The 111,733-nt window shown below is 63.3% G+C and carries 118 protein-coding genes (1 of these 118 cut by a window edge); 69 read left to right on the forward strand and 49 right to left on the reverse strand.

The genetic code is table 11. The features are described 5' to 3' along the window. Positions 1-47 precede the first annotated feature (47 nt). The 3 genes from NKI64_RS14125 to NKI64_RS14135 form a co-directional block, all read right to left on the reverse strand. Positions 48-1,535, reverse strand: coding sequence for an N-acetylmuramidase domain-containing protein (locus NKI64_RS14125; protein WP_023727562.1), 1,488 nt, complete (start codon positions 1,533-1,535; stop codon positions 48-50). 194 nt (positions 1,536-1,729) lie between these two features. Next, on the reverse strand, positions 1,730-2,395 hold the full coding sequence (locus NKI64_RS14130; protein ID WP_023727563.1) for a uracil-DNA glycosylase: 666 nt from the start codon (positions 2,393-2,395) through the stop codon (positions 1,730-1,732). Further along, positions 2,392-2,973 (reverse strand): LabA-like NYN domain-containing protein, encoded by a 582-nt coding sequence (locus NKI64_RS14135; RefSeq protein WP_023670234.1) that lies wholly within the window; start codon positions 2,971-2,973, stop codon positions 2,392-2,394. Before NKI64_RS14135 ends, NKI64_RS14130 begins: the two co-directional genes overlap by 4 nt. 330 nt (positions 2,974-3,303) lie before the next feature. Here NKI64_RS14135 and rpoZ point away from each other — a divergent pair, with 330 nt between their 5' ends. From rpoZ to recO, 11 genes are all read left to right on the forward strand, one after another. Further along, positions 3,304-3,705, forward strand: coding sequence for a DNA-directed RNA polymerase subunit omega (gene rpoZ / locus NKI64_RS14140; protein WP_023670235.1), 402 nt, complete (start codon positions 3,304-3,306; stop codon positions 3,703-3,705). 127 nt (positions 3,706-3,832) lie between these two features. Further along, complete coding sequence (locus NKI64_RS14145) at positions 3,833-6,064, forward strand: RelA/SpoT family protein (protein WP_023670236.1); 2,232 nt, start codon at positions 3,833-3,835, stop codon at positions 6,062-6,064. A gap of 109 nt (positions 6,065-6,173) precedes the next feature. Beyond that, complete coding sequence (gene pyrE, locus NKI64_RS14150; RefSeq protein ID WP_023670237.1) at positions 6,174-6,752, forward strand: orotate phosphoribosyltransferase; 579 nt, start codon at positions 6,174-6,176, stop codon at positions 6,750-6,752. A gap of 11 nt (positions 6,753-6,763) precedes the next feature. After that, positions 6,764-7,144 carry a VOC family protein gene (locus tag NKI64_RS14155; RefSeq protein ID WP_023702681.1) on the forward strand — a complete coding sequence of 127 codons (381 nt, stop codon included), beginning with the start codon at positions 6,764-6,766 and terminating at the stop codon, positions 7,142-7,144. Between the two features lie 289 nt (positions 7,145-7,433). Next, entirely contained in the window at positions 7,434-8,018 is a 585-nt protein-coding gene (locus NKI64_RS14160; protein WP_023709783.1) for a DUF2062 domain-containing protein, read from the forward strand. Further along, entirely contained in the window at positions 8,015-8,428 is a 414-nt protein-coding gene (gene acpS, locus NKI64_RS14165) for a holo-ACP synthase (RefSeq protein ID WP_023670240.1), read from the forward strand. Before NKI64_RS14160 ends, acpS begins: the two co-directional genes overlap by 4 nt. A 90-nt stretch (positions 8,429-8,518) precedes the next feature. Beyond that, positions 8,519-9,268, forward strand: a complete 750-nt coding sequence (gene lepB / locus NKI64_RS14170) for a signal peptidase I (RefSeq protein ID WP_023670241.1) — start codon at positions 8,519-8,521, stop codon at positions 9,266-9,268. Beyond that, on the forward strand, positions 9,268-9,984 hold the full coding sequence (gene rnc, locus NKI64_RS14175) for a ribonuclease III (protein ID WP_023692856.1): 717 nt from the start codon (positions 9,268-9,270) through the stop codon (positions 9,982-9,984). Before lepB ends, rnc begins: the two co-directional genes overlap by 1 nt. Continuing rightward, on the forward strand, positions 9,981-10,907 hold the full coding sequence (gene era, locus NKI64_RS14180) for a GTPase Era (protein WP_023670243.1): 927 nt from the start codon (positions 9,981-9,983) through the stop codon (positions 10,905-10,907). The genes rnc and era overlap by 4 nt, the downstream gene beginning before the upstream one ends. Positions 10,908-10,952: 45 nt before the next feature. Then, positions 10,953-11,846, forward strand: a complete 894-nt coding sequence (locus NKI64_RS14185) for an aminoglycoside phosphotransferase family protein (RefSeq protein ID WP_352668443.1) — start codon at positions 10,953-10,955, stop codon at positions 11,844-11,846. Positions 11,847-11,948: 102 nt separating this feature from the next. Further along, on the forward strand, positions 11,949-12,740 hold the full coding sequence (gene recO / locus NKI64_RS14190) for a DNA repair protein RecO (protein WP_023692858.1): 792 nt from the start codon (positions 11,949-11,951) through the stop codon (positions 12,738-12,740). Between the two features lie 100 nt (positions 12,741-12,840). On the opposite strand, the gene NKI64_RS14195 is transcribed toward recO, so the two are convergent. Next, positions 12,841-13,305, reverse strand: coding sequence for an NUDIX hydrolase (locus NKI64_RS14195; RefSeq protein ID WP_023687287.1), 465 nt, complete (start codon positions 13,303-13,305; stop codon positions 12,841-12,843). 246 nt (positions 13,306-13,551) lie between these two features. Between NKI64_RS14195 and NKI64_RS14200 the strand changes: the two genes are divergently transcribed. The 8 genes from NKI64_RS14200 (at position 13,552) to NKI64_RS14235 (ending at position 21,562) form a co-directional block, all read left to right on the forward strand. Next, positions 13,552-16,350 carry a DUF2339 domain-containing protein gene (locus NKI64_RS14200; protein ID WP_352597675.1) on the forward strand — a complete coding sequence of 933 codons (2,799 nt, stop codon included), beginning with the start codon at positions 13,552-13,554 and terminating at the stop codon, positions 16,348-16,350. Between the two features lie 47 nt (positions 16,351-16,397). Beyond that, positions 16,398-16,640 carry a type II toxin-antitoxin system VapB family antitoxin gene (locus NKI64_RS14205; protein ID WP_023670248.1) on the forward strand — a complete coding sequence of 81 codons (243 nt, stop codon included), beginning with the start codon at positions 16,398-16,400 and terminating at the stop codon, positions 16,638-16,640. Beyond that, positions 16,640-17,056: a type II toxin-antitoxin system VapC family toxin gene (locus NKI64_RS14210; RefSeq protein WP_023670249.1), complete on the forward strand. Its 417-nt coding sequence runs from the start codon at positions 16,640-16,642 to the stop codon at positions 17,054-17,056. The genes NKI64_RS14205 and NKI64_RS14210 overlap by 1 nt, the downstream gene beginning before the upstream one ends. A gap of 162 nt (positions 17,057-17,218) precedes the next feature. Continuing rightward, entirely contained in the window at positions 17,219-17,737 is a 519-nt protein-coding gene (locus NKI64_RS14215) for an RNA polymerase sigma factor (protein ID WP_023670250.1), read from the forward strand. Further along, positions 17,734-18,525: an anti-sigma factor family protein gene (locus NKI64_RS14220; RefSeq protein ID WP_023670251.1), complete on the forward strand. Its 792-nt coding sequence runs from the start codon at positions 17,734-17,736 to the stop codon at positions 18,523-18,525. The genes NKI64_RS14215 and NKI64_RS14220 overlap by 4 nt, the downstream gene beginning before the upstream one ends. A gap of 159 nt (positions 18,526-18,684) precedes the next feature. Further along, complete coding sequence (locus NKI64_RS14225) at positions 18,685-19,782, forward strand: peptidase C39 family protein (protein ID WP_352668446.1); 1,098 nt, start codon at positions 18,685-18,687, stop codon at positions 19,780-19,782. Positions 19,783-19,787: 5 nt separating this feature from the next. Further along, positions 19,788-21,251 (forward strand): RimK family ATP-grasp domain-containing protein, encoded by a 1,464-nt coding sequence (locus tag NKI64_RS14230; RefSeq protein ID WP_023684488.1) that lies wholly within the window; start codon positions 19,788-19,790, stop codon positions 21,249-21,251. A gap of 38 nt (positions 21,252-21,289) precedes the next feature. Then, a complete protein-coding gene (locus NKI64_RS14235) occupies positions 21,290-21,562 on the forward strand; it encodes a DUF3303 domain-containing protein (RefSeq protein WP_023670254.1) in 273 nt (90 codons plus the stop codon). Between the two features lie 13 nt (positions 21,563-21,575). On the opposite strand, the gene NKI64_RS14240 is transcribed toward NKI64_RS14235, so the two are convergent. Beyond that, a complete protein-coding gene (locus tag NKI64_RS14240; RefSeq protein WP_023749698.1) occupies positions 21,576-22,475 on the reverse strand; it encodes a LysR substrate-binding domain-containing protein in 900 nt (299 codons plus the stop codon). Between the two features lie 87 nt (positions 22,476-22,562). On the opposite strand from NKI64_RS14240, the gene NKI64_RS14245 reads away from it, so the two are divergent. Continuing rightward, positions 22,563-23,480 (forward strand): fatty acid desaturase family protein, encoded by a 918-nt coding sequence (locus NKI64_RS14245; RefSeq protein ID WP_023754770.1) that lies wholly within the window; start codon positions 22,563-22,565, stop codon positions 23,478-23,480. Between the two features lie 12 nt (positions 23,481-23,492). Here the strand turns inward: NKI64_RS14245 and NKI64_RS14250 are convergent, their stop codons facing one another. Continuing rightward, positions 23,493-24,659 (reverse strand): amidohydrolase, encoded by a 1,167-nt coding sequence (locus tag NKI64_RS14250; protein WP_023735508.1) that lies wholly within the window; start codon positions 24,657-24,659, stop codon positions 23,493-23,495. A 91-nt stretch (positions 24,660-24,750) separates the two neighbouring features. Here NKI64_RS14250 and NKI64_RS14255 point away from each other — a divergent pair, with 91 nt between their 5' ends. After that, entirely contained in the window at positions 24,751-25,599 is an 849-nt protein-coding gene (locus NKI64_RS14255; protein ID WP_352668450.1) for an AraC family transcriptional regulator, read from the forward strand. Here NKI64_RS14255 and NKI64_RS14260 read toward each other — a convergent pair. The 3 genes from NKI64_RS14260 to ygfZ form a co-directional block, all read right to left on the reverse strand. Continuing rightward, positions 25,568-27,700 carry a putative bifunctional diguanylate cyclase/phosphodiesterase gene (locus NKI64_RS14260; protein WP_023702695.1) on the reverse strand — a complete coding sequence of 711 codons (2,133 nt, stop codon included), beginning with the start codon at positions 27,698-27,700 and terminating at the stop codon, positions 25,568-25,570. The genes NKI64_RS14255 and NKI64_RS14260 overlap by 32 nt on opposite strands. 67 nt (positions 27,701-27,767) lie before the next feature. Continuing rightward, positions 27,768-28,406, reverse strand: a complete 639-nt coding sequence (locus tag NKI64_RS14265; protein ID WP_023754769.1) for an HD domain-containing protein — start codon at positions 28,404-28,406, stop codon at positions 27,768-27,770. After that, entirely contained in the window at positions 28,406-29,266 is an 861-nt protein-coding gene (ygfZ, locus tag NKI64_RS14270; protein ID WP_023754768.1) for a CAF17-like 4Fe-4S cluster assembly/insertion protein YgfZ, read from the reverse strand. The genes NKI64_RS14265 and ygfZ overlap by 1 nt, the downstream gene beginning before the upstream one ends. 82 nt (positions 29,267-29,348) lie before the next feature. On the opposite strand from ygfZ, the gene NKI64_RS14275 reads away from it, so the two are divergent. The 3 genes from NKI64_RS14275 (at position 29,349) to NKI64_RS14285 (ending at position 31,753) form a co-directional block, all read left to right on the forward strand. Then, a complete protein-coding gene (locus NKI64_RS14275; RefSeq protein ID WP_023698668.1) occupies positions 29,349-30,680 on the forward strand; it encodes a dihydroorotase in 1,332 nt (443 codons plus the stop codon). A gap of 54 nt (positions 30,681-30,734) precedes the next feature. Then, positions 30,735-30,962 (forward strand): hypothetical protein, encoded by a 228-nt coding sequence (locus tag NKI64_RS14280; protein ID WP_027049982.1) that lies wholly within the window; start codon positions 30,735-30,737, stop codon positions 30,960-30,962. Positions 30,963-31,024: 62 nt separating this feature from the next. Continuing rightward, positions 31,025-31,753, forward strand: a complete 729-nt coding sequence (locus NKI64_RS14285) for a nucleotidyl transferase AbiEii/AbiGii toxin family protein (protein WP_023684480.1) — start codon at positions 31,025-31,027, stop codon at positions 31,751-31,753. A gap of 21 nt (positions 31,754-31,774) precedes the next feature. Here the strand turns inward: NKI64_RS14285 and NKI64_RS14290 are convergent, their stop codons facing one another. From NKI64_RS14290 to NKI64_RS14305, 4 genes are all read right to left on the reverse strand, one after another. Next, the gene (locus NKI64_RS14290; RefSeq protein WP_023705384.1) at positions 31,775-32,578 is read right to left on the reverse strand and encodes a hypothetical protein; all 804 of its coding nucleotides are present in this window, start codon (positions 32,576-32,578) and stop codon (positions 31,775-31,777) included. Between the two features lie 106 nt (positions 32,579-32,684). Next, on the reverse strand, positions 32,685-32,942 hold the full coding sequence (locus tag NKI64_RS14295; protein WP_023673564.1) for a hypothetical protein: 258 nt from the start codon (positions 32,940-32,942) through the stop codon (positions 32,685-32,687). 328 nt (positions 32,943-33,270) lie between these two features. After that, a complete protein-coding gene (locus NKI64_RS14300; RefSeq protein WP_023692875.1) occupies positions 33,271-33,648 on the reverse strand; it encodes a TIGR02301 family protein in 378 nt (125 codons plus the stop codon). 67 nt (positions 33,649-33,715) lie between these two features. After that, positions 33,716-34,123 carry an NUDIX hydrolase gene (locus NKI64_RS14305; protein ID WP_031239471.1) on the reverse strand — a complete coding sequence of 136 codons (408 nt, stop codon included), beginning with the start codon at positions 34,121-34,123 and terminating at the stop codon, positions 33,716-33,718. A gap of 123 nt (positions 34,124-34,246) precedes the next feature. Here NKI64_RS14305 and NKI64_RS14310 point away from each other — a divergent pair, with 123 nt between their 5' ends. Next, on the forward strand, positions 34,247-35,005 hold the full coding sequence (locus NKI64_RS14310) for an SOS response-associated peptidase (protein ID WP_352639354.1): 759 nt from the start codon (positions 34,247-34,249) through the stop codon (positions 35,003-35,005). A 136-nt stretch (positions 35,006-35,141) separates the two neighbouring features. Here the strand turns inward: NKI64_RS14310 and NKI64_RS14315 are convergent, their stop codons facing one another. Further along, the gene (locus tag NKI64_RS14315) at positions 35,142-35,297 is read right to left on the reverse strand and encodes a hypothetical protein (RefSeq protein WP_023673568.1); all 156 of its coding nucleotides are present in this window, start codon (positions 35,295-35,297) and stop codon (positions 35,142-35,144) included. A gap of 391 nt (positions 35,298-35,688) precedes the next feature. Here NKI64_RS14315 and cysS point away from each other — a divergent pair, with 391 nt between their 5' ends. The 9 genes from cysS (at position 35,689) to NKI64_RS14360 (ending at position 43,716) form a co-directional block, all read left to right on the forward strand. Then, positions 35,689-37,122, forward strand: coding sequence for a cysteine--tRNA ligase (gene cysS / locus NKI64_RS14320; RefSeq protein WP_352668455.1), 1,434 nt, complete (start codon positions 35,689-35,691; stop codon positions 37,120-37,122). A 283-nt stretch (positions 37,123-37,405) separates the two neighbouring features. Next, entirely contained in the window at positions 37,406-37,810 is a 405-nt protein-coding gene (locus NKI64_RS14325; protein ID WP_023738584.1) for an endonuclease domain-containing protein, read from the forward strand. Next, the gene (locus NKI64_RS14330) at positions 37,807-38,193 is read left to right on the forward strand and encodes a VOC family protein (protein WP_352459642.1); all 387 of its coding nucleotides are present in this window, start codon (positions 37,807-37,809) and stop codon (positions 38,191-38,193) included. Before NKI64_RS14325 ends, NKI64_RS14330 begins: the two co-directional genes overlap by 4 nt. 22 nt (positions 38,194-38,215) lie before the next feature. Further along, entirely contained in the window at positions 38,216-38,707 is a 492-nt protein-coding gene (locus tag NKI64_RS14335) for a GFA family protein (RefSeq protein WP_023673573.1), read from the forward strand. After that, entirely contained in the window at positions 38,704-39,180 is a 477-nt protein-coding gene (locus tag NKI64_RS14340; RefSeq protein ID WP_023687309.1) for a GFA family protein, read from the forward strand. The genes NKI64_RS14335 and NKI64_RS14340 overlap by 4 nt, the downstream gene beginning before the upstream one ends. Before the next feature lie 8 nt (positions 39,181-39,188). Continuing rightward, positions 39,189-40,145 carry a prolyl aminopeptidase gene (pip, locus tag NKI64_RS14345; protein ID WP_352668458.1) on the forward strand — a complete coding sequence of 319 codons (957 nt, stop codon included), beginning with the start codon at positions 39,189-39,191 and terminating at the stop codon, positions 40,143-40,145. Positions 40,146-40,332: 187 nt separating this feature from the next. Next, the gene (gene cimA / locus NKI64_RS14350; RefSeq protein WP_352668460.1) at positions 40,333-41,949 is read left to right on the forward strand and encodes a citramalate synthase; all 1,617 of its coding nucleotides are present in this window, start codon (positions 40,333-40,335) and stop codon (positions 41,947-41,949) included. A 139-nt stretch (positions 41,950-42,088) separates the two neighbouring features. Continuing rightward, positions 42,089-43,018, forward strand: coding sequence for an EamA family transporter RarD (gene rarD, locus NKI64_RS14355; RefSeq protein ID WP_023673577.1), 930 nt, complete (start codon positions 42,089-42,091; stop codon positions 43,016-43,018). Positions 43,019-43,029: 11 nt separating this feature from the next. Further along, entirely contained in the window at positions 43,030-43,716 is a 687-nt protein-coding gene (locus NKI64_RS14360) for a glutathione S-transferase family protein (protein ID WP_352668462.1), read from the forward strand. A 66-nt stretch (positions 43,717-43,782) separates the two neighbouring features. Here NKI64_RS14360 and NKI64_RS14365 read toward each other — a convergent pair whose 3' ends face one another. From NKI64_RS14365 to NKI64_RS14380, 4 genes are all read right to left on the reverse strand, one after another. Beyond that, positions 43,783-44,775: a transporter gene (locus tag NKI64_RS14365; RefSeq protein ID WP_023684466.1), complete on the reverse strand. Its 993-nt coding sequence runs from the start codon at positions 44,773-44,775 to the stop codon at positions 43,783-43,785. A gap of 158 nt (positions 44,776-44,933) precedes the next feature. Then, on the reverse strand, positions 44,934-46,238 hold the full coding sequence (locus tag NKI64_RS14370; protein WP_352668465.1) for a sulfotransferase family protein: 1,305 nt from the start codon (positions 46,236-46,238) through the stop codon (positions 44,934-44,936). 121 nt (positions 46,239-46,359) lie between these two features. Then, positions 46,360-46,635 (reverse strand): hypothetical protein, encoded by a 276-nt coding sequence (locus NKI64_RS14375; RefSeq protein ID WP_023727585.1) that lies wholly within the window; start codon positions 46,633-46,635, stop codon positions 46,360-46,362. Further along, on the reverse strand, positions 46,622-47,233 hold the full coding sequence (locus NKI64_RS14380; RefSeq protein ID WP_023673582.1) for an LOG family protein: 612 nt from the start codon (positions 47,231-47,233) through the stop codon (positions 46,622-46,624). The genes NKI64_RS14375 and NKI64_RS14380 overlap by 14 nt, the downstream gene beginning before the upstream one ends. Before the next feature lie 125 nt (positions 47,234-47,358). Between NKI64_RS14380 and NKI64_RS14385 the strand changes: the two genes are divergently transcribed. The 4 genes from NKI64_RS14385 (at position 47,359) to NKI64_RS14400 (ending at position 52,156) form a co-directional block, all read left to right on the forward strand. Continuing rightward, the gene (locus NKI64_RS14385; protein WP_352560204.1) at positions 47,359-49,065 is read left to right on the forward strand and encodes a LysM peptidoglycan-binding domain-containing protein; all 1,707 of its coding nucleotides are present in this window, start codon (positions 47,359-47,361) and stop codon (positions 49,063-49,065) included. Between the two features lie 229 nt (positions 49,066-49,294). Continuing rightward, positions 49,295-49,630: an ArsR/SmtB family transcription factor gene (locus tag NKI64_RS14390; RefSeq protein ID WP_023672695.1), complete on the forward strand. Its 336-nt coding sequence runs from the start codon at positions 49,295-49,297 to the stop codon at positions 49,628-49,630. 24 nt (positions 49,631-49,654) lie between these two features. Then, positions 49,655-51,535, forward strand: a complete 1,881-nt coding sequence (locus tag NKI64_RS14395) for an ABCB family ABC transporter ATP-binding protein/permease (RefSeq protein WP_352668468.1) — start codon at positions 49,655-49,657, stop codon at positions 51,533-51,535. A 285-nt stretch (positions 51,536-51,820) separates the two neighbouring features. After that, positions 51,821-52,156 (forward strand): antibiotic biosynthesis monooxygenase, encoded by a 336-nt coding sequence (locus tag NKI64_RS14400; protein WP_023685667.1) that lies wholly within the window; start codon positions 51,821-51,823, stop codon positions 52,154-52,156. On the opposite strand, the gene NKI64_RS14405 is transcribed toward NKI64_RS14400, so the two are convergent. Continuing rightward, positions 52,135-53,025 carry an SMP-30/gluconolactonase/LRE family protein gene (locus NKI64_RS14405; RefSeq protein WP_352654405.1) on the reverse strand — a complete coding sequence of 297 codons (891 nt, stop codon included), beginning with the start codon at positions 53,023-53,025 and terminating at the stop codon, positions 52,135-52,137. The genes NKI64_RS14400 and NKI64_RS14405 overlap by 22 nt on opposite strands. 223 nt (positions 53,026-53,248) lie before the next feature. Between NKI64_RS14405 and NKI64_RS14410 the strand changes: the two genes are divergently transcribed. Next, positions 53,249-54,508, forward strand: coding sequence for a DMP19 family protein (locus tag NKI64_RS14410; protein WP_023705372.1), 1,260 nt, complete (start codon positions 53,249-53,251; stop codon positions 54,506-54,508). An 11-nt stretch (positions 54,509-54,519) separates the two neighbouring features. On the opposite strand, the gene NKI64_RS14415 is transcribed toward NKI64_RS14410, so the two are convergent. Continuing rightward, the gene (locus NKI64_RS14415; protein WP_033001048.1) at positions 54,520-55,197 is read right to left on the reverse strand and encodes a lysozyme inhibitor LprI family protein; all 678 of its coding nucleotides are present in this window, start codon (positions 55,195-55,197) and stop codon (positions 54,520-54,522) included. A gap of 181 nt (positions 55,198-55,378) precedes the next feature. On the opposite strand from NKI64_RS14415, the gene NKI64_RS14420 reads away from it, so the two are divergent. Next, on the forward strand, positions 55,379-56,161 hold the full coding sequence (locus NKI64_RS14420) for a phosphatidylserine decarboxylase (protein WP_280940324.1): 783 nt from the start codon (positions 55,379-55,381) through the stop codon (positions 56,159-56,161). Between the two features lie 3 nt (positions 56,162-56,164). Beyond that, the gene (gene pssA / locus NKI64_RS14425; RefSeq protein ID WP_023672701.1) at positions 56,165-56,980 is read left to right on the forward strand and encodes a CDP-diacylglycerol--serine O-phosphatidyltransferase; all 816 of its coding nucleotides are present in this window, start codon (positions 56,165-56,167) and stop codon (positions 56,978-56,980) included. A gap of 160 nt (positions 56,981-57,140) precedes the next feature. Here the strand turns inward: pssA and NKI64_RS14430 are convergent, their stop codons facing one another. Next, entirely contained in the window at positions 57,141-59,363 is a 2,223-nt protein-coding gene (locus NKI64_RS14430; protein ID WP_352668471.1) for an AMP-binding protein, read from the reverse strand. Between the two features lie 200 nt (positions 59,364-59,563). On the opposite strand from NKI64_RS14430, the gene NKI64_RS14435 reads away from it, so the two are divergent. Both NKI64_RS14435 and NKI64_RS14440 read left to right on the forward strand, forming a co-directional pair. Beyond that, positions 59,564-60,052: an Xre family toxin-antitoxin system antitoxin gene (locus tag NKI64_RS14435; protein WP_023727360.1), complete on the forward strand. Its 489-nt coding sequence runs from the start codon at positions 59,564-59,566 to the stop codon at positions 60,050-60,052. After that, positions 60,049-60,555 carry an RES family NAD+ phosphorylase gene (locus NKI64_RS14440; protein ID WP_023805675.1) on the forward strand — a complete coding sequence of 169 codons (507 nt, stop codon included), beginning with the start codon at positions 60,049-60,051 and terminating at the stop codon, positions 60,553-60,555. The genes NKI64_RS14435 and NKI64_RS14440 overlap by 4 nt, the downstream gene beginning before the upstream one ends. A gap of 3 nt (positions 60,556-60,558) precedes the next feature. On the opposite strand, the gene NKI64_RS14445 is transcribed toward NKI64_RS14440, so the two are convergent. Continuing rightward, on the reverse strand, positions 60,559-60,969 hold the full coding sequence (locus NKI64_RS14445; protein WP_023693979.1) for a tautomerase family protein: 411 nt from the start codon (positions 60,967-60,969) through the stop codon (positions 60,559-60,561). A gap of 112 nt (positions 60,970-61,081) precedes the next feature. Here NKI64_RS14445 and NKI64_RS14450 point away from each other — a divergent pair, with 112 nt between their 5' ends. Beyond that, a complete protein-coding gene (locus NKI64_RS14450; RefSeq protein WP_352668474.1) occupies positions 61,082-61,945 on the forward strand; it encodes a LysR substrate-binding domain-containing protein in 864 nt (287 codons plus the stop codon). Between the two features lie 134 nt (positions 61,946-62,079). On the opposite strand, the gene NKI64_RS14455 is transcribed toward NKI64_RS14450, so the two are convergent. The 3 genes from NKI64_RS14455 to NKI64_RS14465 form a co-directional block, all read right to left on the reverse strand. Continuing rightward, entirely contained in the window at positions 62,080-62,988 is a 909-nt protein-coding gene (locus tag NKI64_RS14455) for a DMT family transporter (RefSeq protein ID WP_023689124.1), read from the reverse strand. A 51-nt stretch (positions 62,989-63,039) separates the two neighbouring features. After that, entirely contained in the window at positions 63,040-63,927 is an 888-nt protein-coding gene (locus NKI64_RS14460) for a DMT family transporter (protein WP_023693977.1), read from the reverse strand. Between the two features lie 149 nt (positions 63,928-64,076). Continuing rightward, positions 64,077-65,579 (reverse strand): S10 family peptidase, encoded by a 1,503-nt coding sequence (locus tag NKI64_RS14465; RefSeq protein ID WP_352597501.1) that lies wholly within the window; start codon positions 65,577-65,579, stop codon positions 64,077-64,079. Between the two features lie 287 nt (positions 65,580-65,866). Here NKI64_RS14465 and NKI64_RS14470 point away from each other — a divergent pair, with 287 nt between their 5' ends. Further along, a complete protein-coding gene (locus tag NKI64_RS14470; protein ID WP_352597502.1) occupies positions 65,867-66,373 on the forward strand; it encodes an OsmC family protein in 507 nt (168 codons plus the stop codon). A 164-nt stretch (positions 66,374-66,537) separates the two neighbouring features. Here NKI64_RS14470 and NKI64_RS14475 read toward each other — a convergent pair whose 3' ends face one another. The 13 genes from NKI64_RS14475 to NKI64_RS14535 form a co-directional block, all read right to left on the reverse strand. Beyond that, positions 66,538-66,759 carry a hypothetical protein gene (locus NKI64_RS14475; RefSeq protein WP_023689120.1) on the reverse strand — a complete coding sequence of 74 codons (222 nt, stop codon included), beginning with the start codon at positions 66,757-66,759 and terminating at the stop codon, positions 66,538-66,540. Positions 66,760-66,896: 137 nt separating this feature from the next. Continuing rightward, positions 66,897-67,526, reverse strand: a complete 630-nt coding sequence (locus NKI64_RS14480) for a hypothetical protein (protein ID WP_023819181.1) — start codon at positions 67,524-67,526, stop codon at positions 66,897-66,899. Positions 67,527-67,603: 77 nt separating this feature from the next. Continuing rightward, entirely contained in the window at positions 67,604-68,359 is a 756-nt protein-coding gene (locus NKI64_RS14485) for an SDR family NAD(P)-dependent oxidoreductase (RefSeq protein ID WP_023705364.1), read from the reverse strand. Positions 68,360-68,389: 30 nt separating this feature from the next. Further along, positions 68,390-69,871, reverse strand: coding sequence for an amidophosphoribosyltransferase (gene purF / locus NKI64_RS14490; RefSeq protein WP_023711952.1), 1,482 nt, complete (start codon positions 69,869-69,871; stop codon positions 68,390-68,392). A gap of 131 nt (positions 69,872-70,002) precedes the next feature. Continuing rightward, the gene (locus NKI64_RS14495) at positions 70,003-70,668 is read right to left on the reverse strand and encodes a CvpA family protein (protein ID WP_023711951.1); all 666 of its coding nucleotides are present in this window, start codon (positions 70,666-70,668) and stop codon (positions 70,003-70,005) included. 48 nt (positions 70,669-70,716) lie between these two features. Continuing rightward, on the reverse strand, positions 70,717-72,120 hold the full coding sequence (gene radA / locus NKI64_RS14500) for a DNA repair protein RadA (protein ID WP_023672716.1): 1,404 nt from the start codon (positions 72,118-72,120) through the stop codon (positions 70,717-70,719). Between the two features lie 231 nt (positions 72,121-72,351). Beyond that, the gene (locus NKI64_RS14505) at positions 72,352-73,845 is read right to left on the reverse strand and encodes a replicative DNA helicase (RefSeq protein ID WP_023731144.1); all 1,494 of its coding nucleotides are present in this window, start codon (positions 73,843-73,845) and stop codon (positions 72,352-72,354) included. Between the two features lie 230 nt (positions 73,846-74,075). Continuing rightward, a complete protein-coding gene (locus tag NKI64_RS14510; RefSeq protein ID WP_023695601.1) occupies positions 74,076-75,041 on the reverse strand; it encodes a small ribosomal subunit Rsm22 family protein in 966 nt (321 codons plus the stop codon). A gap of 157 nt (positions 75,042-75,198) precedes the next feature. Beyond that, entirely contained in the window at positions 75,199-76,548 is a 1,350-nt protein-coding gene (locus NKI64_RS14515; RefSeq protein ID WP_352668479.1) for a cyclopropane fatty acid synthase, read from the reverse strand. Between the two features lie 186 nt (positions 76,549-76,734). Next, on the reverse strand, positions 76,735-77,322 hold the full coding sequence (gene rplI, locus NKI64_RS14520) for a 50S ribosomal protein L9 (protein WP_023672721.1): 588 nt from the start codon (positions 77,320-77,322) through the stop codon (positions 76,735-76,737). 266 nt (positions 77,323-77,588) lie between these two features. Further along, positions 77,589-77,837, reverse strand: a complete 249-nt coding sequence (rpsR, locus tag NKI64_RS14525) for a 30S ribosomal protein S18 (RefSeq protein ID WP_006203718.1) — start codon at positions 77,835-77,837, stop codon at positions 77,589-77,591. Beyond that, the gene (gene rpsF / locus NKI64_RS14530) at positions 77,837-78,337 is read right to left on the reverse strand and encodes a 30S ribosomal protein S6 (protein ID WP_023672722.1); all 501 of its coding nucleotides are present in this window, start codon (positions 78,335-78,337) and stop codon (positions 77,837-77,839) included. Before rpsF ends, rpsR begins: the two co-directional genes overlap by 1 nt. A gap of 311 nt (positions 78,338-78,648) precedes the next feature. Continuing rightward, positions 78,649-80,577, reverse strand: a complete 1,929-nt coding sequence (locus NKI64_RS14535; RefSeq protein ID WP_023743796.1) for an LTA synthase family protein — start codon at positions 80,575-80,577, stop codon at positions 78,649-78,651. Between the two features lie 277 nt (positions 80,578-80,854). On the opposite strand from NKI64_RS14535, the gene fabD reads away from it, so the two are divergent. From fabD to gmk, 7 genes are all read left to right on the forward strand, one after another. Beyond that, positions 80,855-81,802, forward strand: coding sequence for an ACP S-malonyltransferase (gene fabD, locus NKI64_RS14540; RefSeq protein WP_023743797.1), 948 nt, complete (start codon positions 80,855-80,857; stop codon positions 81,800-81,802). A gap of 60 nt (positions 81,803-81,862) precedes the next feature. Further along, complete coding sequence (fabG, locus tag NKI64_RS14545) at positions 81,863-82,600, forward strand: 3-oxoacyl-[acyl-carrier-protein] reductase (RefSeq protein ID WP_023685686.1); 738 nt, start codon at positions 81,863-81,865, stop codon at positions 82,598-82,600. 221 nt (positions 82,601-82,821) lie between these two features. Next, complete coding sequence (locus NKI64_RS14550) at positions 82,822-83,058, forward strand: acyl carrier protein (protein ID WP_006203723.1); 237 nt, start codon at positions 82,822-82,824, stop codon at positions 83,056-83,058. A gap of 34 nt (positions 83,059-83,092) precedes the next feature. Next, positions 83,093-84,355 carry a beta-ketoacyl-ACP synthase II gene (gene fabF / locus NKI64_RS14555; protein ID WP_023685687.1) on the forward strand — a complete coding sequence of 421 codons (1,263 nt, stop codon included), beginning with the start codon at positions 83,093-83,095 and terminating at the stop codon, positions 84,353-84,355. 202 nt (positions 84,356-84,557) lie between these two features. Further along, on the forward strand, positions 84,558-85,814 hold the full coding sequence (gene mltG / locus NKI64_RS14560) for an endolytic transglycosylase MltG (protein WP_023715070.1): 1,257 nt from the start codon (positions 84,558-84,560) through the stop codon (positions 85,812-85,814). A 262-nt stretch (positions 85,815-86,076) separates the two neighbouring features. Then, positions 86,077-86,967, forward strand: coding sequence for a YicC/YloC family endoribonuclease (locus NKI64_RS14565; RefSeq protein WP_352545396.1), 891 nt, complete (start codon positions 86,077-86,079; stop codon positions 86,965-86,967). Between the two features lie 6 nt (positions 86,968-86,973). Then, positions 86,974-87,648, forward strand: a complete 675-nt coding sequence (gene gmk / locus NKI64_RS14570) for a guanylate kinase (RefSeq protein WP_023672729.1) — start codon at positions 86,974-86,976, stop codon at positions 87,646-87,648. Between the two features lie 33 nt (positions 87,649-87,681). Here the strand turns inward: gmk and NKI64_RS14575 are convergent, their stop codons facing one another. The 8 genes from NKI64_RS14575 to lptF form a co-directional block, all read right to left on the reverse strand. Next, the gene (locus NKI64_RS14575) at positions 87,682-87,975 is read right to left on the reverse strand and encodes a type II toxin-antitoxin system RelE/ParE family toxin (RefSeq protein WP_023672730.1); all 294 of its coding nucleotides are present in this window, start codon (positions 87,973-87,975) and stop codon (positions 87,682-87,684) included. Further along, the gene (locus tag NKI64_RS14580; protein WP_023672731.1) at positions 87,972-88,277 is read right to left on the reverse strand and encodes a type II toxin-antitoxin system RelB/DinJ family antitoxin; all 306 of its coding nucleotides are present in this window, start codon (positions 88,275-88,277) and stop codon (positions 87,972-87,974) included. The genes NKI64_RS14575 and NKI64_RS14580 overlap by 4 nt, the downstream gene beginning before the upstream one ends. Before the next feature lie 68 nt (positions 88,278-88,345). After that, positions 88,346-89,182 (reverse strand): 16S rRNA (adenine(1518)-N(6)/adenine(1519)-N(6))-dimethyltransferase RsmA, encoded by an 837-nt coding sequence (gene rsmA / locus NKI64_RS14585; RefSeq protein ID WP_023727350.1) that lies wholly within the window; start codon positions 89,180-89,182, stop codon positions 88,346-88,348. A 38-nt stretch (positions 89,183-89,220) separates the two neighbouring features. Continuing rightward, entirely contained in the window at positions 89,221-90,249 is a 1,029-nt protein-coding gene (gene pdxA, locus NKI64_RS14590; RefSeq protein WP_031251538.1) for a 4-hydroxythreonine-4-phosphate dehydrogenase PdxA, read from the reverse strand. A gap of 12 nt (positions 90,250-90,261) precedes the next feature. Next, on the reverse strand, positions 90,262-91,191 hold the full coding sequence (locus NKI64_RS14595; protein ID WP_023695593.1) for a peptidylprolyl isomerase: 930 nt from the start codon (positions 91,189-91,191) through the stop codon (positions 90,262-90,264). Between the two features lie 90 nt (positions 91,192-91,281). After that, entirely contained in the window at positions 91,282-93,714 is a 2,433-nt protein-coding gene (locus NKI64_RS14600; protein WP_023727348.1) for an LPS-assembly protein LptD, read from the reverse strand. Continuing rightward, complete coding sequence (gene lptG / locus NKI64_RS14605; protein WP_023702945.1) at positions 93,714-94,796, reverse strand: LPS export ABC transporter permease LptG; 1,083 nt, start codon at positions 94,794-94,796, stop codon at positions 93,714-93,716. The genes NKI64_RS14600 and lptG overlap by 1 nt, the downstream gene beginning before the upstream one ends. A 2-nt stretch (positions 94,797-94,798) precedes the next feature. Then, positions 94,799-95,998: an LPS export ABC transporter permease LptF gene (gene lptF / locus NKI64_RS14610; RefSeq protein ID WP_023672737.1), complete on the reverse strand. Its 1,200-nt coding sequence runs from the start codon at positions 95,996-95,998 to the stop codon at positions 94,799-94,801. 32 nt (positions 95,999-96,030) lie between these two features. Between lptF and NKI64_RS14615 the strand changes: the two genes are divergently transcribed. From NKI64_RS14615 to NKI64_RS14625, 3 genes are read left to right on the forward strand one after another with little or no spacing between them, the layout of a single operon-like run. Further along, on the forward strand, positions 96,031-96,324 hold the full coding sequence (locus NKI64_RS14615) for a hypothetical protein (RefSeq protein ID WP_155923279.1): 294 nt from the start codon (positions 96,031-96,033) through the stop codon (positions 96,322-96,324). 49 nt (positions 96,325-96,373) lie between these two features. After that, positions 96,374-97,864, forward strand: a complete 1,491-nt coding sequence (locus tag NKI64_RS14620; RefSeq protein WP_023715072.1) for a leucyl aminopeptidase — start codon at positions 96,374-96,376, stop codon at positions 97,862-97,864. An 8-nt stretch (positions 97,865-97,872) separates the two neighbouring features. After that, complete coding sequence (locus NKI64_RS14625; protein WP_023672739.1) at positions 97,873-98,322, forward strand: DNA polymerase III subunit chi; 450 nt, start codon at positions 97,873-97,875, stop codon at positions 98,320-98,322. A 6-nt stretch (positions 98,323-98,328) separates the two neighbouring features. Here NKI64_RS14625 and NKI64_RS14630 read toward each other — a convergent pair whose 3' ends face one another. Then, on the reverse strand, positions 98,329-98,925 hold the full coding sequence (locus NKI64_RS14630; RefSeq protein WP_023685696.1) for a T6SS immunity protein Tdi1 domain-containing protein: 597 nt from the start codon (positions 98,923-98,925) through the stop codon (positions 98,329-98,331). Positions 98,926-99,126: 201 nt separating this feature from the next. Between NKI64_RS14630 and NKI64_RS14635 the strand changes: the two genes are divergently transcribed. Genes NKI64_RS14635 through NKI64_RS14670 form a run of 8 tightly spaced genes read left to right on the forward strand, consistent with a single transcriptional unit; the run spans position 99,127 to position 105,902 of the window. After that, positions 99,127-100,068, forward strand: a complete 942-nt coding sequence (locus NKI64_RS14635) for a 3-oxoacyl-[acyl-carrier-protein] synthase III C-terminal domain-containing protein (RefSeq protein WP_245263167.1) — start codon at positions 99,127-99,129, stop codon at positions 100,066-100,068. Next, entirely contained in the window at positions 100,065-101,069 is a 1,005-nt protein-coding gene (locus tag NKI64_RS14640) for an NAD-dependent epimerase/dehydratase family protein (protein ID WP_023685698.1), read from the forward strand. The genes NKI64_RS14635 and NKI64_RS14640 overlap by 4 nt, the downstream gene beginning before the upstream one ends. Beyond that, a complete protein-coding gene (locus NKI64_RS14645; RefSeq protein WP_023715074.1) occupies positions 101,066-101,890 on the forward strand; it encodes an MBL fold metallo-hydrolase in 825 nt (274 codons plus the stop codon). Before NKI64_RS14640 ends, NKI64_RS14645 begins: the two co-directional genes overlap by 4 nt. Then, positions 101,887-103,143: a F390 synthetase-related protein gene (locus NKI64_RS14650; RefSeq protein ID WP_352668487.1), complete on the forward strand. Its 1,257-nt coding sequence runs from the start codon at positions 101,887-101,889 to the stop codon at positions 103,141-103,143. Before NKI64_RS14645 ends, NKI64_RS14650 begins: the two co-directional genes overlap by 4 nt. Continuing rightward, positions 103,140-104,273: a GNAT family N-acetyltransferase gene (locus NKI64_RS14655; protein WP_050588442.1), complete on the forward strand. Its 1,134-nt coding sequence runs from the start codon at positions 103,140-103,142 to the stop codon at positions 104,271-104,273. Before NKI64_RS14650 ends, NKI64_RS14655 begins: the two co-directional genes overlap by 4 nt. Then, positions 104,270-105,274, forward strand: a complete 1,005-nt coding sequence (locus tag NKI64_RS14660) for a Rieske 2Fe-2S domain-containing protein (protein WP_023824134.1) — start codon at positions 104,270-104,272, stop codon at positions 105,272-105,274. Before NKI64_RS14655 ends, NKI64_RS14660 begins: the two co-directional genes overlap by 4 nt. A gap of 45 nt (positions 105,275-105,319) precedes the next feature. Then, complete coding sequence (locus NKI64_RS14665; protein ID WP_023727340.1) at positions 105,320-105,607, forward strand: type II toxin-antitoxin system RelE/ParE family toxin; 288 nt, start codon at positions 105,320-105,322, stop codon at positions 105,605-105,607. 1 nt (position 105,608) lies between these two features. Further along, a complete protein-coding gene (locus NKI64_RS14670) occupies positions 105,609-105,902 on the forward strand; it encodes an addiction module antidote protein (protein ID WP_023672747.1) in 294 nt (97 codons plus the stop codon). A 58-nt stretch (positions 105,903-105,960) separates the two neighbouring features. On the opposite strand, the gene NKI64_RS14675 is transcribed toward NKI64_RS14670, so the two are convergent. Continuing rightward, on the reverse strand, positions 105,961-107,118 hold the full coding sequence (locus NKI64_RS14675; RefSeq protein ID WP_027048820.1) for an ATP-grasp domain-containing protein: 1,158 nt from the start codon (positions 107,116-107,118) through the stop codon (positions 105,961-105,963). A 182-nt stretch (positions 107,119-107,300) separates the two neighbouring features. Here NKI64_RS14675 and NKI64_RS14680 point away from each other — a divergent pair, with 182 nt between their 5' ends. From NKI64_RS14680 to NKI64_RS14700, 5 genes are all read left to right on the forward strand, one after another. Next, positions 107,301-107,915, forward strand: a complete 615-nt coding sequence (locus NKI64_RS14680) for a hypothetical protein (RefSeq protein ID WP_023684715.1) — start codon at positions 107,301-107,303, stop codon at positions 107,913-107,915. 7 nt (positions 107,916-107,922) lie between these two features. After that, on the forward strand, positions 107,923-108,771 hold the full coding sequence (locus tag NKI64_RS14685; protein ID WP_023705344.1) for a 23S rRNA (adenine(2030)-N(6))-methyltransferase RlmJ: 849 nt from the start codon (positions 107,923-107,925) through the stop codon (positions 108,769-108,771). A gap of 239 nt (positions 108,772-109,010) precedes the next feature. Further along, positions 109,011-109,514, forward strand: a complete 504-nt coding sequence (locus tag NKI64_RS14690) for a MarR family winged helix-turn-helix transcriptional regulator (protein WP_023705343.1) — start codon at positions 109,011-109,013, stop codon at positions 109,512-109,514. After that, the gene (locus NKI64_RS14695; RefSeq protein ID WP_023684718.1) at positions 109,502-109,924 is read left to right on the forward strand and encodes a VOC family protein; all 423 of its coding nucleotides are present in this window, start codon (positions 109,502-109,504) and stop codon (positions 109,922-109,924) included. Before NKI64_RS14690 ends, NKI64_RS14695 begins: the two co-directional genes overlap by 13 nt. Before the next feature lie 202 nt (positions 109,925-110,126). Next, entirely contained in the window at positions 110,127-110,573 is a 447-nt protein-coding gene (locus tag NKI64_RS14700) for a hypothetical protein (protein WP_023673457.1), read from the forward strand. Positions 110,574-110,670: 97 nt separating this feature from the next. Here the strand turns inward: NKI64_RS14700 and NKI64_RS14705 are convergent, their stop codons facing one another. After that, positions 110,671-111,294: a TetR family transcriptional regulator gene (locus NKI64_RS14705; protein ID WP_031198064.1), complete on the reverse strand. Its 624-nt coding sequence runs from the start codon at positions 111,292-111,294 to the stop codon at positions 110,671-110,673. A gap of 62 nt (positions 111,295-111,356) precedes the next feature. On the opposite strand from NKI64_RS14705, the gene NKI64_RS14710 reads away from it, so the two are divergent. After that, positions 111,357-111,733, forward strand: partial view of a DinB family protein gene (locus NKI64_RS14710; protein WP_023742330.1) — the 5' portion only. The gene runs 352 nt beyond the window's last position; only the first 377 of its 729 coding nucleotides appear in the window; the start codon lies at positions 111,357-111,359; its stop codon lies beyond the right edge, outside the window.

The raw sequence follows: 111,733 nt of genomic DNA on the forward strand, positions 1-111,733 counted from the left end.
GCTTCGGTCGGCACGCCTTTGGATTGTAGCGTGAGGAGGTGCCATAACTATGCGGATCCCAGCGCGGCCGGAGTCGTCTCGACCGTCAGCGATTTCGGCACCGGAGTTCCAGCCGTTGCAAGCCCTCCCGCGAGACCGCCCGGAGATGGCTGGCGAGGCAATTTGGCTAGTTTACCCTTGAAATTGTAAGCATCTTCCAGTTTTGGACCGTACACTGCCCCGTCGCCGTTGTAGGCCTGTCCAAAGTCTAGCCATTTCCTGTTCCGAATTTCATCGATGAGATTGTTCGACTTGCAGAAATCCGCGAACCCTAGGACCTGCCATCGCTCGTCTGTAGCGAATGCGTCCGCCAATGCCGACGCGGAAGCGTATCCACATATCTTGTGGTTGAACCCCATTATTTGGGGGCCACCAAAGCTGGACGACAGGCAGACCTTTTCTCGTGAAGATAGCGTTTCGGCAAAACGAAAAGCTTTGTACTCGACGCTCTGGTCATCAACATGGGACGATTGCCAAGCGTCTTTGGTCGAAACGCGGAACTTGTGATTCTTATGGGAGGCGCCGGGGATCCCGGCGTGTCCGCCAAATTGAAAATACTTATCGAATTGGGCAACGTTTGTCGCGCCCCAGTATTTGAATAATTTGTGATTTTCAAACCGCAGCACCGGCAGGCCGAGTGTGAATTTACGGCCGCCACTTTCAACGTACCACACGGCGAGCGCTGCGACCGGATCGATGCTGGTCAGCTTACCGAAGGTTTCGATCAGCCCGCCAACCCGATTGTATGTTTCGGCCAGCGCGCGCAACGTACCCTTGGTGCCCGTCGTGTCGATGAACAATGCAGGTGTTAAGGTGGCTTGCACCATTCCGGTGTCGTCCTTGTAATACCCGGATGGGGCGGCGGTTTCCGTCAATGCCAAAGGTGTGAAAGCCACAAGTGCCGAACTCGATACGGATGTCGGCTTGGCGCCCGCGCTAAGCGCGACTTCGTCCTTGTCCCCGAAACGCGATTTCATCGTCTCGTCTATGTGATGCCATGTATAGATGCTCGCAGCCGTTGCGGCAGACTGAAGCTGAACATGGCCGGAGTCTTGATGTTGAAAGTAGTAGCCCGCTGTCAGGCCGAGCTTGACGGCCTGTTCGGCGTAGAATTTGTAGCAGGGGTCGCCCCCGTTCTCCACCATTTTGCCGTTGCGATAACAGTAGCAATCCGCAGCCTCACCCCACTGATGCCATCCGGCACCGGGTAGGGCACTGGTCAGCCAGTCAGCCTGTCTGGCAATGTTGCGATATTGCAAAAGAACAGATGCCAGCCAAGGCGCGCCGTCATTTTTCATCTTCTTTGCTGCGGCATCGATGTCCGCCGGCTTCCGTTTGTCCCATCTGCAGTAGTATTCCGCCTGCTTCTGCGGAGTACGAAGTCCTTGTGATACCCGGAATTCATATCCGGCCGCCCTGCAAATATCCAAAAGAGATGACAGTTTTTCTGCGAATCCTGGCTCCAAGCCAAACCCGCTAGTGTCCGAAATCGACATCCGAGAACCCCCGCCCTCAATTATACTGACAATCTATTGATAGTTGTTTGGAAGTCAACAAGGAGGAGAGATCGTACCAGGCTGGCGAGACGGCGGTCTCCAGCGCAGACGACCCAAAACGTGTCAAGCGCCGATCGGGACAGGCAAGACAGGACGTGCCGGAAGGGCCTCAAGGCCCCTGAAGGTGCTCGGCACTATGTCCGCAGGAACTCAGCGATGTCGCTGAAAACCTTGACGAACATCGTCTCCGTCAAGACACCGGTGTTGGTGTTGTAGCGCGAGCAGTGATAGCTGGAAAACAGCGTGACGCCGCCGGCCGGCAACTGACCGCCGTGCTTGAACGGATAGGCGGCGACGCGCTGGCCCAGCGCCCTGACGGTCGACTGGTGGGCGATGGAGCCCAGCGCCAGCAGGGCGCGCAGTTTGGGAAAGCGTGCAATCGTCGGCACCAGAAAGCTGCGGCAAGTGGCGATCTCGGCGCCGACCGGCTTGTTTTCAGGCGGCACGCAGCGCACCGCATTGGTGATCGCGGTGCCGATCAGTTCGAGCCCGTCATCCGGCCGCGCCTTGAACTCGCCGCGGGCAAGACCGTGAGCGATCATCGTTGAGTAGAGCAGGTCGCCGGCATAGTCGCCGGTGAACGGTCGCCCGGTGCGGTTGGCGCCGCGCAGGCCGGGCGCCAGCCCGACGATCAGCAGCTCGACGGCGTCCTCGCCATCAGGCGGCAGGAAAGTCGGCACCGGCGCATTGAACCACGACGGCTCGCGCTGCCGCCAGTCTGCGATGAAATCATGCAGGCGCGGGCAGAGCGGGCAGTCGCGGTCGGGTTCGGGAGCGGCGTCCAAGGCCGCCGCCGTCAATAGTCTTCCTCTTCGACTTCGGCCGGCTCGGGCCTGCGCACCGGCCGTTCGGAGGGATCGCGGCCGACCTCGTTCTTCAGCGAGGTCAAATCGATGAAATGGTCGGCCTGGCGGCGCAGATCGTCCGAGATCATCGGTGGTTGCGAGGCCATGGTGGAGACGATCGAGACCTTGCGGCCGCGCCGCTGCAGCGCTTCGACCAGTGTGCGGAAGTCGCCGTCGCCGGAGAAGATGACATAGTGATCGACAACATCGGCAAGTTCGAGCGCATCGACGGTCAGTTCGATGTCCATATTGCCCTTGATCTTGCGGCGGCCGGTCGAGTCGGTGAATTCCTTGGCCGGCTTGGTCACCACCTTGAAGCCATTGTAGTCGAGCCAGTCGATCAAAGGGCGGATCGAAGAGTATTCCTGATCCTCGACCAGAGCGGTGTAGTAATAGGCGCGCAGCAAATAGCCGCGCTTCTGGAAGCTGGACAGCAGTTTGCGGTAGTCTATGTCGAAGCCGAGTGCGCGCGAGGTGGCGTAGAGATTGGCGCCGTCTATGAAAAGAGCGATTTTTTCACGGGGGTCGAACATGGCAATATTCCTTTTTCGAAATAGGTGGCGGACTAATCGAAATGGGTCGTTATATCGGTCGGCTCGTAAATAAACCGGCTGACCTTTCGTCAACCGAGATAGCGCCAGTTTTACGGCAATCCAAGGGTGCCGGGGCGCACTGCAAGCAATTGTGATCGGAGCCGTGTCGTCGCCGGTAGGCGGGCTTTGCCGGCAAGGCATTCACCGGCGCCAGAGACTGGCATTCGCCAGCCGATGGGGCCACGGCGCCATAATGCTTGTATTTTGGCGGCGTTCGGGTTATGGACCGCGCCTGTTTTCCATCAAATCCAGGCATGAAAGGGGCAATCAATGGCCCGCGTAACCGTTGAAGACTGCATCGACAAGGTCGACAACCGCTTCGAGCTCGTGCTGCTCGCCGGCCACCGTGCCCGCCAGATCAGCCAGGGCGCGCCGATCACCGTGCCCCGCGACAACGACAAGAACCCGGTCGTAGCGCTGCGCGAGATCGCCGACGAGACGCTGTCGCCCGACGACCTCAAGGAAGATCTGATCCACTCGCTGCAGAAGCATGTCGAGGTCGACGAGCCCGAGGCCGACGGCGAGGCGATCGCCGACCAGACCGGCAACGCAGTTGCAGCTACCGATGCCGACGACGCCGAAGAAAACGTCACCTTCGATCGCATGACCGAGGAAGACCTTTTGGCCGGCATCGAGGGCCTGGTTCCCCCGGAAAAGAGCGACGACTACTAATCGCTGCCCTGGACCTGCCGGGAATATGGTTCCGGCACTTCCGTCCCGTGAGTTTCGTGGCTATCTATGAGATGCGCCGTACATCAGTGCGGCGCATCAATCATTTCAGCACCGTGAGAACCCGCCCATGATGCGTCAGTATGAGCTTGTCGAGCGCGTTGCGCGCTACAAGCCTGACGTCAACGAGGCGTTGCTCAACAAGGCCTATGTCTACGCCATGCAGAAGCATGGCCACCAGAAGCGCGCTTCCGGCGATCCCTATTTCTCGCATCCGCTCGAAGTCGCCGCCATCCTCACCGAAATGCACATGGACGAGGCGACGATCGCCGTCGCCTTGCTGCATGACACGATCGAGGACACCACCGCGACGCGGGCCGAGATCGACGATCTGTTCGGCCCCGAAATGGGCAAGCTGGTCGAAGGCCTGACCAAGCTGAAGAAGCTCGATCTCGTCTCCAAGAAGGCCGAGCAGGCGGAAAACCTGCGCAAGCTGTTGCTGGCCATCTCGGAGGATGTCCGCGTTCTGCTGGTCAAGCTCGCCGACCGGCTGCACAACATGCGCACCCTCGACCACATGCCCGAGGCCAAGCGCCTGCGCATCGCCGAGGAGACGATGGACATCTACGCGCCGCTGGCCGGGCGCATGGGCATGCAAGGCATGCGTGAGGAGCTGGAAGAGATCGCCTTCCGCTTCATCAATCCGGAAGCCTACCGCGCCGTCACCGCGCGGCTTGCCGAGATATTCGAGCGCAACAAGGGTGTGCTGACCGACATCGAAAAGGCGCTGTCGGCGCTGTTCGAGAAGCATGCCATCAATGCCGGGGTGAAGAGCCGGCAGAAGAAGCCGTGGTCGGTGTTCCGCAAGATGGAGGCCAAGGCGCTGTCCTTCGAGCAGCTCTCGGACATCTTCGGCTTCCGCGTCGTCGTCGACAGCGTCGAAGACTGTTACCGCGCGCTCGGCGCCATCCACACCACATGGTCGATGGTGCCTGGCCGCTTCAAGGACTACATTTCTACGCCCAAGCAGAACGACTACCGTTCGATCCACACCACCATTGTCGGCCCGTCGCGCCAGCGCGTCGAACTGCAGATCCGCACCCGCGAGATGAACAAGATCGCCGAATATGGCGTCGCCGCCCATTCGATCTACAAGGACACCGGCGGCAAGACGAACGGCGCCGCCCATGCGATCTCGAAGGAGACCAACGCCTATGCCTGGCTGCGGCGCACCATCGAGCAACTGGCAGAAGGCGACAACCCGGAAGACTTCCTCGAAAATACCAAGCTGGAGCTGTTCCAGGACCAGGTATTCTGCTTCACGCCGAAAGGCATGCTGATTGCGCTGCCGCGCGGCGCCACGCCCATCGACTTCGCCTATGCCGTGCACACCGATGTCGGCGACACCTGCGTCGGTGCCAAGGTCAACGGCCGCATCATGCCGCTAATGACGGAACTGAAGAACGGCGACGAGGTCGAGATCATCCGCTCCAAGGCGCAAGTGCCGCCGGCGGCGTGGGAGTCGGTGGTGGTCACCGGCAAGGCGCGTTCAGCCATCCGCCGCGCCACCAAGAACGCCATTCGCAAGCAATATTCAGGTCTTGGTGCCCGCATTCTCGAGCGCGCCTTCGAACGCGCCGGCAAGACCTTCACCAAGGAAAGCCTGAAGCCGGTGCTGCACCGGCTGGCGCGCAAGGACATCGAGGATGTGCTGGCCTCGGTCGGGCGCGGCGAACTTGCCTCGACCGACGTCATGAAGGCCGTCTTCCCAGACTACAAGGACGAGCGCGTCACCGTCAGCGCCCCCAAGCAGCGCGAGGAGGGCTGGTCGAAGATCCGCAACGCCGCCGGCATGCTGTTCCAGATGCCCGGCACACGAGCCGCGCGCAAGGACAAGGACCAGCCGCGCGATGGCGCGGTGCCGATCCGCGGCGTGCGCGGCGACCTGCCGGTGCGTTTCGCGCCGGAAGGGGCCGTGCCTGGCGACCGCATCGTCGGCATTGTCCAGCCGGGCACCGGCATCACCATCTATCCCATCCAGTCGCCGGCGCTGCAGGCCTTCGACGACCAGCCGGAGCGCTGGATCGACGTGCGCTGGGACATTGACGAGCAGACCAAGGAGCGCTTTCCGGCGCGCGTCTCGGTCACCGCCATCAACGCGCCGGGCTCGCTCGCCGACATCGCCCAGGTCGTTGCCTCCAACGACGCCAACATTCATACGCTGTCGATGGTGCGCACCGCGCCCGACTTCACCGAAATGCTGATCGATCTCGAAGTCTGGGATCTGAAGCACCTCAACCGGCTGCTGTCGCAGCTCAAGGATAATTCGAGCGTCAGCGATGCGCGGCGTGTGAATGGGTGAATAGTGAATAGTGAATAGTGAATAGTGAAAGAAGGCGTTCTCACTACCATTCACCATTCACCAATTCACCATTCACCATTCACCATTCACCATGGACATGGGGCGAGTTATGAATACCGACGAAGTTCTGGGCATTTTCCGCGAGGCAGGCGCTGTTCTGGAGGGACATTTCATCCTGACGTCGGGTCTGCGCAGCCCGGTCTTCCTGCAGAAGGCGCGCGTCTTCATGCATGCCGACAAGACCGAGCGGCTTTGCAAGGCGCTGGCCGAAAAGATCCGCAAGGCGGTGCCGGGCAAGGTCGACTACGTCGTCGGCCCGGCGATCGGCGGCCTGATCCCGGCCTATGAGACGTCGCGCCATCTCGGTGTGCCAGCAATCTGGGTGGAGCGCGAAGGCGGCGAGTTCAGGCTGCGCCGCTTTGAGATCGCGCCGGGATCGCGCGTCGTCATCGTCGAGGACATCGTCACCACTGGTCTTTCGATCCGCGAAACCATCGACTGCCTGCGCGCGATTGGCGCCGAGGTCGTGGCGGCGGCCTGCATCATCGACCGCTCGGCCGGCAAGACCAATGTCGGCGTGCCGCTGATCGCGCTTGCCGAATATGAGGTGCCGGCCTATCCCGCCGACCGCCTGCCGCCGGAACTTGCCGCCATCCCGGCGATCAAGCCGGGTAGCCGCAACATTTAGGGGACATCACCATGATCGCCGGCATCGATCATTTCGTGCTGACGGTCCGCTCGGTGGAGGACAGCTGCGCCTTCTACCAGCGGGTGCTTGGCCTCAAGCGCCTCGACGAGCCGAACCGGCCGACGGGGTTGCTGTTCGGATCGCAGAAGATCAATCTGCATCAGGCAACGCACACTTTCGAACCGAAAGCCAAGACGCCGATGCCTGGGTCCGGCGATTTCTGCCTGATCGCCGCAAGGCCGCTTGCCGAGATTTGCGCCAGTCTGGAAGCCAACGGCGTTGCCATCGAAGTCGGCCCGGTCGAGCGCACCGGCGCCCGCGGTAAGATGATGTCGGTCTATTTCCGCGATCCGGACAGCAATTTGGTCGAAGTCAGCGAATATCGGGAATAGTCTATCCGCCTCGGCGTCGTCTTCGCGCGGACATTGCCGTCGTCAGGGAGCTTTCATCGATATTGTCCTCAGTTTCGCCCCAATGGCGCTCTTGTTACCCGCCTGCGGCAGACCATCGTTACCCGCCTGCGGCAGACCATCGCGGCGGCGTTTCATTGTTCCGCCGCAAGGCAGTCGCTATATCAAAGTCGTTGTTGCCTTTCTGCGCCCTCGAAGCGCAAGATGGAGCGACCGCGCCCGGCCAGGGATGGTTGCAATTTGGGCGTGACGAACCGGGAACTGGAACAGAGTGCTTTTTCGACGCCGAAAGCCTGATGGCATTCTGGAGCGGGTGCGTACCTATCTGTGGCCGCGCCGCTCGTTTTCGCGCTCGTTGCAATATTTCTCCAAGCGCATCCTGCGGCTGAAGGCGACACCGCATGCGGTCGCGGCCGGCGTCGCGGCCGGCGTTTTCGCCTCCTTCTTTCCGCTCGGCTTCCATTTCGCCGTCGCCGCCGTGCTCTGCTGGGTAGTCGCCGGCAATCTGGTGGCCGCCGCCCTCGGCGCGGTATTCTTCGGCAATCCGCTGACTTTCCCGCTGCTGTGGGGAGCGTCCTGGGAAGTCGGCAAGCTGATCCTGCATGAACGCCTGCCCAAGAACGGACCGCCTGCGCATCTTGGTGAGATGATGCACACGCTGTCGTTTGCAAAACTGTGGCATCCGGTGCTCGAGCCGATGCTGATCGGCGCTGTGCCGCTCGGCCTGATCTTCGGGCTGATCTTCTACGGTATCACCCGCTGGGGGATGACAGCCTTTCGCGAGCAGCGCAGGAAGCGCATGGCAGAGCGGGCGCATAAGGCCGAGCACCGCGGACGGGAAGTTCCGGCGGAATGATCATCGGCATCGGCAGCGACCTGATCGACATCAGACGCATCGAAAAGTCGCTGGAACGGCATGGTCAGCGCTTCATCCAGCGCATCTACACCGAGGTCGAACAGGTCCGCTCGGAAGGCCGCAAGGGCCGCGCAGCCTCCTATGCCAAGCGCTTCGCCGCCAAGGAGGCCTGCGCCAAGGCGCTTGGCACCGGCCTGGCGCAGGGCGTGTTCTGGCGCGACATGGGGGTCGCCAACCTGCCCAGCGGCGCGCCGACGATGGCGCTGACCGGGGGAGCGGCGGCACGGCTGGCCAAAATCCTGCCACAGGGGCACAGAGCGGCGATCCACCTCACAATCACCGATGATTTCCCGCTTGCTCAAGCCTTTGTGATCATCGAGGCGTTGCCCGCCGAACAAGCGCCACATTGATTGCATCAGACGACCGCTATCTAACGCCGACTTGACGTTGCCCAGCGCGCGCCGAGACTCTATACCATCCAACGCACAATCGAGGACGACATGAGCGTGGCTGAAAAATCCGAGAAGAAATCCGGCGGGCTTGGCGAAATCGTCAGCGTCATCATCCAGGCTTTGCTGCTGGCCATGGTCATCCGCACGTTGCTATTCCAGCCCTTCTCGATCCCGTCCGGCTCTATGCGGCCGACCTTGCTCGAAGGCGACTATCTGTTCGTCACCAAATGGTCCTACGGCTTCTCGCGTTATTCGCTGCCATTCGGCCCCGACATCTTTTCCGGCCGCATCTGGGGTTCCGATCCGAAGCGCGGCGACGTGGTGGTCTTCAAGTTCCCGCCGGATCCGTCGCTCGACTACATCAAGCGCGTCGTCGGCCTGCCGGGGGACAAGATCCAGATGAAGGACGGCCAATTGTTCATCAACGGCCAGGGCGTGCCTCGTGTGAAAACCGGCCAGATCCAAAATCCTGATATCACGGAAGTGCCTGAGCCGGTCGACGTCTATCGCGAGACCCTGCCCAACGGCGTCAGCTACGACACGCTCGACCTGACACCGAATTCGATCACCGACAACACCCGCGAGTTCGTCGTGCCCCCCGGCAACTATTTCATGATGGGCGACAACCGCGACAATTCCTCCGACAGCCGCCTCAGCGTCGGCTACGTGCCGGCGGAGAACCTTGTCGGCCGCGCTAACATCGTCTTCTTCTCGATCGCCGGGAAGGCGAGCCCGCTCGAGATCTGGAAATGGCCGTCGCTGGTGCGCCTGTCGCGCCTGTTCCATTTCGTGAATTGATGGCTTTGAAGCGCCCGACGGGTGAAACTCTGGCCGATTTGGTGACAGCCAAAACCGGCCATTCCTTCCGGGATGTCCGTTTGCTCGAGACCGCGCTGACCCATTCCAGTGCGGTCAAGGCAAGCAGCAACAACCAGCGCCTCGAATTCCTTGGCGACCGCGTGCTCGGCCTGATCGTTGCCGACCTGCTTTTCGAAAAGTTTCCTGAAGCGCCGGAAGGTGAAATCGCCCCGCGCTTCAATGCCCTGGTCGATGCGCGGACATGCTCCGAGATCGGCATTGAAATGCAGCTCGAAGATCTGGTTCGGGCCGACGCTGCCTTGAAGGCGCGCTCGCGCGGCTCGGGCGGAAACTATCTGGCGGATGCGGTCGAGGCGCTGATCGCGGCGGTCTATATCGACGGCGGCCTCGATGCCGCAAGGCAATTCGTCCTGCGTTACTGGGAGCCGCGCTCGCAAAAGGTGGTGGCCAAGCCGCCCAATCCGAAATCCGACCTGCAGGAATGGATCGCCAAGACCAGCGATGTCAGGCCCGAATACGCGATCGAGAAACGCGAGGGACCTGAACATCAACCGGTTTTCACGGTGTCCGTGAAGGTCGGCGGTTTTGCGCCGGCAAGCGGCACGGGCGGCTCTCGCCGCGCAGCCGAAGAAGCGGCGGCATCGGCGTTTCTTATGCGCGAGGGCATCTGGGCCAACCAAGGGAGTGCGGCGTGACCGGCAGCGAAGATCTCCCTCCGGCAGCGGAGGCCACGCATTCCGGCTTCGTTGCCCTGATTGGGGCGCCCAATGCCGGCAAGTCGACGCTGGTCAACCAACTGGTCGGCGCCAAGGTGTCGATCGTCACCCACAAGGTGCAGACCACCCGCGCCATCGTGCGCGGCATCGCCACGCATGACAACGCGCAGATCGTCTTTGTCGATACGCCCGGCATCTTCAAGCCGAAGCGCCGGCTCGACACCGCGATGGTGACCACCGCCTGGGGTGGCGCCAAGGACGCCGATATCGTGCTTCTGCTGATCGATGCCGAGCGCGGCATCAGGGGTGACGCCGACGCCATCCTCGAGCGGCTGAAGGACGTCCGCCAGCCGATGGTGCTGATCCTCAACAAGGTCGACCGGGTCAAGCACGAGGCGCTGCTGGCCCTGGCTGCGGCAGCAAACGAAAAGGTGCCGTTCAAGCGCACCTTCATGGTCTCGGCGCTGACCGGCTCCGGCTGCAAGGATTTGCTCGACTATCTCGCGCAAGCGCTGCCGGTCGGCCCCTGGTACTATCCGGAAGACCAGATCTCGGACCTGCCGATGCGCCAACTGGCCGCCGAGATCACCCGCGAGAAGCTGTATCTGCGGCTGCATCAGGAGTTGCCCTATTCCTCGCATATCGAGACCGAGAAATGGGAAGAGAAACCGGACGGCTCGGTGCGCATCGACCAGACCATCTATGTCGAGCGCGACAGCCAGAAGAAGATCGTGCTCGGCCACAAGGGCGAGACCATCCGCGCCATCGGCCAGTCGGCGCGCATGGAAATAGCCGGCATTCTCGAGCAGAAAGTGCACCTGTTCTTGTTCGTCAAAGTGCGTGAAAACTGGGGCGACGACCCCGAACGCTACCGTGAGATGGGGCTTGAGTTTCCCCATTGAGCTTCATCGTCTAGAAATGCCGCTCCGGCAGTTTGAGACGATGACATGCCTGATCCAAAACCGACCATCGATACCGATCTCGTGCGCCGGCTGGTCAACGCGCAGTTTCCGCAATGGCGGCATCTGCCGGTGAGCCCGGTGACGTTTGGCGGTTGGGACAACCGAACCTTCCACCTCGGCAATGATATGACTCTGCGGCTGCCGAGTGCCGCACCATATGCCTTGCAGGTCGAAAAAGAGCACCGCTGGCTGCCCAGGCTGGCGCCGCTTCTGCCGCTGCCGATCCCGGTTCCACTGGCGATGGGCGAGCCTGGGGAGGACTACCCCTGGCAATGGTCCGTCTACCGCTGGATCGACGGCGAAACAGCCAAGACCGCCGAAATCGCCGATCGCCCACAGTTCGCGGTCGATCTGGCCAAGTTCCTCATTGCGCTCCGGCGGATCGATCCGGCGGGCGGGCCGCCCGCGGGCCAGCACAATTTCTTCCGCGGCGGATCGCCGAGCGTGTATGACAACCAGACAAGGGAAGCACTCCAGGCGCTGGAGGGGCAGATCGACACCCAGGCGGCCACCGCTGTCTGGGATGCGGCCCTTGCCGCCACCTGGCAAGGGTCGCCCGTCTGGTTTCACGGCGACGTCGCCTGGGGCAACCTTCTGGTCCAAAACGGCCGTTTGAGCGCCATCATCGACTTCGGCACCTCAGGCATCGGCGATCCCTCTTGCGACCTGGCGATCGCCTGGACATTCTTCCAGGGCGAGAGCCGGGAGGCATTCCGGGCTGCCATCGACGTCGATGAAGCGACCTGGGCGCGCGGCCGCGGCTGGACGCTGTGGAAAGCGCTGATCACCGTTGCCGGACACGACGCCAACCAGGCCGAGGCGGAACGATCTCGCCGCGTCATCGACGACGTTCTGGCCGATCACCGGAAATTCGCATGATCAGAGCCTTTCGACGATGTGTGGGGATCCAATGTCAGCACAGATCGCACGCGGCGCGCCAAAATCTTGATTTCGCCACGCAACCGGTGACAAGCTCCTGCCATGGAATGGCGCGACGAGGGAATCATACTCGGCACCCGCAAGCATGGCGAAACCAGCGCCATTCTCGAGGTAATGACGCGTGCGCATGGCCGCCATCTCGGCCTGGTGCGCGGCGGGCGCTCGCGCAAGCAGCAGCCGGTGCTGCAGCCCGGCAACCGCGTCGACCTTTTGTGGCGGGCACGCCTCGACGAGCATCTCGGCACCTTCCAGGCCGAGGCGATCGAGATGAATGCCGCCCGGTTGATGGACAGCGCAGTCGCCGTCTACGGCCTGCAGACCATGGCCGCGCATCTCAGGCTCCTGCCGGAGCGCGACGCCCATGGCGGCCTGTATGAGACGCTTGCCGTGATGATCGCCCATCTGGACGATTCGGATGCCGCCGGGGAACTGGTGGCGCGCTTCGAACTGCTCATCCTCGACGAACTCGGCTTCGGCCTCGATCTCAGCCAGTGCGCGGCGACCGGCGCCAGGCAGGATCTGGCCTATGTCTCGCCGAAATCCGGCCGTGCGGTGTCGCGAGCCGCCGGTGCGCCGTGGCGCGACAAGATGCTGGCGCTGCCGGCCTTCCTGCAGCGCGGCTCCGGCTTGCGGGCGGACCACGCGGCACTCGAGGACGCCTTCCATCTGACCGGTTTCTTTTTCACCCGCCATGTCTACGAGCCGCGCGGCATTGAACAGCCCGATGCCCGTGCCGGCTTCCTCGCCGCCTTGCGCAAGCATCATTCGGGCGGCAATGCCGCCACTACGGCAGACGCTGCGCCAGAAAGGGGAGGGAGACTCGGTGGGTGCTGACCTCCGCAACCGTCCAGGTTCACAGCAAAAGCTGCATGCGGCAGCATTCCCTCCCCATTGTGGGGAGGGTTAGGGTGGGGGTACTCGTAGGGCAAGAGCCTCAGCCGGCCTTGCGATGCTCCATGAAATCATCGAGGATGGCGCGCTGACCGCCGAGGATCTTGAGGCTGGCCTCCGCGAAGGAAAACCAGCCGGCCCTGTCGATTTCGGGAAATTCCCTCGTCACGCCTGACCTGGGCGGCCATTCCATCGTGAACATGTTGCTTTTAACGGCATCGGGATCGAAATCGGCTTCGACACTCCAGGCGATGACGATCTTGCCGCCGGCTTGCCGATAGCTGCCGACAGGCTCGAAATCACCCTCGATGCTGACTCCGAGTTCTTCCCCAGCCTCGCGCCGGGCGGCGGCCAACTCATCTTCATTGTCCTCGACGAGGCCCTTGGGGATCGACCAAGCGCCTTCATCCTTCCTTGCCCAGAATGGGCCGCCGGGATGGACGAGCAGAAATTCGAGAATGCCGGCCCTTGTCCGGTGGATCAGCAGCCCTGCACTTCGTTTCGGCATTCGATTTCCCCACAGTTCATCCGAGGATAGCATGGCTCCTGGGCAAGTGGCGGCGGCATGCCATTCCTGGCTATCTCAGATGATGGGTGAGGATAAAGACCGTAGGCCGCTGGAATTTGCCGACGAAACATGCTCGATAACTTCTTTTCGGCCACCATTGCGGTGGCGTGACTTGAATAGCGTCTGGGGTGGCCGTGTGGCCGCCGCAATTGTCAGTGAAAACTGGCCTGGTTTGGGGGAACCGCCATGTTTGAAAGCCTGATTGGCGCCGTCGTCGTTATCGTGCTTTTTGTCCTCGTCTTGCGCCAGCAGGGCCGCGTCAGTCTGATCGAGCGCGAGCTCGGAGCGCTGCGCAGTCTGGTTCTGTCCGGCGTGCATGCGACACCGCCCGTTGCCAAACCGGTCGAGCAGGTTGCAAGCGCACCGGCGGATGCCGCTCAGGTTACCGCACCAGTTGCCGACATAGCTTCGCCAACAACAGCCGACGCGGCACATGCCCAGGCACCGGCCGCCGAAGCCGATGCGGCCACCAGCGAGGCCGTGCCAGAACTGTCGGCCGCGGCCAAGGCGGCATTCACCGGATCCGCGCCTGCCGCCACGGCGAAGGCAGCCCGCCAGTCAGAGGTCGAAACGGCGCTCGGCACCCGTTGGGCGGTCTGGGTCGGCGGCGTCGCGCTGGCCCTGGGCGGCCTGTTCCTGATCCGCTACACCATCGAGGCCGGCATTTTCGGCCCTGAAGTGCGGCTGTCCCTGGCGGCGCTGCTCGGCCTGGTGCTGATCGGCGGCGGCGAGTTCATCCGCCGCACCGGCTTCAAGGTGCCGGTGCAAGGGGCTGCAGGCGCCTATATTCCGGCGATCCTGACGGCTGCCGGCGCCTTCATCCTGTTCGGTACGGTCTATGCCGCGCATGCCATTTACGGTTTCGTCGGGCCGGCCTTCGCCTTCACCGTGCTCGGCGCCATCGGCGTGGCGACCATTGTCGCCGCCCTCGTCCACGGCCAGGCCCTGGCCGGCATCGGTCTCGTCGGCTCGATGGCGACGCCGGCGCTTGTGTCCTCGCAGGCGCCCAACCCATGGGCGCTGTTCGTCTACCTGGCGATCGTGCTTGCCGCTACAGCCGTGATCGCCCGCATTCGCGACTGGAAATTCCTGATTGCGGCCGCCTTCTTCGGCACCGGCGCCTGGACCATCGCCTACATGATGAGTACGCTCGTCGCCGACCTTGCCGTCATCCGGTTCGCCGACCTTGCCGTCGTCCTGTTCATCGACGCGGTGACGCTGGCGGTGCTTGCCTTTGTTTGGCTGGGCAGTCGTGGCGGCGAAGCGGAACCTGCAAAGGCGGGCTTCGACTGGCCCTCGATCGTGCCTGGCGTTTTCGTTGCGTTTTCAGCGCTAGGCCTGTCCGTCGACACGACGCTGGTCGCCGCCGGTGGCGCCTTGCCGGGCGCCTTCGTCCTCGTCGCCCTTGTCGCCACCGCACTCTACCGGCCGCGCGCGCTGCCGCTGCTGCATGCCGCCGGCGTGGTGAGCGTGATGATCCATCTCGGCATCATTCCGCCCACCACCATCGGCTCCGACATAACCCAGGGGAATATCGGCTTTGACGGCATGCCGGTGGCGGCCGGAAATCCGTTGACGCTGCGCATCGGCATTGGCCTCGGCCTGGTCTTCATCGGCGCCGGCTTCTGGGCCGCACGCCGCTTCGCCGCCTCAGCACGGGTCCGCGCGGCATGCTGGGCGGCATGGGGCGTCGCTGCGCCGCTGCTTATTCTGCTGACGCTGTGGCTTGCCTACGGCAATCTCGACCGCGACCTTGTCTACGCAGCGATAGCTGCCCTTCTGGTTGTTGTCTTCGCTGCCGGTGGCGAATGGATCGCGCGCGCCGAACAGCCGCCGCTCAAGGGCGACATCGCCGTCTCCTTCGCGCTTTGCGGCTCGGCTCTGGCCGGTCTGCTGATGCTGCACATGGCCTTCGGATCCGGCTGGACGACCATTCTTGCCGGCGTTGCCGCCATCGTGCCGGCGCTGGCGACGCGGTGGCGCAGCTATCCGGTGCTTGGCTGGATTTCGGTCGGCGCGGTCGTTGCCGTGCTCGGCCGCGTCGCCTTCGATCCGACCATCGTCGGCGCCGAGTTCCTGACGACGACGCGGGTGTTCAACTGGCTGCTGCCGGGATACGGCGTACCGGCGCTGGCCTTCGGCTTTGCCGCCTGGCAACTCGCGCGTACCACCCCCGCACTACCAACAACTGGCAATGGCCGGCCGCGCCTTGCGATGGAGGCGGGTGCAGCCCTGTTTGCGCTGCTCACCGTCGCCATGCTGGTGCGCCACGCCATGCATGGCGGCGTCATCGACACCGGCCCGGTGACGCTCGCCGAACAGGCGATCTATACGCTGATCGCCATCGGTGCCGGCGCGATACTGGTGGCCATCGACATGCGCTCGCCAAGCTCTGTGCTGCGCTACGGCTCGATGGCCGCCGGCGTGCTCTCGGTCGCCTTCATCGTCCTCCAGCATTTCCTGGTGCTCAATCCGCTGTTCACCGACGAATCGACCGGCCAGATCTCGGTGTTCAACCTCTTGTTCCTGGCTTACCTGTTGCCGGCCATAGCCGCCGGCGGGCTGGCGCTCTATGCCAGGGACAAGCGGCCGCCATGGTATGCGCAGATGCTGGCGGTAGTGGCGGCATTGCTTGTCTTCGCCTACGCCACACTGTCGGTCAGGCGCGTGTTCAAGGGCGAGTTCATCGGCCTGTGGAGCGGCCTCGGGCAGCTTGAGACCTACACCTATTCGGCGCTCTGGCTGATCATCGGCGTCGTGCTGCTGACCGCCGGCGTCTGGCTGAAGTCGCAGGTGCTGCGCATTGCCTCGGCGGCGCTGATCGCGATCGCCGTGGTAAAAGTCTTCCTGTTCGACATGTCGGAACTGGAAGGCGTGCTCAGGGCGCTGTCCTTCATCGGTCTTGGCGCCGTGCTGATCGGCATAGGCTTGTTCTACCAGCGGCTGCTGACGCGGGCGGCGAGGGAGGCCAACGCTGCAACTTGAAGTGATATACGAGGTGGAATATATGAATATCCAACGGAGGATATTCGATGCCGCTCTATATCCGCGACGACGAAGTGGATGCGCTGGCCAGCAGATTGCAACGCGAGACGAACGCTCCGAGCAAAACGGAGGCGGTGCGGGTCGCGCTCGTGCACGAACTTGAGCGCAATCGGGCGAAGGTGCCGCTGCGCGATCGGATCGCCAGTCTTCAGGACAGGGCCAGGAAGCTTGGCCTGCCCAATCCCGATTTCGATATGAAGAAGTTCACCGACGAGATGTGGGAAGACTGATGTTTGTCGACGCGTCGGTGATCGTCGCCATTCTCAACCAGGAACCTGGGTGGGAGGAATTGCTGAAGCAGCTATCCGGTTTTTCCGGGCAGGTCTGGGTTTCTCCGTTGGTTCACTTCGAAGCAACACAGGCATTGGCAAGGGCCGGCGCCGGCCCGCGCAGACCCAGCGCTGAAGCCCTTCTCCATGCCCGCGATCTGATCGATGAGTTCATTGTGGAGATCATGGGAGAGAGTCTGGCCATTGACGACAACATCGGCTCTCGGGCCATTGACGCGAGTGCCCGTTACGGCAAAGCCGTTGGCCACAAGGCGGATCTGAATCTCGGGGACTGTTTTGCTTACGCCTGCGCGAAAAGCCGCGATCTTCCACTGCTATACAAAGGCCATGATTTTGCACAGACCGATTTAGGATAATTCGGCCCTTTTGTTGATTGCGGGGAATAATTTAGCCGATCAACTCGTTATCTCACTGCTTGGGTGACCGGGGCGGCAGACCGCTTCGCGCTGGCCGCTTGCGCCGCGCCGGGAAGGCGCGTTCAATCGGGTTAAACAAGGGCGACCTCAGAACCAGCGGTCATGGACGAAAAGAAGGCAGCAATCCTTGGCGAAATACCGCGCTTGCGCCGCTACGCACGCTCGCTTCTGCGCGACCGCGAATCCGCTGACGATCTCGTCCAGGATTGCCTCGAACGAGCGCTCTTGCGGCTTGAAAGCTGGCAGACGGGAGAAAGCCCCCGGAGGTGGCTGTTTACGATCATGCATCATTTGTTCATCGATCAGATGCGCAAGGTGAACCGGCGCGGTGAGGCGGCGATCCTGCCGCTTGACGCAAACGAGGCGCAGGCAGTCCCCGCCGAGCAGGCCGAGAACGCCGCCTCGCGCGAGATCATCGACGCATTGCAGGCGATCAGCCCCGACCGCCGCGCCGCTCTAGTCATGGTCGCCATCGAAGGATTCTCCTATGCCGAAGCCGCCAACATTCTCGGCGTGCCCGCCGGCACGCTGATGTCGCGCATAGCGCGCGGACGCGAGGAGCTGCGCAGCCTGCTCGATGACACGGCGCGCCGCCGCTCGATAAGGATCGTCGAGAAATGACCCGCCGCGATTTTTCCGAACGCGATATCCACATGGCTCTCGACGGCGAGCTGCCGGGCGACGAGCGCGCCGCCTACGACGCCTGGATCGACGCCAATCCCGAAATGAAGGCGAAAAGCGCCCGCTACACCGCCGACCGCGCCGCGTTGCGCGCCGCCTTTGCCGGTGTGCTCGACGAGCCCGTGCCGGTGCTGTTCAAGCAGATCGTTAGCGGTGAAGGCGCGACCAAGGCGGCGGCGCGGCAGTCGCGCTGGTGGCTTGCGGCCGCGGCGGCCGCAGTGCTCGTCATCGGCGGTCTTGGCGGCTATTTTGCCGGCATCGACGGCATCGGCAGGGAAGATGGCGCCGATGACCAACTGGCCGAAGAGGCGATCGCCGCCCATGTCATCTATGCCGCCGAACAGCGCCATGCGGTGGAAGTGCCGGCAAGCGACAAGGATCACCTGCAGACCTGGCTGTCCAACCGCGTCGGCCTGAAACTGGTGGCGCCGGATCTGGTGGCGGAAGGCTTCCAGCTGGTTGGCGGCCGGCTGCTGCCGGCCGGCCAGGGCAAGGCAGCGATGCTGCTTTACGAGGACGCCAAGGGTCAGCGCATCTCCTTGTTCGTTACCGCTGATTCCTCAGCCAAGTCCAAGGGCACCTACATGGCCGAGGCCGACGGCCCCGAGGCGGTCTACTGGCTGGACAAGGGCTATGCCTGCGCCGTCGTCGGCTCGCTGCCGCGCGAGCAACTGGCTGCGGTCGCCAAGCGGGCCTACGGTCAGCTTCTGGCTGGTATCGCCAGTTAAGCGCATTCCGTTTCGGGAATGCGCCGGGGTAGAAAGTGTCACAATTCGGCCCTATTCGAAGTGCGATAGCGCTTGATGGATATCGGCGTTTCGGCTGATGTTTGCGACGTTTTTGACCGCGGCCTTTTCCTCCACCCAATCGAGGTTTTCCAAACCCGCATGCCTGCCGAGATTCGCAAGGCCCGCGCGTCCGACGTCGATGACCTCGCCGCCATCGAGAAGGCGGTCTTTTCCAGTGACCGCATTTCCCGGCGCTCCTTCCGCCTGTTGATCGAACGCGAGACAGCCGAGATGCTGGTCGCCGAAAGCGATGGTCGTGTCGCCGGCTACGCCATCGTGCTGTTTCGCAAGGGCAGCGGCGTCGCCCGGCTCTATTCGCTTGCCACCAACCCGTTTTTCAGGGGCCGCGGCATTGGCCGCATGCTGCTTGCAGCGGCCGAAGAAGCTGCCTTCGAGCACGACCGCATGATGTTGCGTCTCGAAGTGCGCGAGGACAATCTTCGCGCCATCGGCATCTATGAGCAGAGCGGCTACCGCAAGATCGGTCGCGAGCCTCACTATTACGAGGATGGCGCCACCGCGCTGCGCTACGAAAAGACCTTGCGCGGCGATATTCCGGTCGCCACCAAAGTCCCGTTCTACCAGCAGACCTGCGAGTTCACCTGCGGTCCATGCTGCCTGATGATGGCGATGGCCAATTTCGATTCGGGCTTCGTGCCCGATCCGGTCATGGAAATCCGCCTATGGCGCGAGGCAACGACCGTGTTCATGATGTCCGGCCCCGGCGGCTGCGAGCCCTTCGGCCTTGCGGTTTCCGGCTACGAAAGCGGGCTTGCGGCGGAAATCTTCGTGTCCTTCTATGGCGCGCTGTTCTTGCAATCGGTGCGCAGCGACGACAAGCGCCGGGTGATGGAACTTGCCCAGGTGGACTTTCGCCGCCGCGCGGAACTATACGGCATCCCGGTGAATTACCGTCCGTTCACCATCGACGATATACGCGGCGCCCTGGCTCAGGGAAAACTGGTGCTGGTGCTGATCAGCGGCTTCCTGATGTTCGGCAAGAAGGTGCCGCATTGGGTGCTGGCTATCGGCGACGATGGCGACCACATCCTGATCCACGATCCCTGGGTCGAGGACGAAAGACAGGAGACCATCCTCGATGCCGCCAACATTCCCGTGCCGCACGGCATCTTCATGAACATGGCGCAATTCGGCCGCGACGGACTGCGTGCTGCCATCACTCTTGGGAAACGCTGATAACAATGACCTGGGTCATCCTCACCGGCCGTCAGAACGATCTCGACCCGGCGGCGACGCCGCACAAGATCATCACCAACCGTGACTATCTTGCGCATCCGGCGCTGTTTCGGGGCCAGCAGCCGAAGGTCATCAACCTGTCGAACAATTACGCCTACCAGAGCCGCGGCTATTATGCCTCTCTGCTCGCCGGTTCGCGCGGCCACAAGGTCATCCCGACGGTCGAGACGATGATCGACCTGTCCGAGCGCAAGCTCTACGAGCACGCGCTGCCGGAACTGGAGCTGGCGCTCAACAAGTGCCGCAAGGATCTCGGAGGCGTTTTCCCGCAAAAAATCTGCATCTTCTTCGGCATCGGACCGTCGAAGGTCTGGGACCGCTTCGCCAAGCTGTTGTTCGACTGGTTCCGCGCTCCGGCGCTTGAGGTTCACATCAAGGACAGCGCCGAATGGGCTTCGATCCGCAAGATCGGCTTCCTGCCGCTGGCCAGGATGGCCGAGGAGGAAGAAGCCTTATTCGTGCAGGCGCTCGAGACGTACACCAACCGCGAGTGGCGCGACACCAAGGGCCGCACGCCGGCACGCTACACCTTCGCCACGCTGGTCGATCCGCATGAAGAACTGCCGCCGTCGGAGATTTCCTCGCTGCGTTACTGGGCCAAGATCGCCGAAAAGATGGGCGTCGAAATCGAGCCGATCACCAGGAGGGACCTGGCCAAGCTCGCCAATTACGACGCGCTGTTCATCCGCGAGACCACCTCGATCTCAAACCACACCTACCGCTTCGCGCGCCGCGCCCAGCAGGAAGGCATGCCGGTGATAGACGACCCGCTGTCGATGATCCGCTGCACCAACAAGGTCTATCTCAACGAACTGATGGCCTACAACAAGGTGCCGGTGCCGCCGACGGTGATGATAGCCGGCACCTCGGACCTCGAACTGGCGGCGCAGACGCTGGGCTTTCCGCTGGTGCTGAAGATCCCGGATTCATCGTTCTCGCGCGGCGTCAAGAAATGCGGCAACTTCGAAGAACTGAAGACGCTCGCCACCGAGTGGCTGGAGGATTCCGATCTCCTGATCGCGCAGAAATTCATCCCGACCGAATATGACTGGCGCGTCGGCGTGCTCGGCGGGCAGCCGCTGTTTGCCGTGCATTATCTGATGGCGAAAAAACACTGGCAGATCGTCAACCACAAGGCCAGCGGCAAGCCCGACCAGGGCGGCATCAAGACCTTCACGCTGAAAGAGACGCCGCCGCATGTCGTCGACACCGCGGTGAAGGCGGCGCGCTGCATCGGCGACGGGCTTTACGGCGTCGATCTCAAGGAAACCAAGGATGGCGTCTTCGTCATCGAGGTCAACGACAACCCGAACCTCGACCATGGCTGGGAGGATTCCGGCGAAAAGGACGAAGTCTGGGTGCGGCTGACGCAATGGTTCCTGGAGCGGCTGGACCGTCCCGGGCGTTAGTTTGCCGTCCCGGGCGGCAATTCAACCGAGGGGGAAAAATGCAGTTCATCGTCATCGAGGATTTCACCGGCTGCGACCGCAAGGAGATCTACCGCCGTTTCGGCGAGCGCGGCAGATTGAAGCCGGACGCGCTTGTCGTGCACCACTCCTGGATCGCGGCTGATATGAGCCGCTGCTTCCTGCTGGTCGAGGCCGATGACGTCACGCTGCTGCAGCGCTGGGTCATCGAATGGTCTGACCTGGTGGAGTTCGAGATCATTCCCGTGGCGACGAACAAGGACATGGTCGCCGCACTGGCCGGCCATCTCTGAGCAGCTCGGGCCATCAGCCGAGCACCGGCGAACCCACCGACCGCCGGCATTCCTCAATCAGCCAATTGCGAAACGCCGCCACCAGGTCGCGCCTTGCACTGCGTTCGGGGATCGTCAGGCAATATGGCTGACGCAGCGCGATCGATAGGGCATTAGCCCGGACCAAACGGCCCTCTTCCAGCGCCCCGGCGCAATAAATGCCTTGCGCCAGCGCCGCGCCCAGCCCTGAAATGGCAAGGTCGAGCGCTGCCCGCGACGAGTTCGCCGACAGTCCGCGCTGCACTGCGCGGCCGGGCTCTATGCCCGCCGCCTCGAACCAGGTGCGCCAAGACGGAAACGACGCGCCGGTCGGTCCCCAGTCGGTGTGAATCAGTGGCAGGCCGGCGAGGCTGTCGGTTTTGGCGGTGAGTTCTGGCGCGCAGACGGGGTAGACGGCGTCCCTGACGATCTCCTCGCTCGGGTGTTCACGATAGTGCGGGCCGAAGGACAGCCGGATGTCGATCAGTTCGCGGTCGAACGGCACCGGATCGTCATCGCCGCGCAGGGATATGTCGACGGCGCCGTGGCTGGCGACAAAGCCGGCGAGGCGTTCGGAAAGCCAGCCCATCGCCATGGACGGCGGCACCGATACGACAAGCCGCGGGCGGAAGGCATCGCTGCCACGCGCGATGCTGCCGATCTCCCGAAAAGCCAGGGTCAGCCGGGGCAGCATCTCGACGCCGGCTTCCGTCAGCACCACGCGGCGGTTGACGCGATGGAACAGTTTTCGACCCATCTGCTCCTCGACGGTGCGAATGAGCTGGCTGACCGCAGCCGCCGAGATCGAGAGCTCATCCGCCGCTGCGGCGAAACTCCCCGAGCGCGCCGCCGCCTCGAAGGCTTGAAGTCCTCTCAGGGAAGGAAGCGCGGTCATTGGGTGATCCGATAGGTAAGGTCAGCTTATCTGTGTCGCAGAAATCCTCGTCTTTCGAAAGCTTTCTTATTCGAGTAGCTTGGCGCCATGACCGTATCGGCCCAGTTTGAACCCAGAGACCATCGCGACGTCATCGCGTTCCTGACCAATGAGCAGCGCAGCCGCCTGACCGGCAAGTCGGACGGGCCGGGTCTGGTCCAACTCGCCTTCCATCTCGGCGCGATTGTGGCTATCGGCGGGCTGATTGCGGCCAAGGTGTCGTACTGGCCGCTGTTGATGTTGCCGCAAGGCATTCTTATCGTCTTCCTGTTCACGCTGCTGCATGAGACGGTGCACAGGACGGCGTTCGAGACGCAGTGGCTCAACGATGCCGCCGCAAGGGTCTGCAGCCTGGCGATCGCGCTGCCCGCCGACTGGTTTCGCTATTTCCACTTCGCCCATCACCGTTTCACCCAGGATCCAGAGACCGATCCGGAACTCGCCTTCCCGAAACCGGAGACGATGCGGCAATACATCGTCCACGTCTCGGGCCTGCCGGTGTGGTGGGGGCATTTGCAGACACTCTACACCAACGCGATTGGCGGCTGCCACGACAGCTACGTGCCGCCGAAAGGCCTGCCCAAGGTGCGCACTGAAGCCCGCGCCATGATCGCTTTCTATGTCGTGGTCGCCGCGCTAGCCCTGTGGTTCGAGGCAAGTGTACTGCTCTATGTCTGGATCGTGCCGGCGCTGCTCGGCCAGCCCTTCCTCAGGCTCTATCTGCTGGCCGAGCATGGCCGCTGCCCGCTTGTCGCCAACATGCTGGAAAACACCCGCACCACGCTGACCAACTGGCTGGTGCGCAAAGTCGCCTGGAACATGCCGTATCACGCCGAGCACCACGCCAATCCCGGCGTGCCCTTCCATCAGCTGCCGGCCTTCCACCAGCTGATCGAGCGCCATCTCAAAGTCGTCGAACCCGGCTATGTCAGCTTCCACGAGAAATACGTCGAGACCTTGCGCTGAGGCGCTCGGCCGTCAGCGTAGTGTCTGCTCAACGAGCGTGACGAAATAGCGGAGCACGGTGGGGACGATGGCGTCGTTGAAGACATAGCGATCGCCGTGCAGCCCTTCGCCCAGTCTGACCGCTCCTGCGCCGACCCAGGCATAGCAGCCGCCGGCTTCGCGGACCATGTAGGCAAAATCCTCGCAGCCGAGGCTCGGGTTGAATGCGGTCTCGACCTGCTCGCGGCCGGCAACCGCGGTTGCCGCCTGGACGGCCCGGTCAGTGGCAGCCGACGTGTTGACCAGCGGCGGGTAGCCTTTCTTGTAGGCGAGCTTGGCGGTGAGTGCATGCGCCGAGGCAATGCCTTGCGCGATGTCGCCGATCAGCCTTTCGCAATGGTCCGACAAAGTTGGCTCGAAGAAGCGGCAGGTTCCCTGCAGCCAGACCTTGCCCGGCACGATGTTGCCGACATTGCCGCCATGGATCTGGGTGATCGAAACGACCAGCGCCATTTGCGGGTCGACCGAACGGCTGACGATGCGCTGCACGGCTTGAACGAAGGCGCCGGCCGCGAGCACGGGATCGTCGCCTAGCTGCGGCATGGCGGCATGCGCGCCGGTCCCCTCAAAGTTCAGTTCGAAAGTGTCGACGGCCGCCATCATCGACCCGGCACGGGCCGCGATCTTTCCGAGCGGCAGCCCCGGCCAGTTGTGGACGGCGTAGACGGCTTCCACGGGGAAGCGCTCGAACAGTCCGTCCTCGATCATCCGCATGGCGCCGCCTTCATTTTCTTCCGCCGGCTGGAAGATGAAACAGACGGTGCCGTCGAAGGCTCTGTTGTCGGCGAGCAGCTTGGCGGCGCCGAGCAGCATCGCGATGTGCCCGTCGTGGCCGCAGGCATGCATCACGCCGTCTTTCTTCGACGCATATGGCAATCCTGTCTTCTCCAGCACGGGCAAGGCATCGAGTTCAGCCCGAAGCCCGATGGCGCGCACGCCTGGTCGTCCTCTGAGGACGCCAACCACGCCGGTGCCGCCTTTGCCTTCATGAACCTCGTCGAGCCCGAAGGTGCGCAGCTTGTCGGCGACGAAGCGCGCGGTCTCATACTCTTGGAAACCGAGTTCGGGGTTGGCGTGGATGTGACGCCGCCATTCCACCACCTGCGGGGTGAGGGCGGCGATGGGGTCGTTGTGCAGCATTGCGCTCTCCTTGCCGGCTATCGTAAATTCGGCCTTGTCGATGCCAGCACGTAAAGGATTTGCGCCGGCAGCGTCTTGAACAGGATTGACCGTGTCTGGAATTCAACAGCCTCAGGAGACGACGCAGTTCTGGCGTCATCCGCGCTTTCGCGATCTTGGCATGCTCAAGGCGCGCTTCACGCGGCATCGCTACCAGCTGCACACGCACCCGACCTATGTCGTCGCCCTGATCACGCAAGGGTGCGAGCGGGTCCGCATCGGCAACGAGACTGTCCTCGCGCGGTCGGGCACGGTTCTGCTCGTCAATCCGGAGATATGGCATGACGGCGAGGCGGGTGCCGACCAGGGTTGGGCTTACCGCACCTTCTATCCGTCGGCCTCGATCATGGGTGCGATCGCGGACGAACTCGGGCAGGATCGCCCGCCGTTGTTTTCGCAAGCGATCGTCGATGATGCCGATCTCGTCCAGGCAGTAGGCGTCGCGCACTTGGCTTCGACATCGGGTGATGCCACGAGCGCCGAAACATCCATGCTGATCGCCTTGCGCAAGCTCATCCTGCGCCATGGCGATTGGGGCGGCCGGCGGCGCGAGGCGGTCGAAAGCTTCGGATCGAAAAGCCGGCTCCGGGTCTATGAACAGGTCATCGAAGACCATCTGAACTCGGACCTCGATTTGCAGCGGCTCGCTGAAGCCGCAGGCGTGACGCGCTTTCAAGTTATCCGCGATTTCAGGAAAGTGCTGGGTCTCACCCCTGCTGCCTTCATCCGTGACCGCAGGCTGCGCCGTGCCGATCTGCTGATCCGGCAAGGTTCAGATCTCGCCGGTGCCGCCTTTGCGGCCGGCTTCTCCGACCAAAGCCATCTCTCGCGCACCTTCCGCGCCGCGCATGGAATGACGCCGGGGATGTTCAGGCGCGCCGGGACGCTGCCCTCGTCTTGAGAAGTCGAGCCATGTCGGCGGCCTTTGACGGCATGCCGATCAGAAAGCCCTGCACCTCGACGCAGCCAGCCTTGCGCAATACGTCGAGCTGCGCTTCGGTCTCGACGCCTTCGGCGGTGACGGTGATGCCAAGTTCGGCACCAAGCCCGATGATCGTGCGCACGATCGCCGCCGTGTCCTTGTTGTCGATATCGTGGATGAAGGAGCGGTCGATCTTGATCTTGTCGACGGGAAAACGCCTGAGATAGCCGAGCGACGAATAGCCGGTGCCGAAATCGTCGAGCGCGATGCGGATACCGAGTTCGCGCAGCTGCCTCAGCGTCTTCAGCACCGTCTCGCTCTCATCCATCAGCACGGTCTCGGTGATTTCCAGTTCGAGCCGGCTGGCCGGCACGCCGGAAACGGCCAGCGCCGAAATCACGCTGCGGGCAAAGTCGGCGCTTCTGATCTGCACTGCCGAGACATTGACGGCGATGCGCATTCCAGGCGGCCAGCCGGCGGCCACGCTGCAGGCCTGTTTCAGCGCCCATTCGCCCAGCGGAACGATCAGCCCGCTGTCTTCGGCGGCTGCGATGAAATCGTCGGGCGCCACCAGGCCGCGCGTCGGTGAATTCCACCGCATCAACGCTTCGGCGCCGACGATCTTGCCCGACGCGACGTTGGTGATCGGCTGGAACTCCAGCACGAACTCCCGCCGCTTCAGTGCCGTCTCGAGATCGGTTTCGAGCGCCAGGCGCGCCCGCACCAAGGCATCCATGCCGGGCTCGAAAAAGCGGTAAACGTTGCGGCCTTCGCTCTTGCCGCTGTAAAGCGCCATGTCGGCGTTCTTCAAAAGCGTGTCGGCGTCCTTGCCGTCACCGGGATACAGCGCGATGCCAAGGCTGATGCCGACATGCATCTCGCGGCCCTTGTCGCGAAACGGCTGGCTGACGACAGCGACGATGCGTTTTGCCAGTTGTTCCGCATCGGTGGAGCCTTTGGGATTGAACTGCAGGATGGCGAACTCGTCGCCACCGAGGCGGGCGACCATATCGGTGTCGCTGCGCAGGCTGTGCCGCAACCGCTCAGCCACGCATTTCAGCAGCCAGTCGCCGGCAGGGTGTCCCCAGGTGTCGTTGACGGCCTTGAAACGATCGAGGTCGAGCGAGAAGATCGCCAGCGGTGTATCGCCGGCCATCGCCTGGTCGAGCCGTTCGCGAAACATCGAGCGGTTGGGCAGGTCGGTCAGCGTGTCGTAATGTGCAAGGTGGCTCATGCGCTCTTCGGCGCGCCGGCGCTCGGTGATGTCTTCGAAGGTCGCCACCCAGCCGCCACCGGCAAGCGGCCGGCGCGCAACCAGCAGCGTTCGGCCATCGGCAAGGCTGCGGTCTGTCGAACGCTCCTCACCGGCCTGCAGGCTGGCTCTGGTGTTGGCGATCTCGCCGTCAATGTCCATCGACGGATAGATGCGCAGTCGCACCATCTGTTCGAGCAGGGCGCGCTGGCTCATGCCGAGCGGGAAGTCGTCAGGCGTGACCTTGTAGAGGTCGAGGAAGCGCTGGTTGCGCACGATCAGCGTGCCTTCGGCGTCGTACATCAACAGGCCTTGCGACATGTTGGCGAGCGCCGCATCGAAGCGGCGGTGCTGCTCCTTCAGTTCCTGCTCGGCCCGCCTTTGCTCCGTAATGTCCTCATAGATCGACACCCAGCCGCCTGAGGCCAGCGGCCGGTGCGTGATGGAAACGATACGTCCGTCCGACAGTATTTCCTCGTAGGTCGAGGCTTGCGCGCGCTCGATATAGGGCTTGCGGATGGCATACAGGTCTTCGGCGCTCTGTGAGGCGACACCGATGTCGACGCTGTGCTTTAGAATGTCCAGGAACGCGATGCCGGGCCGCACGATCTTCGCGTCGAGGGAGAAGATGCTGATATAGTTGCCGTTGCAGATGATCATCCGCTCGTCGGCGTCGAACATGCACAGCCCATGCGACATATTCTCGACGGCCGCGGAAAAGCGCTCGTTCTGGTGGCGCAGTTCGTCGGCGATCTGCCGTGGCGCGGCCACGCCTCCGGCTCCCCGTCTGCGGACGGGCGAACCACCCTTGACGTGCGCAACGGACATGAGGCGTGCCTGCTGACCGTGATCGAAACCCGGTACTGTGGTTACCGCTGGTTAATTTAGCGTATGTTCACTGCGCCGAATGCACGGCAACCGTTGGCTGGCGTTGCTTTTCAAGCCTGGCGTAGCGTTTGAGGAAGGCAGCTTGCGCGGAGGTCACCGAGTGCGGCGTAAAGTCGAAGCGGTCGGCATTGAAGCCGCGCGGCCGGCCGAAGAACTCGGTTGCTTCTGCGGTCGAGAAACCGGCAAGCAGCGTCGCCTCGTAATAGGCGGCGATCTGGTCGGCGCGCTTGATCTCCTTGCGCAAGCCGACGCCGAGTTCGGGCGGCAGCGAAAAGCGCTGATGGATGGCGCGCTGGAGACGCAGCTCACACTCCTTGTAGGAGCCGCCCATTACCGATTTGAACGGCGAGATCATGTCGCCGATGACATATTCCGGCGCGTCATGCAGCAGTGCTGCCAGCCGCGCATTGGCCGAGGCGTCCGGCTGCAACTCGCTGAACAGCGCCTCGACCAGCAGGGAATGCTGGGCGACCGAAAAGGCGTGATCGCCGCGGGTCTGCCCGTTCCAGCGGGCAACGCGGGCAAGCCCGTGGGCGATGTCTGAGATTTCGATGTCGAGCGGCGAGGGATCGAGCAGGTCGAGCCGCCGCCCCGACAGCATGCGCTGCCACGCGCGCGGTGGCGCTCCGACGCGATCGGCAGCCATCAGGCGTCCTCCGCGCCGATGGCTTCCCTGGGAAAGCTGAACTTCGCCCAGGACGGGATGGCGAGCGAGACGGTGACATCACCGGCCAGTACCGGCTGGCCAGCGTCGAGCGCCGCCTTGACCCGGTCGATGCGGGCAATGGCGAGTCCGGCCGTGCCCGCGCTGGAACCGAGCGTGCCGACCGGCCGCCCCGCAACCGTCAGCTCCGTGCCGGGCGCGGGTAAGGCGCGGTCGGCCGAAACGATCAGCACGCGGCGCCTGGCGGTGCCGCGATGCTGCATGCGCGAGACCACTTCCTGGCCGACATAGCAGCCTTTCTTGAAGCCGACGCCGCCGGTCTCGTCGAGCAGCACGTCTTGAGGGAAGGCATCGCCGAGCTGATAATCGGAACCGCTTTCGGCAATGCCGTTGGCGATGCGGAGCGCCTGCCACGCAGCCGGGTCGCCACCTACGGATGCGCCGCCATAGGAGCGGCTCACAGCCACCTCGCGGAAGCGGGCATCGGCAAGTACCGTTGAATCAGACTGTGAAGCGCTTGAATCATCGCCCCACGCAACCGTCACAAGCACTTGATCCTGCCTGGCAATCTCGGCCTTGGCGCGCAGCTTGTAAAGCATCAGCCGGCGCAGGAAATCGTCTGCGATGTCGGCACGGCAATCCAGCCGGAATGCGTTCTCGCCGCTACGCGAGATCAGGAAATCGAACAGGATCTTGCCTTGCGGCGAAAGCAGCGCACCTGGCTTTGCCGCGTCGACGGCCAGCGTGTCGAGGTCGGTGGTGAGGATATTCTGCAAAAAATGCTCGGCATCCGGGCCTGACACGGAAATGAGGGCGCGGTCTTTGAACAGGGCAAAAGGCATGGGCGGCAAAGAACCTGATCTTGCAAAACAGTCGGCCTTTACGTAAGCCGACGATACTCCCCCCGCAAGAGACCGAACGCCCATGGCCACCACCTACGACCTCATCCTGACAGGCGGCACTGTGGTCAACCATGATGGCGAAGCCGCGCGCGATGTCGGCGTTAGGGGTGGTCGCATCGTCGCAGTAGGCGATCTTCGCCAAGCTTCGGCCGGCGAAGCGATCGACTGTCGCGGGCTGCACGTCCTGCCAGGCGTCGTCGACAGTCAGGTGCATTTTCGCGAGCCGGGGCTGGAGCACAAGGAAGATCTGGAGACGGGCTCGCGCGCGGCTGTGCTGGGCGGGGTCACCGCCGTCTTCGAAATGCCCAACACCAATCCGCTGACCACCAGCGAGGCGGCGCTTGCCGACAAGGTGCGCCGCGCCACCAGCCGGATGCATTGCGACTTCGCCTTCTGGGTTGGCGGCACGCGCGAGAATGCCGATGATGTCGGTGAGCTCGAGCGGCTGCCGGGTGCTGCCGGGATAAAGGTGTTCATGGGCTCGTCCACCGGCGACCTGCTAGTCGAGGACGACGAGGGTGTCGCATCGATCCTGCGCAACACCCGCCGCCGTGCCGCCTTTCACTCGGAGGACGAGTTCCGGCTGCGCGAGCGCCTGGGCCTGCGCGTCGAGGGCGACCCGTCATCGCATCCCGTCTGGCGCGATGAGATCGCGGCGCTTCGCTGTACCGAGCGGCTGGTGCGCATCGCGCGAAACACCCGCGCCCGCATCCATGTGCTGCATATCTCCACTGCCGAGGAAATCATCTTCCTCCAACAGCACAAGGATGTCGCCACCTGCGAGGCGACGCCGCACCATTTGACACTCGCCGCCGACGACTATGCGCGGCTGGGCACGCTGATCCAGATGAATCCCCCGGTTCGCGCGGCCCGCCATCGCGACGGCGTCTGGCACGGCATTGCGCAAGGCATCATTGACGTGCTGGGCTCCGATCACGCCCCGCACACGCCGGCCGAGAAGGCAAAGCCCTATCCGGCCTCGCCGTCCGGCATGACCGGGGTGCAGACGCTGGTGCCGATCATGCTCGACCATGTCAATTCAGGCCTGCTGACCCTGCAGCGCTTCGTCGACCTCTCCAGCCACGGCCCGCAGCGCATCTTCGGCATGGCCAGGAAAGGCCGCATCGCCGCCGGCTACGATGCCGATTTCACCATTGTCGACCTCCAGCGGCGCGAGACCATCACCAATGCGCAAGCCGGCTCCAGGGCCGGCTGGACGCCCTATGACGGCAAGGAAGTCACCGGCTGGCCGATCGGCACCATCGTGCGCGGTCGTCGCGTGATGTGGGAAGGCGAGATCGTCACGCCCGGGCAGGGCAGGCCGGTAGAGTTTTCCGAGGCGCTGCCGGCTTAGCGGTTTCTTGCTGCGTTGGATTTTTTAAGCGCTATCCACTACGTTAAGGGCATTATGAACGCAGATATCGCGCCCATGATTGTCCCTGCGGAGTTTCCGGAGCTCCAGGCGCTCGCCTGGAACCGCGATGCGGCACGCCCGATTCCGGCCGAAGAGGCATTTGCGCTGTATGAGCGTAATTGGCGGTTTGTCGATCAAAAGCGTCTTACTGTGCGTGAGAAGATGCTTATCCAAAGTTTGGCAGACAAATTCGGTCACGGCGTGCTCTTGACCGCCGGCTGATTTCCCTCACCTGATCGTTCCTCGCAGCCGGAATATCAACAGGACACACCGCGAGCGTCATGATGGAATTCAAGAGGCCCGAGCACCAGATCATTGCCGAAGCGCTCGGGTTGATGGATCGCCATTTCCTGACCGCAAACCAGTGCTGGTTCGGCGGTGGCACTGCGATCGTTATGAAATTCGGGGAATATCGCCGCTCACTGGATGTGGACTTCCTGTGTGCCGACAGTGATGGCTATCGCGAATTGCGGACCTCCGCAGCCGAACGTGGCGTCAGAGCATTCTTTCCTGAGCCGGTCGAGGCTGTTCGGGACTTCCAGATCGATCAATATGGCTTGCGGACGATCGTGCGGTTGAAAGGCCAAACGATCAAGTTTGAAGTCATCCGCGAAGGCCGCATAAAACTGCGAGGCCATTTCGACGACGATCTGAATGTATCCGCCCTGGTCCCGGCGGATATGTTTGCCGAGAAGTTGCTGGCGAACGCGGATCGATGTCAGGACCGTGCAATTGCATATCGCGATGCCATCGATCTTGGAGTGCTGGTTGGCATCTATAAGGAAATCCCGAGCGACGCTGTTGGCAAGGCGAAGGCGGCCTATGGCGTGGATATCGAGCGCAAGGTGGCTTGGGTGGTAAACAGGCTGCGGGACAAGGAAGAATTGCGGCATGCCGCCGAGGTGCTGCAAATGGATCCCAACGCGGCGGTCGAAGCGATTTCGGCCCTTCGAAATGAAGGTATCCGCATATGGCCTGACACAGGCCTCGAGCTTTCTAGCCCTAGCCAGTAGCCATCCCAGGGGAATCGCCGTTCAATCCCCGGCGACGAAGAATGTCCACTGCCCGGCCGGCGTGATGCCGACGCGGTAGAAGATGTAGGCGCCGAACTGCTTCATGTCGTCATAGTCGCCGGCGGTGACGATCTTGAACAGTTCGACCCGCTGTCTGGCGTTGAGCTTGTCCAGCGGCAGGGCGAAGAAATACGGCCAGACATAGAGTTCCTGCGGTGTGCCGACGTCTACATGGACATAGCCGGCATTGAGCACCTCTTCCAGGATAGCGAGGATTTCCTGACCTTCCTTGTCGCCCGATAGCCCTTTCAGGAACGCGATCGGGTCGCCCTCGATTTCGCCCAGCGACAATTGGGTCATGGTGTCGCCCTTGCCGATCAGCGGCCGCAGCTTCTCGATGTCGCCGCTGACGCAGGCCTCGACCATCAGATCGCGCATGCGCCTGACGGGCTCCGGCAATTTGGAAAGGTCGTAGACGACTTCAGGCACCGGCCCTTCGGGATCGGCACTTGGGTTGGCCACGCCGCCATCGTTGGCGGGGGCTTCCGGTTGGCTTTGTTCGGGCTCCGTGGGCGATTTCGGCTGGCTGGCGGCCGGTGGCGCCGTGCCGGGCAGATCGGGCATTGGCACTGAATTTTCAGACGGCGCCGTCTCACCATTGGCTGGTGGCCCGGCAGGAGCTGGAAGCTCCTCGCGCTTGATCTCGCTCAGCGCATAGGCAGGGTTGCTGGTCAGGACAAGCGCCAGCGGAACCGCGGCGCAAGAGGCGGCAAGCCAGATGCTGAGGACCACGCCGCGAGGCCGGCCTGACATCGAAAAATTCACCGCTTGCCTCTCCTTGGGCCTAGGCTGTTCAGGCATGATGCCCAAACGGCGCGCCGTCGTCAAAGAACCGGTAAGCTGGCGATGCACCCTCTGAGACGCGCGACGCCTAGTGCCGAAACCGCTCCGGCTCGAAGGCGCCGGCGATCACCTTTTCACGCATGCGATCGAGCAGGGCAAGGGCCGAGGTTTCGCCATTGGCTCGCAGCATCTCGCCGAACGCGGTTTCAAGCGCTGCCTCGGCGATGATTTCAGGTTCTATGCCGGCCGACAGACCTTCCGCCCAGGCCTCGCTATGGCTTTCCACCGCGGTCAGGCGCTTTTCTTCCCTGACCAGCGCGTCGATGTCGTTGACGCCATGTTCCATTTGCGATGTCCACCTTTTCAAGCGGCGGTCCGACGGGTCGGATCCGGCTTGGGCTGCCCCTATCTCACGCAGGCTAAGTAAGTATCTGTAAATACGACATTTTTTTGATCGTCTTTACAAACTTCGTCGCCTGCGTTCGGTCCGATTCAAACTTAGCCGATTAGACCGGTGAGCGGGATGAAAACCTTCAGTTTGAGTTAATTCCGCATTCGCGCGCTAACGTTTCGTTAATACTGTTGCGCAAGTGCAACACCAAGATTGCATCAACGTGCCGTGGATACAAGGCGGGTGCTCGAAAAGGCGTTCGCTAAACGCCGTCTGGCGCTCGTCAGTTGCCGTAACGCGAGGCGATGTCGCGCGACAGCGTCTCGCCTTCCTTCATGTAGCGGCTGATGGCTTCGGTCGCTGACGGCGTGCATTGGGTATAGGTGCCGCCGAAGGAACGGTAACCGCGGTTGAAGCTGGCGATGAAGCGGGCACGCCGCTCCGGATCGGGATTTTCCGAATCGATCAGCTTTTCCATCTCGGTGCGCCACTGGTCGCCCTTTTCGCCGCACAGATTGCGCAGGAAATGCAGCGACCCCAGCACCTCGGCCAGTCGCATCAGCCCGGGCTCGAACGGCGACTCGGCGGCCAGCGCCGGCTGCACGGCAAAAGCCGTGGCGGTGGCGATGCATGCGGCAAGGAACAGCGAGGTGCGGGTCATAAGTCTATCTGACGAAACATTTTGTCGCCTGCAAGGCGATTCTCGGAGCGGCAGATATGGGCCTGCTTCAGGCCAAAAGCTCTTCAGCCACCTCCATGACGTCACCCGCGAGCGGCAGCGTCGCCATTTCATCAAGACTATAGAAGGCGGCGGTCTCGGCATCGTCGCTGGCCGTCGCTTCGCCGCCGGCATAAACGGCGCCGAACACGGTCAGCAGATAGTCGACCGGGTGATTCTCGCCGCTGCCGTCGATGTGGATGTCGCGAAGCGGACGATAGTCCTGCGCCCGCAGCCCGGTTTCCTCCAGCAATTCGCGCACTGCTGCTTCTTGCAGCGTCTCGTCGGGCTCGACCTTGCCGCCGGGAAAGGCATAAAGCCCCTGCGACGGCGGCCGCGCCCGTTTGACCAGCAGCACCGTCCTGCCGCGCACGACGGCGACCGAGACTGCGGGAAGTATCTTGCGCTGCTCGTTCATCGATATCGATTCGCTTATGTGAGGCCCACCCTGTGGACCGGCTGGCAGCGAGCAGCTTTAGCGATTGCGCAGCGCCGGTTCCATCGCCACGTTCGCGATCGGATCAATTCATCGAGCTTGCCAATGTGCGGACGCTTTGCCCTGACCGCGACGCCCGACCAGACCGCCGCCTTGCTCGGCCTGGCGGAGCTGGAGGATTTTCCGGCCCGCTACAACATCGCGCCGACGCAGCCGGTGCTGATGGCGTTGTCGGGGCCGCCGCGCATGCCGGGCTCGAATTTCCCGGATCGCCAGGCGATGCTGGTGCGCTGGGGGCTGATCCCCACCTGGGTCAAGGACACCAGGGAATTTCCGCTGCTCATCAACGCGCGTTCGGAAGGCGCTATTGAAAAAGCCTCGTTCAAAGCCGCCATGCGCCATCGCCGTGCCTTGGTGCCGGCCTCCGGCTTCTATGAGTGGCAGCAATCCGGCAGCGGCAAGAAGGGCCAGCCCTACTGGATACGGCCGCGGCATGGCGGGTTGATCGCCTTTGCCGGGCTGATTGAAACCTATGCCGAGCCGGGCGGTTCGGAAATGGACACCGGCGCTATTCTTACCGTCAACGCCAATGCCGGCATCGCCCATATCCATGACCGGATGCCGGTGGTGATCGCGCCTGAAGATTTTGCCCGCTGGCTGGACTGCCGCACGCTCGAACCGCGCGATGTGGCCGACCTGCTCAAGCCCGCGCTGCCCGATTTCTTCGAGGCAATTCCGGTCTCCGACCTCGTCAACAAGGTCGCCAACACCGGGCCGGAGATACAGGACATGGGCATCGTCGAGCCCGGCAAGGTCAGGCGCCAGAAGCCCGGCGCGGACGACAGTCAGATGACGCTGTTTTAGAGCGCGCTCCCAAGAAGCCATGTCCGGTCTTCGGGAAGAACCTGCTCAATAGGAAGAGCTGCTGTTTTCAGGCGCGCTATGGGGCCTCAGCCTTCCGTTCCGGCGCACGCCTTGTCGGCGGCGGCACGATGCCTGTTCAGGCAGCGCGGGGCGAAGTGATTTTCGGCGCCGGCTTTTTATTCTTCGCGGTATGGAGAAGGGCGGCGACGATCGCGGCCGGGCCGATCGCACGGTAGTGGTTGGCGAGCGCCGGTTGCTTGGCGCGGCTCGATTCCTGCTTGGTTCGTGACATCGATCTCTTCCCTGGTAACATTTCCGTGTCTGCGTTTGCCGGCCGAATCTGACCGAATCGTGACCTATGGTGAACTAGCCGGCGAATGTTTCATGACTGTGCCGACATGTTTAATAAAATGTTTCAGCGGCTCCTGACCTATGAACCAGCGACGCTTTTGCCGGAAGTTGCGACTTGACGGCAACACCGGCCAAGGCGATAAAGCCGCCGATGAAAACGTTTTTCGCCATTTGTGGCATTTGCATTATTGGCTAGCTTCGCGCTGGTCCGGACGTTTTCGCCTCATCTTTCCCCAGAGTGGACAAACGCCCCGGCCAGCAGGCTGGAGCCCGATTTGTGCCTTGGCACAGGTAAGGCTCTCTCCAGAACTTAACGGACCGGAAGGGCACGCATGTCTGACGCATCGAAGGGTCTCAGCCTCTACAACACGCTAACGCGGACGAAGGACGTGTTCGTCCCCATCGACCCGTCGAATGTGCGCATGTATGTCTGCGGTCCGACCGTCTACGACTTTGCCCATATCGGCAATGCGCGTCCGGCGATCGTCTTCGACGTGCTGTTCCGTTTGCTGCGTCACCTCTATGGCGAGGCTGGTGTCACGTATGTGCGCAACATCACAGATGTCGACGACAAGATAAACGCCCGCGCGCTGCGCGATTTCGGCGCCGAGATCGCGTCGGGAAGCCTGACGCTCAACGAGGCGATCCGCCGCGTCACCGAAAAAACCGCCGACCAGTATCACAAGGATGTCGCCGCACTCGGCTGCTTGCCGCCGACGGTCGAGCCACGCGCCACCGAGTTCGTCGCGCGCCGCGCCGACGGCAAGGTTGACATGATCACCTTGATCGAACGTTTGATCGAACGCGGCCACGCCTATGTCGCCGCCGGCGAAGTGCTGTTCGACACCGCCTCGATGCCGGATTATGGCGAGCTGTCGAAGCGCAATCTCGACGAACAGCAGGCCGGTGCGCGAATTGCCGTCGACGCTCACAAGAAGAACCCGGGCGATTTCGTGCTGTGGAAATTGTCGTCACCGGAAGAGCCCGGCTGGGACAGCCCATGGGGCAGGGGCCGGCCGGGCTGGCACATCGAATGCTCGGCCATGTCGGCCGCCTATCTCGGCGATGTCTTCGACATCCATGGCGGCGGCCTCGATTTGATCTTCCCGCACCATGAGAACGAGATCGCCCAGTCGCGTTGCGCCCACGGCACCGACGTCATGGCCAATATCTGGATGCACAATGGCTTCCTGCAGGTCGAGGGCCAGAAAATGTCGAAGAGCGTCGGCAATTTCTACGCGATCGCCGAACTGCTGGAGACCGAAACTTTCGGCGGCCGCAAATGGCCGGGCGAGGTGCTGCGTCTGGCGATGCTGATGACGCATTACCGCGAGCCGATCGATTTCTCCGTGCGCAAGCTGGAGGAAGCCGAGAACACGCTGCGCAAATGGAAACGCGCGGCTGACCTGGCGCCGTCGGCAGGGCAAGTCCCGGCGGAGATTGTGGCGGCGCTGTCTGACGACCTCGCCACCTATGCCGCCTTCCAGCAGCTCACGCAGCTTGCCGGTGAGGCCGCGGAGGGCAACGAAGCGGCCGCATCGCTGAAGGCATCGCTGTTGTTCCTCGGCTTCGATATCGGCGCGGCCAAGGTCGACGAGGCAGCGATCGCCAAGGCGATCGCCAAGCGCTTGGAACTGATCGCAGCGAAAAACTGGGCCGAGGCCGACCGCATCCGCGACGAGCTTCTGGAGCAAGGCGTGCAGCTGAAGGACGGCAAGGATCCTGTCACCAACGAACGCGTGACGACGTGGGAGGTGAAGCGGTGAGGGTGGCGCGAGACACCGTTGTAAGATTGGCGAAGGCGGCAGCGACAGCCAATCTCCCCCCTTGCGGGGGAGATGTCCGGCAGGACAGAGGGGGGTTCGAAGGAACGCCAGCGTTCCTTCTTGCCCACTTTCATTTCGGCCACTTTCTGAGAACGCAATGGCTGCCGGTTGAGACGCTGGCGGGACAGCACCCCCCTCTGTCCTGCCGGACATCTCCCCCGCAAGGGGGGAGATCAGCCCTCGCCTCGGTTTTCGCTAATCGCCAGCGCGGAGTGGCCTGAGCATGGGTCACGACCTCGTTCCATCGCGTCAGCGCAAGAATGCAAAGTCCATGCGTCGCGTCATGACCGATGCCGAGCTGAAACTGTGGAATGAGTTGCGGGCTCACCGGCTGATCGGGATGAGCTTTCGCCGACAGGTACCGATTGGACCCTACATTGTCGACTTCGCCTGTTCGGCCCACCACCTCGTAGTCGAGGTTGATGGCAGTCAGCATGCCGACGTAGAAGATGCAGAACGCGACAAGGCACGCAGCGCTCAATTGAGTGCCAGTGGCTGGACCATCCTGCGCTTCTGGAACGACGACGTCATCCGCGATATCGACAATGCCTGCCAGCACATCGTCATCGGGGCCGGCTTGGCCGGCGCCGACGTGCCGGCGCCAGCAAGGGAGGAGCTTGTTTCATGATCGACCATCTCGGCATCAATGTCGCCGACTTCGACGCGTCGAAAGCCTTTTATGACCAGGCGATAGCGCCGCTTGGCGCCTCGCTGATCTACATGGTGCCACTGGAATATACCGGCGGCGCGAAGGTCGGTGGCTATGGCCGCGACCGGCCGGTGTTCTGGCTGCAGGCCAGCGATGACAAGCCGAGGACCCATCAGCACGTCGCCTTCACCGCGCGCAGCCGCGCCGAGGTCAACGCCTTCCATGCCGCGGCGCTCGCCGCCGGCGGCAAGGACAATGGCGGGCCGGGGCTGCGCCCGCATTATCACCCGGACTATTACGGCGCCTTCGTCTTGGATCCCGACGGCAACAATGTCGAGGCCGTCTGCCATGCGCCCGAATGACTATGAAACGGAGTGAGACGCCATGAGCCTCGACAACCGGCCGATCTACACCGGTGGCTGCCAGTGCGGCGCGGTGCGCTTTCGCGTCGAGGGTGCGCTGGGTGACGCCTCGATCTGCCATTGCCGCATGTGCCAGAAGGCGTTCGGCTCATTTTACGCGCCCCTGGTCTCGGTGCGTGGCGCCAAACTCGACTGGACGCGCGGCGAACCGAAATATTTCGCCTCGTCCAGCCATGTCGATCGTGGCTTTTGCGCCAATTGCGGCACGCCGCTGACCTTTACCGCGCCCGACGGCATCGGCCTCGCCATCGGCGCCTTCGACAATCCGGCTGATATCGTGCCGCTGATCCAGTGGGGCACGGAGGCAAAACTTCCCTATGTCGATACCATCCCGCAATTGCCGGGCGAGGACACCATGGCCGACATGTCGTCGGCGCCTTATCTCGCCGAGCTCGTCTCCTACCAGCATCCCGACCATGACACCGAACAATGGCCGCCAGAGGAAAAGTTATGACCGATGAAGTTCGAACCGGCGGCTGCCAGTGCGGTGCCGTGCGTTTCCGCATCAAGGGCAAGCTCGGCCGGGCGTCCATCTGCCATTGCCGCATGTGCCAGAAACAGTTCGGTTCGTTTTTCGGCGCGCTGGTGACAGTGCCCAAGGATGGCGTCGAATGGATGCGCGAAGAGCCCACCTATTTCCAGTCGTCGGTCAACATCGATCGCGGCTTCTGTGCCCGCTGCGGTACACCGCTGACCTATCGCCAACCTGGCGCACTGGAGATCGCCATCGGCGCCTTCGACGACCGCTCCGATCTGGCGCCGCAGATCCAGGTCAACTACGCGGTCCGATTGCCTTGGGTGGAAACGATCTTTGACCAGCCCATGCATCAGGATCCGGATTTCTACTCCCGCCAGGAGCAGATCATCTCCTTCCAGCATCCCGACCACGAAACCACGGACTGGCCCGCGCACGGCCTGAAAATATGAGCAATGAAATGAACAGTGAACTTCGTACTCTTTATCCAGAGATCGAGGCGTTCGAGTCCGGCATGCTCGATGTCGGCGACGGCCATCATATCTACTGGGAGCGCTCCGGAACCAGGGGCGCCAAGCCGGCCGTTTTCCTGCATGGCGGTCCCGGCGGCGGCTTCTCGCCAAAACATCGGCAATTGTTCGACCCGAAGCTTTACGACGTCATCCTGTTCGACCAGCGCGGCTGCGGGAAATCGACACCCAACGCCTCGCTCGAGGCCAACACCACCTGGCACCTGGTTGCCGACATCGAGCGGCTGCGTGAGATGTGCGGCTTCGAAAAATGGCTGGTGTTCGGCGGCTCGTGGGGCTCGACGCTGGCGCTGGCCTATGCCGAGACGCATCCTAATCGCGTCAGCGAGCTTGTCGTGCGCGGCATCTACACGCTGACCCGCGCCGAACTCGAATGGTACTATCAGTTCGGCGTCTCCGAGATGTTCCCCGACAAATGGGAGCGTTTCCTGGCGCCAATTCCTGAAGCCGAGCGCGGCGACATGATGGCCGCTTACCGCAGGCGGTTGGTCGGCGCCGATGGCAAGGCGCAGCTGGAAGCCGCCATTGCCTGGAGCCTGTGGGAAGGTGAGACGATCACGCTGCTACCGGAGCCGGAGACCAGCGACAAGTTCGGCGAGGACGACTTCGCCATCGCCTTTGCCCGCATCGAGAACCACTATTTCGTCCACGCCGGCTGGCTGGAGGAGGGGCAGCTTCTGCGCGATGCCCATAAGCTCGCGGATATTCCCGGCACAATCGTCCACGGCCGCTACGACATGCCGTGCCCGGCGCGCTATGCCTGGGCCCTGCACAAGGCCTGGCCGAAGGCGGATTTCCACCTCATCGAAGGCGCCGGCCATTCCTATTCGGAGCCGGGGATTCTGGATCGGCTGATACGCGCGACGGATGGGTTTGCGGGGAAATGACAGCGCGTGGCACCCCCCTCTGTCCTGCCGGACATCTCCCCCTCAAGGGGGGAGATTGGCTGTCATCGGCGCTTTCGCAAATCTCCGTCGCTGCAGGAAACGATCCGACGCTAAAGCTGCCGATCTTCCCCCTTGAGGGGGAGATGGCCGGCAGGCCAGAGGGGGGTGCTCGCGCGCCAACAGAACAATGACCAAACAACGCCTCTATCTCTTCGACACAACCCTCCGCGATGGCCAGCAGACGCCGGGCATCGACTTTTCCGTCGAGGACAAGATCGCGATTGCCAAGCTGCTCGATGAGTTCGGCATGGACTATGTCGAAGGCGGCTATCCCGGCGCCAATCCGACCGACACCGCCTTCTTCCAGCAGAAGCGCACGGCGAAGGCAAAGTTCGTCGCCTTCGGCATGACCAAGCGGGCAGGCGTGTCGGCATCCAACGACCCGGGCCTGGCAGCGCTCGTGCAGTCCAAGTCCGACGCCATCTGCTTCGTCGCCAAGAGCTGGGACTATCATGTCCGCGTCGCGCTCGGCTGCACCAATGAGGAAAACCTCGACTCGATCAACGCGTCGGTCGAAGCAGCTGTTGCCGCCGGCAAGGAAGCGATGGTCGATTGCGAGCATTTCTTCGACGGCTTCAAGGCCAATCCGGACTACGCACTGGCCTGCGCCAGGACCGCCTATGATGCCGGCGCGCGCTGGGTGGTGTTGTGCGACACCAATGGTGGCACGCAGCCCTCGGAAGTGCGCGCCATCGTCGACAAGGTCATTGTTTCAGGTATTCCGGGCGGCCATCTCGGCATCCATGCCCATGACGACACCGGCCAAGCGGTGGCCAATTCGCTCGCCGCCGTCGAGGCCGGCGTGCGCCAGATCCAGGGCACGCTGAACGGCATCGGCGAGCGCTGCGGCAACGCCAATCTGGTCTCGATCGTACCGACGCTGGCGCTGAAGCCGGCCTTCGCCGATCGGTTTGAAACCGGCATCTCGGCCGAGGCGCTGACCGGGATATCCCGGCTTTCCCGCGCCTTCGACGAATTGCTGAACCGTGCTCCGGAAGCGCAGGCGCCCTATGTTGGCGCCTCGGCCTTCGCCACCAAGGCCGGCATCCATGCCTCCGCACTGGCCAAGGAGCCGGCGACCTATGAACATGTGCCGCCCGAGGCGGTAGGCAACCGCCGCCGCGTTATGGTTTCGGACCAGGGCGGCAAGGCCAATTTCCTCGCCGAGCTGAAGCGGCGCGGCATCGATGTGCCCAGAGACGACCATCGTCTCGATGCGCTGATCTCGGTGGTCAAGGAGCGCGAGGCCGAGGGCTACGCCTATGAGGGCGCCGATGCCTCCTTCGAGCTGTTGGCGCGCAAAATGCTGCACGGCCTGCCGGAGTTCTTCAACGTCACTTCGTTCCGCTGCATGGTCGAGCGCCGCTTCGATGCCAACGGCCAGTTGAAGACGGTCTCCGAAGCCATCGTCAAGGTGATGGTCGAGGGCGAGGAGAAGATGTCGGTGGCCGAAGGCCACGGCCCGGTCAACGCGCTCGACGTCGCGTTGCGCAAGGACCTCGGCAAATTCCAGAGCGAGATCGCCGACATGGAGCTCGCCGATTTCAAGGTGCGTATCCTCAATGGCGGCACCGAGGCGATCACTCGCGTCCTGATCGAATCGCATGACGGCACCGGCGCACGCTGGTGGACGGTCGGCGTGTCGGAAAACATAATCGACGCCTCCTTCCAGGCGCTGATGGATTCGATCGTCTACAAGCTGATGAAGAACCGCGACATGGCGGGATTGGTGGCGGCGGAGTAGGGTTGCAAGACGTGGGTTTCCGCGCCCCCCGAAGTGGGGCGAGGAACTGGCGCCGCCCCTTGAGCCATCAGCGGAAGTCCATTGATCCATCATAATTTTGCGATGGTTTTGGATGGCCCACTGGGCCATAGCGGTTGCCATGGCCAGCGACACGATCCAGCCCGACGCCGACTCCAAAGCCCGCAGCGGCTTTCTCCTCGCGCTCGGCGCTTATCTGCTATGGGGCCTGTTGCCCTTCTACATGAAGGCGGTTGCGCATCTGCCGCTGATCGAGGTGATCGCCCACCGCATCGTCTGGTCGGTGCCGATTGCTGCTGCAGTGCTGGTCTGGGCCGGCCGCACAGCCGATTTCAAGGCGGCGATCCGCTCGCCGCGCAGCATCGCCATGGCGGCGCTGACGGCGACCCTGATCTCCGTCAACTGGGCCATCTATGTCTGGGCGATCTCGGTCGACCGCACCGTCGAGACCGCGCTCGGATACTACATCAACCCATTAGTTAGCATCGTCGTCGGCGCGTTGTTGCTCGGCGAGAAGCTCGACCGGCTGCAGATCGCGGCCGTGTTGCTGGCGGCGGTCGCAGTTGCCGTTCTGACCGTCGATGCCGGCAAATTGCCTTGGGTGTCGCTGGCGCTGGCCTTTTCCTTCGCTGCCTATGGGTTCTTCCGCAAGACGTTGCCGATCGGCCCGAGCCAGGGCTTTCTGCTCGAAGTGCTTTTGCTGTCGGTGCCGGCGCTTGCCTACATCGTCTTCCTGGTCGTCAACGGCCAGGACCATTTCATCTCCAGCAACGGCACCGATATGGCTTTGCTCATCGGCTGCGGCCCAGTCACCTCGGTGCCGCTGCTGCTGTTCGCCTTCGGCGCCAAGCTTCTGCGCCTCTCCACCATCGGCATCATGCAGTACATCGCACCGACCATGGTGTTCCTGATCGCCGTGCTGATTTTCGACGAGCCGTTCGGCACCACGCAAGCAATTGCCTTCGCGCTGATCTGGGCGGCATTGGCGATGTATTCCTGGTCGATGTTTCGTGGCCGTGAAATCCGCCCGGTGGCGTTGGCCCCGAAGTAGGGAGCCTTTCGATGTACGTGCTGCATATCGCCAACAAGAACTATTCGTCATGGTCGCTGCGGCCATGGGTGCTGATGCGCACCCTCGACATTCCGTTCGAGGAGCAATTGACGCCGTTTCCGACCGGGCCCAGTTTCGATCTCTACCGGGCGTTCTCGCCCAGCGGGCGCGTGCCTTGCCTGGTGGATGACGGCTGGGCTGTCTGGGATTCGCTGGCTATTGCCGAGTATCTCGCCGAGCGCCACCATGGTGTGTGGCCTGCCGAGGCCAAGGCGCGAGCCTGGGCGCGCTCGGCCGCCGCCGAAATGCATTCTGGTTTCACGGCCTTGCGCGGCGCATACCCGATGAATTGCGGCTTGCGGGTGAAACCGTTGCCGATGTCGGACGCGCTGAAGCAGGATCTGTTCCGTTTGGGCGATCTCTGGAACGATGGCCTTGCCCTGTTCGGCGGGCCGTTCCTTGCCGGCGGCCATTTTACCGCCGTCGACGCCTTCTTTGCTCCGGTGGCGTTCCGTGTGCTATCCTATGGGCTGTCTTTCGAAGGGGCAGCTGCAGCCTATCCCCCGCAATTGCTTGGCCTGCCGGCCATGCAGGAATGGTATGCGGCGGGTCTCGCCGAGACCTGGCGGGAGCCGGACCATGAGGCGGAGGTCGCTGCCGCCGGCACCATCGTCGAGGATCTTCGCGCTACGGCGTGATGGGCATTCCAGGAAAAGCGCGTCGCGTTCCCTTGGGAATTGCGTGAAAACAAAGGGATCGGGGCGTTACGTCCGCCCGAGCCGCCTTACGAACATGTAGGTCGCCGCGGCGATCACGATCGAAACCGCCGAGACCACCCAGAAGCCCATCGGCGTATTGACCATGGGCAGGCCACCGACATTCATGCCGAACAGGCCTGATATGATGGTCATCGGCAACAGCACCGCCGTCATCACCGACAGCACATAGAGCAGCTGGTTGGACTGCATTGTCAGCTTGGCCATCAACTCGTCCTGCAGCAACCTTGCGCGTGCCTGCAACTGCTCGCCGTCGTGATAGAGCGTGTGTGCCCGGTGCGAGAGCCTTGTCGCCATGTCATTGATCCGATCGGGCAGCTCATTGCGATGCGAATGGTCGAGATGGCGAAAAAGGTTTGTGAGCGTCGCCATCTGCCGGTGGATGACCACCAGTTGACGGCGCGCCTCGACCAGCGACTGCCGCTCGCCGTGCCAGGCATCGCGCACGATACGGTCCTCGATGCCGTCCAGCGTATCGCCAAGACCGTGGAGCTCGGCCGCCATGCCGTCGAGCGACTGGCCCATGACCGCTTCGACCAGGTCGGCGGGGGAGCGGAATTTGCGCGAGCCGCTCTCCACCGCCTTGCGGATGAGATCGACCGATTCCAGTGGCTGCTTGCGCGCGCCGATCAGCGTCTTGTCGTTGAGCGCAAAACGGAAATGGCCGAGCCCGCGCGCTTCCGCCGAATAGTCGTGGCGCAGATCCGGCAGGTCGCCATAAAGCCAGGCATCCTCGAGATCGATGTGGCAACCCTGGCTGGCGCCGAGGAAAGCTTCGCGCACCGGCCCGGGCAGAGCCTGCTCGGCGGCGATCTCATGACGGGCGCGCAGGTCGGACAGCTGGTAGCTGCGCCATGTCCATGCAACCTCGGCCGCGTCCTTGGTGCGCAGGCCCTCGGCGGTGAAATGGTAGATGAAGAACAGCCCATGCTCGTCGGGCAGGTAAGGCGACAGGCCTTCCGCGTTGAGAGCAATGTTCACGGCTCGCCTCGCCAAGAAATTTCGACCAGGTTCAGATTTCGACTATGCCGACGCGCGGATGCCGACCCGTCCTTCGTAACACGAGGGAGGCGGGTTCCGTGTGACGGTTTCTTGACAGGCGATCACAGTTTGTCGAGCAGCGTTTAGAGTGTTTGCTGCTATCGACGACGAATAGAGCTCACCCATCGCAACGGTCCGGTCAATCGCCATCTGCGTGACGCAAGCGCCGCATCGCGCTCCGCCACCAGGTCGTCTCGGATCCTGGCCAGCGCGCTACGCTCGGCTACGAGGCCGTCTTGGGCCAGGGCGAGCGCGTCACGCTCCGCCATGGAGCTGTCTCGGGCTTGGATGAGGTCCTGCTGGGCGTGAGCAAGCGCATCACGCTCCGCCATGAAGCTGTCTCGGGCTTGGATGAGGTCCTGCTGGGCGTGAGCAAGCGCGTCACGCTCCGCCATGAAGCTGTCTCGGTCTCGGATGAGGGCCTGTTGGGCGTCAGCGAGGGCGTCACGCTCGACGATGCCCTTTTCCAGTTCGCCGTGTAGCCGTTTAGCGCCCAGGTTCCCTGCGGCAACGGCCTTGCCAACCACATCGCAGCTCTCATCGAACGTTGCCCGCACCCTGTCGAGCTGGTCGCGCAAGTCCTGGCTGTCGCCTTCAGACGCCATACTGCGCAAAATGGCATAGGCGCTGCGGACTAATGGCGTGGAATCCGGATGGTTTTGCAGATCAGCGACCGAGGCCCGCTGATGATGCAGGTCCTTGTCCAGGAACTCGGCGATTGCGGCGTCGGCCTGATCGGACGTGACAGGCCAGACGATTCCGGTCTCCCTGGCCGCGCGGTCCATCTGATGTCGCCAGTCGCTCAACAGGTCTTCGTGGCGCAGGATACAGCGCGGCATGTGTCGCGAATGATGCTCCGCTTCGAGCACGTGCCTGAGCCACAGCATGAACGCTGTCGGCAGTGCCATTTGATCCCGTTCCTGCAGCGAACAGGCGACTTCGAGCGGGTTGCGGACAGGCAGAAATGCGATCGGGTCAATCCTGAGATCGGCCAGGATCGAGGCCATGAAGGGGAGGAACCGGCAGATCCGCGGATCCTTGACGAAAAACAGGGGGGCATCGCCGAACTCGCTGGCAATGATCGCCGTCATCATGGGCCGAAATCGCTCGGCTGCCGGCGACTGCAGCCACTGCCGATCTAGCGGCAGCCAATCTTGCCAGGAGGAGGCGGCCGCCGTGAGCAGGTGGTCGTCGGCGATGGTGAGTGGGGTACTTTCCCAATGTCCCTTGGGATTGTGGAGGCTCCCGGGCAGCAGATGTTTCGGCGGCGTGGCTCCATGCGCGGCGACGAGGGCGCCGAGCGCCGAGGTGCCGCTGCGGTGCATTCCGAGGACCAGGATCGCCGTCCTTGGTTCCGACGCGATCTCGCCCTTCGCGGCCGTCAATCGCTCGCGCGGATTCATCTCCCCTTTGTCTCGCTCTCCAAATTTCCGTTCCCGCCCAATGTTCTCCGATAACCAACTGCGAAGCGGGCTGCAAATGGAAATCGTCGCCAACGTGCTTACATTGCGCACAAGACGGAGCTCAAGAAAAGCTGGACAGATCGAAGTCAGCTGCCCCAACGCTACAGATCCTTGCCAAGCAGATGCAGTCGATCAGTGGCTTCGCATTGGACTTCTGCTTCTGGGCCAGGCTGGCCTTGTTGCTGTCGCCGATCCAGGTGTTGCCCAGTGTTTCGTAGCCGGCAGCCTTGAGCGCCAGCACGACGCGGCGCAGTTGGTGCGCCAGGCCGACGACACCAACCGGGCTCAATTCCTGGCCGCCTGCGCCAAGGCCGGCTTCGTCCTCACATCTTGTCAATTACAGACTGCACGCCTTCCGTCGGCGCATCGACCGACGACCCCGCCACCATGATGGCGGCGACGATGGCCTCGGGGTCTTCGACCACCAGCGGCTTGACCCGTTGCGCGGTGTGGATGAAGCCTTCGCTGGCCATATGGTCGAGCAGCGCCAGCATCGGATCCCAGAATCCTTGAACGTTGGCGAAGACGATCGGCTTGCGGTGATGGCCGAGCTGGCCCCAGGTCATGATCTCGACGATTTCCTCGACCGTGCCGATGCCGCCGGGCAGCGCCACAAAGGCGTCGGATTTCTCGAACATCTTGTGCTTGCGCTCGTGCATGTTGTCGGTGATCAGCAACTCGTCGAGCCGGTCAAGCGCGGTTTCGGTCGCCTCCTTGTTGATGAGGAAGCGCGGAATGATGCCCGTTACCTTGCCGCCGGCCTTGAGCGCGCCTTCGGCGACTGCGCCCATAATGCCTTTGGTGCCGCCGCCATAGACCAGCCGCAGGCCGGCTTTGGCGAGCGAGCGGCCAAGCAGGTGCCCGGCCTTGGCATAGATTTCATCGCGGCCCGGAGACGAGCCGCAATAGACGCAGACGGATCGAATCGTGTTCATTCGTGATTGGTGATTGGGTCTGAATGCGGGGTCAAGCCCCAAGGGCTGACAAGCCCGGGCTTTTTCTTGTCGGTGCCGGCAAAACACGCTAGACCGGCTTCAGGTGGCTAAGGGGTAGGGGAAATATGGCTGTTAATCCATTGAAGGCGTTTCTGTTCGCGGCCGGTGGGACCGTCGCGGTCGTCGGAACCGCCTATGTATCGGGCGCACTCGACCCGTATCTGAATCCCACGCCGCCTGCGGCGATTGCATCGCTGACGCCGCCGGCTGAAAAGCCGGCCGATCCGGGGACCGAGGGAAGGCTGCCGCCGGCGCCCGCCGCGCCCACCGATGCCAAGGCTCCCGCAGCACCCGCGCCTGCCGACGCAACGGCTCCCGCGACCGAAGCTGCGGCTCCGGCGGCACCTGCCGCGCCCGCTGCTGCCCCAACAACCCCAGCGCCGGCCGCGGCCGGCCCGGTTGCGCCGAGCTTCGACGTCGTGCGCGTCGAAAGCAACGGCTCGATCGTCGTTGCCGGCAATGCTGCGCCCAATTCGAAGATCGAGATCCTCAACGGCTCCTCGGTGCTTGGCTCGACTGTCGCCGGTCCGGACGGCGCCTTCGTCATCGTTCTCGACGATCCGCTGAAGCCCGGCGACTATACGATTGCGTTGCGCGCGACGGCCGACGATGTGGTTACCCCTTCCGTGCAGACCGCCGTCGTTTCGGTTCCCAAGGACGCCGCCGGCCAGGTGCTGGCGATGGTCGAGGAACCCGGCAAGCCGGCCGAGCTGCTTAGCGTCCCGGCGCCTGAGACCAAGCCCGCGGCACCGGCCGCCGGCGATCAGGCCGCTGCCCCAGCCGCTGAGGCGCCTGCTACGGCTGCGCCTGCCGTGGTCGCGGCAGCGCCTGCCGCTCCCGCTGAAACAGCACCTGCTGCTCCGGCTGTGGAAGCCGCAACTGCCCCTGCAGCGCCAGCAGTACCTGCAGCGCCGCCGGCGGCAGGCGTGGCTGCACCCAAGATCGTCGTCGAGGCGGTCGAGATCGACGGCAACAAGATCTTCGTCGCCGGTCTGGCTGACGCCGGCCGCAAGGTGCGCGCCTATGCCAACGATATCCTGCTTGGTGATGCGGTGACCTCGCCCGACGGTCATTTCCTGGTCGAGGCGACGCGCGACATCCCGGTCGGCAGCTACACCATCCATGTCGACGGTCTCGACGCCGACGGCGTGAAGGTCGTGGCCCGCGCCGCCGTGCCGTTCGAGCGCGAACCCGGCGAAGCGATCGCCGCCGTGGCGCCCGCGGAGGCCAAGCCCACCGAGACCAAGCCCGCCGAAGCAAAGCCTGCTGAGCCGGCCGCACCGGCTGCTGCCGAAGCACCGGCCGCTCCGAAGCCTGCGGCGCCAGCCACTATCGCGGCTGCCCCTGCGAAGCCCGCACCAGCTGCTGCCGCATCCGCACCAGCCGCACCGGCGGCTGAAGCGCCGGCTCCGGCTGACCCGGCGGTTGCCGGGGCACCTGCGGCACCGGCAGCGCCTGCCGCTGAGGTTCCAGCCGTCGTCGCGGCGGCAACGCCCGATGTGCCAGAGACGGTGGCGCCAAAGCTTGAACATGCCGACGGCGCGGTCATCATCCGCAGGCACGACACGCTGTGGCGGATCTCACGGCGCGTCTACGGTCACGGCGTGCGCTTCTCGACCATCTATCTCGCCAACCAGGACCAGATCAGCGATCCCGACCGCATCTGGCCGGGGCAGGTGTTCAAGGTTCCGGAAAAGTCAAAGGAAGGCGAAGCCGCCGACCTCAAGGCGATGGGCGAGCAGGTGACAACGGCGCCGGTGAAGACGCAGTAGCGGCCGAGCGCTTGATCTCCCCCCTTGAGGGGGAGATGGCCGGCAGGCCAGAGGGGGTCGCCGCGCATAAAACGCCGACCTTCTCTTTGCTGCAAACGACGTTGCGTCAGGACGTACCGACCCCCTCTGTCGCCTTCGGCGACATCTCCCCTCGAGGGGGGAGATTAGGTCGCTCTACCCATCGGGTTAGCTTGCCACGCACCCGTTCATCGTCTATCGCCGATGAACGATGGCAGACTCGCTCGCTGAACCAGACCACGCAAACTGCGCACCGCCCCAAAGCCGCGCCGTTGCCGCTCGCTTCGCCGCACTCTCGCACCCGGCGCGCATCGAGATCCTTAGACATCTGTCGGCCAGCCGCTCCTGCTGCTGCCGTGAGGTTGTCGACCATCTCGACCTCGCGCAGTCGACGGTCTCCCAGCATCTGAAAATCCTGGTCGAAGCAGGCTTGGTCCGCTTCGAGCCCGACCGCCAGCGCTCGCGCTATCAACTCGACCGCGCCGCGCTCGCCGACGTTTCCGCATCGCTGACCGCACTCGTCAATTCCTGCTGCTCCGGCCGCTGATTTCTCACCCAAAAGGCAAGACAAGTGGCAGAAAAAACCGTTTCCGATAGCTCGACCTTCAGCACCTTGCGCAATCTGTGGCCCTATATGTGGCCGGCCGACCGCGCCGATCTCAGGGCACGCGTCACTTGGGCAACGCTGCTTCTGGTCGTTGCCAAGCTGACACTGGTTGCCGGGCCGTACTTCTTCAAATGGGCGACCGATTCTCTGGCCGGTGACGCCAAATCGCCGCCGCCGCTGCCATCCTTCCTGCTGGCGCCGGTGATGCTGGTCGTCGCCTACAATGTCGTGCGGCTGGTGCAGCTTGGCTTCAACCAGCTGCGCGACGCGCTGTTTGCCCGCGTTGGCCAATATGCGGTGCGCCAGCTCGCGTTCCGCACCTTCGTTCACATGCACCAGCTGTCGCTGCGCTTTCACCTCGAGCGCCGCACCGGCGGCCTGTCGCGCATCATCGAGCGCGGCACCAAGGGCATCGAGACGATCGTGCGCTTCATCATGCTGAACACGGCGCCGACCATCCTCGAATTCGCGCTGACCACCGGTATCTTCGCCTACACTTATGGCTGGAAATATGTGGTCGTGGTGGCGGCCACGGTGTGGCTCTACGTCTGGTTCACGGTTCGCGCCAGCGACTGGCGGATCTCGATCCGCCGCGACATGAACGACAGCGACACCGACGCCAACACCAAGGCGATCGACTCCCTGCTCAACTACGAGACGGTCAAATACTTCAACAACGAGGGTATGGAGGCTGAGCGCTTCGACCGTTCGATGGCGCGCTATGAAATGGCGGCGACCAGGATATGGACCTCGCTCGGCTGGCTGAATTTCGGCCAGGGCATCATCTTCGGTCTCGGCACCGTCATCGTCATGTGCATGTCGGCGCTGGAGGTGCAGGCCGGCACGCAGACGGTCGGCGATTTCGTCTTCATCAACGCCATCCTGATGCAGCTTTCGGTGCCGCTCAATTTCATCGGCTTCATCTACCGCGAAATCCGCCAGGGGCTGACCGACATCGAGCAGATGTTCGACCTGCTCGATGTGCCGCAGGAAATCACCGACAAGCCGGATGCCAAGCCGCTCACTGTTACAGCCGGCAAGGTCGAGTTCCGCGACGTGCACTTCGCCTACGACCCCAGCCGCAAGATTCTGAAGGGCGTCTCCTTCGAAGTTCCGGCCGGCAAGACGGTGGCCATCGTGGGCCCGTCCGGCGCCGGCAAGTCGACGATTTCGCGGCTCTTGTTCCGCTTCTACGACGTCCAGGGCGGTCAGGTGCTGATCGACGGCCAGGATGTCCGTGATGTGACGCAGGCGAGCCTGCGCGGCGCCATCGGCATGGTGCCGCAGGACACCGTGCTGTTCAACGACACCATCGCCTACAACATCCGTTACGGCCGCATCGGCGCCAGCGAGGAAGACATGCAGAAAGCCGCCGAGCTTGCCCAGATCGGCCCGTTCATCGAACGACTGCCCGAAGGCTACCGCTCGATGGTCGGCGAGCGCGGGCTAAAACTGTCGGGCGGCGAAAAGCAGCGCGTGGCGATTGCCCGCACGATTTTGAAGGCGCCGCCGATCCTGATGCTCGACGAGGCGACCTCGGCGCTGGACAGCCACACCGAACAGGAGATCCAGGCCGCCCTCGACCTGGTCAGCAAGGGCCGCACCACCATCGTCATTGCCCATCGCCTATCGACGGTGATCACGGCCGACGAGATCATCGTACTCAAGGACGGCGAGATCGCCGAACGCGGCACCCATGCCGAGCTGATGCGCCAACACGGCCTCTACGCCTCGATGTGGGACCGCCAGCGCGAAGCGACGGAAGCCGAGGAGAGGCTGCGCATTGCTAGGGAGAGCGATGAGCTGGGTGTGGTTGTGCGCAGAAGGACTTCGGAGGTGAGCTAGGCGGCGGAGCGCCGATCTCCCCCCTTGAGGGGGAGATGTCGCCGAAGGCGACAGAGGGGGTCGCCGCGCGTGGAGCGCTAACCTTCATCGGTCGCAAGGGGGGCGCATCCAGTCGAACCGACCCCCTCTGGCCTGCCGGCCATCTCCCCCTCAAGGGGGGAGATATGCAGCGTCGTCGCCATCATCACCACCGAAAATTTCCCCTTGACCTCAACCTAAGTTGAGATCGCAAACCCGTTCCTGAGCCACCGAACCCAAGTCGTTCAAGAACGGAGACAGATTCAAATGGATAAACTTGCCGAGGCAGCCGTGTTCAGGGTCGACAAATTCGTCGTTCCTGCCGAGGCCCGTGAAGAAATCCTTCGCAAGGTCAGGGCAACGCATGAACTGCTGCGCCTGCAGCAAGGCTTCGTCCAGGATTTCGTGCTCGAGCAATTTTCGGGTCCGGGTGAGTTCAACCTGGTCACCATTGTCGAATGGGAAAACCAGGCGGCCGTCGACAATGTCGTGCCGATCGTCAAGGCGGCCCACGAGCGGGCGGGCTTCAACCCGCAGGAGACCATTGCCCGGCTGGGTGTGAAGGCCGATATCGCCAACTATCAGCGTCTGCCTGAGATGTAGGAGGGCCAGCCCGTGCCAGGTGCTGGCGCCTCGACGCTCAGCACCTGGCCGGTGCGGGCATCGCTGATCATGTTCTCGAAACCACGCCATTCGGCGGCGACGATGAACAGTGTCGTGCCATCCGGCCCGCCCAGCATGCAGGCAAAGCAGCCGCGATCGGCATCGACTGTCTGCAACACCTCGCCACCTTCGCGCACCCGCACGCAGCGCTTGTTGGGAACATCCGCGTACCAGGCAGCCCCTTCGGCATCGAGGCAGATGCCGTCGGGAAAGCCATCGAGATCGGCCCAGACCCGGCGGTTGGAAAGCCCGCCATCCTCCGCGATATCGAAGGCGGTCAGCCGGTTGGCATGCGACTCCGCCACGATCAGTGTCCTGTTGTCCGGCGTCACCGCCATGCCGTTGGCGAAAGCGATGTTCTCGGCCACTTGTCGAACCGAGCCGTCCGGCGTGATCAGCACGATGGTGCCGGGCCCGAAATGCTCGCCCGGTGCAGGCGCCGACCCGCCGCCATTGACATAGATGTTGCCGCGCCCGTCGACGACGATCTCGTTCCACGGGCTCTTTGACAGTTCTCTCAAATCGGCATGGGTGGCGAGCGTCCCGTCCGCCTCCTGCCGCAGCAACAGCCCTTCGCGCCCCGAAATGACCAGCAGCCGCCCGTCCGGCAGCCAGTCGATCGAATAGGGTAGTATCGCAGGCACCGTGAGCATCACCTCGGTCTTGCCGCCCACACCCACCGCGATGATCTCTCCGGTTCCCCAGTTGCAGAGCCACAGGCGTCCGTCGTGCCAGCGGGGAGACTCTCCGAAAGCGAGGCCTTCTGTAATGACCTTGGCGTTCAGGGCGACTGATTTCGACGATGGCATCTCTGACCCTGGTTTGTCGACTCGCCGCAATTCGGCATTGTCGCGAAGCGCTTTCCTGCCAAGGACGTGTGAATCTGTGGCGCCCCGACATGACCGACAATTTTGGCAAACCATCGTGCGGATGCCTCTGGATCAGAGTGCCTTTAATCCTTGAGGGCAGCTGATATTGTCGCGTCGGAAATAACCCGTTCGCGCAAGTTTTGCGACCAAGAGAGTATTTTCGATGTTCGGTTTCTTTTCCCGCAAATCCAAGAAAACGCCCGAGAAGTCGGCATCAGATTCTGGAAAGCAGTTGGAATTCGGCCTGCCGTTGCCGGTCGTCGTACTGCGTTCGAACGTCGAGGATCCTGATGAAGAGCCGTTTTTTCTCGTCTTCGCTGTCATGCAATTCGTCACAGCGATGGTTTCCAAAGGACTCTATCGTTATCCCGAAATCGACACCAAGGCGATGCAGGTCCTTCATGCCGACTCGTACTCTTCGGAGGTAAAGAACGGCGGCCATAGTCAATTCATCCACAATGCCGGGCAGGAAATCGGCGCCATGATTGCCAACGCACGAGCTGGACTCACTGCTTGTGGCGCAAAGGGCCAGCTTGCGACTTTGGAAAAGATGTCCAGCTGGATTGCAGACCATCCCAACGAAGCCGCCCAGCAGACGGGCTTCGAGGGCGGGCGGGATGATTTTCTCGATACACTTGATCATGCGTTCTACGTTGCGGATGAGGCCGCGCCCATGGAAAACCTTTTGGCGCGCTGGATCGCGTCATGGCCTGATCTGCAAGTTGTCGATAGTGACGATTACGACGACGTCATACACCGGCTGGTGATGGCCAATCCGAAGCGCGAAGGCAGGCTTCTTCATAAGTCCGTTGGCAACTTGGCAGGCCAGATGATCTTCAGCTGGCGCGATGTCGGGGCCGGCCTTGCCTGCGCCAAGATCGCGCCGCCCGAGATCAAAATCGCGTTCGGCATGGCAAGGATGCTGAACATAGAAGGAGAGAAACAGCTGGTTTTTCAACTTCAGACCAGCGCGAAGAAGACCCGACTATGCAGTGCGACGGAGACACACGTCACGGTCTACGAGTACATCGCTCCAGAAGAGTTGCTTGTCATACCGCCAGGCGAGAGCCCGCTAGCGGCTAACGCCCCGAAAGTTGGCGCCAAGCTTGGCATTGCTGAAGAGACCGAGATCACAGCGGTCATTGAGCTGGCGGAACAATACCATGCTCCCGCCGCCGTCGACCTCCTGCTCCGCAAGGCAGGCTTCGACCCGACGGATGCCATCGTTTCTGCGAATTCGGTGGTGCAGAAGGAGGAAGGAGCAATCGTGAATTGGGTGGTGCTGGCATCAGGCCAAGTCTTCCTTTTCCAATCGTTGCGGAACGGCGGTGTGCTCTTGCGCGGCAAGGATGATGAAAGCCTCGCTGAGGCCGCTATGGCCGAGCTCAATGCCCACTTTGATTGCTCCGCTGCGGCGGGTTAGCGACAGCAAGCCTACTTTTTCTCCGTCAGGAAGAACGTGCCATCGGCATGGCCGTTGGCACCGCATGACAGGGGCTCCGATTTGCCATCCTTGCCGGCGCCGCTCTGCTCGACGACAAGCGCATCGCCGTCGCGGCGAAAGGTGAAGACGAATCCAGTCGGTTTGTCGTTGTCGTCGGTGTCCTCAAGTCGAAGCGTATTGCGCTCCTCGACCGTGCCGTCGATCTCGCATGACCCACTTCCCGAGACTGGATTGGAAACGACATCTTCCGAGATTTCGACCTTGCCTCCGCCAACAGCCTTGATGTCGACGCTGCCGCGCACGCTGCTCCATGTGCCGATCAAACCTGCATCGGGGGGCTTGCGTATGCCGGACAGGAAGGTTGCGCGGTCGCGCAGGAATTCGCCGAGATCGAAAGTCTGTTGGTTCTTGGGCGAACTTTCGTTGAAGCCGGCGATCTGGTCGCGATACGCGATGAAATCGCTTTGGTCGTCCCGCAGCGCCTTGCCGGCATGAGCATCGAGCCTCTTCAGCAGCGCGGTATAATTCTTCGCGACGTCGGCATCGGCTTGCGCCAGGACCGGATCGGCGCAAATGGCCTTTTCCGCCACGCTGGCGGCCTTGGCGCAGTCGAAGGATGGCTTGCCTTGCGCAACTGCGTGGTCGCTCGCTGCCACAAGTACGGTCAAAACGGCACCCACGGCTGACGATCGTATGGCAACAAGATACGTTTTGCCTGAATTTGGCGCCATGGCAGTCGGCCTTTTCGCCGCGCGTTCAGCCGGCGTTGGCCCGAATTCTGGCGGCAAAGCAGCCGGCAGGCAAGCACGTGACCGTTCCTGCCGGCTGCGGACGATGCGGCCTTGCCCAATGTTGCGTTGCGGCCGCGGAGCCTTTCCGGTATTGAGGCCGGACCTGAAACAGGGACCGCCCCCAGCCCATGAGCTCCAGCCAATGAGCCTCGTCGACTCGATCAAGAATGCCTTCGTTCCGATCCATCGCGAGGGCTATCCGTTCATTGCCGCCTTTGGTGCGGGCACGCTGTTCCTCGGCTATTTCTCCTCGGTGCTGTTCTGGATCGGCCTGATCCTGACCGCCTGGTGCGTCTATTTCTTCCGTGACCCCGAGCGTGTCACCCCGGTCGATGACAGGCTGGTGGTCAGTCCCGCCGACGGCGTCATCTCGGCGGTCGGCCCGGCCGTGCCACCGCGCGAGCTCGGCCTCGGCAACACCGAAATGACCCGCATCTCGGTGTTCATGAATGTCTTCTCCTGCCATGTGAACCGTGCTCCCGTGCGCGGCCGCATCACCAAAATCGAGCATCGGCCGGGCAAGTTCCTGAATGCCGAACTCGACAAGGCAAGCTCGGAGAACGAGCGCAACGGGCTGGTCATCGACAGTCCCAACGGCATCGTTGTCGCCGTGCAGATCGCCGGCCTGGTGGCACGCCGCATCGTCTGCTGGGCCGAGACCGGCGGTTCGATCGCCATCGGCGAACGCTTCGGCTTGATCCGCTTCGGCTCGCGCGTCGATGTCTTCCTGCCTTCGACCGCGGTGCCGCGCGTCGCCGTCGGCCAGACGGCGGTCGGAGGTGAAACCGTGCTCGCCGAATTCGGCGGCGTCTCCGCAACCCCGCTCGTCAGGATTTCGTAAGCGGTGGGCGCGCCGTTCAAAAAGTTCGAGGCCCATGGCAGCGGCGGCCCGCGCATCCGCGAGATTCCGATGCGCATGGTGCTGCCCAATCTGGTCACCGTACTTGCCATCTGCGCCGGCCTGTCCGGCATCCGCTTCGGCTTCGAGGGCCGTTTCGAGCCGGCCGTGGTGATGGTGCTGCTCGCCGCCTTCCTGGACGGCATAGACGGGCGCCTGGCGCGCATGTTGAAGGCGACATCCAAATTCGGCGCGCAGATGGATTCGCTGGCCGACATCGTCAATTTCGGCGTCGCGCCGGCACTGGTGCTCTACGCCTTCCTGCTCGACCGCGCCGGCTCCTTCGGCTGGATCGCAGCCCTTCTGTTCACCATCGCCTGTGGCCTGCGGCTGGCGCGCTTCAACGTGCTCGACGAAGACCATGACCGGCCGATCTGGCAGAGCGAATACTTCGTCGGCGTGCCGGCGCCGGCCGGCGCCGTGCTGGTTATGCTGCCGCTCTATCTGTCCTTCCTGCGGCTCGGTCTCGAGCCGGACCGCCTGACGGCATTCGTCGCCACCGGCTTCACTGTGCTGGTCGCTTTCCTGCTGGTCAGCCGGCTGCCGGTCTATTCCGGCAAAAGCCTGAAAGTGCCGGGCGACAAGGTGCTGCCGATCATCCTGGCGGTCGTTCTATACGTCCTGCTGTTGATGACCTATCCCTGGTACACGCTGACCGCCTCTGTCGCAGGCTATCTCATCTTCCTGCCTTTCAGCGTGCGGGCGTATTCGAAGCGCGCCAAGCGCGAGGGCGAAAAAGTGCCGCCTTCGGATATTGGGTAGTTGTTATCTCCCCCCTTGAGGGGGAGATGTCGCCGAAGGCGACAGAGGGGGTCGGTACGCCCCGGACGCGACCTCGTTTGAGCGAAGAGGACGTCGGCGCTTCACGCGAGGCGACCCCCTCTGGCCTGCCGGCCATCTCCCCCTCAAGGAGGGAGATACGCTAAGCCGCCAGGCCCAGCCCCAGCTTCTCGATCGCCAGGTTCCGCGTCGAGACATAATCCGTCTTACCGGAACCCAGCACCGGGATCTCCCCGACCTTGACGATGTCGTTGGGCACCATCAGTTCGGCCGCACCTGCCTTCTTGCCGAAGGCGCGCAGTTCTTCCGGATCGGCGTCGTCGGCGGTGGTGACCAGCACGATGCGCTCGCCGCGCCTCTTGTCCGGCACCGCCACCGCGGCGTGGCGCTCTTCCGGCCACAGCGACTGCACCAGCATCTCGACGGCGCCCAACGACACCATCTCGCCAGCGATCTTGGCGAAGCGTTTTGCCCGGCCGCGAATGGTGATGAAGCCTTCGCGGTCGACCGAGACGATGTCGCCGGTGTCGTGCCAGCCGTCCAGCGGCTGCAATTCGCCGGGCCGGTCAGCGGTCATGTAGCCCATCATCAAATTCGGCCCGTCGAGCCACAGGCGGCCGGCACCCTCGATACCCTCGACCGGTTCGAGCTTCATGCGCATCGCCGGCAACAGCCGTCCGACCGTGCCGTCGCGACCATGGATGGCGGTGTTGACGGCGACGACGGGAGCGGCCTCCGTCAGCCCGAACCCCTCGATGATCGAGGCATCGAAGCGCTCGCGATAAACGCGCCGCGTCTCCGGCTTCACCGCTTCCGCGCCGGCGACGACGAAGCGCAGGCTGGAGAAATCGCCATCCTTGGCGGTGCGGGCATAGTTGGCAAGGAAAGTGTCGGTGCCGAACATGATGGTCGGCTTCACCTTGCGGGCGATCTCCGGGATGATCTTGTAGTGCAGCGGTGACGGGTAGAGGAACAGTTTCACCCCGGTCACCAGCGGCAGGATGGTACCGCCGGTCAGGCCGAAAGAGTGAAAAACCGGCAGCACGTTGAGCAGGATGTCGGACGGCGAAATGGTAATGCGCGCCTCGGCCTGCATGGCGTTGGCGTGGAGATTGCGGTGCGACAGCACCACGGCCTTGGGCGTGCCTTCCGAGCCTGAGGTGAACAGGATTGCGGCGGGCTTGGCCGCATCCTGCCGCTGCAGCGGGAACCGCCACAGCACCGCTGCTGCGAGCTTTTCCAGCGTCGTGACGCTTGCGCGCACATCCTCCAGCCACAGCATTTTGGCGCCGCCGGCCTCGATGGCGGCGATGATGTCGGCAAGCGCCGCCTTCTCGACGAACGCGCGCGAGGAAACCACCGTTCGGATGACTGCCGCGCGCACCGCGGCGGTTACGCTGGCCGGCCCTGCCGTGTAGTTGATCATCGCCGCTACCCGGCCGGCCGAGAGCAGGCCGACGAAGGACAGCACCACGCCATTGGCGTTGGGCAGCAAAACCCCGACCGCTTCGCCGGGCGCCGCCACCGCCTCGAAACGGCGGCCGAGCACGCGTGCGCCGATGAACATTTTTCGATAGCTGAGCGAGCCGCTGATCACATCCTCGATGATCGGATGCGAGGCGCCGGTGCGATCCGCGGCATCGCGCATGGCCAGGAACAGGCCGCGATCGAGGTTGCTGCCATAAAGCCGCGCCTCGGCGATGCGGTCGAACAACGCATTGGTGTTGGAAGCCTGGTCGGGGTTGCGCGCCACCAGTTCGGCAATCGTCATTGGCTCCAGCACGCTGATCGAGAGTTTTGGGAACCAGTGGCGCGGCGCCCGGTTCTTTGGCGTCAAGGAAACCGGCAGGTCGCGCGAGCCGGTGACGAAGATCGGCACGATGCGGGCGTCGGCCTGCATGGCGATGCGGGTGACGGCGCGGAACAGGCGAAACGTCTTCACATCGGGCTCGACGTCATCGGGCAGGTAGACGGTAAGCCGGCCTTTACCCTTCAGCACCCTGACCAGCCGCCGGCTGACGAAGAGATGCTCGGCGTTGAAGGCGATGGTGCGGCCAAGCTCGCGCCAAGGCTCCATCCAGGGCGAGCGCGCCGAGGCCTCGTCGAGAATGTGCAGCGTGTCGTCGGGCAGCAGCGACAGCATCAGCGCCGGCTCGAAGCGTGACTGGTGCGAGACCACATAGATCACCGGCGTCGGCGCGTTGCGGGCAATGCGGATGCGCCGGTCATCGATCCGGTAGGCGAGCTTGAACGGCACATAGAGTAGCGCCTGGGTAAAGCGCAGGTCGAGACGAAACGTCTCGATAGCGCCAATCAGCAGCCAGGCCAGCACGAGGCCTGCAAGCAGCGCCAGTGTCAGGATCATGCCGCGTCTCTCCCAACGGTCCGGTATGCGGCTCTTCGTCCGCTTCGAGAGCAGAGGGTAGCGCAATGGGGAGCAAGGTCAATGCGCGGGTGCGAGGGAGCGGTGTTCCACCTGACCTCACCACGCAATGACCCAAACGCAGGCCTTGAAATGTTGCGACACGTGTCGTAAATAAAAGCGACACGTGACGGAGAGGTAATATGGCCAGTTCCCCGCTGGGTTTTGCCGAGGCACCACATATGGAGCCGGAGTTCGAACGAATGGTCGACCTGTTTGGTGGACGGAAGGTTCTTGGATTCTCGGTAGCCAGTCCTCTTGAGGCACATGAAATGATCCTGCATGGAATTCCGGGCCAGGCGCTCGAAAGCCTCGTCCGGCATCTGATGGTCATTGATCCCGCCGATGCGTTTGAGACCGCATTCGGCATGAGCGAGCGGACATTTCAGCGGCACAAATCGGATCACTCCAAGACCCTCAGTCGGGAGCAAGGTTCCAGAACCTGGAACTTCGCCAAGCTCCTGACAAAGGCCACGTCCGTGCTCGGGACTCAGGAAGACGCGGAAAAATGGATGATCGAGTCTGCCATGGGTTTGGACAATCGCCGGCCGATCGATCTGCTGGCCACGGCGGCGGGCACTGCGCTTGTGCAGGAGTTTCTTGAGCGGCTCGACTATGGTGTCTACGCGTGACGCCTTTGCCGGGCTCCCTCGGAACAGGGCAGTTGTTGGGCTGGAGGCTTGATCACAGACGCTTCATGGCGAGCTGGGACAGTGGCGAAGGAGCCTTCAAGCTTGGGGGAAGGTGGAACAGCAAAGGGATCAGAGCCGTATATGCGTCCATCGACCCATCGACCGCCATCTTGGAGGTGGCGGTCCACAAGGGGTTTCGCACGCTGGATACTGTCCCTCACGTGCTGACGGCATTCGACATCGTCGATCCATCAGAGATTTATGTGGTCCAAACCGACGATATTCCGAACGCGAACTGGCTGCGTCCCGGCATCCCGGGCGCGGGACAGCAGCAGTTCGGCGATGGTCTGCTGGCAAAGCATCCGTTCTTTCTGATCCCCAGCGCGGTATCCCAGCACAGCTGGAACCTGGTGTTCGATCCCAACCGGGCGGCAGGCCTTTATAGCTTGCATCTCCGGGAGGACTTCGCGCTTGATACAAGGCTTCATCCTCCCGCTGGGTAGCAATCAGGCCGTGGCCTTCAGCCGCCCACTGATGAACCGGAACTCCTGCGACTTGCCGCCATAACCGTATGCCGCGGCCGGGACTTCATGCACGAAGGCATAGCTTTCCTCGTGCACACCACCCAGCAACTTACCGAAGGCCTCAAAGATCGCCTTCAGATAGGCTTCCAGCTCCAGCTTGGTGTTGGTGCCGTCGACCACCTTGATGTCGAGCCAGAAAGTATTGGCGCCGTGCTCGGCCAGCGACTTGCCGCCGGCGAACCAGTGCTGCGGGTCGATATAGGTGACAGCGACGGCAGTGATCGTCGGGTCCTTGCGCAGATGGGTTGCGGTCAGGCCGGTGATTTCCTTGGCGATTGTGGCGGACAGCTTGGCGTCGGGCTTGCCGGTGACGCTGATGTTGATGATGGGCATTTTTCTCTCCTTCGTTTGAGCGGCGTCTGTTTGCCGTTGGAGAGACAATGCCATCATCTTTGAATCAAAAAAATCGAATTGTTTCGAACAAAAGGTTCTGTATTATCGAAGTATGCAAGCTCTCGATCCCGATCTGCTCAAAACCTTCCTTGCCTTTGTCGATTGCGGCTCGCTGGCTCAGGCTGCGTCTGCTGTCGGCCGCTCGCCCTCGGCGGTGACCGCGCAGATGCAGCGTCTCGAGGAGATCGTCGGCGAACCGCTGCTGGTGGCGCAGGGGCGCGGGCGCGGGCTGACGCCGGCCGGCGAGGATCTTGTCGGTCATGCCCGCCGCATTCTTGCCGTGCACAGCGAGGCCTGGCTGGCGCTCAAGGGCGCGCGTGCCGCTGGTCGCGTCGCCATCGGCACGACACAGGATTTCGCCGATAGCGGCCTGCCGGAGCTGCTGCGCGCCTTCGCGACCAGCCATCCGCGCGTCAGGGTCGAACTCCGCGTCGGCCGTTCGGCCGAGCTTGGCGAGGCGCTGCAGGCCGGGCAGCTCGATCTGGCCGTTGTCATGCGCAAGACGCCGGCCAATGACGAAGTCGGGCTGTTCAGTGAGCCGATGCTGTGGCTGTGCTCGCAAAAAGGGCTTGCCGTGCGGGAAGAGGAATTGCCGCTGGCGCTGCTCGACCCCTATTGCGGCTTTCGCGAAGCAGCACTCGCGGCCCTCGATGCTGCCGGCCGCCGCTACCGCATTGCCGCCGGCAGCGCCAGCCTTGCCGGCTTGCGCACGGCGGTCAATGCCGGCATCGCGCTGACCTTGCGCACCGCCCGCTTTGCCCATTCAGGCATTGCCGAAGCACCGCGCGAATTCGCCCTGCCGCCGGTGCCGACAGCGCAATTCGCGATAAAACTCGGCCAGGGCGCCGAGCGGCCGGCGCGCGATCTTGCCATCCTGCTCAGCGACAACCTCGCCTTGCCCGGCTTTGCCGGCTGATGTCCAAAGAAAAAGCCGACCTTTACGGTCGGCTTTGAGGAGGACGGGTCGAGGGGTTTGGGGGGACTTGGGGGGTGACCCGTCGCACATAAAACTGCCTGATCCGCATGATGGTTCCATGACTTGGAAAATAATTATTGGGTTGCCGCACTTTTTCTCGCGGCCAGCCAGTCGCGCCCCGCATGGGCGAAAACCGCGCACAGTACTATGGCGCCGCCGATCAGGCTGGCGGCCGGCGCGATCTCGCCGAGGAACAGGAAGGCGAACAGGATCGCAAACGGCACTTCGGCGGCACCGAGAAGGCCGGACTCGGGCGCAGGGATCAGCCGCGAGCCTTCCGTCCACAGGATCGACGCCGCCGCAAACGATCCTCCGAAGGCGACGAGCAGCACGGCGTCGCGAGCAGAAATCGCCAGGGGGTCGGTGACGAACCAGCCGAGCACGAACAGCAGAAGCGCCGAGACTGCGCCCGCCCACACCACCGGCGTGTCGCGGAAGGCGCGCACCATGATCATGTAGAGCGCGCTGCCGGCGGTCATCAGCAGCGCGAGCCCATCGCCAAACAGATGACCGCTGCCGAAGCCGGAGCCGACCATCATCGCCACGCCGCACAGCGAAACGGCGGCGGCGGCAAGCGTCTGCGCCCGGAACGGCTCGCGCACCAGCACGAAGGCGAGCAGCGCGGTGATGAAGGGCGCGGTGGCGTAGATGACCGCGACATTGGCGACATAGGTGAATTTGAACGCCGAGATGAAGGCGATGCTGGCCGCGGCGCCCTCGAGGGCCAGCAACCAGCCGCGCCAGCCAAGCCGCAAGCTTTCCCGCCCGCCGGAGCGGCGCCGGCGCCACAGCACATAGAAGGTGATCAGGATCGCGCCGACAAAGCCGCGCCAGCAAGTGATGGTCAGCGGGTCGGCGTGGATCGATTTGGTCAGCACGCCGGTGAGGGCGAAGAAAGCCGCCGAGGCCGCCACCAGCATGATGCCGAGCGTACGCTCGGCAGCGGTATCTGTGGTGCCTGGGCCGTCGAGCGCTTCCGTCATCTCAGCAGCCTATCCGTCTTCTCCTGCCACCATGCTGTCAGCACGGGGTACTCATAGCCGCTTGCGGAAATGCTCGTTGCCGATGATCAGCAGGCCGGCGCCGACGATCAACGCCGCCCCCAGAAACACCTCGCGACGCGGCACGTCGCCCCAGATCGCAAAGCCGAGCCCGAAGGCCCAGACCAATGAGGTGTATTCGAACGGCGCCACGATCGACACCGGCGCCCGCTTCATGCCTTCGAACAGCATAAATTGCGCCACGCCGCCGAGCGCGCCGACGCTGATCAAAAGCAGCAACTGGCGCCAGTCCGGCATCTGCCAGACCAACAGCGCCGGCACCGTGGAAAACACCAGGAAGTAGAAATTGTTGAGCACAAGCTGGATCAGCGTGCGCTCGGCCAGCGCCGTCTTGCGCAACAGCACCACGGCAATGCCCCACAGCACTGCCGCAGCCAGTACCAAGAGCATCGGCACGGACAAGCCGAGACGAGTGGGATCACAGGCGATGAAGACGCCGACGAAGCCGATGAACACCGCCAGCCAGCGCAACAGCGGCACCTTTTCGCCAAGCATCGCCACCGACAGCACGGTGACGATGATCGGGGCGGCGTAATAGATGGTGGTGAGTTCGGCCAGCTGCAGGGAGCGGGCCGCGTTGTAGTAGCAGAGCCAGGCGCCGAGCGTGAAGGCGCTGCGCACCAGCATCGGCCGCACGATGGGCGAGCGCATTGTGTCGGCAAAGATGGGCGGTCCGCCGATTGCAGCACAGCCGATAAGCACAGCGATCGAGCGGAAGAACATGATCTGCCAGACGCTGATGCCGACGACCAGAAGCTTGATCGCGGCGTCCTGCGTCGAAAACAGGAAATAGGCGCAGCCGGTGAACAGGATGCCGGCAAGCACCCTTTCGCGGGTTTCCAGAATGGCAATATCGGCCATGCGGCGTGTCCGGCGCTGTCAAGAGGACGAAGAAGAAGCCTGCCCCAATCAGGCTCCCATTGCAGGCTATACGGGCGAAAGCCTGCGGGGCGCTACGCCAGTGGCAAGCTTGCGTTGGCGCAGCCTGGCCGACAGCGTGGGCACGCCGTTCACTGTGTTGCCTGGTAGAGCTCCGAAGCAGCCTCCTTCAGGGCGCGCCGGCCGCCCGGCCTGAGATACATCATGTGGCCGCCCTCGATGACGTCGAGACGGATAGGTTTTGCCCCGCCGAGCGTCGGGATTTGGCTCACCAGATAGCGTGAGGCCAGATAGGGAGTGACCAGATCGGTGTCGCCGTTGACGATCACCACGCCGAGCCCCGGGTTGAGCGAGCGCGCCCGCTGCAGATCGTCCATCACCCCGGCATAGCCTTGCCGCGAGCCGCCATAGTCCCAGGCGTGGGTCACATCGCCATTGAGCAACCTGTAGCTGACATCGGTGCGAAAATTCAGCTCGTCGCGCGCATAACCGACAAAGGCCGAGGTCAGCGCCGGCACGCTGCGGTCGAGCACCGGATCCGGGCCGGCGCTGCGGGCGCTCTCCGGGGCGATGTCGCTCGTGGCGATGGTGCCGTCATACGGGCTGAGCACTTTTCCACTGGGGCGCTGGAATTCGCGCGCGAACAGGGCGGTCGGGATGCGGGCGAAATTGCGTTGCACGAGGTCGAGCGGCAGGCCGGTGATCTCGGCCACGCGCTGGCTGGCCAGTCGCCCACCCTGTTCCAGCCCGCCGGCCAGAGCGGTGAGGTAGTCACCCATAGCATAGTGTTCGACCTCGGCGAGCTTTTCGCGCAGCGCCTCGCCGCTGAGGCCTTCGCTGCGCAGGCGCACCGCCGCCAGCGAGGGCAGTTCCAGCGCCCAATGCAGTGGCTGGAATTCGTCGGGCAGCACCAGCGTGAACTCCAGTGCAGGCGAGATCAGCACGATGCCGTTGGGGCTCAGGCCGACATCTTCCTGCAGGGTCCTGGCGAGAAGTGCCGCTCGGAACCCGCCATAGCTTTCGCCGGCGAGGAAGAGCGGCGATCCGGTGCGGCCGTTCTGGGCGAGATAGAGCCGGATGAAAGCGCCGATCGAACTGGCGTCCTGGCTGACGCCCCAAAAATCTTTCGTGTCCTGGCCGGGGGCCTCGCGGCTGTAGCCGGTGCCGACCGGATCGACGAAGACGAGGTCGGTCATGTCGAGCCAACTGTCGGGATTGTCGATCAGCTTTTGCGGCGGCGGCAGGAATTGGCCATCGGCGCCGGTCGCGACGACACGCGGGCCGAGTGCGCCGAGATGCAGATAGGCGGATGCCGCGCCCGGGCCGCCATTGAAGACGAAGGTGATGGGGCGAGCCTTCTCCGCGCCCGCCAGTGGCGGCAGCGTGTAGGCGACATAGAAGATTTCCGCGGTGACCTCGCCCTTGCCGGATAGCAGCGACAGCGCGCCGGCCTTTGCCTGATAGTCCAGCTTGCGCCCGGCAATGGTGATTGAATGGCTGGTCGTCTGCGGTGCCGGCAGCAGCGACAGCACGCCTGCCGGGGCGGGGCGCTCGGGCGTTTCGGCGAGGCCGGGCTGCGCGAAGGCTGCAAGCACCAACAGGGTAAGCGAGATCAGTTTCAGCTTGAACGGCATGATGCCTCCGCGGGAATGACTCTGCTTAGGTATGGCTCGGGCGGTCGAAGTCAAAGTAACTCTTCGCGAGCTAGCGTTCCTTCACGCCCCCTCTGTCCTGCCGGACATCCCCCACAGGGATGGAGATTGGATGTCGCGACCGCTTTCGCTAATCGCCGGCGTAGAAAGCGCCATCGGCGAAGCTGCAGATCTCCCCCCTGTGGGGAGGTGGCCGGGCCAGAGGGGGGCGCTGTCTCGCTGGCATATCAGTGCTATCAAAGCGCGACGGACTCGAAAAGGAATGCAACATGGACGCCACCGCACTCAAGGCCATGCAGGCACCGATCAAGGAGGCTTATCGCGACGATTCCTCGCAAGCGCTGATCACGCTTCGCGCCAAAGGCTCCATCGACGACCAGTCGATTGCCTGCAAGGTCGAGACGGGCAGGGCGCTGGCGGTCGCCGGCCTGCATCCGGCGACCGGCGGTTCCGGGCTCGAATTGTGTTCGGGCGACATGCTGCTCGAGGCGCTGGTGGCGTGCGCCGGGGTGACGATGAAGGCGGTGGCCACCGCACTAGAGTTCAAACTCGGCGCAGCCACCGTCGAGGCCGAAGGCGATCTCGACTTTCGCGGCACGCTGGGCGTGGCCAAGGACGCCCCCGTGGGCTTTCGCGCCATCCGGTTGAATTTCAACCTCGACACGGATGAGCCGCAGGATCGCATCGACGCGCTGATCAAGCTGACGGAACGCTATTGCGTGGTCTTCCAGACCATCAACAGCAAGCCGGAGCTGACGGTGAAGGCGCGCGCCTGATCTCCCCCCCACAAGGGCCCTTGAGGGGGAGATGTCGCCGAAGGCGACAGAGGGGGTCGGGCCGACTGGACGCGACGCCCTTTGTGCGGAAGGAGGTTGGCACTCTACGCGAGGCGACCCCCTCTGGCCTGCCGGCCATCTCCCCCTCGAGGGGGGAGACTACGCTACTGCGCCGCCGGCTCTTCCGCATCACCCTCATCGGTGAAAGGCGAGGCGCTCGGCACGCAGTTGACCGCCCAGCCGGCCGGCGTCGGCTGCTTCTGATATTCGGTAATCGCGTTTGTGCACTGTTCGCGGGTGTCGAAGGTGCTGGGCAGCACCACCATGCCGCCTTGCGGGCCGGCGATCACCAGGTACCAGACCAATGCTACGCTGGGAGCAGCCATGGGAATTCCTCGCTTTGCTGGGTGTCGGAGTCGGGTTGACCCTAGCAACTCCCGGCTGATGGCGAAAGCAGGGCGAGGGGGGAGGGGGCCTGCCGGACCATCACAGACCCGTGAACGAACCGCTCCCCAGACTTCTCTCAGTTCGTCGCAAAGCAGTAGAACAGGCCGTCGCCGCCGGTGCCTTTCAGCGCCTCCTGGCTGCAGCCGCCGCGCGAGGCATGCGAGGAGTTCCAGGATTTCGCCGCCGCCGACTCGTCGAGGCCGGTGCGGTCGTGATGGCCCATCATCGCCGCGCCCTCCGCCCCGCTCAAGGTCCAGTCGCCGCAGGTCTGGTCGGCGATCTTGGTGCCGTCGGGCTTCGAGCCGGTCAGAATGTCGTGCCGGTTCGGCTTGTCGCCGCGGCCGTTGACCATCTCGCCCTTTTCGTTGAGCGCCGTCTGCTTGGTGATGGCGTTGGCGTCGCTGTGCAGCGAGGCGACGTCATCGGCGATCTTCTCGCCCTTGGCGTTGACCCAGGGACCCTTGCCGATACGGTCGCGCGCATCGACATTGGCGCTCGAGAGATAGGCGTGCCATTCCTTGCCGGTAACCCCAGCCGCTTCCGCCAGCGAGGCGCAATGCGCGTCGGCACCCTTGAGACCGCCGAGATCGGCGCCCTTGCCGGAACCGACGCTGGTGACGAAGAAACTCATCTTGGCGTCTTGCGCCAGCGCCACGCCGGCTGTGGCGGCAATCGCGGCGGCGGCAACGAGAAGAAGTCTACGCATGTCGGTCCTCCGGTTTCGAATGTCCTACATTCGAAGAAACGTAACTGGAGGCCTGTTTAATCCCGCTACAACCCGGTTTATTCCGGCTGCCGGTAGGCGACGAAGCGGTTGTTCTTGACCTGGAAGATCAGCCCCGTCTCTTTCATCTCGGGGCTCGCCAGCGGCACGATGCGTTTTGCCACCTCTGACGGGTGCGGCAGCGTTTCCGGATCCTCGCCGGGCGCGGCCTGCGCACGCATGGCGGTGCGGGTGGCGCCGGGGTCGACCGCATTGATGCGGAGCGCCAGGCTCTGCGTCTCATGCGCCCAGGAACGCGTCATGGCTTCCACAGCCGCCTTCGACGCCGCATAGGGCGCCCAGAAGGCGCGCGCCGAATGCGCGGCCCCGGACGACATGAGAATGGCGCGGCCGGCGTCGGACAGCCTGAGCAGCGGGTCGACCGAGCGGATCAGCCGCCAGGTCGAGGTGACATTGATGGTCATAACCTTCTCGAAGGTTTTGGCCTCGACATGGCCGATCGGCGAGATGACGCCGAGCACACCGGCATTGGCCACCAGAATGTCGAGCTTGCCCCAGCGCTCGTGAATGGCGCCGCCCAGCCGGTCGATGCCGGCCATGTCTGAGAGGTCGAGAGGCACCAAAGTCGCTTCGCCCTTGCCGGTTTTCGCGCGCTCGGCCTTGATCTGGTCGTCGAGTTCTTCCAGCCCGCCGACGGTCCGGGCTACCGCAATGACATGCGCGCCGGCGGCGGCAAGTTCCTTGGCGATGAAGTAGCCGATGCCGCGCGAGGCGCCGGTAACGACCGCGACGCGGCCGGAGAGGTCGAGGGTCATGCGAGCGCTTTCAAGGATAGCAGTTGGGCTTTACGCCCCGTTGTTCGCCAGCAGCGACAGCGTGCGCACATTGTCGTGGCCTTCGAAGTCGAGCAGGCGGGTCGGGTACTGGCCGGTGAAACAGGCGTCGCAGAATTGCGGCTGCTCATTGTCGCGGCTGGCTTCGCCGACGGCGCGGTAGAGCCCGTCAATGGTGAGGAAGCCGAGCGAATCGACACGGATGAACTCGGCCATTTCCTCGATCGACATGCGCGATGCCAAAAGCTTCGACTTCTCCGGCGTGTCGACGCCGTAGAAGCACGACGCGCTGGTCGGCGGCGAGGCGATTCGCATGTGCACTTCCTTGGCGCCGGCGTCGCGCACCATCTGCACGATCTTCTGGCTGGTGGTGCCGCGCACGATCGAATCGTCGACCAACACCACGCGCTTGCCCTCGATCATCCGGCGGTTGGCGTTGTGCTTGAGCTTGACGCCCATATGGCGGATCGAATCGCCGGGCTGGATGAAGGTTCGGCCGACATAGTGGTTGCGGATGATACCGAGTTCGAAGGGGATGCCTGCCGCCTGGGAAAAGCCGATTGCCGCCGGCGTGCCGGAATCCGGCACCGGCACGACGATATCGGCATCGACCGGGCTTTCCTGCGCCAATTCGGCGCCGATACGCTTGCGCACTTCGTAGACATTGCGGCCTTCGACCGAGGAGTCCGGGCGGGCGAAATAGACATATTCGAAGATGCAGAAGCGGGTCTTCTGCGGCTCGAAGGGGAACAGGCTCTCGATGCCCTTCGAGGTCACCACGACCATTTCGCCGGGCTTCAGGTCGCGCACGAAGCGGGCGCCGATAATGTCGAGCGCGCAGGTTTCGGAGGCCAGGATCCAGGCGCCGTCGAGGTCGCCGAGCACCAGCGGGCGGATGCCGAGCGGATCGCGGCAGCCGATCATCTTCTTGGAGGTCATCGCAACCAGCGAGAAAGCGCCTTCAACCTGACGCACGGCGTCGATGAAGCGCGAATTCAAATCGCGTTCCTTGCTGGTGGCAACGAGATGCAGCAGCGTCTCGGTGTCGGAGGTCGACGAGAAGATCGCGCCCTGTTTCTGCAGCGCGCGCTGCACGGTCATGGCGTTGGTGAGATTGCCGTTATGGGCGACGGCAAAGCCGCCATCGGCGAGTTCGGCGAAGAAGGGCTGGATGTTGCGCATGCCGGCGCCGCCCGTCGTGGCATAGCGCGTGTGGCCGATGGCACGGTTGCCTTGCAGGCTGTCGATGACGTGCTGCTTGGTGAAGGTGTCGCCGATCAGGCCGACATGGCGTTCGACATGGAACTGCGTGCCGTCATAGGAGACGATGCCGGCCGCTTCCTGGCCGCGATGCTGCAGCGCATGCAGGCCTAGTGTGACGATGGCCGCAGCGTCCTGCCGGCCGAAAATGCCGAACACCCCGCATTCATCGTGGAAATGATCGTCTGCTTCGGCGGAAAGGACGTCGTCCGCGTCTGCTTTCGAAACTGCCATGGGGCTCAAGCTCCGCTAAAATGGCCATATAGTGCGATAGCACCGCGAAAGCAACGCACGTCGTGCGCCGTTCACACCATAGTCAGGCCGGAACTGCCGGGATGGCGCCTGTCAGGCACCATCCGTCCGTATCAGTTTGCCGGCGCGGCTGGGGCCGGAGCCGGAGCAGCGGGTGCGTTATCGGCCGGAGCGTCGGTCTCGTCGTCGGGCGCCGGCGTATCGTCACCGGTTGCCGGAGCATCCGCCGCCGGTGCATCGGCCGCCGGAGGCGTCTCGGCTGCCGGCTGATTCGGATTGAGCTTCTTCAGGATGGCGTTTTCCGGATCTTCGGGCAGCAGGCTTTCCAGCTTGGCGCCGATGGTCTCGAGCAGCGGCTTCGACTTGGCGTTGGCGATCCAGGCAGGGGCCTTGGCGCCGGCCAGCCAGTTGAAGAACAGCAGCGCCACGGCGACGACGAGGACGCCGCGCGCGGCGCCATAGAGGAAGCCCAGCGTACGGTCGAGCGCGCCGATCCTGGAATCGATGATCCAGTCGGCAAGCTTCATGGTGATGACGGAAACGACGATCAGCGCGATGAGGAAGACGATGCCGGCGGATGCCGCCATGGCGATCTTGTCGCTTTCGACATAGGGCTGAACGTAAGGCAGCACCGGCTTGTAGAAGAAGAATGCCGCCGCGGCGGCAGCCGCCCAGGACACGACGGACAGGATTTCGCGTGACAGGCCGCGAACCATGGCGAGCATCGCCGAGACCAGGGTGAAGCCGACGAGAATTCCGTCCAGCAGCGTAATCGGCATGTCTTTCGCCCCACTCAGATTGTCTTTTCACGGCTCGGGCGAGCCGCGTCAATCTTCCACGTCGACACGGCTGCGCCGTGAGCCGGCTATGCGTGCGACGAGATCGGCAAGTTCGGTCGGCTGGAAAGCGCCGGCCCCGATCCCCCCGACAACCTCCTCGCTGCCCAAGGGCAGAACCGCACTTCCAAAACCCAGCTTTTCGGCCTCTTTAAGGCGCTGCTGCGCATGCGCAACCGGCCTCACTGCGCCCGACAGGCTGATTTCGCCGAAATAGACGCAATCGGCGGGAAGGGCAAGACCGGTGAGCGACGAAACCAGTGCAGCGGCAACCGCCAGATCGGCCGCCGGCTCGGAAATCCGGTAGCCGCCGGCGACGTTGAGGTAGACATCGTGGGTGCCGAAGCGCACGCCGCAATGGGCTTCGAGTACGGCAAGGATCATCGACAGCCGTGCGCCGTCCCAGCCGACGACGGCACGGCGCGGCGTGCCCAATGTGGACGGCGCCACCAGCGCCTGGATCTCGACCAGCACCGGACGTGTGCCTTCCATGCCGGCAAATACCGCGGCACCCGGCGATTTTGCGTGGCGTTCGCCGAGGAACAGCTCCGACGGATTGGCGACCTCGCGCAAGCCCTTGTCCGACATCTCGAAGACGCCGATCTCGTCGGTCGGCCCAAAACGGTTCTTCACCGTGCGCAGGATGCGGTAGTGATGGCCGCCTTCGCCTTCGAAATAGAGAACGGCGTCGACCATGTGCTCGACGACGCGCGGACCGGCGATCTGGCCTTCCTTGGTGACATGGCCGACCAGCACGATGGCAGCACCGGTGGATTTGGCGTAGCGGATCATCGCTTGCGCGGAGGCGCGCACCTGGGTGACGGTGCCGGGCGCCGAGTCGGCCATGTCGGTCCACAGCGTCTGGATGGAATCGAGGATGACGAGGTCCGGCCTTCTGCCGTCGGCTATTGTTGCCAGGATATCCTCGACATTGGTCTCGGCGGCAAGTTCGACCGGCGTGTCGGCGACGCCAAGCCGCTGCGCCCGCAGCCGGATCTGTGCGACCGCCTCCTCGCCCGAGACATAGACGATGCGGTGGCCTTTTGACGCCAATGCTGCTGCGGCCTGGGTAAGCAGCGTCGACTTGCCGATGCCGGGATCGCCGCCGACCAGCAGCGCCGAGCCGCGCACGAAACCGCCGCCGGTGGCGCGGTCGAGTTCGCCAATGCCGGAGATGATCCGCGGCGCATCCTCGATGTCACCGGACAGGCTGGTCAGCACCACGGCGCGGCCCTTGCGCGCATTGCGCGTGTTGGCCGGTCCCGAGCCGATGCCGCCCGAGGTGCCTTCCTCGACCAGCGTGTTCCACTCGCCGCAAGCATCGCATTTACCGGCCCAGCGCTGATGCACCGAGCCGCAATTCTGGCAGATGAACTGGACGCGCGATTTAGCCATCAGGCGCGGCCTGCTTCGAGCGTTGCTAGAAAGGCTGGTGGGGCACCACCCCCCTCTGGCCTGCCGGCCATCTCCCCCTCAAGGGGGGAGATCAGCAGCTTTGGTCTCGGCGCCCACCGTGCCACGTTGATAATTGGCGAAAGCCGACATGACATCCAATCTCCCCCCTTGAGGGGGAGATGTCCGGCAGGACAGAGGGGGGTGCGGAGGAATGAGGCCTTTCTCAACAGACTACTCGAACCTCTCCGCAATATGATGCTCTTCGGCGAGGTCGGAAAACCGTGTGAACTCGCCCTGGAAGGCGAGGCTGACCGAACCTGTCGGGCCGTGGCGCTGCTTGGCGACGATGACTTCGGCCTTGCCGCGCATCTCGTTCATCTCGTGTTCCCACTTGATGTATTCGTCGGTGCCGGGCTTCGGTTCGCGGTTCTTCAGATAATATTCCTCGCGGTAGACGAACATCACCACGTCGGCGTCCTGCTCGATCGAGCCGGATTCGCGAAGATCGGACAGCTGAGGGCGTTTGTCTTCGCGGCTTTCGACCTGACGCGACAGCTGCGACAGCGCGATGATCGGAACGGAGAGTTCCTTGGCCAGCGCCTTGAGGCCGGTGGTGATCTCGGTGATTTCCTGCACCCGGTTCTGCGACGATTTCGCGCTCGACCCCTGCATCAGCTGGATATAGTCGATGACGATGAGGTCGAGGCCGCGCTGACGCTTCAGCCGCCGCGCCCGCGCCGACAGCTGCGCGATCGAGATACCGCCGGTCTGGTCGATGAACAGCGGGATCTTCTGCATGGTCTGCGAGCAGGCGACCAGCTTTTCGAAATCCATCTCTGAAATCTCGCCGCGGCGGATTTTTGACGACGAAATTTCCGTCTGTTCGGAAATGATGCGGGTGGCGAGCTGCTCGGACGACATTTCCAGTGAGAAGAAGCCGACGACGCCGCCATTGGCTGCCTTGAACGAGCCGTCGGCCTGTTGCGCCGGCTCATACATCTCGGCGATGTTGAAGGCGATGTTGGTGGCTAGCGATGTCTTGCCCATGCCCGGACGGCCGGCAATGATGATCAGATCCGACGCCTGCAGGCCACCCATGCGGCGGTCGAGATCGCGCATGCCGGTGGCGAGGCCCGACAAATGGCCGTCGCGCATATAGGCGGCGTTGGCCATGTCGACGGCGGTCTTGACCGCGTCGGTGAAGCTCTCGAAGCCGCCATCGTAACGGCCGGTTTCGGCCAGTTCGAACAGCCGCCGCTCGGCATCCTCGATCTGTTCGGACGGCGCCATGTCGACCGGCGCGTCATAGGCGATGTTGACCATGTCCTCGCCGACGGTGATCAGCGCCCGGCGCGTGGCCAGATCGTAGATGGCGCGGCCATAATCGGTGGCATTGACGACGGTGACGGCTTCGACCGCCAGACGAACCACATATTGCGCCACCGTCATGTCGCCGACCTTCTCGTCGGCCGGCAGGAAGGTTTTCAGCGTGATCGGCGTCGCCACCTTGCCCATGCGGATGAGCTCGGCCGCGACCTCGAAGATTTTCCGGTGCAGCGGCTCGTAGAAATGGCCGGCCTTGAGGAAGTCGGAGACGCGGTAGAAGGCATCGTTGTTGACGAGGATGGCGCCGAGCAGCGCCTGCTCGGCCTCAATGTTGTTCGGCGCTTCACGATAAAGCGGTTGCTGCTCCGCCACGCCGAATTTTCGCGCTGCCTCTGCCATGATGTCCCCGATTTTGATCCCGGCTTCTCGATATCAGAACGAGATAAATCGGTGCTGACCTTTCTGCATCACCGCACGACCAATCAACCTCGATGCCCGTTGTTCACAGGGGCGGCAAACCGTCCACAGAAGAGTGTTTCCGCGCCCCGATTCCGGTTGACTCAGAAAGGCGCTGACTTTTATCCGAGTCGTTGGAACAGAGCAAGAACAATCTCGGTGATTATCCGCTTCTAGTCCAGTGTATCGCCCCAGTCCAGCCGCCGCGCTGCCTTGAACAGCTCGCCCTCGCGCTTGGTGAAAAGTGTCTCGCCGGCGCCGCCATCCGGCTGGCACAGTTTGAGCAGCACCTTGCCGGAGCCCGATTTCGGCGGCGCAATCACGCGGGGCGGATGTACAGGCGCGGGTTGCCGCGACGCCGCGACGTAGATGAATTTCTCGTCCTCCCACGGCACGTCCGCGTCTTTGGCCAGGCGATGAAGGCGCGAGCGGGCGACGCGGCGCGAAAAATGGCACCAGTCGGGCGGCTCAAGCGGGCAGGGCGCCTCATGCGGACAAGGCGCCAGCACATGCGCCCCGGCCTCCAGCAATTGCCTGCGCACTGCCAGGATGCGCTGCCAGCCTGCCGGTGTGCCGGGCTCGACAATCAGCAGTGTGTCGCCGGTCAAATGCCAGAGCCGGCCGACAAGCTTCGGCAGCGATGCCGGCGCGATCTCGTCCAGCACATAGGCGCAGGTGACCAGATCGGCAGGCTTGAGATCGGCAAGGTCGATGGTCACGTCGCCGGCGCGCCAGTCCATCCTGGTGGCGATGGTATCAAGGGCGAGCGACTGGCCAACCTTGCGCACCGCGGCGCTTGCTTCAACCAGAACCGCCTCTTCGAGGTCGGGCCACAGGTCTGTAGTGGCCCAAAGCACCGTGCCAGGACCGGCGCCGACATCGAGCAAGCTCGTTGGCTGGAAATCGGGCCGCGCATAGGCGAGTTCGTCGAGACCGGCCCGTACCGCCGCGTAGGTCGCCGGCAGCCGCGTCGCCAGATAGGCTTTTACCGCCATCTCTTCGGCCATGTGCGGGCGGCCGTCGCGCAATTCGGCGCGGTAGCGGTCAGACAGCGTCTTCGCCGCCTGGCGCAGCACCGCCAGCGGTATCGTTTCGAGCAGGCGCTCGACGCCTTGTCGCAGCGAGGCGGGGAGTTCCACGCTCAGGCTCCGCGTGCCGCGAGCACCGAGGCGCGGGCGAACTCGACAAGGGTGGTGGCGATGGTGGGCAGGCAGGTCATTAAAAAAGGTCTCGCGAGAACGAGACCTTTTTCAGTGTCAGAGCCGTCAATGGCAAGCGGCAATCGCAATCGAGGCGTTATTCGCGATCCGCCACCTTGCGACGGCGCGCTGGCTTGGCCGCAACGGACCTGACAGCAACGGACCTGGCAGGCACAGACCTAGCGACAGCAGGCTCGGCGGCCGCCGCCTCCTGACGATGCCCCATTTCGCGCATTTCGAGCGCCTTTTCACATTTGGCCATGTAGTCGCGCGTCATCGGCAGCGTGTCGTTCTTCTTGGCGATCTGGATCTGGAAGATCACCAGATCCTGCCAGCGGAAGGCGGCTTCCGAAGCCGCCAGATAGAACTCCCACATCCTGCAGAAGCGCTCGTCGTAGATGGCTTTGGCCTTGTCGCGGTTGGCGGCAAAGCGCTGGCCCCAATGCTTCAGCGTATCGGCATAGTGCAGCCGCAAAATCTCGATGTCGGTGACCACAAGGCCCGACTTCTCGATCGCCGGCATCACCTCCGACAGCGAGGGAATGTAGCCGCCCGGAAAAATGTACTTGCGGATGAAGGCGCTGGTCGCCCACGGCACGCCGGAGCGGCCGATCGTGTGCAAGAGCATGACGCCGTCGGGCTTCAACAACGTCGCCGACTTGTCGAAGAAAGTGCGGAAGTGGTTGACGCCGACATGCTCGAACATGCCGACCGAGACAATGCGGTCGAAGCGTTCGTTGAGTTCGCGGTAGTCCTTGAGGTCGAAATGCATGCGGTCCTGCAAGCCTTGCGCATGCGCCCGGTCGGTGGCGACGCCGTGCTGCTCGGTCGACAGCGTCACGCCTTGCACGTCGACATCGAAAGCCTTGGCGAGATAGAGGCCGAGCCCACCCCAGCCGGAGCCGATATCGAGCACGGTCTGGCCGGCCTTCAGCCTGAGCTTGGCGGCGATATGGCGTTTCTTGGCCATCTGCGCCTCGTCGAGCGTCATGTCCGGCTGTTCGAAATAGGCGCAGGAATACTGCATGTCGTCGTCTAGGAAGAGCCGGTAGAGGTCACCCGACAAATCATAGTGGCGCTGCACGTTGCGGCGCGCCCGTGATGCGGTGTTGATCTGCTGCAGGCGGCGAAAGGCGTGGCGCAGACCCTCGATGGCCTTCGACCAGGTGGCGTCGATACCGCCGCTGCCCATGTTCTGGAAGGCGATGCGCATCATACCCAGTACGCCGCCCTCGATGATGTCGAGTTCGCCGTCCATATAGGCTTCCGGCACGGCCAGCATCGGATCGAAGGTAATGGCGCGCTCGGCATGCGCGGTCTTGATGTGCATATGCACCGGCTCGCCGCTGCCGTCGCCGAAAACCACTGTCGAGCCCTTCGGCCCGGTGACTTTCAGATTGCCCGTACGCACCAGGCGGTCGAGAACGCGCTTCAACAGAATATTCATCACCAAATGTCCCCTCACGGTCAGACTGGCGGACCAATTCTGCAACAATATATAGGGGTTCGAAAAGTTCCATTTGGCACAAAAATGCCCGGGCGAGAGGCCCGGGCATTGGTCCAGAAAGGCTGGATGACGAGGAAGTGATTGGAGCGCTGCTCCCCTCGCTTCCCGATCAGGCCCCGTGCGGGATCAGGCGTTGTCTTCTTCGCCGCCTTCGAACTCGGTGTTCGGGTCGAAGAAGTTCTCCGGCCGTGCGTTGTCGTTGATGTCGTCGCCATAGATGGCTTCGGCGGTGGTCAGCGTCTCGCCCTTGGCCTGGCGCTCGGCTTCGTCGGCCGTGCGGGCGATGTTGAGGCTGATGGTGACCTCGACTTCCGGATGCAGCGCAATCGCCACATTGGTGACGCCGATGGTCTTGATCGGCTGGTTGAGCTGGATCTGGTTGCGGTTGACCGAGAACCCTTCGGCGGTCAGCAGGTCGGCGATGTCGCGGGTCGACACCGAACCGTAGAGCTGGCCTGTCTCGCCGGCCGAACGCACGGCGATGAAGCTCTTGCCGTCGAGCTTTTCGGCAACCTGGCTGGCTTCCGACTTGCGCTCGAGGTTGCGCGCTTCGAGCTGCGCGCGCTGCCCTTCGAACTTCTTCTTGTTGGCTTCGTTGGCGCGCAGCGCCTTGCCCTGCGGCAAGAGGAAGTTGCGGGCAAAGCCGTCCTTGACCTTGACGGTATCGCCCATCTGGCCGAGGCGGGAAACGCGTTCGAGAAGAATCACTTGCATGGTCTTGTTCCTTCGTCTGGGCACCGACCGCGGGATCGGCGCCGAATTGAATGGAACAGGTCAGGAAGCTCTGAGCGCCTTGGCGCCGGTGTCGCTGTCCTGCCTGTCGCGGCAGTTAGAGGCTTTTCACCTCAACTCGGGATTTCAATGCACGTCGCCAAGAGTGGTCCCGGTTTTGGGACAACGACATGCATCATCAAATTACCCCTGCGGCGCCCGTCGCCGTGGGAGAAGGAAGCAGGCGGCGAACCGCCCGCTCGAAAGTCTTAGCGAACCACGTAGGGCAGCAGGCCGAGGAAGCGGGCGCGCTTGATCGCCTTGGCGAGTTCGCGCTGCTTCTTCTGGCTGACGGCGGTGATGCGCGACGGCACGATCTTGCCGCGCTCGGAAATGTAGCGCTGCAGAAGACGCACGTCCTTGTAGTCGATCTTGGGCGCGTTGGCGCCGGAGAACGGGCAGGTCTTGCGGCGGCGATGGAACGGGCGCCGGGTCGGGATCTGATTGATGTCGACCATTATTCTGCACCTCCTTCAACGCCTTCGCGCGGACGGCGCGGACCACGATCACCACCGGCGTCGCCAAATGAGCGCGGCGGACGATCGCCACGGTCGCCGCGATCACGGTCGCCGAACGAGCGCGGACCACGATCACCACGGTCGCGGTCGCCGAAGCCGCCGCGTTCCGAGCGCTCTTCGCGCTTCTGCATCATGGCCGACGGGCCTTCCTCATGCGCCTCGACCTTGACGGTCAGGAAACGCAGCACGTCCTCGGACAGGCCCATCTGGCGCTCCATCTCGTTGAGCGCTGCCGGCGGGCAGTTGAGGTCCATAAGCGTGTAGTAAGCCTTCCGGTTCTTGTTGACCCGGTAGGTGAGGGACTTCAGTCCCCAGTTCTCGACCCGGCCGACGGACCCGCCATTTGCGGAGATGACGCCCTTGTACTGTTCGACAAGCGCATCGACCTGCTGCTGCGAGAGGTCCTGCCGGGCAAGGAACACATGTTCGTATAGAGCCATAGTGGTTCAGTGCCTTTCTTCGTTTCTCTCCCGGATCCTCGCGGCAAAGCCTCTGCAACTTCTCTGACCCGCTGGTCCCGAGGGGGCGGGGAAGAAAGGAGCATTTCGAGACGGTCGAGAGCGGAGACACGGGAGGCGGAAGCGCTTCTGGCTTCACACGAAGGTTTTGGGTAAAACCTCCGGCCCTCCGTTCAGCCCCCAGCAAGGACCGGCAGATTGCGGGCGTCTATATAGCAAATTGGCTGGAAGGCAAGGGTAACGCATGCTCCGGACAGCGTCCTGGCGTCGCAGGGTTGGAAAAATACCAGGCATCAACTCGTATGCGGGGTACCACCGTTGATCGTTTCGGGGAAGAAGTCCGGAGCCGCCTTACGCTTGCCGAACATCATATCGTATTGCAGCAGGCGGAAGTCGTTGATCGCCGGATCAACGTCCTTCTGCCGCGCCCAGTCCGGCGTGGCCTCACCTGACGGTGTCAAAAGCAGATTGCGGTCGACGACGCGATAGCGTTCGCGCAGCGCGCCCAGGAAGCCGGTATAGTAGGGGTGCGTGATCCCGGCCGTGGTAAGGATATGGTAGGGCAGGAAGGCCGGGCTCACCGCGCCCATATCCTGCGCCGGACCGGTGCGGTTAGACCAGATGACCAGCGGCGTCTGATGATGCTCCAGTGCCGCCTCCGGCGTCGGTTCCTTGCGCGGCGCGACATTGTCCTTCAGGTAACCGGTTTCGACATAGACGGGGCCGAGCGGCGGCAGATGGTCGCCGAAGAAGGCGATGACCGTCGGCCGCTCGCGCTTCTTCGCCCATTCGATCAATCGCTCGAGGCCACGGTCGGCATCGGCCGATCCCTCGGCGTAGCTGAGCAGCGATTCCCGCGCCCACGTGCTGATCGGTGCCACGACCTTGTGGGTCGGATTGTAATAGCGGTACGGCTCGTAGGGACCGTGGTTCTGCAGGCTGACGGCGAAGAAGAACACCGGCCGCTCGCTGGCGTCGGCCTCTGCGATGATCTCGTCGGTCATCGACGCATCGGAAGCCAGCGGCCCGCGCTTTTCCAGTGGCGGCAGCGTCTCTTCCGAGCGGAAATCGTTGAAACCGAAATCGGCATAGACGGCGCCCCTGTTCCAGAACCAGTTGGTGCCCGGATGGATGGCGCGCGCCCGGTAGCCCTCGCTTTTCAGGAAGGTCGCCAGCGACGGCGTCGGCGTGCGCACATATTGCTGGTAGGGGATCGAGCCCGCCGGCAGGAAGGCATTGGAAAAGCCGGTCAGCGCCTCGAATTCGATGTTGGCGGTCATGCCGCCGAATTCCGGCGAAAACATATAGCCGGAACGCAGCGCCCGCACATTGGGGATCGGGTCAGGCGTGATTGTGACGCCGGGCAGCTTGGTCGGATCCCAGAAAGATTCGCTCATCACCACGATGATGTCGGGTTTCTCATCCGGTACCGAGGCCGCCACAGCAGGCCTGTCGATCGCGTCGATCGCCTTGTCGGAATAGCCCGCCGGCGCCGAGACATGCGCCATCGGCACGTTGAGCGCGAAGGCCAGCGCAAACCCGTTGGAGGCGTAGTTCTCCTTCTGGTCCCACATGATCGGGATGATCTGCAGCCGGTCGCGGGTCCACGAGAAGGTGGCGTAGTCCATGATCGAGACGAAGAAGGCGAGCAGCGGCACTGCCAGCGTCAGCCGCGCCAGCCGCCCTTTGCGGCTGAGGATCGGAACCTTGCGGCGCCACAACCGCCAGCCATAGATCAGCAGCGACAGGCCGGCGACGATGCCGACCGCCATGGCGAGCGCCGTCCAGGGCCGCTCGCGCACCAGGAGCGGCATCAGTGCCATGATCTGGCGCGAATAAAGAAAATCGGTTGGGTAGAGCGGATCGCCGAGATAATGCGACTTCTGATGCCCGACAAAGGCCAGCGCCAGCGTCAGGGGCGCCACGATCATCAGGCTCTGGTGACTGCGGCCAAGCACGGCGTCCAGTCCCATCAGCACCAATGCAAAGACAATGATGGTGGTCCAGCCCGGCTTGAATGGCTGCAGGAAGAAGTCGACCGTGCCGAAGAAGTCGCCGCGCACGATCCATTCGATAGCGAACACCAGGATGGCGGAGGCAAGCAGCGTGACCAGACCGTAGCGGATGACCGGCCATCTGCGCCCCGGCAGGTAGCCGGTGGACGGATCGTCTTCCAAGAATTGTGGCGCGGGTACGGCCGCGCCTTTCCTGATCCTAGCCACGTCTCTTCCCCCGGCCCAAGCAACGCGTATTTCCACTCGCGCCACCGTTCTGTCATAGAACTGTCATGCAAAAGCTAGCGCCTGTGGCGAAAATAAGAAGAGCCAGCAAACGATTCGTGAGCGGTTTTCATCAGGTGTGATCGGCAAAAAGCCTTTGGGAACAGGGACTCGAGGTCAGCTCCGGTTCAAGCGAGAGCCGAAATGCCGCCTCCGGGCTTGACTTGACGGTCCGCCTTGCGTCACAGGCAGGAAAAATCAGCCGCTGGAGAGCGCCCAAATGGCCGTCGCATTCACCTTTCCGGGACAGGGCAGCCAGGCTGTCGGCATGGGCAAGGACCTCGCCGACGCCTTCCCCGAGGCACGCAGGGTGTTCGAGGAAGTCGATGATGCGTTGGGCGAAGAGCTGTCGAAACTGATCTGGGAAGGCCCGGAAGAGGCGCTGACCCTGACTGCCAATGCCCAGCCGGCGCTGATGGCGGTCTCGCTGGCGGCGATCCGCTCGCTGGAAGCGCGCGGCTTTTCGCTGAAGGACAAGGTTGCCTACGTTGCCGGTCATTCGCTCGGCGAATATTCCGCCCTTGCCGCGGCCGGTTTCGTTTCGGTCGCCGATGCTGCCCGGCTGCTGCGCATCCGAGGCAACGCCATGCAGGCGGCGGTGCCGGCCGGCGAGGGCGCCATGGCGGCGATCATCGGACTGGAACAGCCCGACGTCGAAGCCGCTTGCACCGAGGCCGCAACGGGATCCGGCAAAGTCTGCCAGATCGCCAACGACAATGGCGGCGGCCAGCTGGTGATCTCCGGCGCCAGGGCGGCGGTGGAACTCGCCGCGAAACTGTGCACAGAAAAGGGCGCCAAGCGGGCGCTGATGCTGCAGGTCTCCGCACCCTTCCATTCGGCGCTGATGGCGCCGGCGGCCGATGTCATGCGCGAGGCGCTGGCCGGCGTGACCAAGAATGCACCGGTCGTGCCCGTCGTCTCCAACGTCACTGTAGCCCCGACCAGCGACCCCGACGAGATCGCGCGCCGCCTGGTCGAGCAGATCACCGGCCGCGTGCGCTGGCGCGAAACGGTGGAGTGGTTCGGCGCCAACGGCGTCGCCACGCTGTTTGAGATCGGCGCCGGCAAGGTGCTTTCCGGCCTGGCGCGGCGGATCAACCGCGACATCGCCACATCCGCCGTCGGCACGCCGCCAGATGTCGAGGCGGCGCTGGCCGCGCTTGCATAATCCACTGGCGATTCAACCCCTCCCGTGGGAAGGGTGTTCTCTTAAGATCAGGAGACGAAAATGTTCGAACTGACCGGCCGCAAGGCGCTCGTCACCGGCGCATCGGGCGGCATTGGCGAGGCGATTGCCCGGGTGCTGCATGCGCAAGGCGCCATTGTCGGCCTGCACGGCACCCGCATCGAGAAACTGGAGACCCTGGCCGGCGAACTCGGCGACCGGGTAAAGCTGTTCCCGGCCAATCTTGCCGACCGTGACGAGGTCAAGGCGCTTGGCCAGAAGGCCGAAGCCGAACTCGAAGGCGTCGACATACTGGTCAACAATGCCGGCATCACCAAGGACGGCCTGTTCGTGCGCATGGCGGACGCGGATTGGGACAGCGTGCTGGAGGTGAACCTCACCGCCGTGTTCCGGCTGACCCGCGAGCTGACCCATCCGATGATGCGCCGCCGCCATGGCCGCATCATCAACATCACCTCGGTGGTCGGCGTCACCGGCAATCCTGGCCAGACCAATTATTGCGCCTCCAAGGCCGGCATGATCGGCTTTTCCAAGTCGCTGGCGCAGGAGATCGCCACCCGCAACATCACCGTCAACTGCGTCGCCCCGGGCTTTATCGAATCGGCCATGACCGACAAGCTCAACGACAAGCAGAAAGACGCGATAATGGCCGCGATCCCGACGCGCCGCATGGGCACGAGTGTTGAAGTGGCGTCGGCCGTCGCCTATCTCGCCTCCAACGAGGCAGCCTACGTCACCGGCCAGACCATCCATGTCAACGGTGGCATGGCCATGATCTGACAGGATATTGCCGGGTGATAAGAAGACATGGCCGGCTTGTGAAAAGAGACCATTTCGCCTTGGACCTCAGCCATTTTTCGTGTAATGCGGCCCGCAACCCGGCGGTTCGGGCAAAAACCGGTCCGGCATCGTTGCGTTTCCGGCAGGACCATCTTTCAGCTTGATTAGCGGCATTCTGCCCGCTAACGAAGACAGACAAACAAAAGACGAGGATGCCCCAAATGAGTGACACCGCAGAGCGCGTCAAGAAGATCGTCATCGAACATCTTGGCGTCGATGCCGACAAGGTGACGGAGCAGGCGAGCTTCATCGATGATCTGGGCGCAGACAGCCTCGACACGGTCGAACTCGTCATGGCCTTCGAAGAAGAGTTCGGCGTCGAGATTCCGGACGATGCGGCCGAGACCATCCTGACCGTCGGCGATGCCGTGAAGTACATCGACAAGGCTTCGGCCTGACACCATCCGCAGTCATCACCGGGGAGGACCTGCGATGAGGCGTGTCGTCGTCACGGGCCTTGGCCTGGTTTCGCCGTTCGGCATGGGCTTCGAGCACAGCTGGAAGGAACTTCTGACCGGCCGCAGCGCCGCGAAGCGCGTCACCGAGTTCGAAGTGGAAGATCTTGCCTGCAAGATCGCCCACGTCATTCCTCGCGGTGACGGCACCAACGGCACGCTCAATCCCGAAGCCGTGCTCGAGCCCAAGGAACTGCGCAAGATCGGCGACTTCATCCTTTACGGGATTGCGGCCGCCGACGAAGCGCTGAAGGATTCCGGCTGGGAGCCCAGCACCGAAGCCGAGCGCTGCGCCACCGGCGTCATGATCGGCTCCGGCATTGGCGGCCTCGAGGGCATCGCCGAGAACGCTATCATCCTGAAAGAGCGCGGACCGCGCCGTATCAGTCCATTCTTCATTCCCGGCAACATTATCAACCTGGTATCTGGCCAGGTATCGATCCGGCATGGGCTGAAAGGCCCCAACCACGCCGTCGTCACCGCCTGCTCGACCGGCGCGCACGCCATTGGCGATGCCGCCCGGCTGATCATCTTCGGCGATGCCGACGTGATGCTGGCCGGCGGCGCGGAATCGCCGGTGACCAGACTATCGCTTGCCGGCTTCGCTGCTTGCCGGGCACTGTCCACCGACCGCAACGACACGCCTGAGAAGGCCTCGCGTCCCTATGACCGCGACCGTGACGGCTTCGTCATGGGCGAGGGCGCCGGGGTCGTCGTGCTGGAAGAACTCGAACACGCCAAGGCGCGCGGCGCCAAGATCTATGCCGAGGTCACCGGCTACGGCCTGACCGGCGATGCCTATCACATCACTGCACCGGCCGAAGACGGCGACGGCGCCTTCCGCTGCATGACGGCGGCGCTGAACCGGGCCAAGCTGACGCCCGCCGACGTCGACTACATCAACGCGCACGGCACCTCGACCATGGCCGACACGATCGAACTCGGCGCCGTCGAGCGGCTGGTCGGCAACGCCGCCTCGAAAATCTCGATGTCGTCGACCAAGTCGTCGATCGGCCATCTCCTGGGTGCCGCGGGTGCCGCCGAGGCGATCTTTTCGATCCTCGCTATCAGAGACAACATCGCGCCAGCTACCATCAATCTTGACAACCCGGAACGCGAAACCGCGATCGATCTTGTTCCGAACACGCCACGGCATCGCCAGGTCGACGTGGCGCTGTCCAACTCCTTCGGCTTCGGCGGCACCAACGCTTCGCTGGTATTCCAGCGTTATACAGGCTGATTGCGGTATCGACCGGCGCGCCAGCGGTCTGTCGTCAATTTTGCCATATTCAAGCCTACTCTGCCGCTGGGGATTCGTCGCATCGGCCTGAAACCGAAGGCGCTTTTTTTAAAAGCACGATGCGTAGGCTTGAAATGTTAGGGCACGCTGTGCGTCCAATCGGGCGCATGGTCGCTCTAAGAGATCAGATGGTAGGGCGCTAATGAACACCAATCCGGGCGGCAGCGGACAATTCGGACAAAACCAGCAGACCGGCCCGATCGTGCCGAAGACCGCGGCCGAAGCTTTGCGCCCGGAAGCCGGCACACCACCACCAAAGCGCTCGCGCGCCTCGCGCAGCCAAGTCGTGGTGTTCATGAACTTCGTCATCTCCGCGGTGATGTTGATGATCCTCGCCGCCGGCGTTTCGCTCTATTTCGGCAAGCAGGCATTCAACGAACCGGGCCCGTCGGTGGCCGGCGACACCTTCCTGGTCAAGCCGAGCACCGGCGTCCAGGATATTGCCGACCAGCTCGAACGGCGTGGGCTGATCAGCGATGCCCGCATCTTCCGCATCGCCGTGCGGGTCTATGGCAATGATTCAGCGCTGAAGGCAGGCGAATACGAGATAAAGCCGCGCGCCTCCATGCGCGACATCATGGAGCTTCTGAAGAGCGGCAAATCGGTGATGTATTCGCTGACCATTCCCGAGGGCCTGACGGTCGAGCAGGCGCTGCAGCGCATCGCCGAGCAGGATGCGCTGACCGGCGACATGCCGGCCGCCAAGCCGGCTGAGGGCAGCCTCGCCACCGACACGCTGCGCTTTACCCGCGGCGCCACGCGCCAACAGATGGTCGACAAGCTGCTCGCCGACCAGAAGAAGCTGGTCGACGAGGTCTGGCAGCGGCGCGCGCCCGACCTGCCTCTGGCCAATGTCGACGACTTCGTCACCTTGGCCTCGATCGTCGAAAAGGAAACCGGCCGGGGCGACGAGCGCTCGCGCGTTGCCGCCGTCTTCCTCAACCGTCTGGCCAAGGGCATGCGGCTGCAATCCGATCCGACCATCATTTACGGCCTGTTCGGCGGCAAGGGCAAACCCGCCGACCGGCCGATTTATCAATCTGACATCCAGAAACAGACGCCTTACAACACCTATCTGATCAATGGCCTGCCGCCGACGCCGATCGCCAATCCCGGCCGCGCCGCGCTCGAAGCCGTCGCCAACCCGTCGAAGACCGATGATCTCTATTTCGTCGCCGACGGCACCGGCGGCCACGTCTTTGCCACCACGCTTGCCGAGCACAATGAGAACGTTGCCCGCTACCGGGCACTGCAGAAGAAGCAGGCTGAAGACGCCGCCAAGGGCGCCAAGACTCCGGGCCAGACCGATGCGCCGGCGGATGGCGACGACAACGGTGACGCAAGTGGCGATGCCGCCGGTGACAGCGGTGATGCCGGCGATACGGGTGCCGCCCAGTAGCAGGCCGGCGCTTTCAGAGGGATCGACCTTAAGCGACGCGGACAGAGGCGGACGCGCTGCTGCTTTGAACGAACAGCGGGGTTCGAAGCGTTTTCGGTCTTGCTCGGGTGCCTCTGAATCTCGATTTCAGCCCTGCGAGATCGAAACGACAGCGGCAATCAACATCTTGCCGGTATTGCGATTCTGACATTCGCGCTGCCCGTGATATCGAACGCATGCGCAATTGTTAGAATCGGACCATCAGGGAGACACGAGCCGCATCATGAATTTGCAGAGCATGACCGGATTTGCACGCACTGTTGCCGAACATGACGGCGCCTCGATCGCCTGGGAGGTCAAGTCGGTCAACGGCAAGAGCGTCGAGGTCAGGTTGCGGTTGCCGCAAGGTTTCGAGCGGCTCGAACCGACTGTGCGGCAGACGCTGCAGAAGCGCTTTTCGCGTGGCAATTTCCAAGCGACGCTGACCGTCGGCCGCGCCGCCGGCCAGCAGGCGCAGCCGGTGGTCAACGAAGCCTTCCTCAGGGATCTGGCGGGCATGGCCAAGCGGCTGCAGGACCAGTTCGGTGTTGGTCCGGCAACTGCCGACGGTCTGCTTTCCCTGCGCGGCGTGCTCGATATCCCTGAAACCAGCGAAACCGAGGAGGTGCGGGCAGCACTCGACGCGTCAATCCTGTCCGCGCTGGAAACGGCGCTTACAGGTCTCGAGCAGGCACGCCAGAACGAGGGCGAAGCGCTGCGTTCGCTGCTTTCCGGCCATATCGACGCCATTGAGGCGCTGACGCTTCAAGCCGAGGCCGACCCGTCGCGCGAACCGGCGGCGATCCGCGAGCGGATCGCCGAACAGGTGCGGCTGCTGATGGATGCGTCGGCCAATCTCGATGCCGGCCGGCTGCACATGGAAGCGGCGTTCCTGGCCACCAAGGCCGATATCCGTGAAGAGATCGATCGGCTGAAGACGCATGTGGCGTCGGGCAGAGCGCTGCTGGCAAATGGCGGCGCCATCGGCCGCAAGCTCGATTTTCTGGCGCAGGAATTCAACCGCGAATCGAATACGCTGTGTTCCAAGTCGAACGCCGCCACTGTCACCGCCATCGGGCTGGAACTGAAGGCGGTGGTCGACCAGTTTCGCGAACAGGTCCAGAATCTGGAGTAAACCCGAATGGGTGGCAAGGAGCCGATGGTTGCCAGGGATCTCGGATCCCGCATTCGCCGCCGCGGGCTGATGCTGGTCCTGTCGTCGCCGTCGGGCGCCGGCAAGTCGACGATCGCGCGCAACCTGCTGGAAAGCGACGGCAGCCTGGAATTATCGGTCTCGGTCACCACCAGGCCACGCCGCGGCTCGGAGATCGAGGGCGTCCACTATCACTTCCGCACCACGCGCGAGTTCGAGCGGCTGCGCGATTCCGACGCGTTGCTCGAATGGGCCGAGGTGCACGGCAATTGCTACGCGACGCCGCGCGAGCCGGCCGAACTGGCGCTGGCGCAGGGCCGTGACATGCTCTTCGACATCGACTGGCAAGGCGCCCAGCAGCTCAAGGAGAAGATGCGCGCCGACATCGTCTCGATCTTCATCCTGCCGCCGTCGATGAAGGAATTGAAGTCGCGCCTCAAGCGCCGCGCCGAGGACCAGGAGCACGTGATCGAGACCAGGCTGAAGAACGCCCGCAACGAGATCGAGCACTGGAAGGAATATGACTTTGTCATCGTCAACGACGATCTCGACCGCGCCTTCGCCGAAGTGCGTGGCATCGTGACGGCGGAAAGGCTGCGGCGCGACCGCCGGCCCGGGCTGTTCGATTTCGTCTCGGGGTTGCTGGACGAGAAGACGGAATAGCTCGTCCACCGCTGGCAATCTAAATTAGCGGCATCAGCTGCCTGGCAGATCGTCCGGCCAACGCTGCGCTCCGTGAAGCACGCGCAGGATTCGAATCGTGCTGTTGGTCAGCTGATAGGCCGCGACATATGGCGTGCCGACGATGACGATCTCTCGTGTCCCTGCAAGCCTGCCGATCCGGCCGCTTTGGGGAAGGTCCCGAAGACGGTTGATTGCGGCGACGATCCGCTCATCGGTGGCGATCGCGGCCGCAGGATTGTCGGCCTCGATATGCGCGAAGATGCCGTCGCGATCTGAAAGCGCGAATGGCGACCAGACGATCTTCAAGATTTAGGTTCACCCGAACGCCGCGCCGCGGCGCGTCTCTCGGCAAAATGCGCCTCGACTTGATCATCAGGAATGTCTTGTCGGGTGTCGTCGAGCGCTTCGCGAACCTTGGCGCGAAACCATAAATCATACGCCTCGTTGTTTGTGACGAGATCGATGGGCAGCGCACCCTCGTTGGCGGTTCGGGTGAGCAATATCCGCACCGCATCCGAGACCGTCAGCCCCATGCTTTCGAGCACCGCCGAAGCTCGATCCCGGATGTCGGCGTCGATACGCGTCTGGACCAGTGCATTTGCTGGCATGGCAATCTCCTTCGACGTCAATGTAATGCGTTTGAATGACGATTGCTAGGCGGCGCTAGCGCCGCCGGTCAAACCGCGTTTGTCAGCCGCACGAATTCCTCGACGCTGAGCGTCTCCGCACGCCGGGTCGGATCGATGCCGGCGCGCGTCAGCAGTGCCTCGCCACCCAGGCTCTTCACGCTCTGCCGCAGCATTTTCCGGCGCTGGCCGAAAGCGGCTTCGGTGACGCGACCGAGTTTTTTCACGTCGGTTGACAAAGGGCTGGCGCGCGGCACCAGATGCACCACCGAGGACGTTACCTTGGGTGGCGGCGTGAACGCTTGCGGCGGCACGTCGAAGGCGATCCTCGCCTCGGTCCGCCAGCCCGCCAGCACGCCGAGCCGGCCATAAGCATCGCTGCCGAAACCGGCGACAATGCGCTCGGCCACCTCGCGCTGGAACATCAGCGTCATCGATTGATAGAAGGGTGGCCAGTCCGCCACAGTCAGCCAACGGATCAACAGCTCGGTGCCGATATTGTAGGGCAGGTTGGCGGCAATCCTCACCGGGCTGCCTTGTGACGCGGTCTTGGCAAGAGCGGCAAAATCCGTCTTCAGCGCATCGCCGCTGATCACCTCGAGCCGGCCCGGATAGTGGTTGGAGACCTCGGCCAAGGCCGCAAGGCAGCGTTCGTCGCGCTCGATGGCGACGACGCGGCGGGCACCGGCAGCGAGCAGCGCCCTGGTCAGCCCGCCGGGGCCGGGGCCGACCTCGATTACCGTACTGTCGCTAAGGTCCCCGGCGACGCGCGCGATCTTGCCGGTCAAATTGAGGTCGAGCAGGAAATTCTGGCCAAGCGCCTTCTTTGCCTGCAGTCCATGGCGCTCGATCACCTCGCGCAGCGGCGGCAGCCCGTCAATGCTCATGAATTTTGGGCTCATGATTTGGGCTCATGATTTTTGGCTCATGCAACTGCGGGCTTTGCGCCGGTATCGGCCAGCCGGCGGGCCAGCTTTAGCGCCGCGATCAGGCTGTCGGGACGTGCGATGCCCTTGCCGGCGATGTCGAAGGCTGTGCCGTGATCGGGCGAGGTGCGGATGAACGGCAGGCCAAGCGTGACGTTGACGGCCTGGTCGAAGGCCAGCGCCTTGGCCGGGATCAACGCCTGGTCATGATACATGCAGACCGCCACGTCGTAGCCGGCGCGGGCGCGCGCATGAAACATCGTATCGGCCGGCAGCGGTCCGAAGGCATCGATGCCTTGCGCCCGCAACATGTCGACCGCAGGACGAATGATGTGCTCGTCCTCTGTCCCCATGGCGCCGCTTTCGCCGGCATGCGGATTGAGGCCGGCAAGCGCGAGCCTCGGCCTGGCGATGCCGAAACGGCGTGCAAGATCGCCGGCGGTGATGCGCGCGATGGCAACGATCAGCTCCGTCGTCAGCGTCTTCGGCACCTCGGCCAGCGCGATGTGGATGGTGACAGGAACGGTGCGCAATTCGGGGCCGGCGATCAGCATCACCGGCGTCACCGTGCCGCCGGTGTGGAGCGAGGCCAGATGCGCCAGATACTCGGTGTGGCCGGGAAAGCCGAAGCCGGCATCGTAGAGCGGCTTCTTCGCGATCGGACAGGTGACGACCGCGGCCGCGTGACCGGCAAGGCAGTCGGCGACGGCGCGATCGATGGCCTCGATGATGCCGGCGGCATTGGCCGGGTCGGGCCGGCCGGGATCGTCGGTGAAGTGGGCCGCCAGCGGCACCACGGGCAAGGCGTGTTGAAAGACACCAGCTGCTTGGGCCGGCACCGTCTCGGCGATTGCCACCGCCGCGCCGAGCCGGCGCGCCCGCGCGGCAATCAGCGCCGGATCGGCGAGAAGGTAGAAGGGCGCGGCACCGGAACCGCGGGCGCTCTGCCACGCGGCAATGGCGATTTCCGGACCGACGCCGGATGGATCGCCGACGCTCAGCGCCAGCGGAAGCTCTGTCTCACGCACGGCTGGGCCGGTTCAGCGCGTAACGATCTTGGCTTTCGCCTTCAGCTCTTCGACATATTTGGCCGAGAGCTCGTCGGCGTTCTTGTCGCCGCTGCCTTCGCTCTGGAACACCATCTGGGCCGCCTTGTCGTCGGAAACCTCTCGCGACGAGCAGATGCCGATGAATTCAATGCCGCGATCGGTCTCGCGCACGGCCGTGGCGCCGCCCAGCTTGGTGGCCTTGATCTGCTCGGCCCAGTCCGGCGGCAGTTGCGGCGCCAGCAATCGGGGGAGGTCGCGAACGGTGACGTCGATCAGGCCCTTGGCGAATTCACGCGTGGTGTTGCAGCCATTGAAGCGGGCGCGCATGGCTTCAGCCTCGCGCTTGCGTTTGGCGAGTGTGGCACTGCGCTCGGCCTTCGGCACCACGAAGATCACCTGCTGCAGCATGTACTCGGTGGCGCTTGGCTTGGCGCCGCCTTTTTCGAGCATGCGCTTGACCAGATCCTGTTCGCTCACCTCCCCGCCGCCGCCGCTGTAGCGTGCGCTCAGCGCCTGGTTCCACGCCATCTGGGAGCGGATGAATTCCTTGAAATGCTCCTTGGTCACGCCGGACTGCGCCATGACACCGTCGAGCTGCTTGAGCTGCATCTTGTTGCTCGAGGCAAAGCGCTGATAGGCAGCCTCTACCTGGGCGTCGGAGATGCGGATGCCGAGACGCCTGGCCTCCGCCATGCGCAGCGTCTGGTCGATCATTTCCTGACCCGCGTCACCCTTCTTGCGCTGCAGTTTCAGGAAGGCAGCCCGGTGCGCGATGTCGCCGGTGGTGATCGGCATGTTGTTGACGACATACTTGATTTCACTGGCGAACGCCGGCGGTACCATCATGGTGACAGAGACCGAGGTCGCCGCCAACAGGAGCGCGAATCCTGCCGAAAACAGGTATTTCCTCATCGAAAGCATCCCAATTCTACCCGGTTTTGGCCGATTCCAGCCCGATATTGGCGAAATCCGTGCCCGCTTTATGCGGCAAAACGATGTCGTCAGCCGGCTCTACTGGATGGAGTCGATCGAGCTTTGGGACGAGCCGAAATCGCCGAGCGTGCGGAACGACAGGTTGAAGCCGACATTCTGCGACACTTCCTTGGTGTTGATGTCGCGTGATTCCGAGTACGTCATCAGGTAGGTGAAGCAGGAATCATTGTAGGCAAAGCCGACGCCGTCCTTGACCAGCACGCTTTGTTGCAGGTCGTAGGTGCCGGTGCCGAAGACGCGCCAGTTTTCGGCCAGGTGTGTCGAGGCGCCGAGCGTGACTTCGTGGCGGTCGGTGGTGAAACCATAGAGCGGCTGCGCCTGGATGAAGGCGTATTTGGCGCTCAGCGAAACCGGCAGCCCGGAATAGGCGGCCTTCACCTCGGCACGGCGAACTTCGAAGGTCTGCTCGTCGAAGCGGCCGCTGAGCGAACCGGAGAAGCCGCTCGGGCTGCTGAAGCCGACAAGGCCGACATAGTCGGAGGTCGAAGTCTCCAAGCCGGAATCGGCGCCCGCATTGACCAGATCCGGTGAATCGAACGAGTTGCGCCCGCCCAACTGGTAGGATTGGCCGAAGATCGCGTTGGTGCCCCAGCCATTGTCGTAGGCGCCGGAATAGCGGAACCCGACATTGGCGCGGCTGCCGCCTTCGACGCGGTCGTAGCCGGAGAACTTGTCGCGCTCGAACAGCGTCGTGGCGTCGAAGACGAAGCTCTGTGCATCCTCGTTGGGAACGGCGAGCCCGCCGACATACTGCTCATTCGGGCGCATGAAGACCTGCGCCATCGGCTCGACGATATGGCTGGAGCCGGTCATCGAGAACAGCACCGGCCAGCGCATTTCAAGTCCGGCGGTCGCCATGTACCGGGCGAAGGAAGACCGCATGTCGTCGGCGGCACCGACATTCGTTGCCATCTGGTTTACCGCAGTCAGCGAAGCCGAAGAAGCGTTGAGATAGTCGACGTCGCCCTGCAGAGCCAGAAGGGGCGTCAACTGCAATCCGCCGTCCGTGGTGAAGGTACGCTTCCATTCGGCTTCGGCGGTGAGGCGACCGGATTCGCCCTCGATGCCGCGCACGCGCTGGACGCCTGAGCCCGGCACATAGGGGGTAAAATAGGCCTGATCGAGATCGTCGCGGCGAATGACTCGTGCATTGACGTTGAACGACAGCTGGCCGCCGGCCACCGACATGTCGGGGATGTAGGCATAGTCGAGCGACGGCAACACCCAGGGCTGCTTGTCGCTGCGCGATGCGACGTTGCCGTCCGGTGTGTTCTCCTGAACCTGGAAGCGCATGGCGCGCACATCGAAATAATTGCGGTCGTTTAGGCCGGTCAGGTAGACCGACGATTGATGCACGGCGTCGTTGTAGCCTTCGATCGTATAGGTACGCGAAAAATTCTTGTCGGTCTGAAGCAGGATATCCCAGCCGAAGTCCCAGCGCGGATTGATGGCGAACTGGCCCTTGGTGCCCATCATGCCGCGGAACTTGTTCGGATCGCCTGCTGGCCCCGAATTGACATTGTAGCCGCCGGGGAAAGCCGCGAAATCACGGAAAGCGCCAGGGTCCTGCTGGTTGATTCCGGCAAGCTTCAGCGTGTACTGGCCATTGTTGAAGCGCTGGCGCCACTCGGCCTCGCCGAGGAAACCCTGCTTGGTGTAGCCGCTGCCGGTAACGGTGAGGTCGTAGGTCGGCGACAGGGCAAAATAGTAGGGGACTTTGACGCCGACGCCGAGACGGTTGTTGTAGCCGATGCTGGGGATCAGGAAGCCGCTTTTGCGCTTGACCGTAGGGTCGGCGATCTCGAACGCCGGCAGGTAAGCCAGCGGGAAACCGAAGAATTCGAAATTCGCATTCTCGAAGCGAACCGTTTTCTTTTCGCCGTTCCAGATGATCTTCCTGGCTTTGATCCGCCAGGTCGGCGCCTTGTCCGGCTTGTCTTCGCAAGGCTCGCAGGCCGTATAGACGCCGTTGTGGAACGTTGTCAGCACGCCGCCCATGCGCTCGGCGCTTTCGGCGGCGAAATAGGCTTTTTCGGGCGTTTCGACGCGCAGCGCATTAACGAAACCGTCAGCGAAATCGTCGGTAATATCGATATGCTGCGAGTTGATCTTGGTGCCGTCGCTGTTGACGATCTCCACATTGCCGCTGGCAACCAGCCGCTTGGTGTTTCGATCATAGACGACGCGCTGGGCGACGAGCTTGTTGCCGCCATAGTCGATCTGGACGCCGCCGATGGCGGTGACCGTCTGGTTGTCATTGTTATAGACGAGCGTGTCGGCCGCCAGCAGCATCTGGGAGCCGGAGGGAACCTTCGTTGCCACGTCGGTAACGTCCTGCGCCAGCGCAGGGGCCGTCAGCACGCCGCAGGCGAGCAGGCATGCCAAGGCGCTCGCCGAATAGAGGCGCGCCAAACCGGCCTGCCTATGGCTGCGCAAAGCCGCCTCCCTCACTAGCCGTCTTCCTTGTATAGCAGGAATGTCACCCCAAAGAACATAGCCACGACAACCGGAACCCATGCAGCCACGGCTGTGGGCACGAATCCCGCAACGCCGAATGCCTTGACCAATACCGAAACGACATAAAGCAGAAAGCCGGCGAGGACGCCACCCAGAATCATCGTTGCCGACTGCCCCATCCTCGCAAATCGCATTGAAACTGTTGCCGCAATCAGCGTCATGGCCACAAGCAGGAACGGTAACGCCACCAGCGAATCGAACTGCATGGCGAAGGCATTTGCCTTGAGGCCGAAGGAGCGGGCAACCTCAATCTTGCCGGGAAGGTCGTAAAACGGGATGGTTTCGGGGCGCGCCAGCCGTTCCTGCACGAATTCCGGCTTGAGGTTGGTCGGCAACTGGTCGGTCGTTTCGGAACGGATGTTGCCGTCCTTGAACACCTTGACGTCCTGCAATTCCCAGTAGCCGTCGCGCAGAAAGGCCCGCGCCGCGTCCTTGCGCTCGACGATATTGCCCTGCGGATCGAGGACGAAGAACACGGTGTCGGCCATTTCCAGGCCCTGGTTCAGGATGGCGCGGGCGCCGATGATGGTGTCGCCGGAGTTGGTTTTCTGGCGGATCCACGGCGTGGCATCGGCCGCCACCACGTTCGAATTGCCGGATCGCAGCTGGTTTTCCATCTGCTCCGACCATGAGAAGCCATGCGCGGCGATCGGATTGAGCACGCCGACCGACAATATGCCGAATAACAGCGCACCGATGCAGCAGGGCAACAGAAACTGCCAGGCCGACACTCCGGCCGAGCGCGCAATCACCAGCTCGTATTTGCGGTTGAGCGACACCAGCGTCGCCATCGCCGAGAACAGGCCGACGAACGGCACCGTCTGCAGCATGATCATCGGCATCCTCAGCGCCGAGATCGCGACCGCCGTGCCGTAGGTGAAGCCCGGCAGGCCGGTGATGCGGCCGGACAGCTCGGTGAAGTCGATCAGGAACACCAGCGCCAGAAGGCCGATGAAGAACCAGATCGTGATCGACACGTAGCGAAAGAAGAAGTAGCGGCCCAGGGTCCAGCCCATCGTCAGGCTCCCTGGCCGGATGTGTAGCGCCGATTGAGGCGCAGCTTGAGCGCCGTCCAGCCATCGCTGACGCGGCCGGCGAAATTCGTCATCCAGTCGGCCCAGCTGCCGGGCAGTTCCATGCTTCGCGAGGTGACGATGAACCAGATGGCGACCGCCGAGGCGATGACCGGCACGCCATAGACCATATAGGCGTATTGCGGGATCTTGTCGGCCTTGCCGGCGGCAAAGAAGCCCAGCCAGCGCACGAACAGCGCAATGGCGATGGCTGTGATCAGCGGGTGGATGCGCGCCTCGCGGTGTGAGCGCGCATCGCCTGCCACGGCCAGCGCGATCAGCGCGAACACCAGCGAATAGGACCATTCGGAAAAGCGCTGGTCGAGCTCGGCCTTGTAGGCGCCGGGCCTGCGCTGGAAGATCTTGTCGTTCGGATCCGGGTTGAGCAGGTATTGCGTCGTTCGGTCCTTGGGCAGGAGCATGATATCGTTCGCCGCCGACATGAAGGCGGAAAGGTCGAAGGCGTAGGACGTGAAGCGGATGACCGACAGGTCGCCGGTCAGCGTCTTGCGATGAATGACGCCGTCATTCATCATCAGCACCTTCTCGTCACCCTTTTCGACGACGCTGCCGCTCTTGGCATAATAGATCAGATTGGCGCCTTCCTCGCGCGAATCGGCCACGAAGATGCCGCCGAGCCGGTTGTCCGGCAGCCGCTCGCCTATCTGCAGGAACAGCCCGTCGTCGATCTTGCGGAACGTGCCTTCCTGGATGATCAGCGACAAGAGATCGGCGCGCGAGGACGCGATCAGCTGGCGGTTCTTCTGCCTGGCATAGGGTTCGACGCCATTGTCGACCGCGAAGGAAAAGACGCTGGCCGCCAGCGCGATCAGCAGGACCGGCCGCACAATCGTCCAGCGCGAGGCGCCGGCGGCGTTGATGACGGCCAATTCCGAATCGGAGTTCATGACGCTGAGCGTCTGGGCCACCGCCACCACCAGGGCGAATGGCACCACGATCGGGATGATGGTGGGGATGATGAGGCCCGCGACCTCGAAAAAAGTCAGCGCGGATTGGCCACTATCGGTGACCAGGTCGATGCGGGCAAGCACCTGCGTCGTCCAGACAATGGCCAGCGTCCAGATCAGCGCAGCGAGAAACACCGCCAGTGCGCGACGCATGATGTAGCGTTCAACGACCTTCATGTAAGGCTTTTCTCGATTTGCCGAACGGCATCATGCCCGCGGACAAGGTAGTCGTCCGGCTGCGGCTGTACAACTGGGTGCGTTTGGCCATTTCTTTCAGGCGGTTCGATCCGATTCTCCGTCCCACATCGCCCGTCCCGCAGGCCGGAGTGTCGGCGGCAATGGATAAGAAAGGGAGAACATCAATGGTTAACAACAGGTTGCGGCAGGAAAGCGGAGCCGTGCCGCGACGAATCGTTATCGATTCCGCTGCGCATATGAGCCCTGATTCCGGCAAAGTCTTGCCAAATCAAGGAAAACGACCAAATGTCGCGCATCTTCCCTGAGAATGCATTTTTCCTGAAAATCTGAGCCGTTTCCCGAAAGCAGGACCTGATGACTTTGAGACCATTGATCGCCTTCGCCAAATTTGCCGCACCCAAAAAGGGCAGCATCTTCGTGCTGGCGGCCGACGATGGTGGCCTTGGCGAACCGGCAAAGGCCTGCGACCCCTCAGGAACGCTGGCGCGGGCGTTTCCGGTGGCGGAGTTTTCCGGAAAATTCGCCGGTGTCGTCGAAGTGCTGGCGCCGCAGGGAACATCGCTCGACCGACTGGTGGCGGTCGGCGCCGGCAAGGTCGCCGGCCTCGATGACTTTGCCTGGCTGAAGCTTGGCGGCACCATCGCCGCGTCCCTGCGCAAGGCAGCGGAGGTGGCCGTCATCCTCGATGTGCCGGGCGCAAAGATTGGCGGCAGGCAAGCGGCGAACCTTGCCGCCGGCATCATTCTGCGCAGCTACTCCTTCGACAAATACAAGACCAGGAAAGACAAGGACGATGCCGAGCCGAAGAAACCGGTCAAGGTGACCATCCACACCGCCGATCCTGCCGCGGCGAAAAAGGCCTTCGCCGACGAGGTTGCGGTCATCGACGGCGTGCTTCTGGCGCGCGACCTTGTCAACGAACCGGCCAATACGCTCGGCCCGATCGAATTCGCCGCCCGCGCCAAGGAACTGGAAGCGCTCGGCGTCGAGGTCGAAATCCTCACCGAGAAGGAAATGAAGAAGCTCGGCATGGGCTCGCTCCTCGGTGTCGCGCAAGGCTCGCCACGCGGCGCCCGGATGGCTGTCATGCAATGGAAGGGCGGCAAGGCCAAGGACGCACCGGTCGCCTTCGTCGGCAAGGGCGTCACCTTCGACACCGGCGGCAATTCGATGAAACCGGCTTCCGGCATGGAGGACATGAAGGGCGACATGGGCGGCGCCGCGGCCGTCATCGGGCTCATTCAGGCGCTAGCCGCGCGCAAGGCCAAGGCCAATGTCGTCGGCATCGTCGGGCTGGTGGAAAATGCCGTCGACGGCCATGCCCAGCGCCCCGGCGACATCGTCACCTCGATGTCGGGTCAGACCATCGAGGTGCTCAACACCGATGCCGAAGGACGCCTCGTTCTGGCCGACGCGCTGTGGTATTGCAACGACCGCTTCCAGCCGAAATTCATGGTCAATCTGGCGACGCTGACCGGCGCCATCATGGTCGCGCTCGGCCAGCATTATGCCGGCCTGTTCTCCAACAATGACGAACTTTCGGACAGGTTGACGGCGGCCGGCCAGGCGAGTCAGGAGCGGCTGTGGCGCATGCCGCTTGGGCCCGAATACGACAAGCTGATCGATTCCAAGAACGCCGACATGAAGAACATCGGCGGCCGCTATGGCGGCGCCATCATCGCCGCGCAGTTCCTGCAGCGCTTCGTCAAGGAAACGCCGTGGGCGCATCTCGACATCGCCGGCACCGCGATGGGCTCTCCGCCGAGCGAGATCAACCAGTCCTGGGGCTCGGGTTTCGGCGTCAGGCTGCTCGACCGGCTGGTGCGCGACAATTACGAGGGATAAGGCAGGGAATGGCCGATGTCCTGTTCTACCACCTGACCGAATCGACGCTGGAGGATGCGCTTCCCGGCCTGCTCGAGCGCAGCGTCGATCGCGGCTGGCGCGCCGTGGTGCAGACAGGGACCGAGGAGCGGCGCGATGCGCTCGACCTGCATCTGTGGACATTCAGGGACGATTCGTTCCTCGCGCACGCGACCGACCGTGAAGCCCATCCGGCCGAACAGCCAATCCTGCTCACCACGAGCGACGCCAACCCCAACCAGGCGCAGATACGCTTCCTCGTCGATGGCGCCGCACCCGCCGATCTCGCCGGCTACGAACGCGCCGTGTTCCTGTTCGACGGCCATGACGCGGCCCAGGTCGAAGGGGCGCGGACGCATTGGAAGGTGTTGAAAGAAGCGGGCCACGCTGTCACCTACTGGCAGCAGACGCCCGACCGTCGCTGGGAGCGCAAGGCGTAAGTCGCGTTATCGGTCGCTGATCGTAACCTTGTTTATCTTCGCGCCCTGCGGGAGATCTTTCACCTGCCGATGGATTTGGCCGGCGATATGCACCTTCACAACGAAAAACGTCGTTTCCATCTCTCGCAGACTCATTTCGCCGCCAAGCACCGGCGGCTTCTTGAAATCATAGCATTGGCCGGCTGCCGGAATCAGTCCGTTCTTTCGGGCGGCAACGACAAGGCCCGCCAGCAGCAACTCGTCGCGGCGCGCTTCATTCTGCAAGTCGGCCTGAAATTCCGCCCAATGACCCGCAATTCTGGTCAATTTCCCGTCGAGCATATCGAGATGACGAACCGACCCGTCGCCGGCACGGAAAAATATGTCGCCGAAAGCTGACACCGCAGCTGGTTCAAGGCCATCCAGTCCGATCCACTTCCAGCCGTCCAACGCTTCCGCGACTTCGTTCGCAGGTGGTTCGATAAAGAGGAACTGATAGTCATGGGGCCATTCGGCTCTGATCAAGCCCCCTGTATTGGCTCTGTTGGCCTCGGCTTTTCCTTCCTGTCTGGCGTCGGACGCGCCAAAAATTGAAGAAATAAAGCGGAAAAAAGATCTGGCCATAATCGCCCCCGTACGGGTCTTTATACGTGCGAGAGATTCTAGCCGCAATCCACTGAAGGCTCCATAGTTCCCACGCATTCGTCTTGATGATGGCCATCACATTGGATCCGTTTTATGGATTGACTGGATGCAGGCTCATTGGGCGGGCTGAGAATGCGGATCAGGATCATCGGAACCGGGCGGGCCGTGCCGGCTCGATGCGTGACGTCGCGCGCCCTCGATGCGCGGCTGGGGTTTGGCGATGGACATTTCGAGGCCGCGACCGGCGTCATCGAACGCTATGTCTGCGACGCCGAATCGCAGGTCGACCTTGCTTGTGCCGCAGCCCGTCTGGCGCTTGCCGATGCCGAACTTGAGGCAGGCAGTGTCGATCTGGTCATCGGCGGTTGCGGCGTGCCTTACCAGCCGTTGCCGTCGACGGCGCCGCTGGTCATGCAGCGCCTCGGCCTTGCCGATGGGTCGGCGGCCGCTTTCGACGTCAACAGCACCTGCCTGGGCTTCCTCACAGCCTTCGAGACCGCGTCGCGCCTGATCGAGGCCGGGCAATGCCGGACGGCGCTGGTGTTCTCGTCTGAAATCGCCTCGCGCGCGCTGCCGTGGCAGGACCAGCCGGAAATTGCGGCCCTCTTCGGCGATGGCGCGGCGGCCGCCGTGCTGCAACAGGCAGCCCCTGCCGAGGGTCGAGTCGCGGCCAACCTGATGCGCACCTACCCTTCCGCCTATGCGGCCTGCAGCATCGGCTCCGGCGGCACCCGGTTCGACTTTCATCGTGAGCCTGAGGAATTTGCCCGCCACAGCCTGTTCCACATGGAGGGTAAGGAACTGTTTCGCGTCACGTCACGCCATTTCAACGGCTTTGTAGCGGAGTTGCTCGATCGCGCCGGCTGGCGGCACGACGATGTCGACCTCGTCGTGCCGCATCAGGCAAGCCCTTTCGCGCTCGCCCACATGGCGCGCCAGACGGGCTTCGCCAGGGAAAAGCTCGTCGACATCGCGGCGCGCTACGGCAATCAGATCGCCGCTTCCATCCCCTTTGCGCTCGACGTCGCGCGCCGCGAACAACGCATTGTGCCCGGCGCCAAAGTGCTGTTCCTCGGCACCTCGGCCGGCGTGTCGTTCGGCGGCATGGCGCTGGAAGCATGACCGTGGGACGCGTCCTCGTCACCGGCGCTAGCGGCTTCCTCGGCGCGCATGTCATGGCGCGGCTGGCTGCACTGGGCACACCGGCGCTGGGTCTTGGCAGGGACGCCAAACGCTGCGCGGCGCTCGAAGCCGCTGGTCATCGGGTCGTTCGGCTCGATTTGTCTCAACCATTCGATGCAGCTGCCGCGCGCGCTCTCGACGGCGTCGATGCGATCATCCACTGCGCGGCACTTTCCGCGCCCTTCGGCAGGTTGGCGGATTTCCAGACGGCAAATGTCACAGCTACCCGCAACCTCAGCGATTTCGCGCGCGGGCAAGGCGTGCGCCGCTTCGTCCATATCTCCAGCCCGACGGTCTGTTTCGCCTATCGCGACCAGCTCGGAGTTTCCGAGAATGCGGCCTTGCCCCCTCCGGTCAACCACTATGCCCGCACCAAGCGGCAGGCCGAGGAGATCGTGCTGGCGGCGCCTGAGATCAGCCCGGTGGTGCTGCGGCCGCGCGGCCTCTACGGTCCCGGCGACCGCACGCTGCTGCCGCGTCTGCTGCAGGTGGCACGGCAGCGCCCGCTGCCGCTGTTTCGCGACGGCAAGGCGCGCATCGATCTCACTTATATAGAGGATGTCGTCGATGCGGTGCTTGCCGCGCTGTCCGCCGGCAGCGCTGCCGAGGGACAGATATTCAACATCTCCGGCGGCGAAGTGGTGCCGGTCCGCCGCGTTGCCGAGGCGGCCTGCGCCCGCGCCGGCGTGCAGCCGCGCTGGCGCAGAATGCCGCTCTGGCCCGCCATGCTGGCGGCCGGGATAGCGGAGACGGTAGCGAATATATTGCCCGGCCGCCCGGAACCGCCGGTGACGCGCTACGGTCTTGGCCTGTTCGCCTATGCGCAGAGCCTCGATCTTTCCAAGGCAGGCCGCATCCTCGGCTGGGCGCCGAAAGTGTCGTTCGAGGAAGGGCTCGATCGCACATTCGGCAAGGCGATGGAAAGCAGGGGGGCAGCGTGAAGATCGTCTTCGCCAACAGCGCCTCTGTCGGCGCAGCCGAGCGCCTGATCCTGCGCGGCGGCAGCTGGGCGAAGGTCAGGCTACGTGTCCGCTACGGCCTGATCATGCATCCGCGGGCCGGCCCCGTCCTGATCGACACCGGCTACACGCCGCATGTGACACAAGGCAGTGGGCGCAGCACGGCGCTGCGTCTTTACAGTGCGATCCTCCGGCCCCAGCTCAACGAAGCCGAGCAGCCGCTCGCGGTACTGGCGCGCTTCGGCCTGTCTTTGCAGGATGTGCGCACCGTCATCGTCACGCATTTCCATGCCGACCACATGTCGGGCCTGTCGCTGTTTCCCAACGCTCGGCTTATCGCCAATGACACCGCCTGGGCGCGGGCGAAGGCCAAGACTTCCCTGCAGAATCTGCGCCATGGCGTCTTCAAGGAACTGTTCCCGTCTGACTTCGAGGCCCGACTCGACGGGCTGTCGTCGAAGCGGCAGGTCGAGCCGCGTGGCGGCGTACCGGGCGGCGCCGATCTGTTCGGCGACGGCAGCGTCATCGCAGTCGGTCTGCCCGGCCATGCCGATGGCCAGTTCGGCCTTTCGTTCCCAAATCTGGAGCGCCCGCTGCTCTACGCCGTCGACGCGCAATGGTTGTTCGCGGCCCTTGTCGAAAACCGAACTCCCGGTCTGCCGGCAACCCTGCTGGCCGAGGATGCCGCCGCGATCGAGCCGACCAGCGTAATGTTGCGCCGGTTTCTGGCGACCGGCGGCGAGGTTGTTCTTTGTCATGATCCGGCGGTGACGGCCTACGATCTGGCCGGAGAGAGCGCATGAACGGGCCGACGGAAGCGGCCCGTTCGTTTGTGTTGACGCAATGGCTCTCGCGCAAGAGCCGTGAGAATTTCGAACGCTGGCAAGGTCATGCCTTGCGCCGCTTTCTCGACCGCGACCTGCCGCGCGCGCCGTTCTACGGCAAGACGCCGCGTCATCTCGGCGATCTGCCGGTGACCGACAAGGCGACGCTGATGGGCAATTTCGAGCGCTTCAACATTCATGGCGTCTCGGCCGCCGAGGCCTGGAAGGCGCAGGCCGGCGATAGCCGCATTGGCGAGCTGACTGTCGGCTCCAGCACCGGCACGTCGGGCAATCGTGGCCTGTTCGTCATTTCCGAGGCGGAAAAATACCGCTGGCTGGGCACCATCCTGGCCAAAGCCGTGCCCGATCTGCTCTGGCGCCGGCAGCGCGTTGCGGTGATCCTGCCGCAAAACACCGGGCTCTACGATAGCGCGCGCAAATCGCGGCGTATCGACCTGCGCTTCTTCGATCTGACGCGCGGTCCGGAGAGCTGGCGCGGCGCTCTCGAAGATTTCGCGCCGACGGTGATCATCGCGCCACCGAAGATACTGCGGCACTTCGCGGCCGAGGGCTTTCGGCTCAAGCCGCAGCGTGTCTTCAGCGCCGCCGAAACGCTCGACCCGGTTGACCGGCCGGTCATCGAGGCATTCTTTGGTGGTGAGGTCGACCAGATCTACATGGCGACCGAAGGGCTGTTCGCCGTCACCTGCCGCCAGGGCGGGCTGCATCTGGCCGAGGATTCGGTGTTCTTCGAGTTCGAACCGGCCGGCGACGGCCTGGTCATGCCGCTGATCACCGCCTTTCGCCGCCGGACCCAGATCATGGCGCGCTACCGGATGAACGACTTGCTGCGGCTGTCCGAAAAGCCATGCCGCTGCGGCTCGCCGCTGCGCACGCTGGACGAGATCGTCGGCCGCATGGACGACGCTTTCCGGCTCGCCTCGCCGCACGGGCAGCTCCTCGTCACGCCCGACATACTACGCAATGCGGTGCTCAAGGCCGACCGGCGCATCGACGATTTCCGCCTGGTCCAGACCGCTGCCGACGTCATCGAACTTAGCCTTGCGCCCGAGCTCGCCGACGAAGCCGCCACTGCCGCGCATGCAGCCGTGCGAACGCTACTGGCCGCGCGCCAGGCGACGGTGAGAGTCAGCCTCCTGCGCAAGAGCCTGCCGCTGGAGACCAGCCGTAAACTGCGCCGTGTAGAATGCCGACTGGGGATGAGGACGTGAATCGGCCTGCCGCATTGCCGGTCGCTCAAGTGGACCAGGTTGAAAACAACCCGCGTGAGGTCGAAGCCTTCGTTCAGCTATTCAACGAGGTGCCGGTGCGCGACCTCGTGCGCAATCTGACAGTGGCTGTCGAAACCTTCGAGATCGCCGGCCGCTCCTTTCCGCTGACGCTGAACGACAGAAGCGAAGCGCCGAACTGCTACATCTGCTGCCCGTCCAGCGCCTATATCGACTATGCCATCGACGAGACCCGCAATTTCGTCTCCTCGCCCTTGCTGCAAAAAACGATGCGGATGCTGATCGGCCTGTGCGCGCCGCTGGTCAGGATGAGCGGCCTCGACCATCAGGTTCAGGTCAACAACTGGCTCTATTCGACCAATCCGGTGCCGCTGCTCGATCGCAACGCGGTCGCGGCGATGCGCGACGATCTCACCGCGCGTTTTCCCGATCGCGCTGTTCTCATCCGCTCCCTGAACGAGATCGCCGATCCCTCGACAATCGCAGCGCTGAAGGCGGAGGGTTTTCGAATGCTGGCGGCGCGGCAGATCTACATCTTCGCAGGCGACGGTTCGGCCATGACCAACGACATGAAGCGCGACCGCAAGCGGCTGCCCACGACGCCTTTCGAGCAGGTCGGCAATGGCGACTTCACCGAGGCCGACTATGCGCGCGCCGAAGCGCTCTACCGGATGCTCTATCTCGACAAATACACGCCGCTCAACCCGCACTACACGGCCCGCTATATCGGCGAGACGCACCGTCGCGGCATCCTGCAACTGGCAGGCCTGCGTCGTCCCGGCGGTGAACTGGTCGCCGTCGCCGCTTTGTCTCAGAACGGCAGGACATTGACGCAGCCCATCGTCGGCTACGACACCGGCCTCCGGGTGAGCGAAGGCCTTTACCGCATGATGATGGCGCTGGCGCAGGATCATGCGATGGCGCACAGCCTGTTCTTCAACATGAGCGCCGGTGCCGCCGCCTTCAAACGCTTGCGCGGCGCCGTGGCGACGGTGGAATACAACGCCGTCTATGCTGCCCATCTGCCGCGCCGCCAACGCATGGCGGTGCGGATCATGGAATTTGTGCTCGCGAAGATCGGCATTCCCCTGCTCAGGAGATTTGAACTTTGAGCGACACCCGGCAGCAGAAAGACAAAGACTATTGGCAGGCGGTGATGCGGTCTGCCGATATCAAAGCCAAGCCGAAGCGCATCCTGTTCGACGGCGCGCCACTGGTGCTGTTCCGCTCGGCGCAGGGGATTGCAGCCCTCTTCGACCGCTGCGCTCACCGCCTGGTCGAACTCTCGACCGGCAAGGTCGTCGGTGGCGAGATCGAATGTCCCTATCATGGCTGGCGCTACAATGGGGAAGGGCGCTGCACCGCCATTCCCGGCCATGTCGGCGACGTCCCGCATTACCGTGTCCGCCGCTACAGCGCGATCGAGCGCGACGGCGTCGTCTTCGTCTCGGCAGGCACGCCTGAGGGCGAGCCCTATCTCCATTGCATGCAAGGCAAGGATGTCGTCGTGAAGCGGGTGCGAAGCTCGGCGCGATCGACGGTGCTCGACGCCGCCGAGAACATTCTCGACGCCACTCACACCCACTTCACCCACAAGGGTGTGCTGCGCGGCCTGACCGCAAAGCGCCATCTCGTGCGCGTCGAGGTGACCGGCGGCAAGGGCTGGGTCGAAAGCTGCTACACCGGCGAGGACCGCCAACAGGGGCTGGTCAGCCGGCTGCTGGAAGGCGAGCGCGCCAGGACCATCGGCCGCTACCGCCATCCCGGCATCGTCGAACTCGAATATTGGGGCAAGGGCGGCTTGGCGCTGGCGACCACTTTCCATTTGCGTCAGGCGGACGAACGGACCGTCGAAGGCGTCGGCTGGCTGATCGGCCCGCGACAGGGCCTGTTCGGCGAACTCAAGGCGCTTGCTTTCCGGCCGCTCTTTGCCTTTGCCCTGCAGCAGGATCGCCGTGTGCTGAAATCGGCCAGCGACAACGCCCGTATATCGCCGCAGGTTCAGCCGGCGATCGGCCCGCTGGATTTCCTGCGCCGCGACATAGCGGCGATCATCGACGGCAAGATGCCACCGGCGGCGGCAGAGCCGCGGGTGCACCAAATCGAGCTGTAATTCACGGCACTTGATTCCAGTTCTGCTGTAAATTATAGTTCACGGATGATCGAAGTTCGATCCACTGACGAATTCCGAAAATGGCTCAGAGGGCTCACGGACATTCGCGCCGTAAAGAAGATCACCCAACGGATTGTCCGCGTTCAGGCTGGGCTGGCGGGAGACGCCAAGTTCTTCGATGGCATAGGAGAATTGCGCGTAGATTACGGTCCGGGATACCGCGTGTACTTCGTCCGGCGCGGCAACACGGTCATTATCCTGCTCTGCGGCGGTGACAAAGGCTCGCAGGACAGGGACATCGGAAAAGCCAGGAAAATGGCAAAGGAAGTTTGATATGACCCTCAGAACCACACCATTCGACGCCGCCGAATATCTTGATGATGCTGAGTCTCAAGCCGAACTGCTCGCTGATGCGTTCGAGACCGGGGACGCGACTTATATTGCGCACGCCCTCGGCATTGTCGCGCGCGCCCGCGGCATGACAAGCATAGCGAAGGACGCCGGCGTGACCCGAGAGGCACTCTACAAGGCGCTGAGCGAAAAGGGCGATCCGCGCCTCAGTACATTGCTGGGCGTAACCAAGGCGCTTGGCCTGCAATTGTCCGCAAAGCCAGTTAATCCCGTTTAGGCAACCTTAGCAGGACTTACGCACTCAGCTGAAAACGGGAAGTTCCGCTTCAACTCGACTAGTCCTGCTCCGGCCCATTCCACTCGATATCGCGCGTCGACGCAGCCTGAAGGCTGATGCGCTGGCGCAGTGCTGTGCCGGCGATCTCGGCCAGCGTGCGCCACTGCGCCCGCTTCGGCGCGGGGTCGCCCGGCCAGTCGAGCAGCTCATCGGCATCGTGCATCGCCTGGCGAAAGCTGCCGAGACCACCGGAGCGCAGTGCCGCCGGCATCCCGTAGATCCACATCGCAAGCCTCACCGTCTGCGGCGCCGTCACGTCGGGCTTCACCTCGGCGCCATCCTCCAGGACCGCGTCGGCGAAGCGCCGCGGATCGCGAAAGAAGTGCAGGCCGCTCACGGCGCGCGGATTGCACTCCAGTGGCAGCACCCTGCCGTTGTTCTCGCGCATCAGGTCGAAGGATATCTGGCCGGTCCAGCCGGCGCCGGCGACGAAGGTTTCGACGAAGCGCCGCGCCGCGATATCCTCGACCGGCTCGAAACAGATGCCGGCGCCCTTGCCGGCGCGATAGAGCGAACGGTAGAGCGCCAGCGCTTTGAGTTCACCCTCGATCGCCACCGCATAGGCGCTGATCTCTTCACCGGCGACGTAGCGCTGCGCCACCCAAGGAGCGGCGGGCGAGGGGCGGACGGCGTCGAGTTCGTCCGGCGATGGCCGCAGCAGTACGTCACGGGCAAAACGTGACCACACAGGTTTGAACACCAATTCGCGCGATTGGCCACGAACGCCGTCGAGATCGGCCTCGCTTTGCAGCAGTATCGTTTCCGGCACGTCGAGCCCAAGGCTCTGCGCCAGCCGGATGAAGGCATGCTTGTCGTGAACGCGGGCGAGCATCGCCATCTCGGGTGCGAAGAGGCGGGCCGGCATGGCGCGGTGCTGCCAGAGACGACCGAGATAAAAGACTTCCTCGCAGGTCGGGATAACGAGTTCGATGCCTTCCGCGCGGACAAGCGCTTCCACCGCCTTGGCATAGGCGTCGGCGGCAAAGCGCGGCGGCGGCAGGCGATGGTAGGCGGCGCAGGCCGTGCTCGCTGCGGCGATCGGCCGGGCCGGGCTGTCGGCCAGGATCACCCGGCGACCGGCGCCATGCAGCAGCCGCGCCAGGTGCAGCGCCACCGGCGCGCGGGCACCGGTGATCAGCACGGTGCTATTGGGCATGAGCCACCGGCATCGGTTGGAAAAGACGAGTCGATGCTTCTGCGGAAGGCTTCATTCGCCATAAGTGCCACATGGCTTGCGTGCCGCCAACGCACTCCACAAAGGTGGCTCCGCTGCGTCAGCCATCGCTTTTTGGCCTTCGGGGCGTTATTGGCAATCTGTCGAACACCCGGATCTCCTCAATGCGCTTTCTGTTTGTCCTGATACTGCTTGCCGGCGCCGCCATTGGCTTCGTCTATCCCTGGGCCATGAGCAATTTCTCCGGCCACGAGATCGGCACCTGGCGCGTCTACGACCAGGGACGGTTTAGGCCTGTGACGGTGACGCTGAAAGCTGGCGACGCGCCGGTCAGAGTGCTGGTCGACCTGACGGCAAAGGCCGAGCGCATTGTCTCGCAGCAGCGCACCGTGCTGACGCTGACTGCCGCCACAGCCGGGCGCACGGTGCTTGCCTCGACGCTGCAATTCAACCACGCCGACAATCCGCGCCAGGTCAGCCCGCAACTGCCCGACAAGATCTTTCGCGACGAGGCCGGCGTGATCGAAACCGTCAGTCCAGGCGCCTATCTCTTCACCGCCGGCCCGGGCGACGCCGACGATATCCCGATACGCGCAGTGGATCTGATACTGCGCTCCGGCGCCGGTGAGATCGATCAACGCGCACGGCCGGTTGGCTATGGGCTGATGGCCGTCGGCCTGATCGGCTTCCTGCTTACTCTGGCTTTCGGCGGTCGCCGGCCGGAGAACCCGAACTCGAAGCCGCCACCGCCGCGTTGGGGCAGAGGCTCCTCGACATGAGCGCAGCATGAACTACCGTCACGCCTATCACGCCGGCAATTTCGCCGACGTCGTCAAGCATGTCGTGCTCAGCCTTCTGCTCGACTATCTGAAGCAAAAGGACAAGGCGTTCCGTGTCGTCGACACTCATGCCGGCATTGGCCGCTACGATCTTTCGTCGGCGGAAGCGCAAAAGACCGGCGAATGGCAAGGCGGCATCGGCCGCCTCATCCACGCCCCGATCGAAAAATCGGCGGCTGCGCTGCTTGCCCCCTATCTTGAAGCGGTGCGTTCGCTCAATCCCGATGGCGGGGTGAAGAAATATCCGGGCTCGCCATTGATCGCCAGGTACCTCATGCGAAAGCAGGACCGGTTGTCGGCGATCGAATTGCACGACGCAGATGCTGCCAGGCTGAAGACGCTGTTTGCCGGCGATTTCCAGACAAGGGTGATCGAACTCGACGGCTGGCTGGCGCTTGGCGCGCATCTGCCGCCAAAGGAAAAGCGCGGCCTGGTGCTGATCGATCCGCCGTTCGAAGAAGCCGGCGAATTCGACCGCCTGGTCGACGGAATGCAGAAAGCGCACAGGCGCTGGCCGGGTGGCATCTACGCGCTGTGGTATCCGATCAAGGACCGCAAAGCGATCATCGCCTTCCGCAAGGCGCTCAAGCAATCCGGCGTTCCAAAACTGCTCGACATCGAGTTCGAGATCCGGCCGGCATCGCGTGAACCAAGCCTCGACGGCAGCGGCATGGTGGTGGTCAACCCGCCCTTCACGCTGGAGCGCGAACTGCGCATCGTGCTGCCGGTCCTGCACAGATTGCTGGCGGTCGAAAAGCCGGCGCACTGGTCGCTGGAATGGCTGGCCGGGGAGTAGCGACGCTTCGCAGCGGGCGACGCCCGCGGCAAAGACACAAAGTCGCTAGAAGTTTTGACGGTGGCGCCATCCGCGAATGCTCAGCTGTGTTCAACGAACCGAAACCATGGAGATGCACATCTAATCGGCTTGGCGTTGACGCTAATCCCAGAATCAGATAGATAGATGTCTAATTATTAGATTTCGAATCGAAGCCAAGATCGACAAAAAAGGAACGGGTCAACGCGATAGGCTTCGCGATGTCGCGCTGGCAGGATGCCGTTGAAACGTTCGATGGGACCGTTGCCGAAATCTATGTGCTGAGCGCTGCCGAGCGCCGCTGTCTCGGCGCGATCAGTCACGGCCCGCGGCCGGCAAACGTCGTAGCGAGGGAGACAAATCTCACGCCGGCGGCGGTTACGACGTTGATTGACCGGCTGGAAAAGCGCGGCTTCGTCAGCCGCCAGCCGGATCCCGATGACAGGCGCAAGGTCATGGTCGCGGCGGGCACCGAGGAACTCGTCCGGCGCTGCTACCATCCGATCCTCGAGGCGGGCGACGCATTGCTGGAGAAATATTCGGCGGCCGAGATGCAGTTTTTGCTCGGCTTATCAAGAGGTCGAAGCGATGCAGAAGGCGCAGACCGAGAGGGTGCGCGGCAAAGCAAAACCGGTGCGTTGAGAGAAGGCATCGGAGGATGGTCCGGCGCAACGCCGGTCCGGTTTCAACTGTGTACTGTCAAGGAGACGCTATGCCCCGTATGATCTTCGTCAACTTGCCCGTCGCCGACCTCGCTGCGTCGATGGCCTTCTACAAAGCTCTCGGTTTCGACAACAACCCGCACTTCACCGACGACACCGCAGCCTGCATGGTGCTGAGCGAAACGATCAACGTCATGCTGCTCACCCATGCCAAATGGCGTCAGTTCACCGATCGCCCCATCCCGCCGGCCACCTCGAGCGAGGTCATGCTTGCCGTGTCCTGCGACAGCCGCGCGGCGGTCGATGCGATGAACGAGGCGGCGGCGAAAAATGGCGGCGCCGCCGACATCAACGCCCAGCAGGATTATGGCTTCATGTACAATCGCAGCCTGGCCGATCCTGACGGCCACGTCTGGGAAGCGATGTGGATGGACCCGGCCGCCATACCGCAGGGCGACGCCAAGCAAGGCTGAACCGGGTTTCGGCGGCCCGCCGGCCATGGGCAGGCCGCTTTTCCTAATGGGCAAGGCGAGCTTTTTCGAAGGTCAGGACGTGGTTTCGCAGCTTCGCACCGGCAAAACCGGTTGCGGAGCGGGAAACCATCGTCAGGGCGACCGCTTGACCGCGCGCCGCCGAATCCGCAAAGTGGGCGCAGTCGACCTTTGAGAGGCTGCCATGACTCGCTTTGCCAAATCCGCTCTTGCTGCCCTGATTTCGCTTTGCACGCCGCTGGCCGCACCCCTTGGCCAGCCAGCACAGGCCGCCGACCTTTCCGTCTATTCCGACGAGGACAGCGGCGTTTGCGGCGAGGCATGGGTGCTAAGCAAGATCTCCAGCCGCTTCTCCTACCAGGTGCATCACGTGCCGCATCTGCCGGATGTTTCGATCACCGATTTTCAACGCATCCACCAGCATCGCTATCTCCCGGCCAGCGAAGAATGGCCGATCGGCCGCCGCTATTGCGGCGCCACCGTCAGCCTTTCCGATGGCCGCGCCCGCACCATCTGGTACTTGATCGAGGAAGGCCAGGGTTTTGCCTCGATCGGCGACAATGTCGAATTCTGCGTCTCGGGCTTCGACCGCTGGATGGTCTACAACGGCCGCTGCCGCGTCCTGCGCTAAGGTCGGATAAGAACCGCCGTTGAACCTGCCATCTCCCCGCAAGGGGGAGATCTGATGTCGCTCCGGATTCGCCAATCTCCGAACTGCTGCCGCTGCCTCACACCGCCTTCCCACCAGATACGTAAGCGCAGATCAGCTCGACCAACTGCTTCTGCAGTTCCGGCGCGTCGAGCATGTCTCGCCGCGCGGCATTGTGGATGACGCCCTCGACCGCTGAGGACAGCACCCGGGCCACGGTCTCATTGTCCTTTCTGCGCCTGCGATATTGCGCCACCGCCGCCGTGTAGTGATCCAGATAGCGCGACTGGAACGAGGCATGGGCGGCGCGTGAGCCGCGATCGCCCGGCGCCTCGTCGAGCAGCACCTGATGCAGCGTCGGATGGATGCTGTGCGCATCGATCATGCCGCGCACCAGCTCCTGCGCGAATCGCTTGAGCGGCTTGTCGCCTTCTGCTGATTCGGCGATCACCGACAGCACCTGATCGAAATGTCGCCGGCGAATTGCTTCGACCAGCGACAGCTTGTCGGGAAAATATTGATAGAGCGAGCCGATGCTGACGCCGGCCGCATCGGCCACCTTGTTGGTGGTGAAGCCGGCCCAGCCGAGCGCGCTCAGAACATGAGCACCGGCTTCGATGAGCGCCTCGACCGTCGCTCTCGAACGCGCCTGGCGCGGCTGCTTGCGCATGCGTGAGCGCGGCTTTGCAATGCGAGTAGACATGTCTGCTCCAGCAGCCAAGAATATAGATAACATACTCACATTTTTTGCAAAGGATATAGACCATGGACGCGCTGGATTTGCTCCGCAGCCTCTTCGTTTATCAAGCCTGGGCGAACGGTGAATTGCTGGAGAAGCTTGCGGGCCTCGACCAGCAGGAGCATATCGATCAGAGCCACACGGCGACCCGTCTCATCAACCACAACCTTGTCGTATCGAAGATATTCGCCGCGCATCTTTCCGGCACGCGTCATGGCTATGCGTCCAACAACACCGAGGACACACCGGCACTCGATGAATTGAGCGCTGATGTCGCTGCGATGGATCGTTGGTATCTCGACTATATCGAAGCCGTCTCGCCAAAGCTCATGTCAGAGCCTGTGGCTTTCACCTTCACCGACGGCGACAGGGCGATGATGTCACGCCAGGAAATGCTGACACA

The organism is Mesorhizobium sp. M0478, from assembly GCF_040321305.1.
GTDB lineage: Bacteria > Pseudomonadota > Alphaproteobacteria > Rhizobiales > Rhizobiaceae > Mesorhizobium.

Excerpts from the sequence above, each read along its gene's own strand:
- NKI64_RS14475 (WP_023689120.1), bottom strand. The coding sequence starts at position 66,759 with ATGGCTGCTCCCAGCGTAGCATTGGTCTGGTACCTGGTGATCGCCGGC.
- fabF (WP_023685687.1), top strand. The coding sequence starts at position 83,093 with ATGAGGCGTGTCGTCGTCACGGGCCTTGGCCTGGTTTCGCCGTTCGGC.
- NKI64_RS14400 (WP_023685667.1), top strand. The coding sequence starts at position 51,821 with ATGGATAAACTTGCCGAGGCAGCCGTGTTCAGGGTCGACAAATTCGTC.
- NKI64_RS14625 (WP_023672739.1), top strand. The coding sequence starts at position 97,873 with ATGGCCGATGTCCTGTTCTACCACCTGACCGAATCGACGCTGGAGGAT.
- NKI64_RS14565 (WP_352545396.1), top strand. The coding sequence starts at position 86,077 with ATGAATTTGCAGAGCATGACCGGATTTGCACGCACTGTTGCCGAACAT.
- NKI64_RS14580 (WP_023672731.1), bottom strand. The coding sequence starts at position 88,277 with ATGCCAGCAAATGCACTGGTCCAGACGCGTATCGACGCCGACATCCGG.
- NKI64_RS14370 (WP_352668465.1), bottom strand. The coding sequence starts at position 46,238 with ATGAATCCGCGCGAGCGATTGACGGCCGCGAAGGGCGAGATCGCGTCG.
- NKI64_RS14245 (WP_023754770.1), top strand. The coding sequence starts at position 22,563 with ATGACCGTATCGGCCCAGTTTGAACCCAGAGACCATCGCGACGTCATC.
- NKI64_RS14485 (WP_023705364.1), bottom strand. The coding sequence starts at position 68,359 with ATGACCCTCGACCTCTCCGGCCGCGTCGCGGTCGTTACCGGCGCCTCG.
- ygfZ (WP_023754768.1), bottom strand. The coding sequence starts at position 29,266 with ATGCCTTTTGCCCTGTTCAAAGACCGCGCCCTCATTTCCGTGTCAGGC.
- NKI64_RS14460 (WP_023693977.1), bottom strand. The coding sequence starts at position 63,927 with ATGGCCGATATTGCCATTCTGGAAACCCGCGAAAGGGTGCTTGCCGGC.
- NKI64_RS14155 (WP_023702681.1), top strand. The coding sequence starts at position 6,764 with ATGATCGCCGGCATCGATCATTTCGTGCTGACGGTCCGCTCGGTGGAG.
- NKI64_RS14665 (WP_023727340.1), top strand. The coding sequence starts at position 105,320 with ATGATCGAAGTTCGATCCACTGACGAATTCCGAAAATGGCTCAGAGGG.
- NKI64_RS14305 (WP_031239471.1), bottom strand. The coding sequence starts at position 34,123 with ATGAACGAGCAGCGCAAGATACTTCCCGCAGTCTCGGTCGCCGTCGTG.
- pip (WP_352668458.1), top strand. The coding sequence starts at position 39,189 with ATGAACAGTGAACTTCGTACTCTTTATCCAGAGATCGAGGCGTTCGAG.
- NKI64_RS14220 (WP_023670251.1), top strand. The coding sequence starts at position 17,734 with ATGACCCGCCGCGATTTTTCCGAACGCGATATCCACATGGCTCTCGAC.
- NKI64_RS14450 (WP_352668474.1), top strand. The coding sequence starts at position 61,082 with ATGCAAGCTCTCGATCCCGATCTGCTCAAAACCTTCCTTGCCTTTGTC.
- NKI64_RS14455 (WP_023689124.1), bottom strand. The coding sequence starts at position 62,988 with ATGACGGAAGCGCTCGACGGCCCAGGCACCACAGATACCGCTGCCGAG.
- NKI64_RS14285 (WP_023684480.1), top strand. The coding sequence starts at position 31,025 with ATGGAATTCAAGAGGCCCGAGCACCAGATCATTGCCGAAGCGCTCGGG.
- NKI64_RS14205 (WP_023670248.1), top strand. The coding sequence starts at position 16,398 with ATGCCGCTCTATATCCGCGACGACGAAGTGGATGCGCTGGCCAGCAGA.
- NKI64_RS14310 (WP_352639354.1), top strand. The coding sequence starts at position 34,247 with ATGTGCGGACGCTTTGCCCTGACCGCGACGCCCGACCAGACCGCCGCC.
- purF (WP_023711952.1), bottom strand. The coding sequence starts at position 69,871 with ATGGCAGTTTCGAAAGCAGACGCGGACGACGTCCTTTCCGCCGAAGCA.
- rpoZ (WP_023670235.1), top strand. The coding sequence starts at position 3,304 with ATGGCCCGCGTAACCGTTGAAGACTGCATCGACAAGGTCGACAACCGC.
- lptF (WP_023672737.1), bottom strand. The coding sequence starts at position 95,998 with ATGAAGGTCGTTGAACGCTACATCATGCGTCGCGCACTGGCGGTGTTT.
- NKI64_RS14360 (WP_352668462.1), top strand. The coding sequence starts at position 43,030 with ATGTACGTGCTGCATATCGCCAACAAGAACTATTCGTCATGGTCGCTG.
- NKI64_RS14690 (WP_023705343.1), top strand. The coding sequence starts at position 109,011 with ATGTCGCGCTGGCAGGATGCCGTTGAAACGTTCGATGGGACCGTTGCC.
- NKI64_RS14630 (WP_023685696.1), bottom strand. The coding sequence starts at position 98,925 with ATGGCCAGATCTTTTTTCCGCTTTATTTCTTCAATTTTTGGCGCGTCC.
- NKI64_RS14210 (WP_023670249.1), top strand. The coding sequence starts at position 16,640 with ATGTTTGTCGACGCGTCGGTGATCGTCGCCATTCTCAACCAGGAACCT.
- NKI64_RS14125 (WP_023727562.1), bottom strand. The coding sequence starts at position 1,535 with ATGTCGATTTCGGACACTAGCGGGTTTGGCTTGGAGCCAGGATTCGCA.
- NKI64_RS14240 (WP_023749698.1), bottom strand. The coding sequence starts at position 22,475 with ATGACCGCGCTTCCTTCCCTGAGAGGACTTCAAGCCTTCGAGGCGGCG.
- NKI64_RS14315 (WP_023673568.1), bottom strand. The coding sequence starts at position 35,297 with ATGTCACGAACCAAGCAGGAATCGAGCCGCGCCAAGCAACCGGCGCTC.
- NKI64_RS14430 (WP_352668471.1), bottom strand. The coding sequence starts at position 59,363 with ATGATCCTGACACTGGCGCTGCTTGCAGGCCTCGTGCTGGCCTGGCTG.
- NKI64_RS14185 (WP_352668443.1), top strand. The coding sequence starts at position 10,953 with ATGCCTGATCCAAAACCGACCATCGATACCGATCTCGTGCGCCGGCTG.
- NKI64_RS14420 (WP_280940324.1), top strand. The coding sequence starts at position 55,379 with ATGTTGCGTTGCGGCCGCGGAGCCTTTCCGGTATTGAGGCCGGACCTG.
- NKI64_RS14675 (WP_027048820.1), bottom strand. The coding sequence starts at position 107,118 with ATGCCCAATAGCACCGTGCTGATCACCGGTGCCCGCGCGCCGGTGGCG.
- mltG (WP_023715070.1), top strand. The coding sequence starts at position 84,558 with ATGAACACCAATCCGGGCGGCAGCGGACAATTCGGACAAAACCAGCAG.
- NKI64_RS14340 (WP_023687309.1), top strand. The coding sequence starts at position 38,704 with ATGACCGATGAAGTTCGAACCGGCGGCTGCCAGTGCGGTGCCGTGCGT.
- NKI64_RS14145 (WP_023670236.1), top strand. The coding sequence starts at position 3,833 with ATGATGCGTCAGTATGAGCTTGTCGAGCGCGTTGCGCGCTACAAGCCT.
- NKI64_RS14435 (WP_023727360.1), top strand. The coding sequence starts at position 59,564 with ATGGCCAGTTCCCCGCTGGGTTTTGCCGAGGCACCACATATGGAGCCG.
- NKI64_RS14225 (WP_352668446.1), top strand. The coding sequence starts at position 18,685 with ATGCCTGCCGAGATTCGCAAGGCCCGCGCGTCCGACGTCGATGACCTC.
- lptG (WP_023702945.1), bottom strand. The coding sequence starts at position 94,796 with ATGGGCTGGACCCTGGGCCGCTACTTCTTCTTTCGCTACGTGTCGATC.
- NKI64_RS14705 (WP_031198064.1), bottom strand. The coding sequence starts at position 111,294 with ATGTCTACTCGCATTGCAAAGCCGCGCTCACGCATGCGCAAGCAGCCG.
- NKI64_RS14380 (WP_023673582.1), bottom strand. The coding sequence starts at position 47,233 with ATGAACACGATTCGATCCGTCTGCGTCTATTGCGGCTCGTCTCCGGGC.
- NKI64_RS14235 (WP_023670254.1), top strand. The coding sequence starts at position 21,290 with ATGCAGTTCATCGTCATCGAGGATTTCACCGGCTGCGACCGCAAGGAG.
- cysS (WP_352668455.1), top strand. The coding sequence starts at position 35,689 with ATGTCTGACGCATCGAAGGGTCTCAGCCTCTACAACACGCTAACGCGG.
- cimA (WP_352668460.1), top strand. The coding sequence starts at position 40,333 with ATGACCAAACAACGCCTCTATCTCTTCGACACAACCCTCCGCGATGGC.
- NKI64_RS14495 (WP_023711951.1), bottom strand. The coding sequence starts at position 70,668 with ATGCCGATTACGCTGCTGGACGGAATTCTCGTCGGCTTCACCCTGGTC.
- NKI64_RS14300 (WP_023692875.1), bottom strand. The coding sequence starts at position 33,648 with ATGACCCGCACCTCGCTGTTCCTTGCCGCATGCATCGCCACCGCCACG.
- NKI64_RS14405 (WP_352654405.1), bottom strand. The coding sequence starts at position 53,025 with ATGCCATCGTCGAAATCAGTCGCCCTGAACGCCAAGGTCATTACAGAA.
- NKI64_RS14595 (WP_023695593.1), bottom strand. The coding sequence starts at position 91,191 with ATGCTTTCGATGAGGAAATACCTGTTTTCGGCAGGATTCGCGCTCCTG.
- NKI64_RS14615 (WP_155923279.1), top strand. The coding sequence starts at position 96,031 with ATGCCCGCGGACAAGGTAGTCGTCCGGCTGCGGCTGTACAACTGGGTG.
- rsmA (WP_023727350.1), bottom strand. The coding sequence starts at position 89,182 with ATGAGCATTGACGGGCTGCCGCCGCTGCGCGAGGTGATCGAGCGCCAT.
- fabG (WP_023685686.1), top strand. The coding sequence starts at position 81,863 with ATGTTCGAACTGACCGGCCGCAAGGCGCTCGTCACCGGCGCATCGGGC.
- NKI64_RS14250 (WP_023735508.1), bottom strand. The coding sequence starts at position 24,659 with ATGCTGCACAACGACCCCATCGCCGCCCTCACCCCGCAGGTGGTGGAA.
- NKI64_RS14330 (WP_352459642.1), top strand. The coding sequence starts at position 37,807 with ATGATCGACCATCTCGGCATCAATGTCGCCGACTTCGACGCGTCGAAA.
- NKI64_RS14295 (WP_023673564.1), bottom strand. The coding sequence starts at position 32,942 with ATGGAACATGGCGTCAACGACATCGACGCGCTGGTCAGGGAAGAAAAG.
- NKI64_RS14695 (WP_023684718.1), top strand. The coding sequence starts at position 109,502 with ATGCCCCGTATGATCTTCGTCAACTTGCCCGTCGCCGACCTCGCTGCG.
- NKI64_RS14260 (WP_023702695.1), bottom strand. The coding sequence starts at position 27,700 with ATGTCCGTTGCGCACGTCAAGGGTGGTTCGCCCGTCCGCAGACGGGGA.
- NKI64_RS14200 (WP_352597675.1), top strand. The coding sequence starts at position 13,552 with ATGTTTGAAAGCCTGATTGGCGCCGTCGTCGTTATCGTGCTTTTTGTC.
- NKI64_RS14390 (WP_023672695.1), top strand. The coding sequence starts at position 49,295 with ATGGCAGACTCGCTCGCTGAACCAGACCACGCAAACTGCGCACCGCCC.
- NKI64_RS14275 (WP_023698668.1), top strand. The coding sequence starts at position 29,349 with ATGGCCACCACCTACGACCTCATCCTGACAGGCGGCACTGTGGTCAAC.
- NKI64_RS14680 (WP_023684715.1), top strand. The coding sequence starts at position 107,301 with ATGCGCTTTCTGTTTGTCCTGATACTGCTTGCCGGCGCCGCCATTGGC.
- NKI64_RS14470 (WP_352597502.1), top strand. The coding sequence starts at position 65,867 with ATGGACGCCACCGCACTCAAGGCCATGCAGGCACCGATCAAGGAGGCT.
- NKI64_RS14640 (WP_023685698.1), top strand. The coding sequence starts at position 100,065 with ATGACCGTGGGACGCGTCCTCGTCACCGGCGCTAGCGGCTTCCTCGGC.
- NKI64_RS14650 (WP_352668487.1), top strand. The coding sequence starts at position 101,887 with ATGAACGGGCCGACGGAAGCGGCCCGTTCGTTTGTGTTGACGCAATGG.
- NKI64_RS14445 (WP_023693979.1), bottom strand. The coding sequence starts at position 60,969 with ATGCCCATCATCAACATCAGCGTCACCGGCAAGCCCGACGCCAAGCTG.
- NKI64_RS14700 (WP_023673457.1), top strand. The coding sequence starts at position 110,127 with ATGACTCGCTTTGCCAAATCCGCTCTTGCTGCCCTGATTTCGCTTTGC.
- NKI64_RS14135 (WP_023670234.1), bottom strand. The coding sequence starts at position 2,973 with ATGTTCGACCCCCGTGAAAAAATCGCTCTTTTCATAGACGGCGCCAAT.
- NKI64_RS14505 (WP_023731144.1), bottom strand. The coding sequence starts at position 73,845 with ATGGCAGAGGCAGCGCGAAAATTCGGCGTGGCGGAGCAGCAACCGCTT.
- NKI64_RS14620 (WP_023715072.1), top strand. The coding sequence starts at position 96,374 with ATGACTTTGAGACCATTGATCGCCTTCGCCAAATTTGCCGCACCCAAA.
- rpsF (WP_023672722.1), bottom strand. The coding sequence starts at position 78,337 with ATGGCTCTATACGAACATGTGTTCCTTGCCCGGCAGGACCTCTCGCAG.
- acpS (WP_023670240.1), top strand. The coding sequence starts at position 8,015 with ATGATCATCGGCATCGGCAGCGACCTGATCGACATCAGACGCATCGAA.
- NKI64_RS14195 (WP_023687287.1), bottom strand. The coding sequence starts at position 13,305 with ATGCCGAAACGAAGTGCAGGGCTGCTGATCCACCGGACAAGGGCCGGC.
- NKI64_RS14685 (WP_023705344.1), top strand. The coding sequence starts at position 107,923 with ATGAACTACCGTCACGCCTATCACGCCGGCAATTTCGCCGACGTCGTC.
- recO (WP_023692858.1), top strand. The coding sequence starts at position 11,949 with ATGGAATGGCGCGACGAGGGAATCATACTCGGCACCCGCAAGCATGGC.
- radA (WP_023672716.1), bottom strand. The coding sequence starts at position 72,120 with ATGGCTAAATCGCGCGTCCAGTTCATCTGCCAGAATTGCGGCTCGGTG.
- NKI64_RS14325 (WP_023738584.1), top strand. The coding sequence starts at position 37,406 with ATGGGTCACGACCTCGTTCCATCGCGTCAGCGCAAGAATGCAAAGTCC.
- NKI64_RS14385 (WP_352560204.1), top strand. The coding sequence starts at position 47,359 with ATGGCTGTTAATCCATTGAAGGCGTTTCTGTTCGCGGCCGGTGGGACC.
- pyrE (WP_023670237.1), top strand. The coding sequence starts at position 6,174 with ATGAATACCGACGAAGTTCTGGGCATTTTCCGCGAGGCAGGCGCTGTT.
- rpsR (WP_006203718.1), bottom strand. The coding sequence starts at position 77,837 with ATGGTCGACATCAATCAGATCCCGACCCGGCGCCCGTTCCATCGCCGC.
- rnc (WP_023692856.1), top strand. The coding sequence starts at position 9,268 with ATGGCTTTGAAGCGCCCGACGGGTGAAACTCTGGCCGATTTGGTGACA.
- fabD (WP_023743797.1), top strand. The coding sequence starts at position 80,855 with ATGGCCGTCGCATTCACCTTTCCGGGACAGGGCAGCCAGGCTGTCGGC.
- NKI64_RS14215 (WP_023670250.1), top strand. The coding sequence starts at position 17,219 with ATGGACGAAAAGAAGGCAGCAATCCTTGGCGAAATACCGCGCTTGCGC.
- NKI64_RS14265 (WP_023754769.1), bottom strand. The coding sequence starts at position 28,406 with ATGGCTGCCGATCGCGTCGGAGCGCCACCGCGCGCGTGGCAGCGCATG.
- NKI64_RS14515 (WP_352668479.1), bottom strand. The coding sequence starts at position 76,548 with ATGAATATTCTGTTGAAGCGCGTTCTCGACCGCCTGGTGCGTACGGGC.
- lepB (WP_023670241.1), top strand. The coding sequence starts at position 8,519 with ATGAGCGTGGCTGAAAAATCCGAGAAGAAATCCGGCGGGCTTGGCGAA.
- NKI64_RS14465 (WP_352597501.1), bottom strand. The coding sequence starts at position 65,579 with ATGCCGTTCAAGCTGAAACTGATCTCGCTTACCCTGTTGGTGCTTGCA.
- rarD (WP_023673577.1), top strand. The coding sequence starts at position 42,089 with ATGGCCAGCGACACGATCCAGCCCGACGCCGACTCCAAAGCCCGCAGC.
- NKI64_RS14480 (WP_023819181.1), bottom strand. The coding sequence starts at position 67,526 with ATGCGTAGACTTCTTCTCGTTGCCGCCGCCGCGATTGCCGCCACAGCC.
- gmk (WP_023672729.1), top strand. The coding sequence starts at position 86,974 with ATGGGTGGCAAGGAGCCGATGGTTGCCAGGGATCTCGGATCCCGCATT.
- NKI64_RS14410 (WP_023705372.1), top strand. The coding sequence starts at position 53,249 with ATGTTCGGTTTCTTTTCCCGCAAATCCAAGAAAACGCCCGAGAAGTCG.
- NKI64_RS14230 (WP_023684488.1), top strand. The coding sequence starts at position 19,788 with ATGACCTGGGTCATCCTCACCGGCCGTCAGAACGATCTCGACCCGGCG.
- NKI64_RS14335 (WP_023673573.1), top strand. The coding sequence starts at position 38,216 with ATGAGCCTCGACAACCGGCCGATCTACACCGGTGGCTGCCAGTGCGGC.
- NKI64_RS14550 (WP_006203723.1), top strand. The coding sequence starts at position 82,822 with ATGAGTGACACCGCAGAGCGCGTCAAGAAGATCGTCATCGAACATCTT.
- rplI (WP_023672721.1), bottom strand. The coding sequence starts at position 77,322 with ATGCAAGTGATTCTTCTCGAACGCGTTTCCCGCCTCGGCCAGATGGGC.
- NKI64_RS14670 (WP_023672747.1), top strand. The coding sequence starts at position 105,609 with ATGACCCTCAGAACCACACCATTCGACGCCGCCGAATATCTTGATGAT.
- NKI64_RS14280 (WP_027049982.1), top strand. The coding sequence starts at position 30,735 with ATGAACGCAGATATCGCGCCCATGATTGTCCCTGCGGAGTTTCCGGAG.